Source organism: Paenibacillus sp. J31R122, from assembly GCF_056269185.1.
Genome location: NZ_JBWDNM010000015.1, coordinates 1 through 115,343, shown reverse-complemented (window position 1 = coordinate 115,343; position 115,343 = coordinate 1). Strand labels below are relative to the sequence as shown.

Here is a 115,343-nt window from a genome sequence, read left to right as displayed (position 1 = left end):
CTATTAATCTTCTATTCCTTTAATATAAAGCTATCAGAGGAATAGAAGGTGAACGATTTGGAAAAAGCAAAAAAACGTCGTAGGAGATTAGGAGTTCTGATCTTATTAGCAGCATTAATGGTTTGGGTAGGGGGCTGTGCTCTTGGTCAGCCGCTGAGTTTGTCGGCACTTAATCCTGTCGGTGGAGAGTCACATGTAAACAAGGGGAATAATGAGCAAGGGAAGCAACCGAATGAAGGAAAAGAAGATGGTTCAGAAGTTGTCGTAGTAGGGAAAGATTCACCAGACGGAGAAGTGGTCAATGGAAATTTGGAGGACAAGCCTGACGCTGATAAGGACAAAGAACCAGAAAACAATCAAACAGACGGCGATGTAGATAAAACACCTCCAACTGATAAAGACAATGGCTCAGAAATTACGCCTCCGAAGGGTCAAACGGATGCTGAAAATACAGAAACGGACAAGCCAGATAAGCCTGACAAAGATAAACCAACAAATAAACCAGATACGGACAAGCCAAATAAACCAAATAAGCCAGACATAGATAAACCAAGTGAAAAGAAAAAAATCGTTGCACTTACCTTTGATGATGGGCCTGATACCCGTTATACAACTGCCATATTGGATATCCTGAAGGAAAAAGACGTTAAAGCGACCTTCTTCATTGTAGGTCAGCAAGTAGCTAAGCATCCAGAGATTGTGAAGCGTATCGTTGACGAAGGTCATGCAATCGGCAATCATTCTTATAATCATAAAGATTTATCCAAGCTAAACAAAGATCAAATTATAACCGAAATGACTACAACAGATAAACTCATTAAAGAAGCAGTCGGCTTTACGCCAACGCTGTTCCGCGCACCTTATGGCGCCGTTTCAGATACGCTCAAAAATGTTCTTAAGGATAATGGCCGCGAATTAGTCGGTTGGAATGTGGACACACGGGATTGGGCTGGTACTTCGATTGCAAACATGCGAAAAATGATAAAAAATGAGACGAAGCCTGGCAGTACAATATTAATGCATTCCTTTGGAAACAAGTATGTTAAGAACACGGTAGAAATGCTGCCTGATGTCATTCAGGATTTAGAGGATATGGGTTATTCGTTCGTCACATCTGATAAAATGGAATAGAACAGAGGCGAGCGTAAAGCACGAGGAGGCAGTAAATTTGGTTGAGGCTGATTATTTTAAGGCCAAAAATAGACGAAGGAGAATGATCCGACCCAGCATAATACTAGGTGGGGTCATTCTTCTTGTCTTTATGGCAACAGGATGTCGTTATACGGCGACACCGGGGGATCTACTGCAGAAGCCGGCTATCTCTGAAGACAAGCAGGCCATAGTGGATGCAATAGAAAAAGCGCTTCCTGTCTACAGCAAGCTTACGCTGCCGATTAGAGAGGATATGAAGGAGGCCATCCGTTTTGTAGATATTGACGGAGATGGCACGACGGAAGCGATCGTATCCTACTACAACGAATACAGCACCCCAGAATTAATGGTGTTTAAATATGCGGCAGACATATGGAAGCCTTGGGTACTCGTACAAGAGCCGCTTGCACGTCAAATCGCTTGGTTGAAGATTGAGGATCTCGATGCAGATGGACAAATGGAGCTCATAGTCGGATGGATCGGCGCGTTTGATAGTCCGAATGTGCTTGATGTTTATTCATTTAACTCGAAGCCTATTCGGAATGAAACGGGAAAGCTTGTGCTTGAACCGATTGAATCATTACCCTACTCCTATGCGGAAACAGGCGATTTAAACAATGATGGAGCAGTAGAGCTTGCTGTTATATCCGAGTTGGGTACGAAACAGGAATATGACTTGCCAGAGTATGATCTAACCCTTTATAAATGGAAGGATAACCGGTTGGAGAAATGGATTGAAGTGCCGGTAAGCAACGACGTTAACAGTTATGACCGAATGATTATGGGACGGGTGTCACCGCGGCATAATGGTATTATTTTGGAAGGGTCTGTGGGTGCTCATAGCTCATATACCGCCATGTATGCATGGGATAGAGGAAAGCTTCGTCTTGTATACCCAGTGGAGTCGTCAGCTTATGACGGAATAACAGGGACAGGTACGCGCAGCTCCGATATTAATGGTGATGGAATAATAGAGCTGCAATGGACGAGGGAGGCCCCCGGATATCCGAATACTTCTTATGCTGATTCCAAGTGGATCAATGAATGGATGCAATGGGATGGTCAAAATAGTTTCGTGAAAATTACGGAGGAGTTCAGCGATTATGGCTATGGCATTCAACTGCGCATACCAGACCAATGGATCGGTCGCTATACGATGAGCAATGCAGATGATGAGCAATTTGCTGTTGTGAATATCGAGTATTGGAATGAGGAAACTGATCTTACATCGAAGCTGGCCACCTTATACGCTGTGCCGCAAAAACAGTGGGAGGAAGTAGAATCTGAATGGAAGCAACAGTCGCGTTCAACCAAGGTTTTGCTCAAGGACAGCGGCAACGTCTACGCTATTTCGTTCGTGAAGGAAGCTCCGATTGATTGGACTGCCGAGGAGCGGCAAGCGTTCAGTAAGATGATGGAGGTGGAAGACCAGCTCGTTTCTTCTTTGACAGTTCGAAAAAACTAGCAGAGAAGAGCAGGCTGTAACTTATGCGAATTTTATTGTTAGAGGACGAGGAGTCAATCCGCGGATTTGTGCGAATTAATCTTAAACGAAACGATATGGAAGTAGTCGAAGCTGAAAATGGTGAGGATGCACTTTCATTTGCAGATACAATGGGACCGTTCGATATCGCGCTGCTGGATGTTATGCTTCCGACAATAAGCGGGTTTGAAGTTTGCGAACAGCTTCGCGAGCGTTATCCGCGTATGGGAATCATTATGTTGACTGCGAAGTCGCAGGAGGAGGACAAGATTTACGGATTGGAGCTCGGAGCTGACGATTACGTACAGAAGCCGTTTAGCCCAGGAGAGCTGATAGCAAGAATTAAATCTTTGTATCGGAGAATGAAGCCGGGACTTGAATCCGTAAATACAGAGGTTAGCGCAGCCATAGAGGTCAATCCGTCATTTCCAGTGAAGCATGAGGAACAAGTGGATCGAGAGGGTCAAGCCATTGATCCAAACAGCGCCCAGCCTCAAGCACAAATATCAACACAACCGAATGCTCAGCAAAGTATAGAGCCTATGCCAATGCGGACAGAGACTTCCATAAGGGCTCATCTGGAGCTGAACGTAAAGCCATTTCGACTATCGGTGGCCGAGCGGAAATTGTGGAAGAATGATATCGAAATTATTTTAACGCCTACAGAATGGACGCTTGTACGTTTGTTGATGGAACGTGTTGGAGAGAGTGTGAGTCGCGATCATATCTTAACCGAGGTATGGGGACGTTATTATGTAGGTGATTTAAAGGTTGTTGACGTAAACATTCGCAGAATTCGTCAAAAAATTGAATGTAATCCGTCTGAGCCATCTTTTATTGAAACGGTATGGGGCTACGGCTATCGCTGGAAGAGGGGCATAAACGAATGAGGAGCTTGCAAGCGAGAATGGTGTGGAGCTATTTGCTGCTCATCGTGCTTGTTGTCAGTGTGCTTGGCGGTGCCTTCGCGGCTTTGATGTGGAATTATTATTATGGAGGCGCGCATAGCTCAGTGAAGCAGCGGGCCGAGTCGGCACTAACGCTGCACAGCCGCTCATTATCTTCACTTACAGTGGAGGATCAGGCGGATTATTTGCTGCAATATATGGTTGAAGGCGGAACAGGTCTGCAATTGCTGGACAGCACAGGCCAAGTGCGGATTGATTCGGATGGCTTTGCCCCTAATATTAACTATACGACACCGGATGTGAAAAGCGCGATTTCCGGATCGACAGGAAGCTGGAGAGGCGAAGATCCCTATTACGGGCAAAGGGTATTATCGGTCACCATTCCGTTATGGAATGATAAAAGAGTCGTATCCTTGCTTCGTTATTCAGTCTCACTGGAGCAGGTAGATGCAACAGTCAACTTAATTATTCGAATGGCGGCATTGGTGGGAATCAGTGTTGTTCTATTATTTCTTGGATTAAGCTTAGTTTTAGCACAACGGATCGTACAGCCCATTCGTGAGTTGACACGTGCTGCCCGGTACATGGCAGATGGTGATTGGACGCGCCGCGCCTTGCGAAGAAGCGATGATGAGATCGGTCAGCTGGCGGAAACATTTAATACGATGGTTATCGAATTAAACAAACGCGAGAAGCTGAAAAATGATTTTATTTCGTCTATTTCGCATGAGCTGCGCACACCGCTAACTTCGATTAAAGGGTGGAGTGAAACGCTGAGGGATAGCGAGCCGACGGAGGATGATGAAGAGGTTAAGCTCGGGTTAATGATTATTAGCAAGGAGACCGAGCGCCTGTCCGGACTGGTGGAGGACTTGTTGGATTTCTCCAAGCTGTCTGCACAAACGATGGAGCTTCATACCGAGGTGCTTGATCTGAATGGCCCGGTGAAGGAAACGGTGCGTCAGCTTGCGGTTCGTGAGGAGCAAACGCGTGTACGATTATTAGCCACATATGTAAAAAGCCCGATCGTGGTGTGCGGAGATGCGAACCGGCTGAAGCAGGTGATCATTAACTTGATCGATAATGCGTTTAAATTTACAGAAGCGGGCGGCACGATCCGGGTTGTAACGCTAGTTGAAGAGGAGTATGCTCTGCTGAAGATTTCTGACACAGGTGTGGGAATAGACGCGGATGATCTGCCGCTTGTAACAGATAAATTTTACAAGGCGAATACGATGCAGGGCGGCTCTGGCTTAGGACTCGCTATTTGCAAGGAGATCATCGAGCTCCACGATGGCCAGCTTACTATTGACAGCGAACGCGGAGCAGGCACGATCGTTACCATACGTCTGCCTCTTATACGTGAAGAGTGAGATTTGGCAGAGACAGGCCGTTATTCTTTATAAAACAGCAGGCTTTTGTTTGCTATCACGTAGACAATAGCAATGACCACCCCGACAACCAGCAGGGTCGCCAGCCAGTGATCCTGTAACCATGCAATCCATAATGGCATTTGTGTACCTCCTTAAAATTTTGCTGGGGCAAAATTGCTTCGAAAGCATATGCTTGGATTTTTTGAAAAAAAAACCATCTTCGAAAGCATGAGCTTAAATTTTGCTGGGGCAAAATTGCTTCGAAAGCATAAGCTTATCCATAGTATGTCCCGCATTAGCTGTGCGTATTTAGTGGGAATTGGGAGTGAGTTATACGTACAGAAGATTTATTTTAAAGGCTATGTTAAATTTTAATGTTGTTTCTCAACCAAAATAAAAACCGCCCTTGCTAGGGCGGTTGATTAACTAACGTTACCCGTTAATTGAGCGATTAAGGCTGCCATATTTCCCAAAGGTTACCGTCAGGGTCATAGAACGGTAAGTTTGGACCGCAAGTTTGCCGAATTTCGCCTACGATGTTCACTCCGTTTTCCTTAAAACGTTCGAAAAGCTCTTGGATATGAGGAGTAACGAAACATCCAACTGCATGGCGTTGACCTCCTTCCCATGTTCCTGTAAATCCTAGTCGTCCACCTTCAGCCCCAGATTCGATTAGGAACAAAGCAGGAATCGACCCTGTAGCAGGGTCTTGAGGGTTTCCATTAGCATCGAGGAATCTCATGATTGACATTTTCATCCCAGGCTCTACACGATGGTTGTTCGCAGGTTGGCATCCTAAATTTTTCTGATACCATCTAACGGATTCGTATACATCACTGACTGGAACGTAAATACAAGTTACGCCTGTAATGTCTTGCGGTTTTGCCTCCACTTTGATTGCATCATTCACTTGCATATGTCCACCTTCTCTTCTCTCAATGTGTCATATCAAATAATATTTCTATATCAAACCAATATTTTCCTGTTTTTAATTGCGCGTTAGCTCAACAAAAACATGCCATCCGTCGAATTTTCGAATTTGTCTCCTTCAAACAGACAAGAAGAAACTAACATATTTTTCTTATTCGACGATGTGTTTTCATATTCCTTGCTATCCAAATAGCGAAACCACGCTAGATAATGCTCCAAATACTTGGTTGAGACGCCGTTAAAACGGTCCAACCATCTCTTTAGGCGGCTATGGTAGCTATTGACGTTCTGGATATGATAAACACCTTTGACTTGTTTTCCGTCAGACTTGAAACGGTAATGCGGCAAGCCCTTTCCATTAGCATAGGTACTGAAAGCTCTCCAAGAATCCGTGCAAAGCACATTGGAGCTGGAAAGGTGAGAGCCAATCGCTTCATCTAATTTGGTAGTTCGAATTCGACCACGCCAGAGAATGCCAGAGAAAGTCATCTTTTGGCGGTCACAGGCAACCAATACACATACCTGGTCATTACTGATACCACGATTCTTCGCTTTGCCACCGCGTTTACGTGGTTTGCGTTCAGAAATGCCTCTCTTGCCCTTCTCAGAGTATAGGAAATAAGTTTCGTCCATTTCGACGATACCCTGGAATGCCTCTGTTGGCATTTGCTTCAGTGCAGTAAGTATTTTACGCCGCCAATAAAACAAGGTCACATAAGTCACTTCGCCGAACATCAGCTCAGCGCATTTCCGCAGTGAGTAACCCTCAATCATGAATTCGATAAATCGAACCCACAGATGGGGTCTTCTGGTCCGTTTGAGAGGGGTTTTCGTTAAGTCATTGAATGTTTGAAGACAGCTTTTGCAACGATACCGTTGGCGTTTAACCTCTCAGCACGCGTTTTAATCACGTATTTACCAAATAGTACAACTGTATGGCTCTTGCAATGAGGGCATACAAGTCCCTCTTTATGTTTACGTTCCTGAATTTCATCAATGGCTCGTAGAGGTACTGCATTCCCATTAGTTCGCTATTGTAAAAACAAGATAAGTTCTTGCTTGCTATTATCATCCAAGCCAGCGGCGAGATTCTTCAATTGCTTTAAGTCATATTAAATATCAACAATTTGGTTTAACACAGCCATTTTAAAAGAAGCATGACGCCTTAAGAAAGGAGTCATGCTTCTTGCAATTTGTAGATTGTATCCGTTTTGGCATGCTTTGCATCGGAAAGGAAGAAGCACTCTTTTTTTTCGACGGAAACTGTGATAACCTCAGATATTAATATCAAATTATAAAAAAAGCGGCGTGCCATATACCAAACGAACGTAGAGGACGGCGCTAACTTTAAACCTAGAAGGGAATGAGAGGAATGTCTCAAGCGAATACGGTTAAATTGACAAGTCTATCAAGCAAAGGGGGATGCGGCTGTAAAATAGGTCCAGCTGATCTCTCTGAGGTACTTCGGAACCTTCCCTTATCTGAACCAAACCCTAATTTGCTTGTAGGTCTCGATACGAGCGATGATGCCGGTGTATATAAGCTGAACGATGAGCTTGCAATTGTACAGACGCTTGATTTTTTTACGCCAATTGTTGATGATCCTTACTCCTTCGGACAGGTTGCCGCGGCCAACGCGATCAGCGATATTTACGCAATGGGCGGTAAGCCGCTAACGGTGCTGAATATTGTCGCGTTCCCAATTCATACATTGGACAAGCAGGTTCTGACCGATATTTTGCGTGGAGCCGCGGATAAAGTGAAGGAAGCGGGAGCTACCCTTGTTGGCGGACATTCCATTGACGATAAGGAACCGAAGTTTGGTCTTGCGGTTACTGGCCTCGTACATCCAGACAAAGTACGGACAAATGCGGGAGCAAAGCCTGGGGATAAGCTGATTCTGACCAAGCCGATCGGTGTGGGTATTCTAACGACATCCATCAAAAAAGACCAGTTGAGTGAAGATGAGATTAGCCGTGTTATTGAAGTGATGGCAACGCTGAACAAAGTCGCGGCTGAGACAATGGAGCCTTATGACGTTCATGCCTGCACAGATGTAACCGGCTTTGGCCTTCTTGGTCATGCATCGGAGATGGCTAAGGGCAGCAAGGTTGGTATTCAGCTGTCTCGAGCAAATGTACCGGTTCTGCCGCGAGTACGTGAATTAGCTGAGGCGGGCTTCGTGCCTGGAGGAACAAAAAATAACTTTGCTCATCTAGAAGGCTCCGTTACGTTCTCTGAAGAACTGGATCAAATTGATCAATGGATTCTTTGCGACGCGGTTACTTCGGGCGGTCTGCTCATATCGGTTTCTTCAGAACAAGCGGAGACGCTTCTGGATAAGCTGAGGACAGCAGGTGTGGAAGCGCATCTTATCGGAGAGGTTACCACCGAGCAGCCCGGACGGATTCATGTAACTGCTTAGAACCACGTAAAAGGAGCTGTAGTCTATGTTTCAGGATCTCGACGTAATGGAGCTGCTTGAGCTTCAACGCAAAGGAGTTGTCCAATTAATTGATGTTCGCTCGCCTTCCGAATTCGCGGAATCTACGATTCCCGGAAGTGTAAATATACCGCTCTTCAACGATTCAGAGAGAGCGGAAGTCGGCACTCTGTACAAGCAGGTCAGCTTGGAGGCGGCTAATGAAAAAGGGCTCGAAATCGTATCAGCCAAGCTGCCAAGCTTTATTAAGGAAATAATGGGAAGCGGTCCCCCGCAGAAAGTCGTATTTTGCTGGCGGGGAGGTATGAGGAGCCGAACATCTGCTACTCTTGCTTCCCTCATGGGGCTTAAGATGTTCCGCTTGGCAGGAGGCTTTCGTGCCTATCGTAAATGGGTTGTGGAGACGCTGGAAAGCTGCACGACGCTGCCGCCATGTTATGTCATTAATGGGCTTACCGGTACGGGGAAGACGGAGCTTTTGATTCGTTTACAGGAACTAGGTTACCCTGTTATTAATCTGGAATGGATGGCTGAGCATAGAGGTTCGATTTTCGGACATATTGGAAAAATACCAAATAATCAAAAATCGTTTGAATCACGCTTAGTCCATGAACTCATTCGTTTGAAAAACGCGCCGTACCTCATCCTTGAAGCGGAGAGCAAACGAGTGGGGAAGATAGTTTTACCCGACTTTCTTGTTAAGGCGAAAGAAGAAGGAAAGGCATTTTATATTGATATCCCTATAGAGGCAAGGGTGGCAACAATTCTAAAAGATTACAAACCGCATGAGAGTAAAGAGGATTTTGTTCGTTCCTTTGAACAAATCGAGAAGCGGATTCATACGCCTATTGCTGCGGAAATTCGCGGCTCGCTGAAGGAAGACCGATTTGACGAAGCGGCGAAGCTGCTGCTTCTGCATTACTATGACCCTCGCTATCAATATGCGACGGAGAAGTATGAACAGGAAACAGTACACATAACTGCCTCCGATCTCGATCTGGTATTGGAGGAAGTTATTCAAAGACTGCCTCCTATTTCACAAGAAGCGTAACCAATGAGGCCCAGCAATATAATTACTAAGAAGTTATCCCTTGTTATTAGACACTGGGGATAACTTTTTTTTCAATATCTCCGCGAAACGAATGCTTGCCGCAATGGCTGGTATAGCCGTTTACGCTTGTTTATTCGACTGTGGATAAGCGATTGACAGGTCGCAAGCAGCGGTGTATGATTAGTTTATTGATAATTCAAAGTAAATAGGTAGGATTTATTATATATAGCTAGGAGGTTCTCAATATGGAGAAGCACTTGACGTTGCGACACGAAGAACTTGAGCTTGCGGCAACGCTGCATTACCCGACGGATGGAAGTAAAGACGATGTTGAAAAAAAACAAGCGATTATTATATGTCATGGATTTGTAGGGAGCCGTGTTGGTGTAGACCGGTTATTCGTAAAGGCTGCGCGCACACTTGCCGCCCAGGGGTCCTATGTGCTTCGCTTCGATTATGGCGGCTGTGGGGAAAGTAACGGAGATTACGGTGCGCTCGGATTTGATTCCATGGTTGATCAAACGCGAAGCGCCATCGATTATGTAGCCAGTATGGAATGCGTAGATCCAAGAAGAATCGTACTACTTGGACATAGCTTAGGCGGAGCGGTAGCCATTATGACGGCTGTTAAGGACAAGCGGGCGAAGCGTCTAGTGTTATGGTCGCCAGTTGCTTATCCATTCAATGACATCGTACGCATTGTAGGACGAAGCAGCTATGATGAAGCTGTTAAAGCTGGGAGCTCGGATTATGTAGGGTATACGTTGAAGCCTGTATTTTTCGAATCGCTTCTGCAGCATCAGCCTTTTCAAGCAGCAACGAGGTTTGGCGGCGAAGTTTTGCTCGTTCATGGAACAAGTGATGAGCTCATACCGGTTGATTACAGCTTCCTGTATCAGAAGATCTTTTGGACGCGTAACGAGGGTATATGCGATAAGCAAATCATTTTTCAGGCCAACCACACTTACTCGGATCGAAATCATCAGGAGGAAGCGATTCGCGCTACTTCAGATTGGTTGAGCGGTCTCGATAAGCAGCAGGAGGATTGGCATCACTGGAGTATCTAACTGCATAGGGGTACACAGCTTGATTGTGTGGAGGTTTCGGCAAATCAAGCAACGTAGGAAAGGGACGCACTTTTTTCAAAAAAGCCGCGTCTCTTTTTGTCTGTTTACATATTACAATAATGCTCCGTTATCATGAAACTGTATTAATGAGAGCAAAAAGCAACTTTTTGTCAAGACAACCATCTAAAAATGTGTTTAAATGGAAGTTAGATGTAAACGGAATCATATTTTTTATGAGAAAGAAGGTAGTGTTGTATATGGAAAATCGATTGCGTATCGCGATAAGCGTGATGCTATTAACGTTCATTATCATCGTTACGGCATGCAGCGGCAACGGGAGCAAAGTGACGCCGGAGGAAAGCGTTAAACCAAGTGAAACAATAGGCACCGAGCCCATTATCGAACCTACGCCATTGCCATTTACAGCATCGCTTACTGGACTAAAACGAGAATCTGATGTTATAGCGCGGCCGATTGTCGTTATGATTAATAATTTTGCAGCAGCTCGTCCTCAGTCAGGCCTTACCAATGCTGATGTTGTGTGGGAAGTGCTTGCCGAAGGCGGTATCACACGTTTGATCGCTGTATTTCAAAGTACGGATGCTTTGACGGATACGATAGGTCCCATTCGAAGCATTAGACCTTATCTCATTGATATTGCCGACAGCTTTGGGGCGGTGATGGTACATGCAGGCGGCAGCAATGACGGATATGCTATTTTACAGAAGCAAAGAAAGCCGTATTTGGACGAAATAACAAACGCGGGCAGCTATTTCTGGAGAAGCAAGGAAAGAAAGGCGCCGCATAATCTATATTCGACGCTAGAGAAGATGAGAGCGGGAGCTGAGAAGAAGAAGTACAGCTCGGACATGCCAGTACCGACTTATACATTCTCTGATACGGGTGCTGCTGACGCGGGAGAGCCGGCTACGGATATTACAATTAATTTTTTATTGAAAAACTATAAGGTTGGGTATATCTATGATGAGACAAGCGGTTTATATAAACGTTCGATTGGGGATAAGCCGCATATTGATATGAACAATGACGAGCAGCTATCAGCTACGAATTTAGTTGTACTTGGGGCAGATCATAAGACACTTGATAATGAAGGACGTCTCGCGGTTGATTTGACCTCTGGCGGGCAGGCGATTTTATTCCAAAAAGGTAAAGCAATTGAAGCAGAATGGCTGCGTGCTCCTGATGGAATGATTCGAATTGTGAAAAACGGGGCTGAGCTGGCATTCACACCCGGCAAGACCTACTTCCACATCGTTCCAAATTCACCGACATTTGCGGAACATGTCGCATGGGTACAAAATTAGTTTCTTGGGAATACTGTAAATATACGTTAATAGGTAAGCTTTCAAAGCTAAAAATCGACGTAAACCTATAAAGGGTTTGCGTCTTTTTTATCTCTGTGCAACGTATGTTTTTGCTGGAGCGTACGACGATAGCCGTTTTTGATGCATTTTGAAATTTTTTTTTTAGTTTTCATAAAACATTTACATTCTCTTAACAATTAGAAGGTAAACTATGATAAGATATTCTGGGTTCTTAGCAAGAGCCTAACCATCCAGTCAGCGAAGGGGATTAAGATGTTCAAGAAAAAGGATATTTTCTTTAAAACATTTGAAGAGATGGCAGACACAATCGTTGAGGCATGTGAGTATTTTGCCAAAGGATTATCTAATTTATCAGATGTTGCTACTTTTGCCAAAACCATGAAGGAATACGAAAGTAAATGCGACAAATACACGCATACGATCTTGAAGGAATTGAACAAAACGTTCATTACTCCAATCGAACGTGAAGATATTATGGCGCTAACGACTTCGCTTGACGACGTTCTTGACGGAATCGAAGCATGTGCATCACGGTTTGAAATGTACAACATTCGTGAAAAAGATGAGCACATTCAGCTGTTCGGCGATATTATTCTTCGCTCATCACAGGAAATTAAGAAAGCCATCTATTTGTTGACACAGAAAAAGCTGCTTGCAATGCGTGAAAATTGCATTGAGCTTAACGAGCTTGAGAACCAAGCGGATGATTTGCTTCGAGTATGCATAAAAGGTTTGTTCACAAACGTAAAAGATCCAATTGAGTTGATGAAACGTAAGGAGATTTACGAAATGCTAGAAGAAACGACCGACTTCTGCGAGGATGTTGCTAATACGCTGGAATCGATCATTATGCGTAACAGCTAATCTGGAAAGTTAGGAGTCATATACGATGGATTTAATGGTTCTTTGGATTGTAGTGTTTCTTGCGCTTTCGTTTGATTTTATAAATGGTTTTCACGATACAGCTAATGCGATTGCTACTGCGGTATCAACGCGGGCATTAAAGCCGCGTGTTGCAATTATGATGGCGGCTGTTATGAACTTTGTCGGAGCGGTTACGTTTACCGGCGTTGCAGCGACAATCGGTAAAGGTGTAGCAAATCCAGCAGAGCTTGAGCATGGCGTTCCGATTGTAATTGCCGCGTTATTATCGGCTATTATATGGAACCTGGCTACATGGTGGTTTGGTATTCCATCCTCCTCCTCTCACGCATTAATTGGCTCATTGGCTGGTGCGGTAATCGGTGGAGCAGGAATGAGTGCAATCAACAACGACGGTTTAATTAAAATCGTACAAGCGTTGCTGCTCTCTCCTTTGATCGCTTTTACTGCAGGTTTTATTATTATGTGGATATTAAAGAAGATTTTCGCCAAATCAAGTCCGCATCAGATTAATAAAGGATTTCGTTTTGGTCAAATCATTACAGCTGCTTTCCAATCATTCTCACACGGTACGAATGATGCACAGAAGGCAATGGGTATAATCGTATTCGCACTCGTTGCTGCTGATGTACAAGATACGATGGATGTTCCTATGTGGGTTAAGCTTTCCGCAGCAACAGCTATGGCTCTTGGTACATCGGTCGGCGGTTGGAAAATCATTAAAACGATGGGTACGAAAATTTTTAAAATCGAGCCAATTAACGGGTTCGCGGCAGATATAGGTTCCGCTGTAGTTATATTGACGGCAACGATGATTCATTTGCCAGTCAGCACTACACATGTTATTACTTCCTCTATTCTCGGTGTCGGCAGCGCGAAGCGTTTCTCCGCCGTCAGATGGGGCATGGCAGGACGCATTGTAATCGCGTGGGTCATCACGATTCCGATCACGGTTTTGATGGGGATGTTCGTCTACTGGCTCATTCACTTTCTCAACCTATAGGAATACGTAAGAATACGACAAGTGAGGCAAACTCACTAATTAGTGAGGGGAATCTCACTAATTAGACAGAATGATGTGCTTATCAGTGGGATAGTGAGTAAAACCTCACTCGCCATGAACTTAGGTTCATGGGGAGTGAGATTTACCTCACTATTTTTTGTTTTCTCTAAACATGTAGTGGGCTGGGAGTGAGACTTGCTTCATTATTAGTGATGTTTACCTCACTATTTTTGTTTTCTCTAGACATGTAGTGGGCTGGGAGTGAGACTTACTTCTTTATTAGTGATGTTTACCTCACTATTTTTGTTTTCTCTAGACATGTAGTGGGCTGGGAGTAAGGCTTACATCAGTCTTAGTGATGTTACCTCACTGTTTATTGTTTTCTTTAAGCATGTAATGGGTTGCAAGTGAGTCTTGTTTCATACTTGGTGATGAGTATTATTTAACTGACTGATGTTCACCTTCACTCCTGATGAAGTGGCAGGCTTCTAAGGAGGAATACAATAGACAAACCTGATGTGAAGATGCGCAACTTGTGTTTGTACACTTTTAGAGTAACCATTGTAATTTAACTGACCTTGTAATTAAGGAACAAAAGTTGGTTGTGAACTAGTGAGGACTGCAGTATATTTTCATTTGCCTTTAAACAGGTGGCTTTTTTCGGTTCACTTGTCTGAGATGCATGCTGCATATGCTGCATGCTGCATCACAAATAGCTCTACTTGCACATCGCTATTTGAGGTCTCTCTCCCTCATTAACAATTTCAATTTAATGCATTTGTTGAGCACGCGTACGTGATTCCATTCGCTTCACCTACTTTACAAACTCGTATCAACCCGTATAGCTGGATTCAATTCGTATTAACTCGTATCAACCCGTATAGCTGGAATCAATTCGTATTAACTCGTATCAACCCGAAATAACTGAATCAGCCGGTATTAACACGCATCAACCCGAAATAGCTGAATCAGCTAGTATTAACTCGTATCAATCCGAAATAGCTGAATCAGCTGGTATTAACTCGTATCAATCCGAAATAGTTGAATCAGCTGGTATTAACTCGCATCCAACCGTAATAGCTAAGATCAACTAATATCAACTCGTATAAGATGTATCAGTGAGGCTGACTCACTAATTAGTGATGTGAAACTCACTAAAAGGACAGATATTTGAGCATTTCAATCAGTTAGTGAGGTAAACCTCACTCTCCATGAAGTTTAGTTCATGGGCAGTGAGATTTTCCTCACAAATTAATGTGCACTCTTGGATTAGTCCAGATTAATTGTGAGGGTAGCTTCACAATTAGTGATTAATGCCTCAATAAGCTACACTCTTAGAGTATTTGTCGAGCATGAGTATAAGGCTCCGTTCGCTACAGTTAATGTACATACTCGCATCAATCCGTAATAGCTGGAATCAATTCGTATTAGCTCATATCAGCTCGCAATTAAGGAGGCTGACTCACTAATTAGTGATGTGATACTCACTAAAAGGTCGGATATTTGAGCATTTCAATCAGTTAGTGAGGTAAACCTCACTCTCCATGAAGTTTAGTTCATGGGCAGTGAGATTTTCCTCACAGGTTAATTTGCACTCTTGGATTAGTCCAGATTAATTGTGAGGGCAGCCTCACAATTAATGATGTATACCTCACTATGCTTTTATGTTCTACGGAGATTGAGCTGATCTGTGGATAAGTGTCATCAGAAAATATCGAAATTTGCATCTATGCACATTAAACTAACAGCTGTGTATGACTTCGAAGAATCAAAGCTAACTTGGAGATTCATGTGACTTTTACGGATGGAATAACAAAATTATTGATAATTAGTCGACCATTAATTGATCTAAGAAGGTTGATTACATACATTTAAAAGACTACCTATGCACAATGAACTAACAGCTGTGTATGAATGCAATATGAATGTTGAGGAATTATGTCGAAGGTTGTAATTATGCACAGATCTGTTCTGTTTTGTGAGCTAGTGATGTGATAATGTTGTGGATATGTAGTGAATTTAGTTATCCACAGCGGGATAACTTAGAATTCAAAAGTGTGATAATGTGCATAAATGATAAGGATGCATGTGGATGGGTTTGAAATAATATTTTATGACGGACAGACTCATTCTAATTCGATTTGTTTTTTATAGACGCTGAAAATTTATATAGGTGCTGAAAAGTACCCATTCTAATTAAATGTAATTTGTAAGTAGGTACGTTGTTACTCTGCTTTGGGCTGGTTGGCTGTGAAGTACACCTTCTCGTTCATAACGTTGGAGCCAATCTATGGCGGTGCGGTTGGTGATTTGGAACTCACGTGCAACTTCACTTGGTTTAAGCTTGCCATCTCGTCGCATGCCCATTTGGATAAGAAGTTGCTTGCGCATATCCCAAAGATTGCTCGATTTTCCGCTATCGCCGCTATGAGTTAATGACCACCAGTGGCCGATTGCTTGCTTTAGCTGAAACATGCATCTTTGTGGATGATTTGCCACCTGCCAAGCTGAGAAACGGAGAATGATCCAGCCTGAGAGGACGAGATCATTCTGACGCAGAAGATGATCATTGAACTCGCCAGGTGAAATATCACGGGCATGAGTGGTGAAACCATCGATTTCAATAACTAGGCGCATACCATTTTTCACATAAACGAAATCTGCAAATCGGTGACCGCCCTTATGATCGATGAATGGATATTCAGCACGAAGACCGTCAAAGTTATGGTCGAACGAGGGTCCCCACACCTGTTCCAGAAAGACCATTGCTGACTTGTCCAGCTTATTTCGATAGGTGCCGTTTACAGCTGCTTCACGGTCAAATGCTTCAATAAAACGAATGATATTGGGATGCATGATACTCCTCCTTAAAGTTTTGGGATGCAAGACTACTGAGAAAGCTATAGGTTAGTTTATGGTGGAAACGAAAACACCCCGACCACAGCGCTAAGCGCTGCGATCGGGGTGTACTTCACTCCCTATTCAATACCAATATCATAACGAATCACAGTTAATTGAGCAAGCCATCAATAAATTTTGTGTGAATGATGATACTCCATGAAGAGAAGTGAGCAGAGTCTTTTAGTGTTGTTGTTTTTGATGCCGATGAATTATCGGCGTTTTGTCGTACGGGGACGGGGACGGCGACCACCTTTGTTGTTGGAACCAGTGCCGGTTCCAGTCTTACGACGCTTGCGACGCTTCGGTCTCCATTCTCCACCATCATCATCATCTGATACAGCAGCCGATTTTTTACCGAAGGACCCGAAGAGGACTTTGACTAATGGCGCCATCTGGGAGACGCTGGACATTACCTTCTGCACCTTCGTTACTGTCGTAAGAATACCATCTATTCCGCCGATCCGATCGACAAAGCCCTTGATCTCGCCCAAGCTTGCAAGAGAGAAGCCTCCAGCTTTTGTTGAACTCGGATTTTCCACTAACCCTGTTGATGTATTAGAGGAGATGGGCAATAAGTCTTGTGCGGTATCTGGCAGCAACACTTGCGTGCCGTCTGGAACTTCTCCACCAAAATTAAAGCCGCTCGACTTCGCGCCAAATGATTTATGTGGGCCTTCTACTTGACGAAAACCGCCGTGCGCCTCGTTTTGCTGGTTGCTGGCACCGGGGTTATTGCGATAGTTCACACGGATCACAACCCTTTTTTTATATTAGTCTATGGAGTAGGCAAACATATGGATTGGACGAATGACCCGGGTGCGGATATTTATTCTAGATGTATGCCCTCCTTCTGAATGATTGGTTTAATGGAGACTTGCTTGAGCCTTCTTCTATTCAGTAAAGCGTGAATACGGTAATGTTTGAATAAATCGGCTAAAAAAGCTACAATAATAGCATTAGTTTTAATTAGGAGTGAATGTGTATGCAGCTCAAAAAGCTGAACGATAAAGCGGTAGACCAACTGTTCGAAGCGATCCTTACTTTGAAATCGGTTGAGGAATGTTATGTGTTTTTTGACGACTTGTGTACGGTGAATGAGATCCAGTCATTGTCACAGCGCCTTGAGGTGGCGCGTATGCTCGGTAAGGGCAGCACCTATAATGCGATTGAAGCGGAAACAGGGGCAAGTACGGCAACTATCTCACGAGTGAAGCGTTGTTTGAATTACGGTAATGACGGGTATAAAATGGCTTTAGAGCGTCTAGGACGATAGGTCGTCAATAATGAAAAAGCCAGGATTTCTCGTTATCAGTCATGGCTCCAGAGAGGCAGAGTGGGTGCAGCTTGTTGATCAAGCGGTTGCGGCTGCTGCGTCTTCTTCTGCGTTATCCGACATACCGATTATTTCGTCCTTTCTCGAAATCGTTGAAGGGCGACTTATTCAAGATGGTATTGACGCGCTTGAAGAGCTGGGTGTAACGGATATTTATGTGGTGCCTTTGTTCATATCCTCTGGCAGCACGCATGTCGATGAAATTGGGCAAGCTTTTGGCTTGCCATGGGTATCGGATTTAGAGGGCGGCCTTGGTACTTTTCGAGTTGCTTCCTATATAACGTATGGTTCGCCAATTGATGATGATCCAGAAATTGCTGAGCTGCTCGCAGCGAATATTGCTGAGCTGTCGCAGGAGCCTTCACAAGAAGCGCTGCTGCTCATTGGGCATGGCAGCAAGGAGAAGGTGTTCCACGAGCGTTGGCAGCAAGGGCTGGCCTTGATAGGTGAGAGATTGCGGTCGCTTGGCGGCTTCGCTCGAGCAGAATACGCGATGCTGCTGCCTGATCAGGCGGCGGCGAAGCTTAAGGCGATGCAGCATACGAATCCTGAGGAAGCGGTCATAGTTGTGCCGCTTTTTTTGAGCCAGGGTTATTTTACAAATAAGGTGATTCCAACTCGGCTTGCCGGACTTGAATATCGATATAACGGACGGGCAATGCTACCTCATCAGGCCATTGAACGATGGCTCGAGAGACAAATGATGGAGTGGTTGGCGCGTGTGCGATAAGCGTTGGGTGAACATGATAAAGTGAATACGATGTTGAACGGATTATTAGGGGTGAGCTATAATGCAAGCAATTAAACGAGCAAGACTTATTTATAACCCGTCTTCGGGTAGAGAAGAAATGAAAAAACGTTTGCCGGATATTTTGAAAAGGCTGGAGCAGGGCGGCATCGAGACGAGCTGTCATGCGACAATAGGAGAAGGTGACGCGACGTTTGCTGCATCCGAGGCAGCGGATCGTGACTATGATTTAATCATTGCCGCGGGCGGTGACGGGACGTTATATGAAGTCGTTAATGGCTTGGCGAATAAGCCGAACCGACCTCCTCTCGGTATTATACCTGTGGGGACGACTAATGATTTTGCGCGGGCGATGGGTATTCCTAAGCATTGGGAGTACGCTTGCGACCTCATCATCCAGCAATATACGCGACCGGTTGATGTGGGCAAGTCGAATGATCGTTATTTTATAAATATTGCCGGTGGCGGTTCCTTGACGGAGCTGACCTATGACGTGCCGAGCAAGCTGAAGACGATGGTCGGGCAGCTGGCTTATTATATGAAGGGCATGGAGAAAATGACTCGTCTGAGGCCGACCCATTTGAAATTCGAAGCGGCCGGTATAGGTGAATTTGATGACGAGTTTATGATGTTTCTTATTTGCAACAGCAACTCCGTGGGCGGATTCGAACGGCTAGCACCGGATTCCTTGTTGGATGACGGATTGCTTGATGTGCTTCTTATAAAAAAATGCAACCTACCGGAGTTTATAAAGCTAGTGACGCTCGCACTGCGCGGTGAGCATTTCAATGACCCCCATGTCATTCATTTTCGGACCAATGAGATCAAAGTGACAACACCTGACTACGTACAAATCAACTTGGACGGCGAATATGGCGGCGTGCTGCCGTGCACGTTCTCCGTGCTTCCGTCACATTTGCAAATTTTTGCAGATGAAATGGGTGAGTCGACGTACCGATAAGTTGCGGATAAGGGTTTTTGAAAATTATAAGACTTTATAAGTTTCACACTTATACACGGCTTATAATTCACTGCGAAACGAGCTTTGCGGCCTAGGACGGCGACAGCCGTTTGCGCTTGTGATGGAATAATAGGGATAGATAAGTAAGCATGAATAGGTGAAGGCAGAGCGGAGAGAGTTTATGAATAAAGGTAAAAATAGGAGCGGCAGACATAACGGGGGATCACGTAAAGCTGGGACATCGACAGCAGCAGCTGCGGCGGATCAAGCGAATGCACCGTTTCAAAAAAATGAAGAGGTCACAGTCGAAATAATCGGCCTGACACATGACGGAGAAGGGGTAGGGCGCGCTGACGGCTTTACCTTTTTTGTGCAAGGGGCGCTTCCTGGTGAGAGGGTACGCGCTAAAGTAATGAAGATGAAGAAGCAATACGGATATGCTCGCTTGGAGGAATTGCTTCTAAAGAGCCCGTCGCGTGTAAACCCGCCTTGTGATATTTATAAGGAGTGCGGCGGCTGTCAGCTGCAGCACTTTGATTATCCCGCTCAGCTGGAGTGGAAGAGGCAGCATGTTGTGGACAACCTTGTTCGTATCGGCAAACTGGATATGGACGAGATCGTAGTTCATCCTACGATTGGAATGGATGAGCCTTGGCAGTATCGGAACAAAGCGCAGGTACCTATTGGTGCAAGTGCTGTGGACGGACAATTGCTCGCAGGCTTTTACGCTCGCGGCAGCCACCGAATTATCGACATGGACGATTGTCTCATTCAGCATGAGCACAATGACGAGGTCATTCGAGTTGTGAAGAGGATTGGGCGCGAGCTTGATGCTTCCACATACAACGAAGAGACGGGGCGCGGCATTTTGCGCCATGTGATGGCACGTACTGGTGTCGTGACGGGTGAGATCATGGTCGTTCTGGTCACGAATGGCAAGAAGCTGCCATCGGTGGATCGTTGGGTTGAGCGCATTCGGCAGGAGCTGCCGGGCGTGAAGAGTATTGTGCAGAATGTGAATGAACGGAACACGAACGTAATCTTTGGAGATGAAACTCGCGTGCTTTGGGGCAGCGATGTTATATATGATGAGCTAGACGGTATCCGCTTCGCGATATCGGCGAGATCGTTCTATCAGGTGAACCCTTCGCAAACGGTGGAGCTTTACCGCAAAGCGGTTGAGTATGCTGGTTTAACCGGTTCGGAGACGGTTATCGATGCTTATTGTGGAATTGGAACAATATCATTGTTCCTAGCACGGCAAGCTGGCCGCGTCTACGGCGTAGAGATTGTGCCGGAAGCAATTGAAGATGCTGCACGCAATGCGGAGCTGAATGGCATAACGAATGCTTCGTTTGAAGCGGGCCCTGCTGAGGTAGTCATACCTCGCTGGCGCACGGAAGGGATTACAGCTGATGTAATCGTCGTCGATCCTCCGAGAAAAGGCTGCGATCCTGCGCTACTTGATACGATACTAGCTATGAAGCCGGAGAGAGTGGTTTATGTGAGCTGCAACCCGTCTACGCTGGCAAGGGATTTGAGGGTGTTGGAAGATGGCGGGTATAAGACGGTGGAGGTTACGCCGGTGGATATGTTTCCTTGGACGGTTCATGTGGAGTGCTGCTCACTACTTGTGAGGAAAGATTAAGAACAAATTTCAACATTTTCAGGGGCTGCCCTCAGTCATTTATATGACTTTTGGGACAGCCCCATCCTGTTTATAAGATATGGACTTTTTCAGTGGCCTCATAAAATCCTCGGGATTTTTTTTAGGTGAAATATAAAGCTACCATTGAACGGAAACACCTATAGAGAAATGTATTTAACAGAATGCACAAAGTGTTAAAACGAAGAAATGCGTATACGGAACGTGAAAGTTTTTCATATAGCAAAGAGAACGTAATTCAATTCGCTACTCAATGGTTACACAGGGAGCACGAAAGAATGAAGATGAGTTTGAGTTTAACAAAGATGTGGGAATGTATGCCTGTAAAGAAGTGGCGATTCGCAAGGCTTTTCATCAAATAAAAGGAGTGAGTACAAACCAAACGGACACATACTACTTTGATACTGAGAAGTGCAAAAGTTGCCGATTGAATGATGGTTGTTATAAAGAAGGAACTAAATGCAACAGTTATTCGGTGAGCATTAAATCCATCGGATTAAAACCTTCTCCAGCTGATAGAAGGTTTTATGTTCTCATGCAATTACATTCATAGGGGATGCTTATTGGGGATTTTTCGTTCCGGTCATTCCGGAAGAACGCCTCGAGGTACCCGAAGACCTCGGGCACATTCTTGATTATGCGAATGACCGCAGCTGGACATCCGTCATGCTTGATTCTGAAGGTGAGAGTATTGATGATCTACCATTTCGTTGTTGGAAATATATTTCATAAAATGGGCTGGCGCAGCCTTAAAGGTAAACACCAGGGGGCTCCCTGGTGTTTTTTGATTTTCACGGGAATAAGTAACGAGCTGCATAAACAGTTCGTCTTGAATCCTAATAAAAAAACAATCAATATAGAAGTGTAAGACTGTTCTTTTTGTTTATGAAAATAAAGCACTCATTAGGCAAACTGATTTTCCGGTAAAAATATCTCTGTAATAATCTTGGGCTTCCATACTCGGCCTATTTCCACATCATCCCGTATTCGTCCTGAGTAAACTCCAAGAAACTTAGTTACCATACCCCCACCAATCAAATGAGTGCCATCGGCTCTCGTATACCCACTTGATATTCTTAGAATGACTGGTGCGCCTGACATTCCACCCCTTGTCGTCGCATCAATTAAAAACATCCTCCGTCCTTCATAATCAACCTGTGGATCGGAAGCTATGTGACCCGTTTTCCAAATTGGCCAGCCGGTAGAAGATAATCCAAATGGAAATCCGATAATTGATACCAACATTGCTGGGCGAATTACTACATCAGTATTAACTAACCTAAAATCTAGAGGATAATATTGAATATTTTCATTCGGAGTTAGTGGAATTGCTACAACGTCTATATCACGTCCATTTGGATGTTCAAGCCACCTATGTTTACCATTGCTTTCATATAGTTTTTCTGTTGTTTCTATCCACTCACCGAATTGATGTTTAGAGTGATGTCTGATCTTTATTGAGTCTGGAAATGCTGCAGTTCTTTTATCAAGTAATTCATTAGTTTCTGGATTGCGCCCAGATACAACATGCCAGTTTGTAATTACAAAATGCTCATCATTGAAGTAAAAAATAAAACCTGTTGCACTACTAAGGTGCTCTCCGTTAACCAAACATTCTAGTTTAACACTTGGTAAGCTTAACGGATCAATATCTTCTATCTTCGGATAAAGATGCATAAAATAATCCCCCTATATTAATCCTTTTTAATAAGAATACTAGATAGTGTTCGGCTAAGATATTAATCCCAAATGATAGCTAATTATAATTGTCTAACATCTTTTTTTCTTTTGACATTAAGACCTTCATTATTTAATACCGCTGCATACCACCCCGAAAATTCGGAAGCGACCAGGATAAATCAATCCTGTTCCATTCCGAATTTTTTTGTTCCGCCTTCTGCTCTACAAAAAGGGGTGCCCGAAATACATCGGCGAGCTTATGCAAATTTGCGATTTTCATGGTATTCCTTGGGATTGGGAGGAGACTAATAATGGCCAATAATCCCCGAATTTACTATCGATCTACTTAGAGAAAAACAGCCTAAACTGTAGCTCTTTATAGTGTTATTTAGTATAAGCCGCCTCTTTATTCAAAGAAAGACTGATTAGATGCAGCCGAAGGTCAGCCCAATTATCAGGATGAAAAATATTTCCTTGTTGGATATTATTAACATCCATAGCTTGCGCAGACTCCCTGGCCTGACGAAGAATCTCCTTATCATCTAAATTTTTATAATTCCGTATGCCATCCAAAATTACTGGCATATATTTCTCCTTCCACCACTGGCAACTAACATAATTATTTGTGTCTACGTATAAGTCATGATCTTTATCCTTGAGATGATCAAAGAGCTCTATTAATGCTTGTGTTTCCGGTTCACATCCAGATTCATAGGCTTCTATTTCAAGGTCAGATCTTTCTAGGTGAGCATTATTAATTAGGTAACTCTTCTTATTGTGTTCACGTTCTGCCTTAGTTAAAACCACAACATTTTTTGAATTAAAGATGGGTCTAAGTTCATTGATAAAGTAGATTTCATTTATTAGTCTATCAAAGGGATCTGCCTTAAAAATCTCGACGCGGTAAAAATACGCTAAATAATTTTTTGTTGCATCTTCCTTTCCATCACTATGTTCTTGTAGACGATTAGTAATGTCTTGCGATTCACCTACATACAAAACTTGGTCATTCTTGCCGCAGATTACGTATACCCCGCTATATTGGAATTGTTGTAAGGCAGGTTCTTGCCACCAGAACACTTCAGTCCTCTGCTGTAAGTCTCCCATAGTGTACGGCTTTGTTGTTATGTTTAGCATTTTAATTCCACCCCTGTTTTGTAATGGTCAATCTCTTTGATTATACACATGGAAAAACAAGGGAGATACATTTTCTTATGAGACACATGGGTAGTCTAAGACAATCGGATTAATAGTTTCCCCCAGTTATTCAGTTAGGACGGCCAAGCGAACTAGCAGCTCTAAATCCGCCCCAAACAGCCCGTTTAAAAGCTGCGTTCCATAGGCAGTCTTTTCCTCCGTTGCTTTCCGATGCTAAAAACAAGAGCACGGCAGGATAATAAGCCATCCCGCTGCCAAACCTGTCCGTGCAAGAGTGGATAATCACATTCGAGAACGCCATCCCTTTAGGCATTCCCTTGCACGGCCAAAACCGGCACGGCAATTTGGGCTGACGACTACGTTATGCGGATTGCAGGTCTTTGATAACTCCATATGCATTGCAAAGTGACAACGGGAAGCAACCGCTCGGTACAATGACAAAATCTTAATTCAAGGCACTCATCGCCGCGCGGCTAGCCAACAAACGATACCGGATAGCTAGGTGGGGGATCATCCATATTTCATGAGGGCTTGGACGTCAGTGGTAGAGAAATCCGAACATGAAATGATGTTGAACGATTTTGAATTCAGTGGGGCTGACGATTACGAATGCGAAGAAGCTTGATTGTAATGATTCTAGAAGATCGGGCGTCTGAAAATGAAAACTGGCTGAATGATTCGATAGCACTTGGGAATTCGATTAGGGATCGATTGGAATCTGCACCGTCTGTTGTGGTTTATAATGTGCTGTATACAGATGATACAAGAAATTGAAAGCTGAAGAAATGACGATTTCAATGTTCATGTAAGAACCTGGATGGCTCGTTGAATTGGATGCGAAGGTGACCGGTGAATTAAAGGGCATGTTTCACAATACAGTATACAAATACTGACATAATTGCACTACCACCGTGTGTAAGAAGAAATAAGCTGTTCACAGTTTTTAAATCTCAACATTGGATATGTATGTTATTATTTAGTGAGTGGAATAGCTTCTGCCTTATTTGGGGAAGGATCAATTTTAGGGAGGATGAGTAGCTTGTCACTTATAGGTAAACCAATAGATCAAATAACTGAAACAGACCTCGAACAGCTAGTTAACGATCAGGTTCAAGAAAGTCGGATCCTTGATTACAAAGAACAGTTGCCTGGAAATACAGGAGATGATAAACGAGAATTTTTGTATGATATTACTGCATTTGCTAACTCCGGTGGTGGTGAGTTAATTTACGGAATATCGGAGGTGCGGCTTAACAATCAACCCACGGGAAGACCTTTTGAACTAGTAGGCGTCACTATAGACAACTCGGATACTCTAATTAGGCAGAAGGAAGAGTTAATTAGATCAAATGTTCAACCTCGTATATTTGGCATACAAATAAGAGCAATTTCACTAAGGTCAGGACAATATGTATTACTGATAAGAATACCTAATAGTCTTAACTTTCCGCATATGGTTAACATGAGTGGAACGCAAAGATTTTATACGAGAAATTCAGCAGGTAAACACCCGATGGATATTACTGAAATTCGCTCGTCCATACTTTCTTCTGCTGGTATCTCAGAAAAGGTGCGGGATTTACGACTATCCCGTATTTCGAGAATAAAAAATAACGCTGGATTCATAGAATTGAAAGAGAGTAAACATGTACTTGCAGTTCATTTAGTTCCATTTAGTTCATTTGGTGATGAAATTCTGGATGTTTCATCTTTTAACAATCACAGTTCAGACCTATGGGCCTTTTTCACTACAGGTCTTGACTATAAATATAATTTCGACGGATATATAACTTTTGCAAAATGGCCTGAAGATACTCTTCCACATACATACGTTCAATTGACAAAACAGGGCGTAATTGAAGCAGTTGAGTCTGGCGGTATCCTGCGTGAAGGCGAGGGTGGAAGGAAGAGCATACCTTCTGAGTACATCGAAGAGGAAGTTATTAAAAATGTTTTTAAATACTTACGTGCTTTATCGAACTTAAGGGTGAGACCTCCTATTGTTTTTATGATAAGCTTGCTTGGTATTAAAGGGTTTAAACTTGGAATTGATCAGAGATTTTTTGGACATGAATACAATTTGATCGAAAAACAAGATTTATTGTTACCTGAAATTGTCCTAGAATCGTATCCGGTAGATCCTTCTGATCTAGCAAAAAAACTTAAGCCTGCATTCGATACACTGTGGAATGCCGCTGGATTCTCATCATCACTTAACTACAACGCAAATGGCGAATGGGTAGGACAACCAAGACCATAATTCAAAACTTAGCAGCATTTCGATAAGAACCTGGCTCTCGGGCGTTAATTAGGAACAAAAATGTATTACATAAATATGGATGTCATTAATACTTCACTTTTTAGAATACCTCGGCTTTTACAGAGATAGGTGCACAGAATTCCTCGAATTTCAGGGACCACAGTTTGCCATCTTTAGTGAAAGAGGTAGCGCCAACATTTTGACGGATTTATACGCTTAGTATTACCGGAGACAATATCGCCGTAATAAGCCTTTTTTCGACTGCCTGATGATCGCTAATCTTAATTTATGGACATTGGGCTACGAGTAGAGACGTCTAAACGTCCTTAGCGTATATTTTCGTCAAAATGTTGACTACCCCTATACGAATTTCTCGCTGCAGCTGGATACCAGGGCGAAAACCTTTATACAAAAACAGGTGTTTTAATCCCCATAGTTCACCATCACTAAGTCCCAAGCGACCCCGGTCAATGCATCCCGGGTTCCATTTCGATTCTTAACGATACTCGCAAGGAAACTTAAAACCTCTGGGGGAATACTCGAACATCATGGTTTAATCCGCTTCCGCTGGCGAGCGCTCCGTCTACGCAAACCATCATGTTTAACGATGAATACTGGAACCATGATTCCACTCCGTTATCGCTCCATTCATTCATCGTTTCTAAAAGAATTCGAGGGTAGATCGAGAAGTAAAACCTTTGTAAACAGTTCGTAGAAGAAAATGCCAGTTTCGCAGACGTTTTCTCGTGTCAGCCATACCATATTCCGCTTTCTAAAGACCACATTTCCACCGTAGCCATCTAGTCGCATGGGAGCATACAGAACCTCTCAGCGCAAGGCGAAAATGGTTTTGAGGAAGCATTGGTTTGCATGAAATGTGACGACGATAAGTATTATCCGATCGACGAGGAACCGCAGTGCTGCATTTACGTCGCAGACGATGATCTTAACCGAAATTCGCTATTTGAAATGGAATTTAACAAGTAAAATCGATGCCTAAACCCTATCATCCCGAGCAGCAGTTGAGGTCTATAGAAAATGTATGCAGATCGAAAATACCGATTGAAGAATGAAATTAATAAAATACACAAATTGTTAAGTTGGTATAAACGCACGCAAGTAGTTGAAAAAAATACGAAAAGGAATCCTTTTGCCGTTATTTTGAGTAAAAGACGAGTCGCTTTCTCCTGCACATCCGGAGTTCGAGGTTAGAATAAACTGAAATAGGGAGGGTACTATGTACTACCTGTCTAAGCAAGGCTTTGAATGTCGCAAGTGCAGCATGTTGGTATCGATGTCATTGCCGCGAAGGACGGGAAACGGCTTGGTATTTCGGTAAAAGCCCGCAGCCGGAAACCGGGAATGGTGGATTCAGGCATTTCAATCGGTAACCCGAAAAAGCATGTGGGACATGTCAGAGAGACGTGCCAACATTTTGGGTGCTAAAACGAAGCCATCAAGATAATCCTTGTTCCTCTTTCCTGTATAGAGCAGCATTACATGATTTCGGAGTAAAGTTCGCAGGATTGGAACACACGAAAACTTGAAGTTGATCCTGCTGCCCAGGTCTAAGAATTGAAATGGGTATGAACTAAAGTAGTCAAGGAGTGAACCGCCATGTATCAGATAGGCGATTTAAAACGTGAAATCCTCACGAGCCTAAAGGTGGAGTGCCCTGTTTTAGGCTGTACGCAGTTGGTCGAGCGTCAACGTACCAGTCATCTTTCAAAGGAAGACGTTTTCCGATGTGCCGAGCACCGTATCTACATTTCACCTTCAACCTTTGAATACGAAAATGACAAGGATAATTTATTATGGCAGCAGGATGAGGATTTATCCTATCTTTGTCGGATAAAGAAAGAAAAGCGTGAATCCCGCATGACTCGCGAACGGAGCGAAGATGCGTTGACGTGGAATGTGTTTCGATACATAGAACGCGCAGCACAACTTTCACATTTTTCACAATTCGTAGCAGGTAAACCCACAAAGAGCGCGGATTTGATCTACTGGTCTTACTTGGATGCTGTGCACTCTGCTTGGCAGCCGCTCATAAGTGCGCGGACTGAATTTGGCGAACATCCCAATAAGGGTTCGGAGCCGGATCTCATTCTTGACACTGAACATACGCTCATCTTTATCGAGGTCAAGTTCACTTCGTCCAATTTCAAGGCAGTGGATCGTAAAGAGAAACTCGTAAAGTATGAGGAGAGCGAGTGGTATAGCGAGGTATTTGCGAAAGGCAGTTATGAAGTTGCGTATAAACATGAGTGTTATGAACTGATGCGCTTCTGGCTGCTCGGAACGTGGATGGCGGCCGAAATGAAGAAGGACTTCCTTTTGCTCAATGTAACGCCACAGCGGATTGACCCCGGTGTCGAGTCGAGGTTTGGGGCATTAATTCGCACAAGTGAGCAAAGACGTTTTAGGAGATTAACGTGGGAAGACCATTACCGCTGGCTTCAGGACGACGTTAAAGATTCGTCGGACCGTAACAAGGTACTAGACTACATGCGCTGTAAGACGGCTGGATACGCTCAAGGCGTACTTCAACGGGCCTTTCAAATTTATTGAGGGATGTTATGGAGGAGGCGAAATATGGTATCGTTTGATGAGGTCTGGTTTAGCATCGAGGTGCTTGCAGGAAGCGAGTTTCGACAGGTACGAGGGCAGGCGTTCACTTATGAAGTATCCGGGGAATATGTCATCCCGAGTACGACAAGGATTCGCATTGCGAAAAGATATTTCGAGAAGGCGTGGGAACGGATGCCAGTCACCGGGCCGGGGGAGCTTAATGACCTTATCGCCTCGTCCTATATATTTGCAATATTATCCGATGGACAGATAACCGGGAGTTCGAAAAGGAAAAGGACTAGCAGTGTACTTCCCTCCGTGAGTTGCTTGGTATGGGATAACAGACAACCATATCCGCTAGATTACCATCAGAAAGTGTATGCAGCCTTGCGAGGGCATAGATTTCTGACAGATAACGCAATTCAAATCTCAACATACGAAAGCATCGAACAGGCTGAAGCCGATGAATCGCAATATACGTTGTCCCTGTTTAAGGACGAGGCGATCCAATTGCGTGACATGTTGCTTCAGATATACCCTGTCAATCGCTTTAAGCCGAAACAACCACTAACCGACATGGAACCGAGTTATAAGTGGCATGAAACACCAGTCAGTGAAGACGTGATCTGGGAGACGATGTTGATGGTGAAACTCCAGAAGTTCGTCGAGAAGCACTGGGAGAACATTATCTTAGAGCAATTCATACCAGATACATTAGTACTGTATGATTGGACAGCTCTGCCAGAGCCATGGGACTATATTGAAGATCCCACAGAGGGGAGTATTATGAGTCCGACTGATAAACTGGATGCTGCAAAAGATGTGATGACACTAACCGAAAACGGTATCCCGGTATGGTGCAAAAAGTGGCCTATAGTGGAGTTCCAGAAGGAATTCTATGAGCGAGTAAAAAGGATAGAAGGGCTTAACAAGGAGGAATATTTGGAACATTGCCTGACAGATCCGGCGGATGCGGTCTTACTTTCGTTCCGAGCGATTTGGAGTTCGTACTTCGGTCTCGATTGTCTGGAGGAAATTGAGCCAATTCGTTAACGGATAAGGAGTCGTAGGAATGGGGAGTTCAATTCATGCGATTTCAGTCGATTAGATCCAAATTGAGTTTTTCGCTGGTTACCCATAATGGTACAACAAGGTGCATTATTTCTTCACAGATCAATGATGATTCTGCTTTCAGGATTCCACGAACAGAGGAAATAGAGAAAGTTCATTCTGACGCTGGAACTGCCCATTGATAGGGGCCCGTCATTGGAGATCCCCTATATTCCTAAAATTTAATTAAAAAAAATAACAAAGTGTTAAATTGGAGAAATGCGTACGAGTAGCCGCAAATATGGCTTCCAGTAAGCTTTTATATTTATGTTCGAATCCAATAAAAACTTGTACTTACCTCAAAGGAGAAACGGGCTTGCCAAGGGGCTCATTCCAATTGCTTTGATCCGCGTATCGCTTGGCTGTTCGCCAGTGAACGCCCACCTGCCTAGTGATGTCGCTCACTAAAAGTCCTTCTGATTCTCGTGGAAATTTGATATACTGCTGTTGAGGCATTTTCAGCATTCCTTTCAGTCTCCTTCGTAAAGTTCTTGCAAACCTAACGATAGGAGGATAATAGGGTGCTGGCAAGTGTCTCTTTTTCTTTGCTGTTACTTGAGCATTTTTATGCTGCAATATTCGGCACTTTTAGTATGCAATAAACAGTCGATCCTATAGTAGAAACGATGTGGCAGCATCGAGGGTATATTCGAATGGAGTCTGCAATGCCAATATTAGATGGGGCTATTCCAGCTTGTATATTCGAAGTTGGTCAAGCTTTTCCGATTGAATTAGATGACGAATTACTTTCCAGATTATCGGACTCGTTTGAAGAGCATCAATATATGCTGTCTCTTATCAATTCAGGATTCGCTCAGATCAAATCCATACGAATGAATTTACGGAACAACATGAACATTCTAAAATACGGAGGAATCTATTTCATGCAAGGTACTTCTTGGAACGAGTCCCAAACAAAAAAGATTTTTCATGCGCTACCTGGGTCGGAAGCGCTCATGGAATATTTGGAACGAAGATTAGTTATCGAAGGATTAGTGACTGAAGCTGATGAACAGGTATTTCCGAAAAAAAGTCAAGGATGTATGGTTTATAAGAGGGATACACGTAAACTGCTCACTTCGGCTCCGCGCAAAAGTGATAACTATATCCATGTCGAACTAAAATTCGGCAAAATTTCTGCTACTCAGCTCTCTGATCGAAAGCTTCAGGTAGGGAATGGCAGTGGGAAAGGGCAGGATGTAAAGCTGTATTCTAATAAGGAAATTGATATATTAATTTCTCTTATTCAGAAAACATTGAATGGAACGGTCAGCGACTCAGCAACATCCTTGGATACCATTGCTCTCGAAGTATGGCTAGATAAATATCTATCCGACTCCAAGCGACAAAAATGGAATAATATCCTTGATAACGCGAGAAATGATTTCATTGAAAATTTCACAGAACTGGAACAGTTACAAAGCGGTGAGCTTGTTTTAGGTGAATTCAAAAAACAGTTAGATATCAAAGCGAAGCAGAAAACAGACGGAATTAACATCTGGGGATTTAGCGGTTTTTCCGGTCAAATGTTTTTCAATCAGTTATTCAATCAGGCCGAGCATGTAGGTGCAATCGATGAAATGACGGCAGCTTTCCTGAACGCTGTTACGTTAACGGAACAATCTAACGAAAGCTTTGAAGATTGGTCGAAAGATCAGCTCACAACATTTATCCAACAAATGAACAACATTAAGAACAAGGCAACGGCAAAAGGATACTCCCCGCAAAAGTGTGCGAACACGAATTTTGCGCGATTTTTTCTCAGTTTTTTCTGGGGACTGCAAAACCTTCAAGAAAATCCGATCTTCTACAAAGCGAGCCGTAATGGTTTAGAGATTCTGGGATACTGGTCACAACCTGACGATCAGTTATCCAGTGTGGAGCAATACGGTCGCTTCCTTCATCAAACCCAGTCTCTTGTCCAAGATATAGAAGAGATAACGGCTGAGCGCTGGGATATGCAACAACTGGAGCATTTCTTGTACTACATTCAGGAGCAGTGGACAGAAAATGAAGAAGTACAAGAGATGTCAAACTCTCCAATCGTTCCGCCACAGCTTTCAGATGAGATAACCGACCTGCTGAAGCGATTCGGCTATTCTATCTCTCAAGTATCGTCCTTGACCGAATGGGAACCAACGGTCGGGAAGTCTATAAAAGACGTTATCATTTGGAAGTACGATTGCATACGTCGTCAGGTCATGAATTCGTTCGTATTTCTGTGGGGGACGGAGTCTGATTTATTCCATGCCCAGATTCACGATGAGAATGAAGAGGGGCAAACCCGGATTCTATTAGAGATCAAGGAGTCGCAATCGGCAGACTTCTTGAACAGATTCGAACAATATCTCGCATCGGCGGAATCAGCCGTATATTATACGTTGGACGATGCACACAAAGAGACTTATTTGAATCAAGAACTGCTGCAGGAGTGGCTGGATCTGCTGACCGAACGTAGACAAATCATTTTCTACGGGCCACCAGGCACAGGGAAAACATTCGTTGCACAAAGGCTTGCGAAAGTATTAGCTCAACAAGAGCAGCGCATCCGTCTCGTCCAATTTCATCCATCCTATACTTACGAGGAGTTTATTGAAGGGCTTAGACCAGAAGTGATTTCTCAATCGGGGGGACCGTCGCAGCTGAATGTGACCGTGAAATCCGGCATCTTCGTCGAATTGTGCCATGAAGCTGCCAAGCCTGAAAATCGTGATCGACCTTACATTTTAATCATTGACGAAATCAATCGTGCCAATACTGCGAAGGTATTCGGTGAACTGTTGTATGCGCTTGAGTATCGCGGCTCATCCATCGAACTGCCATACTCCCGCAAAAGATTTTCAATTCCGGAGAACGTATACGTCATCGGAACGATGAATACGACTGACCGATCGCTCGCTCAAATCGACCTTGCACTGAGGAGAAGGTTCCAATTCATACCTTTCTCGGCAAAGGAAACAGAACAGGTGCTTTCAAGATTTCTTGCTCAGCATGCGCCAGAAATGCAGGACGTTGCTCAATTGCTAAAAGAAGTGAACGCTTCGATAGGATCTTCGGATTTGGCTATTGGTCATAGTTACTTTATGAAGCCTGACCTGAAATTTGCTTCGCTGGAGAAGATTTGGAAGTATCAGATTATCCCTTACTTGGAGGAATTGTTCGTCATGGAGCCAGAGCGTGTGGGTGATTTTTTACTGGAACGTCTTCTCGAGAAACGCGAGTATTTCGCATGACGGTTCGTCTAGTTATCGAACTAAAGGAATACCAGTCTATCGATGGCATTCAACTGACCGATTCCGAAGTGGATTGGTTAAAACATCGATGTTCTAAAGCACTTGAACTCAAGGTCAGTTCCAATGGTATCGTTAGCTTAACGGCTACGTCGTGGATCGGGCGCATAAGTCTCCCAGAAGTGGAGATTCGCATTCGCCCCAAGCTTCCGTTAACTCGGATATGGAACTGGCTTTCGTGGGCGTACGATCTCAAAAGCTTGAGATGGACCGGCAGCTCTGGGTTTGATTCGAACTTTGAAGATATGGATTGGCTCATCCGTTTTTATGTGAAGGCATGTGAACGGATCGCGGCGATAGGTCTTCGAAAGAACTATGTGTCTATAGAAGACGCGATCCCGTCCGTAAAAGGCACTCTACAATCATCGCTAACAGTTGGAAGGTGGATGAAGCATGATTATCGTTTCGACTGCCGGTTTGACGAGTTTACGAGTTGGGTGAATGAGAATCGTTGTATTTTCGCGGGATTGCAGAGCATGCGAAAGTGGCAGCTGAAGGATGAACGCTTATATGTAAAGCTAGAGGCTTTAATGGATGTTTTCGGTCAGGAACGAAGCCTATTTCCGCCGGTAACGCTATCCGATGCGATTGGAAAAAAGCTATTAAGCCGAATGCCTGCCAATCGTTTGAATCAGCAATATTGTGAAGCTTTCCGGTGGCTTCGTCTTTACTGGAACAGTAAGACAATTATAGATACAGAAGGCGTCGTGAAAGCCGAAAGCTTCTTGCTGGATATGAACGAGTTGTATGAAACGTATGTTACGGCGCGATTTCGGGCTACGCTTGAGCCGCAAGGCATTTGGGTTATCGCTCAACAGCACGATTGGCTGGCAGAAGAAGGCCGGATCAAGATCGTACCGGACCTTATCCTGCGCGATTCGTCAGGCCGAGAAATCATTGTAGATACAAAATATAAGCAGAAGAAGGACGACGCTTCGATTAATGCGGACGTCTTCCAAATGCTTGCTTACTTGACCGCTCGGAAGTCGAATACGGCTGTTCTCTTATATGCTTCCGGTCCTGAGCGAGAAGACCGGATCAAGAACGCGGGATTTTCAGTATGTCAGTGGAGCTTGGGCCTGGAATCTAGCGATGATGATTTTGAAGAAGAAGAAAAGAGGCTCTTAAATGTAATGAATAGAGTTAGAGGTTTTTTTGAATATTCGTAATATCAACGTCGCGGCGTTGCAATACCATCTAAAGGATTTTCTATTCATTTGAGTGATCATAAAGAAGGAGAGAATACGGCAGATGATCTTCGAAATAAGAACAGAAGAAGAGTTTAAACATTTTAAGTCAATACGTGAGTGCTACTTCGTTATTACTGATACGACTAGAAATACAATTCATAATGCTCGATGTGACGACGTTAACATCCAAGCTTTTCGGGAAAAGGTATTAATGAATTCCAATAAGAACGGAAAGTATTATGTTACAGACATTCTAATTGAATCAAGGGAAATATTAAAAACTGAAAAATGTCAAAATTGTAGACCTACTTAGTAGTCGGTTTGGAAGCTTGGACGGATTGGATAGCCGGATGACGGAAACGGATTCAGAGGTGGCTGAATTGCATCAGACGGTAGAGGAAATGCAACGGTAGCTGATTGAAACACAAGAGGATTATCAGAAGCAGCCGAAGGAATAGATGAATTAAGTGCTTTTTACCAAAGTGCGGAATCCAGTATTTTAAGTGGAATTTACAAATAAGACGATATATGAAAGAGAAACAACAATATTATTCGGAGGTATCTTCAATGAAGTGGACAATAAAAACTGAAAAATTAAATCCGAATGATTCCTTACTAGTGTCGTTACTACAATTATTATGTAGTCTTGAGTTTGCTGTAGCTTCAGCAAAATGGTATGTGGGTGAGCATGCAAATAGATATGAGTTACCCCCTCATGAACATGTACTGGCACTTGCTATTAATATTGCAAGTATAGGTGAAACATTGCATAAGTTTGATAACTATGTAGACAAAAACATAATTCAATTTTCGCCTGCTTGGGATGATGTAGTTAAAGAATCATGGGAATATTTAAGATCTAGTGAAGTAGCTAAACTGAAGAAGTCAAACTTAAAGTATATAAGAGATAAATCTGCTTTTCACATTGATCCAGAACCAGTAAAGCAATTTATTGAAACATTAGATAATGATAAGGAAATTAATGTCTGGGAAATAGAGGTAGATAACAACGTAGGTCATTCACCGTTAGCAGCTCATATTATTGCAAATACATTATTAAAAATACAAATGGACAATGTTGAAACTGCACAAAACACTTCTAAAGTATATAAAGCACTGAGAGACGTTGTAAGTGCTTGTTTAATAGACCACTTCAGCTAGTTCTTAGAGGCATTCCATCATATTCACCGTATTCACACTGCAGGGCGACCCCATGGTCCGCCCGAAGTGATTTACCGGAAGATATATATTAGAAAGGGGTAATTCAATGGAAACAGAAGAATTCTATGCTTGGGAAAAGGTAATTACAAAAGAAGAGCCTCTAACATGGGAACTATGGGCTTCACCGATAAAAAGGTCAAGGTGTTTAACTCCTGTAGGGCGTAATTTTATTCTTGAAATGGTTAAGATTCTATCAGACTTTCTTGGAAAGGATTTTCTGAATAAATGCGTAGGTACTGATCACCCACTTCTTTCGCTGCATTACTCCCCAGCAAATGATGTTCAGTCAGTTTATTACCACTTAATTCTAATTTCTTCTAGGATTCAAATGGCTCTGGCTAAGTCATTTAAAGGAATAAGACAAGTACGTAAAGATGTTAGGAGCAATACGAGAGCATCAGCATGGCATCATGCGCAAATGCAACTAGAACTAGCAGGGCTAGCTTTTCGAGGAGGGCAAATATGTGAATTAGAACCTTTTTTGCCTTCTTGTAAGAAGGCAGACCTTCGAGTGCAGGGTAGAAACGGAGAGATGGTTTTTGAAACCGTATCAATGGGGACTGACCATAATTCCCGAAAATCATCTGATGTTTTTAATGCCATTAATGATCTCGTTACTAACATAAGCTTACAGCATAACCTTAGAATTGAGGGAAGCATAAAAGAAATTCCTGAGCTATCTGAGGTAATGCATGGTTTTCTACAACAAATCTCAAACGCTGCAAATGAAGTTTTGACATCTGGGAAAGAAGTCACTGTACGCTCAATTATTGGCTATATGATAATTTCGGAAAGTCAGGAATTTGTACCGGCACTAATACAAGGCCCGCCTACATATGGAGATGAATGGGGGAGATTAGAAGCACGTATTAAGGAAAAGGCCAACCAAACTAAAGGCGCATCTTCAGTATGGATACGCCTCGACTCACACAGCGGGCTTTGGTATTTTACTGAGTGGGCCCAGAAACCTTTGGAAGAAAGGCTGATCAATATTGCAACACTTATTAAAGAAGCATTGCAAGAATATGAACATATTAATGGAATGATTATCTCAAATTCCTGGGGATGGGATGTAAACAATGAAAGTGAAGACAAAACTTATATTATAAATGAAGACATTGCGATCAAACGGTATTTCAGAGATGGGCGAATGCGTGAAACGCTAATTATTGGTCGAAACACTTCTAAAACGGATCAACTAAATGAAATTGCTACTTGGTATAAGGAAGAACCTTCATGGCTTGAATGGGCATTAAACAATATGAAGTATCCTTCATTAAATGAGTTATTTGTTTCTGACGTTGGGGTCTAAGCCAACATTAGAAAAATATACGCTACTTCCATGTCGCAATCTCACTTACATATTCACGTTTTGAAAAACTTCGTTTTTCTCATCCTGCGAAATCCCGATATATTTGAGCGTGAGGGCCTGCACTGAATGATTAAATATTCCATCAGCAGTGCAATATTCAGCGGTTGCTTGTTCGTGTGGCACCCTCGATAAAATTACGGGTTAAATCGGCTGCTCTTGCAAATTTAGCAGGACCAGCATTGGTTTTATAACTGAACTAAACTTTTACAAGGTATTTCCTCCGGGTTTCGTTTAATGTTAGACCTAGCCGAATGAGTTTATAAAAAAAGGCTATGCCTGAGAAGAGTTATGAAATTAAAGTGCCAAAGACCTTTCAAGGCTGAACATAAAAATGAGGCTGGTGCAATAACCAGAGTGGGATTAATCTCCCATGAGTGCTTCCTAAAAGGGAGCGACAATCGTGATGCACCGTGGTCGTTGGAGTCAGAGTAACGGATGGGCTCTGAGGCACCATATGTTAAGTTGGGGGGGGAACGTATCAGTAAAGGTGCAAAAATAAAACCAGAAAATATGATTGCTATTATTTGTCCAATACTCTGTCGAGATTGGCATCCAATTCAAAACGATGAGTTAACCCCACATGATATCACATATGGATCGACTCGCCGTGTTTGGTGGCTCTGCCATGTCTGTTCACATGAATGGGATCAAAGCCCTTTTGAGAGATATCGAAAAGGACGGGTTACTTCTTGTCCAAAATGTCGAGATGACCAAGCACAAAAGTACGTGGAAGACTCATTGCTTGAAATGAAAGCATATGCTGAGTCCAAGGGTGGTAAATGTTTATCAGAATCATATTTTAATGCTCATGAACCGCTTGATTTCGTTTGTAGCTTTGGCCACTCCTTTTCGCTTAATGCAAATAAAATTCGAACTGAAAAAACTTGGTGTAGAAAATGTTGGTTTAAGGAAATCGGCAAGAAATTAAAAGGATCTCTTTCGGAAATGCAAGCGTTAGCTGAGAAACGCGGAGGCAAGTGTCTATCCGAAAATTATATAAATGCAAGAACAAAATTAAACTGGCAATGTGCAAAAGGACATATATGGTCAGCGATACCGGATAGTGTTAAAAATCATGAAAGCTGGTGTCCACATTGCCGGATCAACATTAATGAGGAAAAATGCCGATACATAATGCAGCAATTTACAGGAAAAAGCTTTCCCAAGGATAGGGTTATTTTTAATAGGCTCTATGAGATGGATGGATATAACGATGAACTAAAGGTTGGCTTTGAATATCATGGCAAACAACATTATGAGTACATTGAAGGATGGCACTTTAATAAAACTGACCTAGAGCTTAGAAAAGAAAATGATAAGATCAAAGAAACATTTTGTTCGGAGAATGGTATTCGATTAATCATCATTCCTTATTTTATAGATTCCGACCAGAAAAAAATAGCATTAATCCAGAGCGATTTAATAAGAATCGGTATCGAACTAATAACGAGCACCGTCACCATGGATGACTTCAGGTTTAACGATCATATGTTAGAGCGTTATGCAAAAATCGCAGAATCAAAGGATGGCCGATGTCTATCAACTATTTTTGAAGATGCGCACACTCCTCTTGAATGGGAGTGTGTGTATGGCCATAAATTTCAATACTCACCTACAAATATTCAAAGCGGTAGGTGGTGTCCGGATTGCAATAAGGAAACTTCCAGATCCCAACTTGTATCGCTCTTACAACGCAACCCGGAGCTCGCTACCGAATGGCACCCAACAAAAAATGGAGATTTGTCCCCGGAGGACTTTAACGTCGGGTCTACGGAAGAAGTTTGGTGGTTAGGAAAATGCGGTCATGAATGGGAAGAACAGATAAATGCTCGACATTACGGCAAGAAGTGTCCACAATGTAATTTTAGAAACGTAACCCCTGAGAAAAGTCTGGCAGTTAAATTGCCTTATATTGCGTTGGAGTGGCACCCCTATAAAAACAAACCGTTGACGCCACATGACGTTACACCAGGCATGAGAAAGAAAATCTGGTGGAAATGTGTGAAATGCGGAAACGAATGGGAGGATTATCTTTTCAATAGAGTTGATGTTCCTGCGAGGAAGGGGAGAGGGTGCCGGAAATGTAGATAGAGAAAGGGGCATTTGAGAGCTAGTCGGACCGATGTACAGTTACGTGGTAGAAGATAAAGGGTATTAATGTTAAAAATATACGCTACCACTAAGTTAAACGGTAACGAAAGCAGAACGAAGAACGATAACAGAAGCCAGTTCAATTAACGGAAGACGATAGTTCAAAAAACAGCGTTACTCCACTCGGACAGATCCTGTTTCGCTAACCCAATAGATTTGAAAAGGCATGGACTCTTTAAGCCGTGTTATACGAGGAAACAAATTGGTATACGTGATGAAGCCATCGGGTAGAGCTATGCCAAGCTTGGCGTTAGGGTTTTCACCATGGTACAGAACGAGATCAAAAATCGCTCCAGAAAACCAGTGACGAGCTTGAGTGTTAGAACTCTTATCAGGGTAACCCTTCACGCTAATCCATAACTCATTGTCTTCTGGATTTATAGCGATTATGTCTTTTCCGGAGGTGCGAGAAGCCGTATCCGCGACACTACGAATCGTGTAATTGTTGAGAGCAAGATACTTTACAACATGGCTCTGCACATTGCCTTCCCAATACCATGGTCTAATTAATGCCTCGGAAGAAAGGGTTTCAACAGATGATTCAACTTTTACTGAATTCCTTTCGAGCGTTTGATTGGTTATTTTTATCTTATGGCAATGTTCACATACACCATGATGTCTGTTTATCATAGAATCTTCTGAGAATGCACGACAAATGATATTAACCGCTTGTCTCGACACTACGCCTGAGGAAACTGATAAGCAATCGTCACACAGCTCTGCGTTCGATAATACAGAGATAACTCGATTTTTATTTGTCATTTTTAACTTCACTTCATGATTTTGTGTGTATAATTATACCACAAAATACTTCTAGTAGTGACCGCGGTTAACATCATGTATAGATGTAATGTTTAATCCATCTACGCTTTTTTATGGTACTGATATTGCAAATGAGACGAGAGGATGATTGATTCTGATTACTTTTGATCGTGCGAAGGCATCTGTGGGACTATCAAATTTTGTGGAGTATTACGAGGACTATCGACAATACTATGAACAGCAATCTTCGGGACTTAAGGGGGATAAGAAGAGGCTTGCGCAGAAGTTGCTTGAAACGAATCTAAAAGCGACGTCAATTACTGGTCAGTACACAAGAATTAATTACACTGTAGCAATATTCTCGAATAAGTGGGAGAAAGACATGCTTAAAGCGGCCATTGAATCCAATCATGCTAGTGTAAGTAAAGAGGTTAAGTCAAAAGCAAGGGTTTTATTGACTAACTATTAATGCCTAATATGACTACTAATAGCATATTCTTGAGCTTTGGAGCTTCCCCTGACAAAGGAAAGGCCCCTTCAACAGATGTCGCAGTATAAGGGGCTGCTCTTAAAAAATGGTGTTTTGTCATTTCGCCGAAAATCAAAAATCTTGTCGATCTTCTTGTTCTTTCCGACCGTTGAGGTGAAGCAGCATTTTCCGCTGGTCGAAGGGAGAAGAACAGTCTAGTGCTGAGCGAAACGCGAATAATGATCGAACAACATCGTAGGAGACTGACTAAGAATGATCGCCATCCAATCGAACTCCAACTCTGATCTTCGAGCGTGGAGCAGATAGTTGAAACTAATAAGACAATAGCTTTAATAGAGGTGGATTTTTTGGGAGATATTAAGCTCTTTAAGCTGTATGAAGGAAGTGTTACAGAACTAGAGGGAAAATCGGTAGCGGTTGAAAAGTCTCTTCAAACGATTATTGAGAAACATCTTGAAGTAATACTGGGAATTCGGTTTCTGGCTACTGAATATTCGACTGGTAAAACGCATGGTGGGCGAATCGATACCCTGGGCTTAGATGAAAATAATGCCCCTGTAATCATCGAATACAAAAGGTCAATTAACGAAAATGTCATCAACCAAGGGTTATATTATCTAGATTGGTTGCTCGACCATAAAGCGGAGTTTACACTCCTTGTTATGAAGAAATACGGGAGCGATGTAGCAGAGCTTATCGATTGGTCAACTCCGCGTCTACTTTGTATTGCTGGAGGTTTCACCAAGTATGATGGACATGCCGTACAACAAATTAATCGAAACATTGAGTTATACAGCTACAAACAGTTTGGACATGAATTGCTTTTATTAGATCTGGTGAATGCGACATCTGCTCATAATATTGAGACAGAGCCTGTCAGGCAAGCAGCAGCCTCTAATAAGTCTCCAGATAAAACTGTCACGGAATACCTCAACCAATCGGATACTACACTCAAGGATCGCTATGAGGTGTTACGAGCCTTTCTAATGGCTCTAGGAGATGACGTGCAGGAGAATACATTAAAGAATTATATCGCGTTTCGAAGAATAAAGAATTTTGCATGTGTTGAAATACATCCGCAAAAAGGAAGGATTACTGTATACGTGAAGGTAAATCCTGATTCCTTCGTAATTGAGCCAGGGTTTACAAGGGATGTGAGAAAAATTGGTCATTATGGGACTGGTGACCTTGAGATTACTATCATGAACGATGAGCAATTTGAAAAAGCGAAATTGTTGTTTCTTAAAAGTTACGAGGCCAATTAATTCTGTACTTTTAGTGCCTCATCGATCTTCGTCGCATATGCGTCTAGCATCCAATCAGCTTGACGCCTTGTACCTTGTGGTAACCGGGATAACCATCCACATGCAGATAGCCGCAGAATCCCTTTAAAAAATGGCGTGGATGTTCGCCACCGCGCGATGGCCGGTAGTCGTACAAAATGACCATTATGTTAATTTGGATAAATGCTTACTAGTAGCCGTAAAGATGGCTACCAGTAAGCACTTTTTGTTTATTTTCTGATCCATTAAAAACTTGTACTTAACATTTTAAATCTATTGTATAATTTAGCTAAACATTTCGAGTGGGAGGAGTGTTACCCCTGAGACCATCTCAAGGTGCAAATACCGTTCAACCAATCCGTGATTTGGAGAAGATCCTTCAGATAAAAGAACTGCTCATACATAGATCTTACCGGGACTATTTTTTGTTTTTTATGGGGATCAATTCGGGACTAAGGATAAGTGATATTTTGCCTCTGCGTGTGTGGGATGTGAAGTCGACCGATATTTAATGAAAATAAAAAACAAGCTAAAGGCCAATTAGCTCGCACCACTCGTGATCAATATGGAGATGTTTTGCACACCTATACCATAAAAAATGCTTTAGAAGATGGAGCTGTTTTAGGGTTCCAAGTAGAACACGAAGACACAATTAACTCAACATCATTAAATAATTATATATTTAATCAACTGCGACAAAATGAAAAATTTGTTGATCGTAGTGATGATGAAATTAACGATATAATCGATAAAATGAATGCAATAGATAAGGAAGCATATCTTCCACCATCTTCTTTCGAATGTGATGAGCATATTCAAAAAGTCATTCATAAAATTTTTCGACCGGATAATGCCTATACTAAATTTAGTTTTCAAAATGGACGACCGCAAAAGTCTGCCATTTTAACAACAAGTTCCATTGATATGGCAAAACGCTATTATCATGCAATTAAAGAAATAACTAAAGATCCTGAATGGTTGACAAAAGAATTCACAGGGCATCCGATTCGAAAGGGGCGTACGATTGAAGATCCAGATTTCCCGAGGATCGCCATCACCTATTCGATTGAGGAAAATGAAGATAATTCTAAACAAAATCAAGATGAAATAAAGGAAATTATCAAGGATTATAACGATTATTATCAAACAGCTTGGTCAATAGAAGATATTGATCGATATAATGGGGATATCAACAATCGCTTAGCGCGTAAAAAAGCAGAGTTTAAAAAACTTAATAAACAAATTGATTTAGTCATTGTTGTAGATCGGTTACTGACCGGATTCGATGCACCAACGATTCAAACATTGTTTGTAGATCGAAATTTAAGTTATGCAAATTTGATCCAAGCCTTTTCTCGAACCAATCGAACTTACCCAGGAAAGACAAAGGGAATGATTGTGACATTCCGTAAGCCTGCAACAATGGAGCAAAATGTCAAGGATGCGACTAAGTTATATTCTAATGCACAAGAGGAATCCAAGCTTGTGTATCCAACTTATGAAGAGTCAAAGAAACGCTTCACAAAGGCTCACAAGACATTGAAAACACTGGTGCCTAGTCCCACCGACATTAACGAACACTCTGCTATTGAAACTAGAATTGAATTTGTGAAAGCATTTCAAGAGTTAAATAATGCATATGAATCTTTAGTTACGTATGATGATTACAATGATGATATGGAGACTTCAAAAGTAATTCAAGAACAGGTAAAGACCTTAGAGGATTATATTGGTATATACAACACGGTTAAGGGTTCACTTGAAGGGGGTAATGACGGACCAAGACCAGATTTTTCAGATATTGAATTCTATGGAGAAAATGCAATTAAAATTTATGATATAGACTCGACTTATATTGACCGATTATTAGGAACTTACTCAGCCAATAATCAAAGTATCCGTAACGAAATCGAAAAAGCACTTCAAAAACTGAAAAAATCAGAGATAGTTAAAGACGTTTATCGTCAGATTCTAAACGCTATTGATGCCAAAGAAATAGATTCAGAGGAAGATACTTTTGTAGTGAAACGACGCTACTTCACTGAATCCTATAATAAAGCGATTGAAGAATTTGCGATAACATGGTTTGTGGATGAAAGAGAGCTACATTCATCTGCTGTTCAATATGTAATAGGGTCAGAGCCTATTCCGAATATCGGGGGAATTATTAACAGCAAGCAATTTGATAAGTTTAAAGCCGTACATCCAGATGCAAAACCGTTAAAATATGGACCGGAAATGAAGCGTCAGTGGAGGAAGACGTTAGATGAAGTCATTGTACCTTTGAATGATGAGTTGAGATAAAATCGTTTTGCAATTAATGCTATTTCTTTAAAAGGAGTCAGGACGTTCCCGGCTGGATCACAATGCAACACAATTGTTAGCGTACGTTCCCAACAAAACGCGGATTTCGTACGTTAAGCCGGGAATGCCCGTAAAATAAGCATTTTGCCGAACGCTAAGAATGCAGTACAAGGTCAATTGTGTTGTATTAGTCCGGGTATTCAAGCCGAATCTTCCCTTTAACGCAACACAATTGCTAAGACAGTTTGTCCAGTAAAGTCTGTCAAAGTTAGAGAAGCATGAAACAGTTGCTTACAGGTTTCTTACGTGAATATTGCAGGTTGATATAACCTCGTGTCTGTTTCTACTAACTCCATTGGGAACAAACCGTGAAGCCACAACAGAATTCGTAAGAAGCTTTTTACAAGTAGCGCATTAATGCCTCATAGCCTTAAATTCCAATTCGTTGGTAAAAAAGATATCTCATCTTTAAAAGGTGAGATATCTTTTCTTGTACTTTATAGTGGTTAACAGATTGACTTTTGACTTTGTAGCACCAACCTATTTAAAGCCTAAAATGACAGTTGTTTTTACCAAGATTAAAAAGTCAAAACTTATTGAAGATCGACCTACGTAGTAAAGATCATGGCGAATTTTCTCCGTCATATCAAGGGAATTGTAATTGGAAACAGCCCAGAGATGCGTAATACCAGGTTTCCGTGAATATAAAATGTTTTTTGTAGTTGTATTCATACTGTCAAAATCTGCATCGCTGTAACGACTAATTCCTACTACTGACATTTCACCTAATAATATATTAATTAAAGTTGGCAAACTATCAATCGATGCTTTTTCAAAAAACCTTCCTACTTTAGTTAGTTTTCCTTCTATTGACCTTGTACGAAACCTGTACTCGAAAAAATGTTTGCCATTTAAACCAGTTCTCTTATACTTTATAAAGACTGAACCAGATAAATTTATTTTTATAAATATGGACGAAATAAGAAATATGGGAGTCATAAGAAAAATGACTAATATAGAGAAAATAATATCGAAGATTCGCTTGCAGACAAGATAATATATAGACTTATTGAGTTCAACTCTGTTATTAAAATAATCAACTGAGAAGTGACTGGTAATTAACTCTTGAGTTTGATCAATGCGCTTCTTTGCTACTATGTATGTATATAAGACTAGGGTTATTGACAAACCAATAAAAATTATGAAGTATGAAAAAAATGATAAAACATCTAATGTCATTATTATCACCTAACTTTCGCGTCTATCTGAATAGATATATCTGTAAATAGGAGCGATAAGAACTGGTACTGTAGCTGATGCAATAGAATAATGTAATGCATTAGGTCCAGTAATTTGGATATACATCATACCTAATACTACAAAATCTAATATCAGGACTATAACTAAAAAAAATCTAATTGCTTGCTCGAAAATTTTTTTCTTACCACTTAGATTAATGTTTAATGATACCACACAGACACAAATGCTGTAAAAAACGAGTTCAGGCATCTCTACTATTTTTATTGTTAAATTCTCTGGACCTACAAAGATGATAAATAGCTTTAAAAGTATTGGAGATAATGGTAATCCGAGATTCATTAAGATCCATTTGATAAAATGATCCACTTTTTGATCTTCTTTTATCGATTTGGAAAATATATCTTCCGAGTCGACACCAAGAACAGATCTGCTTGTTTGTCTATTCATAGGGGTATTCGACAAATTCTTCACCTTCTTAATTACCAATATTGTTTCACCTTTTTATAGTATATCTAATTATATTATATCTGTAACCATCTCGGTTAAAGCATTATTATAATCTTGACTATAACTCACTGATAGTCGAACTCGATCGTGAGACCATAAATTCAAATATTTATTCTAATTATCCGGGCTCTTTTGAGTACCGGATTTTTTCAATACATAAGATAAGTATTGGAAGATAAGAGTGGCCGACTGATGCCTAAAAAACGATCGTTATTTAGTCTTTATATACATTAGCTTAAAATACCTCCAATTGAACATTGTTTATGTCTATTAAATGGTCGAATATTCAAGGTCTATTAAATATGCTAATCAAAGGTTTAATAGACAAAAGGGGAATGGAAAATGCATAGAATTGTCTATGCACGTGTTTCGACTTCCCATCTAACCATGAATTTACAAATCGATTCTTTGAAGGCTTCCGGAGGTTAGTGTATTTTCGAGGAAAAGGTCTCAGGAAAGAAAAGTGACCGTTCAGAGTTCGCACGCTGCTTGGAGTACTTGCGTTCGGGGGATAGATTAGTCTTCTGGAAATTGGATGGCATTTAATGCTTTGAGAGTAAAGTTAGAAACGTTTGACGCTCCGACGAGGAGCATAATCAGTTGCTCAAGCAAGCGCTCGGGAAGAAAAAGGAGCAAGGTCGGAACGATCTGACGTTTCATTTTAATATAACGCCTTATGATTATCAGAAGGATATTCTCGAGAAGCTGGAAGCACAGAGGACATTGTACGAAAGGATGAAGAATCTACTCGTCGCGGCGACGGGCGTCGGCAAAACGGTTATTTCCGCCTTTGACTACAGGAAATTCGCTCAGCGCAATCCCAGAGCGCGCCTGCTCTTCGTTGCGCATCGAGAAGAGATTTTGAAACAAAGCCTGTACACGTTCCGCTATATTATGAAGGATTTGAACTTTGGTGAGCTGCATATCAAGCGGAATCTATCGATCATCTCTTCATTAGCATTCAGAGCTTTAACTCGATTAAGCTAGCAGAGCTGACAACGCCGGACTTCTATGATTATATGGTCGTGGACGAGTTTCACCATGCGGCTGCACCTTCTTACCAGAGGCTACTTCCCCACTACCAGCCCCGGATATTGCTTGGCCTGACGGCTACGCCGGAGCGGATGGATAGCAAAGATATTTTGTGTTACTTTGATGATACGATCGCGGCAGAAATTCGGCTGACGGATGCCGTTGACCGTAAGCTGCTTGCTCCTTTTCAATATTTTGGCGTGACGGACAGTGTAGATCTGTCGCAGGTGAAATGGTCTAGACGAGGCTACGATCTTCAAGAACTTGAGAATCTGTATACGCATAATAAAATTCGGGCGACCCAGATCATGAATAGCTTGAAGAAATACGTGACTGACCTGGACGATGTTAAAGGACTCGGCTTCTGCGTCAGCGTTGATCACGCACTATACATGGAAAAGGTGTTTATGGATGCGGGTATACCTGCGATAGCCTTGCATGGCGGTTCAAGCGACGATGATCGTCAGCATGTGAAGGGCAAGCTGGTTAGTGGTGAGATCAAAATGATTTTTGTCGTTGATCTCTACAATGAAGGCGTGGATATTCCGGAGGTCAACACAGTTCTATTCCTCCGTCCAACGGACAGCTTAACGGTATTCCTGCAGCAACTTGGCCGGGGATTGCGCTTGGCTGAAGGGAAAGAATGCTTGACCGTCCTTGATTTTATCGGAAAAGCTCATAAGGACTACAACTTTCAAGACAAGTTTCGTGCCCTGCTGGGCAAAACTAAGCATTCGGTTCAGCATTACGTGGAGCATGGCTTCTCTAGCCTGCCGCGTGGTAGCTTCATCCAGTTGGAGAAACAGTCTAAGGAATATATCCTTAGCAATCTGAAGCAGGCAACGACCAATCGGAAGCGATTGGTAAACAAGATGAAGTATTTTGAGAAAGATACTGGGCTGAGGCTATCACTGGAAAACTTTATTCAATATCATGGCATGTCCTTGTCCGAGTTCTATGGCGGGCGTACCGGCAATCGGACGTTCCGCAGGCTAATGGTGGAAGCGGGGTTTCTTGAAGACTTCGCGTTCGAGCGAGAAGACGAGCTGACGAAACGGATTCCAGCCTTGCTAAGTCTGAATTCACGCAGGCTGCTGAAATTTATGATCGACTATTTGGAAGGCGAATTGCAGTCGGAAACGGAAGAAGAACGTCTGATGCTGAATCTGTTCTACTACACTTTTTATCGGTCCGCTCCTACGAACCTAGGCTTCGAGGGGATTGAGGATGGCATTCGGTCGATTATGGCTTGCCAGGCTTTCAAGGATGAGATATTGGACATCATGAGGTATAACAGTGCACATATCGATTTTGTGGATAAAAGAAATGAGCTGCCCTATGCTTGTCCGCTGGATCTACACTGCAAGTATTCGACCGACCAGGTGTTAGCTGCGTTCGGTTACTGTAATGAAGAGAAAGCGCCGAGCTTCCGCGAGGGTGTGAAATATTTTGAAGATAAGAAGACGGATATATTCTTCATTACGTTGAACAAATCGGATAAGGACTTCTCTCCTTCGACACTGTATGAAGACTATGCAATGAATGAGCGCCTCTTCCATTGGCAGACGCAGAGCCGGATATCAGAGCAAACAAGCACAGCTCAACGATATATTCATCACAAAAAAACGAGCAACCGGATCGCACTGTTCGTGAGGGAGTATAAAGAGGAGAACAATTACACCGCACCATTCGTGTTTCTGGGTGAGGCTGAGTATGTCAGGCACGAGGGAAGCAAGCCGATGAGCATCGTATGGCGCCTCAAGGAGGACATGCCTGCAGCGCTGGTGCCGGTGGCAAATAAAGTGATTGTATAGGATGTGAATGGAAATGATTGAAGTGGCTGCTGCCATTATTGAGGACGAAGTCGGTCGAATACTGATAGCGAGGCGGGCTAAGGGTAAATCCCAGGAGGGCATGTGGGAGTTCCCAGGCGGGAAACTGGAGCCGGGAGAAACGCTGGAGGATTGCCTGCGAAGAGAACTGCTAGAGGAAATGGGCATTCAGATCGAGCCGTATGCGTATTTTGGTGTCAACGAGCACAGTTATGGGGCTGTGACGATTCGTCTCATTGCGTATAAAGCGAGGTTTGTAAGCGGGGAGATTGTGTTAGTAGATCATGATGACTATCGATGGGTCAGGAAAGAGGAGTTCGAGGAATATTTGTTTGCTCCGGCGGATGTTCGATTTTTGGTGATGTTGAATGAGGTCGGGGATTGATATGAATAACACGATAAAAGGATGCCGTTGTATCGGCAGCCTTCTTGTATTAAATGACTCTAATCCCATCCCGCCGCTTGTATAGCGAGATAGACGTTGTATTTAACCACTCTTCTATAAGCGATGTCTTCAATATAGGTATAGTACGATTCGACGATTTCCCCTGTTTAGACGTCATGCAGCTCGAAAATGACGTCTCCGTCAAATGTTCCCTAATCTTCCCAATGGAATCATGATGAGCTCAACACCGGATGATTCGATAAAGGCATAGGGCCACCCTGAACTGGATGAAGAAAAATTTGTAACCAACACTCAAGTCATGTAAAGTCGGTAGAAAACTTCATTAGGAGGTTTCACATAATGGAAAATATAAAAAAGCAGTTGTCACCAGAACAGCGTGAAGAACTACTCAGAGCATTGAAAGCCCGTTTTGAGAAAAACATGAACCGCCATAAAGGTCTTGAATGGGATATAGTACAAGAAAAACTGGAAGCTAATGCTGAAAAATTGTGGTCGCTCCATGAAATGGAAATAACTGATGGAGAGCCGGATGTTGTTGGTCGTGATACTATAACGGGCGAATACATTTTTTATGATTGCTCAGCAGAAAGTCCTAAAGGCCGCAGAAGTATTTGTTACGACCGTGAAGCGTTGGAGTCTAGGAAAGCACATAAACCGGAAAATAGCGCTATTGATATGGCGGCTGCCATGGGCATTGAGCTTTTAACGGAAGAACAATATCGGGAACTGCAGAAACTTGGGAATTTCGATACGAAAACATCAAGCTGGTTGAAAACACCTTCTGAGATTAGAAAACTCGGCGGTGCCATATTTGCTGATTTCCGCTACGGAAATGTCTTCGTATATCATAATGGTGCGGATTCTTACTACGGGGCCAGAGGGTTCCGTGGCTCGCTAAGGGTCTAAAATGTTGAATTTAAAAAATCCATTACTATTTGGGGGCTTAAGTCGCCCCTTGTAACGCTTTTGTTTTATTTAATAACATCATATTCAGAAGCTCATCGGATTCCACTATCGAGCAAATTTTGCCTTGTGGTACGTTTTCTTCATCCATATTTTTCCAGTACTTCTCCGCACCCAATCTACCACCCCATTCACCCATACGACTGATTCGGGACGTGACGGTCGCAATGCTATCGTGATGATCTTCTGGTCGTCACAAGCCAACAGCTTTGCCCGGCCATCGAGACGAGGGACGGTTATTTTCAGAAATAACAGTTCGCTCTCGCACTACGATTTCATCACGTTGTGTGCCTTGAGCGAAGCGAAAGGAATGGATATAAGCATGAAAGAACCATCTGAACAGCTCATTGAAATGCTTGGCCATCCGTACAGTCCCAGGAATGTTCAAGCTTTGCTAAAATCATTCGGTGTCAAGCGAATGCCAACCCCGAACAGCTATTTCAACGACGATATCATCTGGTCTGCGAAATCATCGATACGCATCGATATTTATCGCGCACCAAAAATAAATGATCTAACTGGACTCGAATATACAAATCAAGATGAATGGATCATTGGCGCCATACATTTTCTTGCGCCCGGGTCGGATGACAGAATTAAAGCTCCGTTTCCCGGATACCTTCCCAAGGGAATCACGATGAGCTCAACACAGGATGAGTCGATAAAAGCATATGGTCAACCTGAACTGGATGAAGAATGTGATTGGCCTGGATTTTCCGGTCGAATATTGGCATGGCGCAAGCTGGGCATAAATATCGCAATTGAATATGCGGACAACGAGATCGATAGCGTGATGAGAAGCTACACGGCCTGTTTAATTGGCTGCATAGGCGCCTGGCGAGACGATAATCCGGAAGTCTTTGCTCCCTGATTGAAGGCTCCCCTCACATCTGTATGGGAAGAATACTTGGTATCAGTTATAGATTTGTCTCCCACTGCTTTTCATTAAGTCAAAAGTTTAGTAACCAACACTCAAGTCACGTGGAAAGTGTAGTGTCATTATAACGTGATTGCAAATAAAGGGAACTACTAATCCCTTTATCATCGTCTATTTCATATCGATAATGAATGAGCTCATGCTGAGATAGCGTGAGCTTTATTATATTCTGGCCATATTAAAGCACGATGGTGAACTCTGAGCGATTGGGCAGCATGGTAAGTAGTATGGAGATCGTTTAGTGATAGTGAGTTTGACCAAATCATCAATAATAGTAAGAAAGATACGGATGCTCTCCAGAGTAAGTAAATCTATAAATGGTATTAATTGTATTAAATAATTGTTGAGATTCAACTTAATAAAATAAAATCTTAGATTTTTTCAAAAGAACTAGAAAAAAAGAAAATATAAATTGTCATGCACCTAAATTATTTGTTATACTAATTCACAGTGAATTCGTCGGAAATAAGTGATTTCATAAATAGATATATTTAGAACTAGGCAACTAGTGCTCCAGGAGGGTCTAGATTGATTAAACTCATTGACTTACACAAGCTTTACAAAACGAATAAAGGCACAGTCGTTGGCGTCGACCATGTCAATCTTCATATCGCCAAAGGTGAAATATTTGGAATCGTCGGTTATAGCGGTGCGGGCAAAAGCTCAGTGCTGCGCTGCATTAACCTGCTTGAGAAGCCAACCTCTGGCAAAGTGCTGGTGAACGGCGTTGACCTCACTGCTTTGGGTAAGAACGAGCTGAGAGTGGCTCGTCAAAAGATCGGCATGATCTTTCAACACTTCTATTTAATAGGAAGCAAGACTGTATTCGAGAACGTTGCGTTTGCACTGGAAGCGGCGGATACGCCAAAGTCAGCTATTCAAGGCAAAGTGTCGGAGCTGCTTCAGCTCGTTGGTCTTGCGGATAAGATGGACAGTTATCCTGCTCAATTAAGCGGAGGCCAAAAACAGCGTGTCGGTATCGCGCGCGCTTTGGCTAATGATCCTCAAGTACTGTTATGTGATGAGGCCACGTCAGCGCTTGACCCGACGACCACACAGTCTATTCTGTCACTGCTTCGAGAGATAAATCGTAAGCTTGGGCTTACTATCGTACTTATCACTCATGAGATGGAAGTAGTGAAGGAGCTATGCCACCGAGTTGCTATTATGCAGGATGGCAAAGTGATTGAGGCTGGTGGCGTATATGAGGTTTTCGCAAATCCAGTACAGCCTCTGACTCAGGAATTTATTAATAGTGTGCTGGAATTTAAACTGCCGACGAAACTATGGGAGAAGCTTAATCCATCCAGTAAGGTGCTAAAGGTCTTGTTCCGTGACGATGCGGCAGAACAAGCGATTATTTCGGATTTGCTGAAAAAGAGCGGTATTCAAGCGAATATTTTGCACGGAAAAATCGATTATATTGGTGAAAAGCCTCTCGGAACCTTCATTATGGAAGTGACCGGAACGAATGAGGAAGTCGATTCAGCTATCCGTTATTTGAATGATCGTTCTTGTATCGTGGAGGTGGTTCAGCATGCTTAGCTCCTTGATGGAAATGTTTCCCGATATAGTAAAAGCGTTTAATGAAACGCTCTACATGGTTGGTATCTCGCTGTTGATTGCTTTCGTTCTCGGCCTGCCGCTTGGCGTGCTGTTGTTTATTAGCAGCAAGGGGCTATTCTCAGAGAACCGAGCTATTAATATGACTTTGGGTGTGATTTCGAATATTGTACGTTCGATCCCATTCTTAATTTTGCTTGTGTTGCTGCTGAAATTCACGCAATTTTTACTTGGAACTACGATTGGTCCAGCAGCCGCAGCTGTTCCGCTCTCCGTTGCAGCTATTCCTTTCTATGCGCGTTTGGTAGAAAACTCGCTGAGAGAGGTGAATAAAGGAATCATTGAAGCTGCTATAGCAATGGGGGCAAGGCCTTGGCTTATTATCCGCAAGGTACTGCTGCCAGAAGCAAGGTCTGGTATGATCTCGGGTCTTACGATAACAGCTATCAGTTTGCTTGGCTTCTCTGCGATGGCGGGTACGGTCGGCGGCGGCGGTATCGGAGATCTGGCTATTCGATACGGTTATTATCGTTATGATAATGAAGTCCTGTTCACAACGGTTATTCTTCTTATCGTGATTGTCCAAATTATTCAATTCATTGGAGATTGGGCTTCTCGTAAAGTAGATAAACGTTAAGATAAATTATTTTTACAACTTAGAAAAGGGGATCATATCATTGAAAAAGCAATTAATGATCGTTACGTTGTGCATCCTGTTGATGTCAATGCTGGCCGCATGCGGCAGCAACAATAAGGAAGAAGGATCAGGTTCTAACGAAGGAACTGCGGAGCAGAAAAAATCGATTAAAATTGGAGCAACAGCTGGTCCATACAGTGACATGGTGAGCAAAGCGATTAAGCCTCTGATGGAGGAGAAAGGTTACAAGATCGAGATTGTTGAGTTCAACGATTATGTTCAGCCGAACAAGTCGCTTGATAACGGATCGATCGACGCCAACCTATTCCAGCACATTATATATTTGAACAAATTTTCTCAGGATAATAAGCTTGAACTAAGCGCTGTTAGTAGTGTCCCAACTGCGCCAATGGGCCTTTACTCGAATAAAATTAAATCCATTGATGATATTAAAGAAGGAAGTACACTTACGATTGCGAATGACCCTGCCAACCTAGCACGCTCGCTTCTGCTGCTTCAGGATATTGGGCTCGTTACAATCAAAAAGGATGCAGATCCGGCGACGATTTCCGATAAGGATATCGAGACTAATGTTAAGAATCTTAAAATAACGTCGCTCGAGGCTGCCCAGCTTCCGCGGACGCTGGACAGCTCCGATCTAGCTGTTGTTGCGGGCAACTTCGCCCTTGCAGCGGGTATGGACCTGACAAGTGCTTTGCAGCTTGAGAACATGGCTGAAAACTACCGTAACGTTGTAGCTGTTAGAACTAAAGATGCTGAAAGCCAAATGGCTAAGGATTTGAAGGAAGTTATTGAATCTGCGGCATTCGAAAAAACGATGGACGAGCAATTCCAAGGCTTCTCGAAACCGGAATGGATGACGAAATAAGAGAATGAATGAATAAGACCGTGCTGCTCATGCAGCACGGTCTTATTTATTTGCAGCTATTTGCTTAATTCATTCGATTAGCTTCTAGTGTTGTGAAATGAGTTTAGAAAACCTGAGGAGAGATTCTTATTGGCGAATTTACAACATTTTTGGCAGCGAACTATGGTATAGGAATTACAACGGTCTTACCGACTAACCATTTTGCAAAAGCATTCTCAGGAATAACATCAAAGGATATGATTACAGTATCGCGAGCTACATGCTGTTTTATAATTTCTGATAGTGATTTAAGAGATTCTCTACTCTATCTTGGATCATTTGTTTTAATGATTCAGGCTTCACGGATATTACATAATGACCATATCTCATTAAATAGTTAGCTATAAACTCCTCTTCTCCCAGATTATAGAATCCCGTAATGACAGTTTTATTACCATTTTCTAATTTCATAGAAGGATAATGTTCTTTATAAAATATATCCTTGGCTTGTTCTAAAACCTCTACTTCAAAGTTAATACTCTTCTCAGATTGATAAATTTCTAATGAACGACTAAAGAGTTCATCTATAGAAAAGTGAGATTTGATTTCCTCTTCTTCTATACGGGTTATTCTATCGCATCTGAAAACTCTATATTTATTTGTATTTAACTCTATTCCAGTAGCATACCATTGACCAAACCTAGCGGAAATTTTGAAAAATTGAATGTGGTAACTTTTTGCCTGATTATCTTTTAAATATTGAATCTTACAGCTGCTCTCATTAAGAATGCTTTCTAGAATTTTATCTAAAAAACGACTGACATTATGATGCTGATAGATTTCAAACTGTAGGACTTTTTTCATTTGGTGAATCTGATTTATTTGTTTTTTGGAAAGACAGTTTTCAAACTTTTCATTTAGTTGATTAACACTTAAATGAAATGGTGTTGATTGATAAGATTCTAACGTCAACATTGCAAAGTACAGAGCATACACTTCATCTATAGTAAAAATAATGGGGGATAATAATGTATTTTTTAAGATACCATATCGTCCATGTCTGCCATGTTCCGAATAAATAGGCATACCTAATTGTTCTAATGAACTAATATCACGAAGAGCTGTACTTTTTGAAATATTGTATTGATCCATGAGGTCATTTAAATTAAAGAACTCTCGACCGTTCAAGTATCTGATCATGTCATTTAATCTTTCTGATTTCTTCATAATAAATCTCCTTATAAAGGTGTCATGTTTTGATACCTTTATCTATTATGATAAGTTCAAGGTCATATATCAAATATAAGATATCTACCTAGAATGATTATATAAAAGGAGAATGATACCATGAGTACAACACTAGAAATAGCTATTTTCTTATCCATGAACGGAAGAGCAAAAGAAGCTATAAATTTTTACAAGAACCATATTAACGCAGAGGAATTGTTACTTGTAAGTTATGAAGACATGGCAAAACGTGACAACTCCATACAGCTCAAATACAATTAATGTTTGATGATAGATTACAATAAAGAACACACGTATAGCTTGTTCTCACTGTCTACTCAACATATGTAGAGTGTATAATATTGAAGGTACGAAAAGAGATGTGACAGTACCGCTCAAGGAAGTTGAATTCCTTGAGAAGATAAAAAAGATATTTATAAAATATTGAGGTTTAATAAAAGATGAGGGTTCGTGTTATGCCAAAAAACGATAATATGCTGGCAATTCTATGGATGCTGAATTCGGGCGTAAAAATGACTGCAAAACAAATATCCGAAAAGTTAGAAATAAATATAAGGACAGTTTATCGGTATATTGATGCGCTAGGTGCCAGTGGAGTGCCTATAATATCCGACACTGGTCATAATGGCGGGTATAGCTTGCTGAATAATTTTATCAGAGCACCTCTGCTATTTGATATTGAAGAAAAAAAAGCACTTCTTCATGCTGCTGTTTTTGCAAAAGAAGCCGGATACCCTTTGAGTGAGGCATTAGGTAATGCGACATCCAAATTGAAAATGTATTCGAATCAGGAACAGGAAAGTGTTCTCAGCCGTCATTTAGCCGGATTTGAAGTTATAAACCGTATGGGAGACCCTTCTATTCAGCCAGTATTGGCGGAATTGGAGCAAGCTGTAGCAAACGAATTCTCTGTAGAAATTGATTATCGCACACGCCGTGATGATCAACCCAAGACTAGGGTGATAGACCCCTATGGAATGGTTTACTGGAACAATAAATGGTATACTGTTTCATTTTGCCACCTAAGAAAAGAGATGCGCAGCTTTCGGGCAGATCGGATTCAACAAATCAAGCGTACTCAAATCATCTTTAAGCGTTCCCAAGCTTTTTCGGCCCGTGAATTTTTTATGCAAAATCTGTTACCTGATTTGGTGGGCAAGGACGGGTTAATTTCTTTAATTATCGGAGGCAGGTCAGAGGCACTCGATGACTTATGCCTGCATTGGTTTTTGGGGCATCATCTGAAAGAGCGGACATCAAATCAAGCAATCTTTTTACTTGAGGAAAAATCAATTCATATATATGTCCCTTATTTTCTCCTATCCTACGGGAAATCCATTCAAGTAATCGAACCACAGAGTTTGAAGGAAAAACTTGTTGCTGTTGCGTCGGAGTTAATGGAATATTATCAACTTTAATAGCTTCACTGACAGCAGATGTCAGTGAAGCTATTTTATAATGATGATAATCATTGATTACCGATGGATGGTTGGTATCACTTGATGAATTGTAAAATAAGGAGAACTTGCAAATGAATAATACGGTATATCTATATGTGTTTGACACAATGGCAGACTGGGAAATAGGTTACTTAACTGCCGAACTGAACTCGGGAAGATATTATAAAAAGGGGCTGGCCCCATCAAAAATAGTTACCGTGGGAATTGATAAGACTCCAGTAACTACAATGGGCGGATTGAAAATACTGCCTGACATCAAATTGGATGAGTGCAGCATTGAAAGATCAGATCTATTGATTTTACCCGGTGGAGATACATGGACAGAAACCATTCACCACCCCCTCTTAAAAATCGTTGAGAGGTTTTTAAGGGAAGGTATATGGGTTGCAGCGATTTGTGGTGCTACAATGGGACTTGCCCAGACAGGATTGCTGAATTCACGTGGGCATACAAGCAATGATCTGGAATACCTTAAAATGATCTGTCCCACTTATACAGGAGAAAAGTATTACAAAATGGAGTCTGCTGTAACTGATGGAAAACTGATCACAGCATCTGGAATAGCTCCGTTGGAATTTTCTGTACACATCTTGAAAGCTTTGGATGTGTTTTCTCCAAAAACATTAGACGCCTGGTATAGCCTTAATAAGACTAGTGATTCTAAATATTACTATGAGTTGATGAATTCAATACAATGAAGGTATCAGCATTTAAGGAGGAGTAAAAATGACTGAAAGCATAAAAGATATGGGAGTGTCAGGTAAATATACAAAGAATGGAACACCCAACGGCTTTACTTCTATTACCCCATTTATAACAGTGAAGAATCCTTCTGAAGCAATAGAGTTCTATAAAATTGTTTTCAATGCAAGGGTTAAAGATATTACTGAATATCCTGACGGAAATGGCAATAAAATAATCGTTCATGCGGAATTAGATTTTGGAAATGGTTTTTTGCAACTGGGAGCAGCGAATCCGGCATATAAATTGGCCTTGCCGCCAGATGAAGACAATGCGTGTTATTCTTTAGGAATTTACGTAATTAATGTTGATCAGGTATTTGAAAACGCGGTAGCAAGAGGAGCAAAAGTAAGGGAACCGGTTGCAAGCTTTGTTTCAGGTGATCGATTCGGAAGTATAATGGATCCTTTTGGAGTAAGATGGTCAATTATGACTAGGATTGAGGATTTGTCAGTAGAAGAAAGTAGTCGGAGGGTTGCTGAATGGGCCAAAAGCTTTAGTGGAGAATAAATGCAATAACTGTAGAAAAAGCAATCTTTCGAAAAAATACCATGTCGCCAAGGGGCTACCAGCTTCATACGGCATCATTATCACCGCCACAAGGCATGTTGAGTGTGTGGCGGTGTTGGTTTGGAACGGAACTGAAGAGAAGTAACATTAACAGCCCTTCTAGCGAAGGGCTGTTATATCGTTTATACTGATAAAACCAATTTACTTCTTAGGAGTTGTCTAGCGAATCATGATAAAGAAAGAAGTCGCGCATATACGCAAGCAATTTAAGCTGGATCACGATATGATGAATATTAACGACATTCTCAACGTGTATATTATGAAGGATAGCAACGAGGTCTATCATTGGGAGCGCCAGGCGTTTGCTCTGGTGGATAGAGAGAAGCAGGAGCTGTATATGGGGAATTTCAAAAAACTGCTGACCGGAGAATTGGATCAGAAGTTGTTCGAGTTGAAGTTTCAGGAGGAAGCAGAGGATCCAACGCGAGTGCTACTTCACCAAGGTTTAGCGACAGGCGATCCTGAAGAATGGAAGGACCTGATGCTGCTGTTGGTGGATAAAATGTTGGTGGATGCCAAGTATGAACAGGATACAGTAGTCACGTTCGTTCGTGGACAGTATTTCCGGCCGACCAAGGGCAGAAATGAAGAAGCCGAAGAGAGCGGGAAGGACGAACTGTTCGCGCATCCGTTCATTCTATGCAGCGTAAATTCCACGGAGAAGCAAAAGAAAACTCTCTTGTTCGATTATGTGGAGAGGGAATTTAAGTACAATGTCATAGTAGATCCGATTATCAAGTTAAGTTCGCCTGAGCACGGGTTCTTTTACCCTAGTGTGACGGATAACTATTCCGATGTGAACCGCATTCTGTATTGTACGGCAAAATCGAATTATCCAGATCCGCACTTCATCGGACAGGTCTTAAATGCCGAAAGATCCATGACGGCAATGGAAGAGAGGGCTATTTTCGAAGACATCGTGAAGGAAGTGGTGGGCGAACAACTCGACGTAGCCACTCTCGCACAGGTGTACGAGGAGATCCACCAGGTAATCGAAACCAACGAAGATGAGGAAGAACCCCCGAAGTTGGATTATAAAGATGTGGAACGTGTGCTGACAGTAAGCGGCATAGAGAACGTGACGACGGAAAAAGTGGAACGCGCGTTTCAAACGATCGTCGACGATAGGAACTATGAAATGAAGGCAAGCAGCGTTATGCCGAAATTCACTTCAAAATCGATTAAGATCGATACAAAGGTAGCCTCGATTTCGGTCAGCCCGCAGGATTTAAAGTATGTGAGACAGGTGAATTATCAAGGGAAACGATGCATCCTGATTGAGATCGACGAAGATGCCGTAATCGAAGGATTCACGCTCAGTACAGAGACTTTATAGACTCAGTTGACAGCGTTGGTTGATGCGGTTGCAGCCTTTGAATAGGTCGGCGCATAATGTGTTCTTGAGGGAAAGAAAATGTGGATGGAACAGGTAGATGAAACCCGTGATGTAAAATTGATGTAAAAACAGACCGTAAAACAACCTAAACGAATTTAAGATGACGCCAGCAAAAAGCTGATCCTGAGCGTCATCTTTGTTGCCTGATATGCAGCTAATCGCATTTATGAGATTTTTTTTGAGTTGCGAAAGTGTGACACTGAGCCGACTGCGAGTCCAATCATAATACCGATAGCCACGAGTAAATAACCCATCGGGACGAGATAAAATGGTTCTTTCAAAGTACCGTCTGCAGCGACTTCAGCTCCGATGATCCTATAGGTAACTAGACAACCGATTCCTACTATAAATGGCGTTAAAGCGGGTAGATATTTTACAACCTTCATCATCATTTCAGCCTCCAGTTTTAATAAAGCCGTGTTTAAAGTCCCATAGAGCACCTCATATAGAACCTCATATCGAACTATTGGCAATAGAATATCACTAAATTTATCGTTTTACAATATATTTTTAATGTTAATCATTATTTTTTCTGATCCGACCCTGAACCTTCGATCGCACGCTTGAGAACTGATCGACATTTCAAATAGAAACGGATGCGGTATTTGGCGGAACGGCGGCTCGATTTTATCGGATTGCGGGAGATGCGGAATAAGAAGGAAGCAGTCTCGATCCAGGATCGAGACTTTTTTTTGTCGAGTTTGATCATTTATGTTAGAATAAGTGAAAAAAACATGAGGTGTGGGTATGCTCCCTTTACAAAGAAAACAAGCGCTCTTAGATTTTTTGGCGCAACACGGCGCGGCGACTATGAAAGAGTTAAGCGACCATTTCGGCGTGTCGGAAATGACAGTCAGGCGAGACTTGAACGCGCTGGAGGTAGAAAATCGCGTGCAACGCTCGCACGGAGGGGCGATCTATATTGACACGGCGACTCCATCCGAAGAGCCGGATGTTGTCTCCAAACAAACGAGCAACCGCAGCGTCAAAGACCGCCTTGCTGCCTATTCGGCTGAACGGTTCGTACGGGACGGGGACGTGCTTATTTTGGAAAATGGAACAACCGTCTCCCGCATGGCGGAGTTTCTGGGCACGTACCCTCAATTGACGCTATTGACGAACGGGCTGGATACGCTGAGCCTTTTCCGGCCGATGGTTACGGACAGGCGTTCGATTATTTGCTGCGGCGGCATGCTTCGCGAAGTATCGGGTACTTTCGTCGGCCCGCTGGCCGAAGAGTTTTTCGCGCGCTACAATGCCGACACGCTTTTTATTTCCGCATTGGGCTACACGCCCGAAGACGGTTTCACCGATCCGAACCTGATGGACACGCAAGTGAAGAAAGCGATGATCCGGGCGGCCAAGAAGGTGGTCATGATCCTCGACTCTTCCAAGATCGGCAACCGTTATTTTACCGCGGTGGCGAGCTTGTCCGATATCGATGTGTTCGTCACCGACGAAGGTATCCGGGATGCGGATAAGGAGATCATAGAAAACAGCGGCGTAGAATTGCACATTATCCCACATTTTTAACAAAAGGTCTGTTCATATATGATAGAATATGATATATTGTGTTAAAACAAAGATGGGAGTTGGCAGAACAGATGCGGAAGTTATATAACAAAGAACCAGTAATTCGGATACAAAATTGGGACAACGAGGCTTGGGCAGGTTATGCGGCGATCGGTGAAACGTTAAAAACAGCGATTGCGAAAAATGATCAACGGAAGACGACCATCGTCGTGGAATGTTATCCGGGTGTCAGACAAGAGGAAATACTCGCGGGGTTGAGCGCCAGTCTTGATCCGGCATGCGTGATTCGTTCGGAAGACGCGGCATTGGAGCCGGCCGAGGTTGACGGTATCGTCGAGCGCTACATGACAGACGATCGGGTATTCGGTTACATGACGCCGTTCACAATCGATGAATTTTACGATCCAGGCAAAATAGACGAGCTGCGGTGCCGTTTGGATGAGGCGGAGGCCGGCGTTGCGGTCGTGATCGGGTTCGGCGCTTCGTTAATCGCCGAAGGCGACATTGTCGTCTACGCGGACTTGGCCCGTTGGGAAATCCAACAACGCTATCGGTCTAAAGAAGTCGGCAACTGGCGGATGAATCGAACGGAAACCGATATTTTGCGTCTGTATAAGCGAGGTTTCTTCTTTGAATGGCGGATGGCGGACCGACTCAAAAAATCTCTAATGGGCCGAATCAACTTTTATTTAGATACGAACGTCAAGGACGAACCGAAGATGGTTACGCGACAATCGTTGTTCGCCGGATTTGCCCAGACGACCAGCCAGCCGTTCCGACTAGTTCCTTACTTCGATCCTGGCGTTTGGGGCGGAAAATGGCTGGAAGCGAACATCGATTTACCCAAGCGGGATCATCCATATGCCTGGGGTTTTGACGGGGTTCCGGAAGAGAACAGCCTCTACTTTCAATATGGCGATGTTAGAGTGGAGTTGCCCTCCATCAATCTTGTCTTCTTCGAATCGGTCAAGCTGCTAGGCGAAAGAGTCTATTCACGGTTCGGCGCGGAATTTCCGATCCGCTTCGACTTCCTGGATACGATCGGCGGACAGAACCTTAGCTTGCAAGTTCATCCCACGACCGAATATATCCGCGATCAATTCGGCATGTCGTACACGCAAGACGAAAGCTATTATATTCTCGACGTCGAACCGGGTGCGGATGTGTATTTAGGGCTGAAGGACAATGTCGAATCCGAAGTGATGCTGGCGGACTTGCGCAAGGCGCAGGAGGGCGGCTTCACCTTCCCGGCGGAAAAATACGTGAACGTGTATCCCGCGGCGAAGCACGACCATTTCCTCATTCCCGCCGGAACGGTGCACTGCTCGGCAACGGGCTGCATGGTGCTGGAAATCAGCGCGACGCCTTACATTTTCACATTCAAGCTGTGGGACTGGGACCGGCTCGGCCTCGACGGCAAGCCGCGTCCGGTTCACGTGGAGCATGGCAGCAAAGTCATTCAATGGAACCGGAAAACCGATTGGACAACCTCTGAGTGCGTAAACCGCGTGAAAACCGTTGCGGAAGGAGAAGGCTGGAAGGAAGAGCGTACGGGCATGCATGAGCTGCAGTTCATTGAAACACGCCGTTTCTGGTTCTCGGAGCCGGTATTGCACGAAGCGAACGGCAGCTTTCACATGATGAATCTGGTTGAAGGCGAAGAAGCGACCGTCGAAAGTCCGACCGGATCTTTCGAACCGTTCGTCATCCGATATGCGGAGACGTTCATCATTCCGGCCTCGGTGGATGCTTATACGATTCGGCCGAGCGGTCCGAGCGAGGGCAAGAAGATCGGCATCATCAAAGCTTTTGTAAGAGCTTAAGGAGAGCGAAAGCCATGAATCAGTCTATTGTACTTGCCTTTGACGTCGGAGGAACGAACATCAAGGCCGCGGCGGTAATCGACGGAACCATTGTCGAAGCGACGGTCTCGCAATACGCTTCGCATGCCAACTTGAGCGCTGGAGAAATTATCGCGCACTTCGCGGGAATCGCCGTCGATATCGTCAACAAGGCAGGAGGAGAACCGCTGCCGATCGGCGGACTTGGCATGGCTTTCCCCGGACCTTTCGATTACGTAAACGGCATCAGCCGCATTCAGGGACTGGGCAAATTCGAAGCGCTGTACGGACTTTATGTAGGCAAGTTATTGGAGGAAGCCATTCGTTCGAATGAGGAGCTGGGAACTCGGCTCCTCCCTTCGTTCGAAATCAAGTTCGAGAACGACGCCGCGTTGTTCGGACTCGGCGAAGCCGGCTACGGAGAAGCCCGCGGGTGCGATAAAGCCGTTTGCCTGACGATCGGCACTGGCCTCGGTTCCTGCTTCCTGGACAACGGGCGTTTGGTCAAGCGGCGCGATAGCGTTCCGGATCAAGGGTGGCTGTACAGCGTTCCGTATCAAGGCAAGCTTGCGGACGATTTGATTTCCAGAAGAGGGATTTTGCAATTGGCTCGAGAGATGGGTCTGGAAGCGGAGGGGCGAGACGTTCGCGATTTCGCCGATTCGGCCATGTCCGGAGACCAAGCCGCCATACGCATGTTCGAAGCGTTCGGCAGTCGAATGGCCGCCATACTGGCCCCTTCTCTCCGAGCTTATGCACCCGACTGCATCGTGATCGGCGGCCAAATATCCAAGAGCGGAAGCTTGTTCGTGCCCGCTTTTACGGAGGAACTTGCTAATGCAGACGTTCAATCGGGAGTAAAGGTGAGCAAGAACACGCTCTTCAGCACGTTTAAAGGCATCTATGATTTCGTTGAGGATGAATCTTGAGCGAATCGATAAAAAACTTCCGCGTGGTACGTGAAGGGACAGAACGCAAGGGTTCATTGCGTTCTGTCCCTTTTTTCTTTTCTCTGCACCGGATTTCTCGGTTGTCAAGCATCTGCCAATACGATACGATAGGTAAAGCGCTAAACCATACTAGAGATGTTTATTTAATTAGAAAAATGGATACTTTTTTTAACTAAAAGATTAAGCGCTTAATCCAATGAGAGAATTATTATGTAACGACCGTTCGATTGACAATGGCCTAGGCGCTGCTTCGGTTTTTGAATGAGCAGTACATCTGCGTGAATGGCTGATGCCGAAGCCGCAGGGAAAAGATAAAGGTTTGCGATGCCACGCCGGTTCGCACATAATAGGTGAAAGAAGAGGGAATTCCTCTTTCTCTAATTGTCAAGGAAGAAGGAGTAGGTATGAAAGCGACGATATACGACATTGCGCACGAAGCGGGCGTTCGCATCCCGGAGCAGCTGGCGCTCGTCAGCTTCGATAACACGATTTTGGCTAAAGTGACCGATCCGCCGCTGACTTCGGTGGCGCAGCCGATGGAGTATATGGGCAGACGGGTCGTCGAATTGATCATCGAGGAAATTAAGGAGCCCGGCATCACGCGGCAGCGCATCGTGATGCAGCCTGAACTGATGGTGCGGGCGTCGTCCGTCCGATGAAGCGGGTCATCGGCAGTTGGTTCAACAGAAAGATTTCCATCCAGACTGCGATCATGCGCAACATCTTCGTCATCGTCATTGTGCTGCTCACGATCATTTCCTATGCTTCGTATGCCATTTTTTCGAATTACTTGATCGAGCAAGCCAGGGACAACTCCTCCATGCTGACGAATGAGGTGATGGCGAACGTCGATTTTTATTTCAACGAAGTCGAGGAAACGGTGCTGGACGCTACGTCGAACCCGTATGTTCAGGTTGGACTCAAAGACAAAGACAAGCGCAACATGAAATATTATTTGAGCTACATCCGAGAAATCGAAAACTATTTCAACAATTTAACGATTTTCAAACCGGACATCGACGATATCATCATCGTGAATGCGGACGGGACAGTGTTCGATTCGGCCCGAAAGTCGGTCCGAACGGATTTTCGATTCGATACCGAGGAATGGTTCCCGGACTTGAACCGGACGATGGATCTGACGGTGTTCATCGGACCGCACGAGCAGCCGTATTATTACGACGCAGATGCGGTCAAGACGCAAACCGTGTCCGCCGTCGCGCCGATCCGGAACATTTATAGAAAAGACAGTGTTATGGGTTCGATTGTCGTCAATTTAAACATGAGCAAAATTTCGGGCATCTTAAACCGGCTCCATATTTCTCCCGAGCATCGCGTCTATTTGCTGGACGATAATCAGGAGCTTGTCTATGCGAATATGCAATCGGAGCAGCCGATGTTCAGCAACGACTTTGCCGACTTGCTTCGCAAAGGCGCCAATAGCGGTTCTTATATACAGGGGTCGGGGGCCGAGCGACAGTTATTCGTGTTCAGCCGGTCGGCGGTCAACGGATGGACGCTCGTCTGGTATGTGCCGCTTTCCGACGTGGCAAGCAAGTTGAATCAATTCCGAATAATCACGGTAATCCTGTTTTTCGCTTTTATCCCGATCGTATGGTTCATCGCTTATTTGATCTCGAACCGGATTACATCGCCGGTCAAGCAGTTAATGAGACAAATGACCGGGTTTGAAAAATGGATCGGACAGGGAAACGCGGATCCATCGCCCACGATATCCAGCTACCACGAGATCGACGTGCTGTCTTCTCGTTTCCACCATATGACCCTGCAGATCAATGAGCTGATCAATCGGGCGTACAAGCTGGAGCTGGAGCATAAAGATTCGGAGCTAAAGGCGTTGCAGGCGAGAATTAACCCGCATTTCCTTTACAACACGCTGCAAACGATCAAGTCGCTTTCGACACTCGGAAAAAACACGGAAGTCGGCAAGCTGGTCACGGCACTTGGCAGGCTGTTTCGCTATACGATTGGTAATAATGATTACATGGTTACGCTGCAAGAGGAATTGAAGCATTTGCAGCATTATTTGGACATTCAAATTTTGTGGTTGAGACATGATGTCGAGGTTGACATTCAGGTGGATGAGCGACTTCTCGGCAGCGCGATACCGCGATTAAGCCTTCAGCCGGTTGTGGAAAACTGCTTTATTCACGCGTTCAAGACGATGGATCAGTCGAGCCGCATCGACATCCGCGTCGTGCAGGAAGATCAGGCGGTCGTCATTACCGTGCGTGACAACGGGGCCGGAATCGCCGCAGCCGAGCTGGCCGATCTTCGCCGTCGTCTCGCCGTACTGGATACGCGGGATGAAGGCCATCATATCGCACTGCTCAATGTGCATCGTCGGCTCGTTTTGAAATTCGGCTCGGACTACGGACTATCGATAACAAGCGTAGTAGAGGAAGGCACGGCCGTGCAGTTGAAACTGCCTGCCGATTAACGTGAGCATGCCAGGAGGTGATAGGTTTGTTTTCAGTCGTGTTGGTGGATGATAATCCAATCATAACCGAAGCAATGGCCCATAGCATTCCATGGGAACGCTACGGCTTTGAAGTATCCCGGCTGTTCGACGACGGTGCGGCAGCGTTGGATTACATCGTGGAGTATCAGCCTGAGGTTGTCATCACTGATATCCGCATGCCGAAAATGGACGGCATTGCGCTCGCCCGTAAGCTGAAGGAGCTAGAGCTGCAAGTCCATGTTATCGTGCTCAGCGCATATTCCGATTTTTCTTACGCGCAGTCACTCATTCGCTACGGCGTATATGGCTATTTGCTCAAACCGCTGGATGAAGAGGAACTGGAGGAGATGCTCGGCGAACTGTCCCTCAAGCTGCTGGAGAGGGTCCGGGTCAAGTCCCATATGGCGGACTTGACGAATCGGACGGACGGCGGGGAGGATCCGTCGAAGGTTAACGAAACGATCATCGACAAGGCGAAAGCCTACGCCAAGCAGCATTTGCATGAACCGATATCGCTCGATGCGGTGGCCGAAGACATTCATTTAAGCAAAAACTACTTTTGCAGCGTGTTCAAATCCGAGACGGGACTTACGTATTGGGACTATTTGACACAGTTGCGGGTCGAGAAGGCGAAAGAGCTTATGCAGACCGACATGAAAACGTATGAAATCGCCTATACGGTCGGATACGAGAATGCCAGCTATTTAAGCAAAATGTTCAAAAAAACGTACGGGATCACCCCGACCGAATACCGAAAAAACCGGTAGCTGCTAAAAACGGGGCAATAGCGGGTACACAATGATTACGAATGGAGGCTGTTCATGAATCAATCAACTAGAAACGATTTTCGAAAATGAACAGCATCCGCTCTCCGTCCGCGACGATGCCGTGACGGTGTCGTTTGCGCCTCGGGAAATCGTGACGATAAAATTGAAGACCTGAATATTGAATCAGAAATTCGTAATTTTATTCCTTCTTGAAGCAAATGAAAACACTTACAATGAAAACGTTCTCAAAAAAATTCATAAGCAAACAGGGGGATGGCCATGAAAAAAGGAATCACTACTGCGCTCGCGCTGTTGCTCGTTTCTTCGCTCGCGCTGACCGGCTGCGGCAAAAATGACGGAGGCTCGTCTGGATCGTCCGATCCGAGCAACGGATCCGACAAACCGGCACAGCAAACATTAAAAGTCATGATTTGGGACAAGGAAGAATTGCTGAAAGGCGCGTTCGACTTGTTCGCCCAGAAGCATCCGGAAATCAAACTGGAAATCAGCTTTACGGACAACAAGCAATACGACAACATCTTGAACGCCAAGCTGGCTTCCGGCGAAGGCCCCGATCTGTTCCAAGTCGGCGCGCAAGTGCGGAACCTGGCGGCTGCCGGCTACGTCATGGATTTGACGAACGAACCATTCACGCAAAAGTACTTGGAAACGGGCTTGTCCAGCTTTGCCTACCAAGGGAAAAACTACGGCATTCCGTGGATGTCTTGGGTAGAAGGCATTTTCTACAACAAAGAACTGTTTGATAAAGCTGGCATCACGGCCGTTCCAGCGACCTGGGATGAGTTCATGACCGTCCACGAGAAGCTGAAAGCAAGCGGCGTAAAGCCGCAGACGATGGGCGCGAAATCGTGGGAGCCGATGATGAAGCAGTCGTTCGATCTGGTGAACGCAAGCTTCTTCTCCAAGCCGGAGAACAAAGGCTGGGGCGACAAGTACAGCAACAAAGAAGTCAATATGAGTGGAACGTTCGACGCGTACCTGCAAAAGTGGTCGGAAATCGTGAAAAAAGGGTATCTGACAAACGATATGCTCGGATTGGATTACGACCAGGCGATGGATGAATTCGCAACCGGAAAAGCGGCCATGTGGCAATCCGGAAACTGGGCGGTAGCAGGCTTGAAGGAGAAAAATCCGGATCTGAAGCTCGGATTCTTCCCGATTCCGGCCATCGAAGGGAAGCCTTGGCTGATGGGCGGTCCCGGTGCGGCTTGGACGATTAACAAAAACTCCAAAGTTGCCGACGCGGCAAAAACTTTCCTTGATTTCTGGTCAACGGAAGAAGCGCAGCTCGCAGCACAGAAGGGCTACGGCGGCGGTGTATTCCTGAAAGGGTTGGAAACCCCACTCGATCCTGCCATGGACGGAGCGAAAGAAGCTTTGGCGGAAGGACGCATTTTCGCGCCTTGGAACGAATGGTATGGCGCTAACGCTATCATTATCGAATACGGCAAAGCGATGCAAGACTACCTTGCTTCCAAGGACGACAAGACGCTGCTCGGCGTCTTAAAGACCGCGGATCAAAAACGTGACGAAATGAACGAAACGAAACCCGAATAAGCCGATATTTAGAGAAAAGAGGCAATGGAGAATTCCACCATTGCCTCTGTAAATTATGAGGTGATAGTGAGTGAAGAAAGAAACCTGGCAAGGCTTTAAGGTGGAATGGCCGTATATGCTGTTTCTACTGCCTGCAATAATCGGTTTAGCGCTGTTTTTCATTTATCCGGTCGTATCTAGCGTTTATTACAGCCTGACCAACTGGAACGGATTGAATCCGACTTACGATTTTGTTGGTTTGAAAAACTACGTCCGTTTAACCCAGGATACCGTCATTATATCCGCCGTTAAACATACGCTCCTATATGCCGTTTTGATGACCGTGGTCCAAAATGCGCTCGCCGTTCCCCTCGCGGTTGCGCTCGATTCGAAAATGCGAACGAAGCAGCTGCAGCGTCTTATTTTTTTCGCTCCTGCCGTATTGAGCCCGCTCATTGTCGGTTTTCTATGGTCCTATATCATGTCTCCGGGCTCCGGCATGCTATGGAGCTTAGGATGGAAAGCGAATTTCCTTGGCAATCCCGATACGGTCATGTACTCGCTCGTCTTCGTATCGGTATGGCAATTTACCGGTTGGGCCGCCGTCATCTACTTGGCCAATCTCCAAGGCATTTCGCAGGATTATTATGAAGCGGCCACCATCGACGGCGCGAATCGCTGGAAACAGTTTTGGCACGTCACGTTCCCGATGCTGGCGCCGGCATTGACGATTAACGTCATCAACTCCTTGGTCGGAAGCTTGAAAGTATTCGATATCGTTATGTCGATGACGCAAGGCGGACCAGGCAGCTCTTCCGAAACGATTACAACTGTTTTGATCAAACGCGCCTTTACGGAATACCGGTATGGATACGGTTCGACGATTGCGGTGATGTTTCTTGCGATTACGGCTGTGCTGTCCGTGTTTCTGCTGAAGTATTTGCAGAACAGAGAGGAGAAGCTGGCATGATGAACACATCCGCACCCAAACATAAGTTGAAAAAGCGCGGCTCCTTCAACTGGCCGGGCAAGCTGTTCGAAGCATTGATGTTGATACTCGCGGCGATCGTAGCCGTACCGTTCTATTATTTATTCTCGACGACGTTCAAAAGCCCGGAAGAAGCGTCCTTGCATCCGCTGCGCTTCCCTACCCAATTCCACTTCGATCAATATGTCGATGCTTGGAACGCGATGAACTATTTGAATGTACTGAAGAACAATTTGATCATCACGGCTGTATCTGTTCTGTTGGTCGTGTTTGTAAGCGCGATGGCGGCTTATCCTTTGGCAAGACGGAGGCATAAGTTCAACCGGTTCATTTTCGTCTTGATTTTGTCGGGCATTATGGTGCCTTACCAAATGGCGATCATCCCCTTGTTCCGATTGATTAAATCGTTCCATCTCATGGACAACCAACTTGGCGTTATTCTCATTTATACGTTCGTCTTCATGCCGCTGGCTACGTTTATTTTCAGTGGATTTATCCGTACGTTACCGGTTGAGCTCGAGGAGGCGGCCAGGATCGACGGATGCGGCGTCTGGGGGACCTATTGGCGAATCACGTTTCCGCTGCTTCGGCCCGCTACCGCGACGATTGTCATTTTGGTTTCCTTGAACATTTGGAACGATTTCATTTTTCCGTTATTATTTCTCCAATCTAGAGACAAAGGGACGATCCTGCTGGAAGTTTACCGCAATGTCGGCCAGTTCTCGACGGACTGGACGAGCATGTTCCCGATGATGGTTTTAGGTATTTTGCCGATGCTGCTGTTTTATTTGGTCATGCAAAAGCATATCATCAAAGGCATTGCCAGCGGTTCGATCAAAGGTTAGCGAATGCGATTTCTTCACTGCAATCATGAAAATAATAGGTCAAGGGGCTTGTACACCTTATAGGTTACAGGCCCCTTTTTTTACATTAAAGAATTTATAATAGTGTTGCTAAAAGCTTTGCCGCATCACTGTCTAGTTAATGGAGCCGCTTGAAATAGTTGATTTACCGTGGTTATATGAAGGGATAGAAATCATAATCGAAATTTTCAATGCAGGGAGGGGGCAGCTTTGATGAAACATAGAATGGACACATGGAAACGGCAGTGGCAGCGGCTTGTTCAGGCCCTGGAGCAGAAGGGGGCAAAAACCTTTATTACGATTGATCATCCTGCACCAGAAGAGGGAATTGCTGAAGCTGAAACCCGGTTGGGAATCCGGTTGCCGGAGGAGTTCCGCTCACTGCTGAAGGATGGCTCCGGCAAAGTATTAGTATACTGGAGCTTACCGTGTGGGACGATTAAACCTTTTGATGTGAGTGGAGAAATAGGCTGGGGTACAGATCAGTTGGGTTTCTCCGATTTTGCCGATGAGGAAATGGAGGGACAACGGCAGTATCTGACCTTTCATCTGGCCGGGAACGGGGATGAATTACTGCTGGACCTGGGCAGTCCGTCCGGAACTTCCGTTGTGCATTGGGCACATGAGACGGCAGAATTCCGGCTCCTTGCACCATCCATGACGGCTTTTGTAGACCGGATAACAGAACTGGGTTGCGTCGGAGCGGAGGAATGGCAGTATCCGTATTTTTGCGGTGAATTCGGCCTGGACCCAGAGAGCGGGAATAGCAGACGCTGGAAGGCATGGCTGCACCAATACCTAACGCTTACACTGAAACAGGCCCAGGAGGAGCTTCCGCTGCTCATCACCTATACAGAGATGAACAGGTTGGACAAGGAGGTGGCAGCAGCCTTTGCCCGCTATGATGGGGAGGCAGTGCTGCAAGCCTGGTTGAAGCGAGCCAGGGCAGAGCAAGATCTCGATAATATAGATGCTTTAATACGCTGTGTAGGTGATATTCTTAAGGAGGAAGCAGCTGATTTTGTGCGTTCATTGTGGTCGGAAGCTCCAGCGGTTAAAGTGAGCCACTCTCTTCGTGCTTATCTTTCTGCACACTGTCTGCCGGAAGGTGAAGGACTTAAACGGGTCTTGGAAATGTTGGATGAGTCTACGAAACAGAAACAGAATAAGCTGAGTGGTTATGAAGCGAATTCGCTGCTCCAGCCTTTTGGCAGCCGCAGGGTGCTGGAGTGGATGGAGGACAAGGTGTCTTTTCCTTATGGCGGCTGGGATATGTTGTATGTTCATTCACAGCCTTCAGTATCCGATATCGTGCACTGGCTCAGCTCCAAGGATGTACAGCGTCAGATTGTCATTTCGGCGTTATCCAGCCTGCCGGAGGATTACGTGCTGTTCATTAGTCATGTGGACGCACAGCAGGTCCGCAGCTTGCTAGAACAGGCGCTGGATACAGCTGTGCTCAAAAAAGAAAAGCAAGCCGTTCGTGAGGCACTGGAACGACTTGCTTAAGCCCCCTCTGTTACAGTGAGCTGGATGACTTCGGAAATCCCTTGAACGATGAGAGCTGTTTAGTGATAAGCTGCTTTTGCAGTTCTCATAATAACCCAAGCGAGTAGGTGAAAAGTCCGCTGACCTTTTCATCATGGGAACCTATAATAAGGATTGTGGGGTATCTAAAACCCGCATTCTGCAAGTAGGAGAAATTTTCGCAATATGGCGAGGTGACATGGTGGACAAGATAGAGAGGGTATTGACCAAACAGGGAAAGAGTTTTAAAGAATATCGGCATTTAACTATTACGGAAGCAACAGAGATTTGTATCCTTAATGTCATTAAAGGCCGTCTATATCCCGACAAGAAGACGATGAATCCGACATACGAGTCATATCCCGTCAAGCAGGAAGCAATCGATCGGCTGAAGGAACTGGCTGATGAACTGAAAAATAAAGGTTTTGTGGAAGAACCGAGAGATGTCTTATTTCAGATCGCGGAAAAAGAAATATACGTGTACGACAAAGCGAAATGGCACTACGAAGGCGACTTTCCGCAAGAACTGGATTACATCCAAGCCTACGTTCCGACGGGCATGTTCATAGCCTGGGTGGTCAAAAATGATCTGGTCGGCAAACGAAGCCGCAAAGACGATGCATCGGAAATTGAGCTTGTCAAAAGGAACGAAATGACAGGTGCTCAATTTTATCGTACAAACTGGGATGGCGTGCTGAGCTCGAAGGAGTTGTCGGATGAAGCAGATGCGTTTGCTCGCGAATATCTCGATATTCAAAACGACATATATACGGCTGTTGATTTCACGAACGTATTGGCGGCCGGCTTGCCGACGATCTACCATGTAGAAGATTCAATTGAAAACTATCACATAATCGAGCCGATGATTACGGAGCGTTACCGAGACTGGAAACGTCGCAATAAATCGGAAACCGCGGGTAGTTTAAAAAGTAAATGATCTATCAACGCAGTGATGGGCAACCAGACATGCAGTGTGAAATGCTACCAGGAGCCTCGACGAAGGTTCGGGAGCAGCCTACTTTCTCGTCCTAGTACAGAAAGGAATAGGAGCCTGTCCCAAGGAGGAGCGCTATGAATATAGACAGCACTTTTCGATTGGACCTTACTCATCTTCGTTGCGGTTGGGCGGGGGCGATGAAAACGACTAAGTATTATACCGCTTCAGGTGAGCTAGAGCATTTAATGCTATTGCGGATATACATAGATTAGTTAAGGAAGAAGCGGGGAGGGAAGTTAATTCCGTCCCTGTTTCGTGATGATATCTTTGCTTAATTATTTCATTGTTATAAGTCCTCTATTCCCTGGGAATGCATGTCTGATATTTTGTGAAAACTCATTAATAGGTATTCCCCCGAGAGAGATTGCCTTTTCACTCCATTACAAAATATGCCAAATGCACCCTAAGCTCTGTGCGAGACGTATAACAGAGAATTACGAGGAGGCAAAATGATGAAATCAACAGATACGAAGCAGCAACTTGAAACGGAATTACAGGAAGTCGAAGCATGGGAACGGGATCAGAAGGATTTATGGTTCTGGGAGAAGCTTGGTAGACTTCCCTTTATGCTGCTTGATAAACTTACGCCCAAATTTATTCAGCAGAAGATTGGGCAAGCGGTCGATGAGATCGGTGGATATGTTCAGAATGGGGGGCGATATCTGGTTTCGGAGAAAAGTGTGCTGAAGGATGTTCAACAAAATGCAATAGCCTCTTTTCAATCTGACTCTAGTGGTGTCGAATCAGTCGGACCGGCTGAACCGCTAACCCTGGATAAATGCTCCCTTTTGCCAATAGCGGTCATGAATAAGACAGCAGATCAGCTGTCGGCGAGTCGTTCCTCTATAGCCGCCATCCAAGGTGCAACGACAGGTTTCGGCGGTTTTCTCACTCTAGCAGTTGATATTCCGGCCATATTAGGCCTTTCGTTAAAAATCATTCAAGAAATCGCAATCAGCTACGGCTACGATCCGAAACTGAAGGAAGAACGAATATTTGCAGTCAAAGTCATGCAGTTCGCTTCTTCTGACATTGTTGGCAAAAAAGCAATCCTTGAGGAACTCGGCGCTTTCGGCAGTGAGAATCACAAGCAGCAGATGATATCCCAACTACAGGGATGGCAGGAGGTTGTTGCTGTCTATCGTGATAATTTCGGCTGGAAGAAACTGTTCCAACTTATACCAATAGCAGGAATGCTGTTCGGTGCCATCATTAACAAGGGAATGCTGAACGATGTGGCAGAAGCAGCCAAAATGCTATATCGTAAAAGAAGAGCGATACAAAAGTTAGAAGCATTAGGAGAATAGGGAACAGCATACGAACCGTCGAGAATGATTAAAAAGCAATCGCCCTCTACCGTGCCATCTCGGCATGTTAGAGGGCGATCTTTTGTTTGGATTATTATCGAGATCAGGCTGCTGTACCTATTATTTTTTTTCCAAAGATTCCGAAATAATTTATTGCCAAAAGAAACAATAAGAAATATAATACTTTTAAAACATAAGTAAAACGAAACATAAAAGAAAACTAAAAACAAGTTAACGCTTGTTGAGGAAAGTGAGATGAAAAGAATGAAATCAGTGAAGAGCTCATTGTTTCAGCTATTAGGCAAAGAATATATGGAGTCAACAATGGCTGGAGCCGCTTTTCTTTCTGATCTGAATGTCTCTGAAGTGGAGAAAATAGCGAATGAAGAAATTGAGTTCATGCCCGAGGAATTTGTAAGTAGAATGGATGGATTGTTAACGAAGGTAGGGACACAGGTAGTTCCTGAAATTAAAAATTCGATTCCGGGCGCGCCGACGAATGCTTTTAGAGAGGCAGCCAATTTGAAAGCTAGCCCTCTTGGGGGACTAGGTTATCTAAGATTGGGGGAGGATGGGAAGCTTTATCTTGCGGCCAAAAGCGAGCATTACCATACACCCCTCGGGCATAATTTCCCCGGTTATCAACTGATTGATAATGCTAGAAGACTCGGTATCACCAATGCAACACATAACAACACACGGGGATATATTACACGTTTACTGGAAAGGGAGCTTATTCGAACAGTGAACGGTTTAGGTCTAGAGGAAACCGACGCGTTGGAGAACATATTGGTTAACCAGGAGCCCCATGTCCTCAACCGTGTGATCAATTTGGAAACGGGTACATTGGCTTGTGAAGCAGCCATTAAAATGATGCTTGCGAGGTTTTACAAGCTTGATCATACTTTCCCGGATCCGGAGTATAAGGATAGGATTCCCGTGTTTCTAGTAATGGGCGACAATGACGGGGGTACCAAAGCGAACTATCATGGAACGACGGTTATTGCCCAGACTATGCGCGATTTATGGCCTGCTATGTACGAAAAGATGAGTAACGCCGGGATTTTGAAAACTTGTCCGGTACGTCTTAATGACTTCGAGGACTTCAAGGAGAAATTCGAACAATATAATAAACCTCCCTTTAAGATTGCTGGGTTCCTTCATGAAATTATTATGATGAACTATGGCGGTATCAGACTTGAAGAGCAATATTTGCAACAAGCATACACGCTTTGCCATGATAACGATACTCCGGTGATGTGTGATGAAATTCAGTCTTGTATGTGGTATCCCGGTATGTATTTGTTTAGAGAATATAGCTTGAATCCTGATTTCGTGGTGATAGGTAAAGGGTTTCCGGGGGGACAGTATCCAGCATCCCGCGTGATCACTACTTCTCAGATGGATACCTTGAATCAGTTTGGCGCACTAGTTACCAACGGACAGCAAGAATTGGCGGCATTAGCTTATCTGATCACAATGAAATTTTCCGAAGAAAATGCGCCGTATATCCGTGAAATAGGAGATTATTACGAAGAAAAACTCAAAGAATTGACTTCACGACACTCCTCGCTTATTGAGAAGGTGGAAGGAAAGGGACTTCTTTCAACCTTGTTCTTTCACGAAGCGGAGAAAGTCACGAAATTTACTGGTATTGTTAATAAAAATTGCATTGATATTAGTGCTCAAACTTATAAAGCGAAGTGTCCGCCTGCTGCGCTTACAAAACCGCCTATTATCGCTACAAAAAAAATGCTGGATTTCTTTTTGAACAAGATGGATGATGCATTAGAGAGTATAAAATGACATTCGTTTCATGAAGGGGTAATTATGACAGAACAAAAAATAGAAGACATTGACATCGACGAGAGAAGAAAACGGATTTTGGATTTGCTCCATCGAGAAGGCAAGGTGAAGGTAGCTGAATTAAGTAAGCTCTTCGGTACATCGGAGGTAACCATCCGCAGTGATTTGGATGAGCTAGGTGCACAGCAATTGCTGCAGCGCACGCATGGAGGTGCGATCAGCGCCTACAAATCTTATTATAATATGAACTTTCAAGAACGTGCGGAGGCTAATAAAGAAGAAAAAAGAAAAATTGCGGTTGATGCTGCTTCACTTATTTCTGATGGCGATACCGTAATTCTCGGCTCAGGAACGACACCGCTATATGTGATGAAGGAATTAAAGAATCACAAAAATCTAATTATTATTACGAACTCCTTGTCAATCGCGCAGGAAGCTGGATTCAATAGGAATGTTAATGTTGTTATTTTGCTTGGAGGAAATCTAAATTTTGAATATCAGTTTGTCTCAGGTGACGACGCAATAATTCAATTAAACAAATATAAGGCTGATAAGCTCATCCTCTCGTCCGATGGAATAAGTTCCGAGTATGGGATTAGCACGTATCATCACCAGGAAGCGGAATTGTACAGACAAATGATCGCTAGAGTGGACAAAACAATTCTAGTCGCGGACTACACCAAAATCGGTAGAGCTAATTTTTCACTTATTGCAGGTGTCGAGAAAATGGATTGCCTCATCACGAACGAAAATGCCAACAAGGAAGAAATTGAGGCATTTAAAGAACGGGGCATTGAAGTTCGGTTGGTTTAATAGTTGGTTTAATAGTTGGTTTAATAATCCTTTAGAAGTTGGTGATGAATGTGAAAATCGGTTTGGTAAAGGAAATCAAAAACAACGAGAATAGAGTGGCACTTACACCCGGTGGAGTCAAAGAATTAGTAGGCCAAGGGCATCAGGTATTTGTAGAGAAGGATGCGGGCCAAGGCAGTGGATTTGACGATGCACAGTATGTGGATGCGGGAGGAATGGTGCTTGCGGATAAGCGCGAGCTGTTCAATCAAGCGGATATTATTGTGAAGGTGAAAGAGCCGTTAGCATCGGAGTATGAGTTTTTTAAACCTGGGCAAGCACTTTTTGCCTACTTGCATTTATCAGCGGAGCTTCCTTTAACCAAGATGCTGATCGAAAAAAAGATTTCAAGCATTGCGTTTGAAACGGTGCAGCTCGATAATGGGCAGCTTCCTCTTCTGGCCCCGATGAGTGAGGTTGCCGGCAGAATGTCGGTTCAGATCGGAGCAACGATGCTCCAAAAGTATAACGGCGGCATGGGGATTTTACTAGGCGGGGTTCCGGGGGTAAGCAGCGCAGAGGTCGTGATCATCGGGGGAGGGGTCGTAGGTACAAATGCCGCTAAGATGGCAATTGGACTCGGTGCTAAGGTCACTATACTTGACGTGAGTAAAAATAGGCTTGTTTACCTCGACGATATATTCGGGGGGAGAATTACGACCCTTATTTGCAATGAATACAACGTAGCCCAAGCTGTAGAAAATGCCGATTTGCTTATCGGTGCGGTACTCATTCCTGGAGCGAAAGCGCCTAAAATCGTGAAGGAAGAAATGGTAAAAACAATGAAGAAAGGGGCGGTTATCGTAGATGTAGCGATTGACCAAGGCGGATCGATCGAGACGATTGATCGAGTAACGACACATGACAACCCGTACTATGAAAAATACGGCGTGGTTCATTATTCGGTTGCCAACATGCCAGGGGCCGTTCCGAGAACATCAACCTTTGCGCTTGAAGCAGCAATGCTGCCGTATCTGGTGAAGCTTGCGAACAAAGGAGTAGAGCAGGCTTTGATAGAGTATTCTGATCTGCGCTCAGGCTTAAATACTTACGACGGCGCGGTCACTTGCAAGCCCGTAGCGAGAAGCCTTGGTCTTGACTATATAGATCCAATGGAGTGTTTGGATACGAAGAAGAGCGCTGTAGTATGAGAGGGTGATCGATGATGTCGAGTGAAGATAATCGGAAGTCTCGCGAGTATTTAATAGGACTTGATATCGGCACATCAGCGGTAAAAGGAGTACTGCTCTCAGCAGGTGGATCTGTCGTTTCAAGAGAGCGTAACGAAACGCAAACTGAAGTTTTTGATAATGGCCGTATCGAGTTTGACGCTAATCTATTGTTTCGATTGACTGCCGATGTCATTCGCAGGCTGGTCTCAGCACTGCCCGAGGGTGCATTTGTTTCAGGGCTAAGCATAGCGTCGGCTAGCGGAAATACTGTCCTTGTAAATGACCGTGGGGAGCCAATGCTCCCGGCATTCAGTTGGATGGATGAACGCGTAACAGATGAAATGGAAGCGACGTTCGGGAAGCTGGAAGCAACTGAGGTTCACGATTTGATAGGGTGGCCGCTGCTGAAAAGTTTTCCACTCGCTCACCTTTCCTGGTTGAACGTTCACGAGCCGGACCTACTGAAAAGCGCGGCAAGAGTTTGTATGAGCACAGAGTACTTGAATTACAAGTTAACTGGAGAATGGGCAATTGACAGCTCCACGGCTACCACCTTCTATCTGCAGAATCAGAAGGCCATGGAGTGGCACCTTCCTTATTTGCGAAAATTAGAAATTCCCGAGGAGAAGCTGCCGCGTTTACTAGCCCCGGGATCGGTTCTGGGCTATATCACTGTGGAGGCTGCTGTCGAGACAGGGCTTCCGCCTGGAATGCCCGTGACAGTTGGTTCTTTCGATCACCCGAGTGCTGCGAGGGGGGCGGGGGTATTGGATGAAGGACAACTGCTTCTATCCTGCGGGACCTCATGGGTAGGCTTCACACCATTAAAGGATCGGCAGAGTGCGATTGATCTTAAGATGCTGGTCGACCCATTTCTTCAACCAAAAGGACCGTGGGGCGCGATGTTTTCAATTCCTGCAATCGCCACTGCGGTGGATAAATACATCTGCGAATATATTTCCAGTGCCCCGGACAGGTACGATACGTTTAATGAGCTTGCTAGCGCAGCTGAGCCCGGAGCGGGCGGACTTCTCATAAGCCCCATGTTGCCAGATGAGCTCGACGAACGGGATGAGTTCGCAAAGACAGATATAGCAAGAGCGTTAATGGAAGGAACGGTTTATCTCTTAAAAATGCATATAGACCGATTGGACGAGGCTGGGATGCGATTTGATTCCGTGACAATGGTTGGTGGGCCTACGGAGTCTCTCCTTTGGCCGCAAATCGTAGCCGATGTACTCGGGAAAGAAGTAAGCGTTGTCAACGGGTCCTGCGCTGGAGCAGCAGGGGCAGCCATTATGGCAGGTATAGGCACGGGTCTGTATCCGGATGAAAGAGGAGCAATCCTAAAAGCAGCCTTTCCAAAGCTGATTAGGAAACCGGATCCAGCGGCGCATGAGGTATATAAGCGAGAATATCGGAAATTTACTAGCGAATCTATTTCGAATGATGGGGGTTTATCACAATGAGTTTATTTCAGATTAAGGAAGTTGACAAAATTTATTACGAAACCAAGCTAAAAGAGTTTTTACCCGATAAAATCATCGACATACATACACATGTATGGCTTGACAGCATTCGCATACAAACCTCAAAAGCGCCCGTGAGAGCCGTTACGTGGCCGTCCTTGGTTGCTGCACAAAATCCGATTGAGGATCTATACGAAACTTACCAGCTTATGTTTCCAGGAAAGCAGGTTACTCCGCTCATATTTTCGCAAGTGAGTTTGAGTTACGACATCGAAGCCGGTAATGAATATATCAGGGAGTGCGCCGAAGAGCACAGCCTGCCGTCTCTGATGGTCACTAAGCCGGGTATGAGCGCTGCGGATTTTGAAGATGGAATCGAAAAGGGCGGATTTTTGGGATGCAAAGTTTATTTAAATTTTGCAGATTCCTATATCCCTGAGAAAGAAATACGGGTCTTCGATTTCTTGCCTCATCATCATTTGGAGGTTTTGAACAAGCGCGGTTGGGCCGTTATGCTGCATATCCCGAGAGACGGCAGATTGAAGGACCCTGTAAATCTCGCGCAATTATTGGAGATTGAAAGAAAATATCCATCCGTCAAGATGATTGTCGCCCATGTTGGCAGAGCATATTGCCCCGAGGATCTGGGGAACGCATTTGAAGTTCTTGCCGAGACGAAAAATATGGTGTTCGATATTAGTGCAAATACAAATGATTATGTTTTCCAACAGCTGATTAAAGCGGTAGGACCAAAACGCATTCTTTTCGGCAGCGACCTGCCTATTCTTCGAATGAGGACTAGACGAATTTGCCAAGACGGAAATTATGTAAATTTAGTTCCAAAGGGACTATACGGGGATGTATCAGACGACAAACATATGCGTGAGGTGGAGAATGAGGAGGCGGAAGCCCTAACGTTCTTCATGTATGAGGAGATCGAAGCGTTCAGGTTGGCCGCTGAGGCCGAGGGTTTAACGAAGCAGGACATCGAAGACGTATTCTACAATAATGCTTATGCACTTATCAATAGTATCAATAATCGATAAGAAGAAGGAGAATCATAGATGGAGAAGCTAAAAATCGGACTGCTGCCCTTGTACATTAAATTATATGACGATCATTGGCCTGAAATCAGAGAAAGAGTGGATGCCTTTCATGATACGATTGCAAGCGAGCTTCGAAATAAAGAGCTGGAAGTGGTTTCTGTTCAGCTATGCAGAATTAAGGCTGAATTCGAGGAGGCCATTCAGATTTTCGAGCGAGAAGATGTCGATGCTGTCGTGACCTTGCATCTGGCCTATTCTCCTTCTCTTGAATCCTCAGCACTCTTGGCGGCAACAGAGCTTCCGCTCGTAATCCTTGATTCAACTCCGACCTTTGATTTAAGTCCGCTGCAGCTGCCGGATGAAATTATGTACAATCACGGCATACACGGTGTACAAGACATGTGCAATTTGTTGCTGCGCAACGGGAAAGAGTTTCAGATCGAAGCGGGGCACTGGTCTCAGTCAGATGTGCTGGATCGAGTAACGGATTGCGTGAAAGCTGCAAGAATGACAAAACGCATGAAGACAGCACGAGTAGGAAGGCTGGGACGTCAATTCGAAGGCATGGGAGATTTTCTAGTACCGACTGATGTTCTGCAGTCTACCATTGGGATGGAAACACTCGAGTTTGATCTCACTGATAATAAAACGAGATTTGAAGAGATAACAGAAGTGCAGATCGAAGAAGAGATGAGAGCTGACCGAGAGCTCTTTAAGTCCACAAGCCTAGACAAAGAGGTATACAAGCAGTCGACGGAAGCATGTCTAATGGTGAGAAGCTTGGTGGAGAAATACGAATTAACGGCGTTTACCGTAAACTTTATGGAGATTACGAAGCAATCAGGTCTTCCCTGCATGCCGTTCATGGAAGCAAGCAAAGCGATGGAGAGAGGGATCGGCTACGCAGGAGAAGGCGATGTCCTTACCGCTGCTTTAGTTGGCGCGCTGCTTTCCGTATACCCAGAAACGTCATTCGCGGAGATGTTTTGTCCAGACTGGCAAAACAACCGCATCTTAGTCAGCCACATGGGCGAGATGAATGTGCGTATTGCGGCAGAGAAGATGACTCTTCAAGAGAAGGCATTTCCTTTTTCTAACGCGGGAAGTCCTGTCGTCGCATATGGGAGATTCCGTGGTGGAAAAGCAGTTTATGTCAGCTTAGCCCCGGGAAAGAACGATACCTACTCGATGATTTTATCACCTGTGGAGATGCTGGAGGTACAGGGCGAGGATCGGATGCCAGACGCGATCCGCGGCTGGTTTGAGCCAAGCCTTCCGGTTTCTGATTTCTTAACTTCATTCAGTAAGCACGGCGGTACTCACCATGGCGTTATCGTTTATGGCGATGTGGCGAAAGTGTTGGAACGATTTGGCGAAACGATGGGCTGGAAAGTCGTAAACATAGGATATTCTGTCCGCGGCGGATCTCAATAATAAATGACTGGAGGACCAAACATGAAATTGGGGGTCATAGGTTATGGCAGTCGCATTCGTAACATGCTTCAGTCCATCGTAAATTACGATAGCGACTGCAGAATCGCTGCCATCGTAGATGTCAGAAACGACGAGTTTAAGAGTAACCAGGAAAATAACGGATTGGATAAAGTCAACTTTTACGATACGCCGGAGGAAATGATCGCAAGCGAGGAGCTCGATGGAATTCTGATTGGTACTCGCTGCTCCTTGCATACTGAAATGGCGCTCAAGGTTATGCCGTCAGGCATTCCGTTATTTCTGGAGAAGCCGGTAGCTACGAATATGGATGACCTGCGTCGATTGAAACAGGGCTACGAGTCGGGGAAGTCGAAGGTGCTGGTCTCCTTTCCGCTAAGCTTGACCTCTATGGTCAACATGGTAAAAGAAATCATCCAATCCGGGAAAATTGGTACTGTTGAGCATGTTCAGGCCGTTAATAACGTTCCTTACGGAGGCATTTACTATCATAATTGGTATCGTGATGAGAATGAGACGGGCGGTATGTTCCTTCAGAAGGCAACGCACGACTTCGATTATATAACCGATGTCCTTCAGTTGCGACCGATAAGTATAAGCGCAATGACGTCAAAACGAATATTCACGGGAACAAAACCTGCGGGACTGAAATGCGTCGAATGCGATGAGAATAGAACGTGCGAAGAAAGCACGGCTTTTGCAGACAAAGAGACTCGGGATACATGGGCTTATTGCTGCTTTGCGAAAGATACGGGCAACGAAGATTCAGGGAGTGCTCTGATCCGTTATGAAAGTGGAATGCATGCTACCTATTCGCAGAACTTTTTTGTACGCAGAGGGGCAGCGGCTAGAGGAGCACGTTTTATTGGGTATAAAGGAACGATAGAATTTGATTTTTATACGAACCAAATCAAAGTATTCATGCACCATACTGCTAGAGTTGAAACGTATGAAATTGATCCGGGAGAAGAGCATTTCGGCGGAGATGCCGGATTGGCTGCTAACTTTGTGGCAATGATGCGAAATGGTGCTGATCCGATCCGTTCATTGGGTGAAGGCCTGTTAAGTGGATTATTGTGCCTGAAAGCTAGAGAATCCTCTCGAACAGACACCTTTCAAACGATTGATTGGGAGTAAGTGAGCGCTAGTGTAAACAAATGCACACTAAAGTAATGAAATGAGTATAGAGACTTTACTATTTACCTTTTATAATTTGGATATAAACTTAGTGATAATTAAATAGACAGCTGCCGATTAGGTGTTAGACGGAAGCGCTCCACTCTTGGAAGTCAAATGAATGTTTTCATAATTCATCTCAAGAGTGGGGCGTTTTTTTATTTTTTTTATGACGCTGAGGTTTAGAAGGGGAGGTGTTTCGTGAATGAGGAATAGAGCCAAATGAGCTGTAAACAGATGCACATGAATGTAAAAACAAGAGTATAGATTGGTCTCGTGGGCACCTATATAATACACAGCATAGGACGGCATGAATATCGGAGGGGATAGCTTGACGATCAAACCATTTGGTGTGCAAATCATTCAAGGACCGCAGCACTGGGCAATTTTGCAGAGGGTTCAAGGCTTGGGTGCAGTTTATTTAAGAGGATCCTGGTCGATCAATCCAGGTGCTCTCGCAGAACAGGCTTGCGTTTATGCTTGTGTGGTCAAGGAGGATGGCAGCGGGGTTGTCGTTCCGTGGAGACGTTGTTTCATGAGTGAGGGTGACGAATGGAATGTGAGCATTACAGATATTCCTACCGGAGGCTTGTACCGAATTGAAACCTGCTTACGTCTGAATGAGCAGCAGCCGATGGAGCTCTCTACACGCGGTGATATGATTCACCATGTTGCCGTTGGTGACATATGGGTGATCGCGGGGCAAAGCAACGCAACAGGTTATGGCAGAGGGCCCGTTTATGACCCACCAGAAATGGGTGTTCACCTACTGCGGCATAATGGAAAATGGGACTTGGCGACACATCCCTTCAATGAATCAACGCAATCGGTTCAAATGTTGAATGGCGAGCCGGTAAATCCTGGACACTCTCCCTACCTCGCATTTGCGAAGCTGGTCAAGAGTGAAACGGGTATTCCGATTGGACTTCTTCAAACCGCTCTAGGTGGTTCTCCACTGGAGAGATGGAATCCGAATGAAATCGGTGATTTATACCGTAATATGATGGAGGTCATTCATTCAGCAGGCGGGCGTGTGAAGGGGATGTTATGGTATCAGGGGTGCAGTGACTGCGATGTAATAAACGCTCCATCGTATCTAGATAGGTTCACTCAAATGGTGGATCATTGGCGAAATGAATTGAAGAATCGTGAGCTGCCGGTATTGACTGTACAGCTAAATCGATGTGCAGGGTATGCGGATGGTGAAGAAGGAAACCGATATTGGGGAATGGTTCGCGAAGCTCAACGGATCGCGGCGATGCGGGACGATCAAGTGTATGTCGTACCCTCGCTTGATAGCCCACTCTCGGATATTATTCATAATAGCCCTGCAGGCAATTTGTTGATTGGTGGACGATTGGCAAGGGTGGCATTGGCTACACAGTATGGAAAGCCGGTATGTTATCGGGCACCGAATTTGAGGGAAGCAGTGTTCGGCCACCGTACCACTCAAGGGAAACAGACGGTAATACTAGAGTTTGCAGATGTGCTAGGTGAACTATTCGCAATTGGACCGGGAGAGTGTCTGTTCTCGATCCATGATGAGAAAGGTCTTGAGCCGATTATGCAGTGGACCATTCTGAGTAAGGACAAGGTTGAGCTCATCCTTCCTCGTCCAATCGAAGGGTCTTCCTTTGTCCATGGCACATACGAAGCTAATCCGTCAGCTTTTCCGATTATAGATACGGGAACTCATCTACCAATGCTCTCGTTTTATCATGTACAAATCAAATGAAAAACCAAATAAGAAAATAGGATGGATTAAACATGGCGAATTATGCTTATATGCTGCGTTACACCCTGCAGCCAGGTCATTGGGAAGAAGAGCGTCTTGAAGCATTAGTTGAGTTTTGTCGCAATAGTAGAATAGATGATGTCATGTTCTTTATAGAGCCATTAAATCTTCGTCATAATACGATTGAAGAAGTAAAACCTTGGATCCAAATGATAGGGCGGGCGAAAATCGAATTAGATAAGATTGGGGTGACGACTTCAGTCAACCCGTTAAATACGCTGCTGCACGATTCAGCAGGTAATCAGCTGTCCAAAGATTTTAACTTTCAATTGATGGTTGATCCATTAGGTAATCAATCTAGTGTCGCGGTATGTCCGCTATGTCCAGAGTGGCGGAGCTACATCGTTGAAATATATGCTTATTATGCTACGCTGCAGCCTTATTCGCTATGGGTAGAGGATGATTTTCGATTCCATAATCATGCGCCGCTCGTGTGGGGGGGATGCTTCTGCGATGCACATTTAAGAGAGTTTGCCGGGCAAGCAGGGGTAGCCTCTATAAATCGAGAGGAATTTGTCAGAGGATTATTAGCGCCCGGAGAGCCGCATGAATATCGCCGGATCTGGTTGGAATCCTGCCGACAGACTATGGTCCATTTGGCGGAATCTATAAGCGATGCGGTACATCGTGTCTCGCCCAATACACGGATTGGTTTAATGACGAGTGCACCTAGTGTACATGCTGCGGAAGGTCGGGATTGGTATGGGATAATAGCGGCATTTGACGGTGATCAATCTGCTATTGTTCGACCCCATTTGCCAGCTTACAGGGAAACTAGTGGAATGGAGTATTCCTGGCATTTCAATGATGTATCACGATTGACTTCTGCATTACTTCCGGAGCAAACAGCTACATACCCGGAATTGGAAAATATTCCGTACACATCATACTCCAAATCGAAATCTTTTCAGAAATATCAATTGGAAACCTCTTTGCTGCTTGGCAGTCGAGGGATCACCTTAAATATTATCGATATGGTAGGCAATGGTTTATATCCCGAAGAACAGACAGATCGTTGGTTAAATGAAGAAAAAGATTTCCTGAACGCAGTAGATGCAATGAACCTCAAAGTAGACCAGATGGTCGGCGTACAGGTGCTTGTGAATGAACGATCCTCATACTCTCTGCATACGTCTAAGCAAGGTTCAATGGAGGAGCTTAATCCAATGGAAACATTTTGGGCAAGCTTACTTTCGTCATACGGAATTGCTAACAGTTATACGGTAGAGTGGCCTCGGAGGGAAGGTGTCGTTGCTTGCTCTGGACAAATTCTACGCAATTACGATGAGGCACAAATACGCGAGCTATTCGCTGCGCATTGTATTCTATTGGACGGAGATGCACTGTACACGCTATATGAAATGGGACTAGGCTCATTATGTGGAGTGAAGCATGCAGCTTGGATAGAGTTGCAAACGATAGAACAAATTGTGAACGGCCGAGAGTACTCGGAAACGAAAGAAGGGAGGATGAGACCTTATCTTACCTTAGGGCATTGTTTAGACATTGAGTATGAGCAAGGCTCCGCAGAAGTGATCTCACGAATTTTGAATGTACAAGGAGAAGCTATTTGCCCAGGGATGACAATTGTGAATGATCGTGTTTTTATTTTGCCTTATAGACAGAAAAACCCAGAGGGCCTGCTTAATCCGATCCGTCGTGCCGTTCTTCAAGAAACGATAAATAGGATGAGTGTTCCCAAGCCGTTAATGGTTACGAGCTATTCCCCGCATGTTGCAGTATGCGAGTTCAGATCCGATAATCAACAAATCATAGCTATTATAAACAACTCATTAGACGAGATGGGAATGGTCGAGCTTGCAGGGATGGATTTAACTGATGATAATTGGAAGCTGTTTAACCGCAATAAACCGACGGGACAGCAGCTCGCTTTACGAAGTGAACGATACCGAACTGCATTGAATGAAAGGTTCGCCCCATTAACTGTGACTGTTCTACAGAGACAAAGTGGATCTTAAGACATTGATGTAAAAAACTGTGCATCGATGTAAAGTCATGCGTATAGAGTAGGCGTTCAGAAGCCCCTATAATAAGGGTATGGGAGATAGTTGATATATAAATATACAGCATATGTAAATTTAATGTCACATCTATCTGCTACAGCTTATACACTCAACGCTCCAGAAAATGACGAGGGGGATTTTGAATGAAGCGCAAGGGGAGATTGATTTTATCCTGTATGTTGATTGTGGTGTTGACTTTTGTAAGTGCTTGCAGCGGCAAGAATTCGAACGAAGGATCATCCACTCCGGCACCAGAAAGCAGTAACGCGGTTGAAACAAGTGAACCGAAAAACGAGAAACCAGAGCCTGTAGAAATTACGATGGGTCGTGAGAATGCAGCGGATATTAAGTACATCTCGGGTGAAACAATTGACAAAAATGCTGTAACCGATGCACTTCAGAGAGACCTTGGCATTACAATTAAAAACTTATGGGTTGCAGAGACGACTCAGTATCCCCAGAAGGTGCAAATGAGTATTTCATCAAATGATATTCCGGATCTTATGTGGGTTGACGATATGGCAAAGCTGCAGCAGCTTATCGAAGCCGACATGATTATGGATCTTACAGATGTCTATGAGAAAACGGCTACCGAGGCCACAAAAGCTTACTTAACCGGAGATGGCGGTAAGCAGTTGGATTCCGCTAAAAGCAATGGGAAGCTGATGGCCATCCCTCTTACAAATGGCCCTTATAGTTCATCCACTCAAGTATGGATCAGAAGAGATTGGCTGAAGAAGTTAAATCTGTCGGAGCCAAAAACCATGCAGGATGTTATCGATATCGCAAAAGCTTTCGCGACACAGGATCCAGGAGGGACGGGCAAAACGTACGGCATCCCAATGACAAAAGAATTTCTATTGGACGGGACATTTGATATTAAAGGTTTCTTTAATGGATTCCATGCCTATCCGAATCAATGGGTAAAGGATGCATCTGGACAGCTGGCGAATGGCAATATCCAGCCGGAGATGAAGCAAGCATTGAAGCAGCTGCAAGATATGTATAAAGATGGACTGATCGATCCGGAATTCGGTGTTAAAGATGTTACGAAGGAAAATGAGCTGGTCGCTGCGGACAAAATGGGCATTGTATACGGTCCTTTCTGGCTCAGTGCATGGCCACTGTTCACCAGTGCGATTCAAGATGGGAAATTGGCGCAAGATTGGTGGCCGTACCCAATCGTATCTATTGACGACAAGCCTGCGCTGTCACAAATCGAGCTGGGAGTTGCCGGTTACTACGTCGTATCCAAAAAAATGAAAAACCCGGAAGCCGTCATTCGACTTCTCAACAAATGGGTACAGATTTATACGAAGCCCGAGGAATCAGACAAAGTATACCTCCTTCAGAACGAAGAGGCTGTGAATTACTGGAAACTAAGCCCTGTCCGTGCATTCTCTCAGACGGAGACAGTAATGCTAGGTGATGTTGTACCTAAAGCGGTTGAAGCGAAGGATCCTTCTTCACTTACTGGCCTAGAAGCACCAAATCGTTATGGGAAAATTATGAAATACTTGGACGGAGATATGAAAGAATGGGGAGAATATCTGATTTCCGGACCTAAAGGAGCCTTATCCATCATGTATGACTATTTGCAAAAGGATCTCTACCATTTTAATGAGTTTAATGGAGCTACAGGCCCCGTCATGCTTGAGAAAAAACCAATACTTGATGCAAAGATGAACGAAGTGTTTATTAAAATTATTATGAATCAGGTTTCAATCGATGAATTTGATAAATTTGTCGAAGATTGGAAGAAGCTTGGCGGTGACGATATGACAAAAGAAGTTAATGAGTGGCACGCAAGCGTAGCAAAGTAATAACCATTGTGCAGGGAGGGGAGCTGCAAGCTGCGGGGTCTCCTCCCGATTATTGCATCGCTAAGGTCAGCGCCAGATGTTTACGCTTGGGAGGTAGTTTGAAATGATCATCAAAAGGTTTGCAAAGGAATGGCCGCTTCATTTATTGCTGCTGCCAGGTATAATAATTGCGATTATATTCAGTTATGTGCCAATGGTGGGTGTCTCTATTGCCTTTGAAAAGTATATTCCAACGCGCGGAATATTTAATTCACCATGGGTTGGATGGAAAAATTTTGAATATATGCTGGAGTATCCTGATATTGATCGAATCATGTTCAATACTCTATTTATTGCGATAATGAAAATAGTTGGTGGACTTCTTGTACCTATTACAATCTCAATCCTGCTGAATGAAATTGGAAGAGAGTTTTTTAAGCGGACGGTTCAGACACTCGTTTACTTGCCCCATTTTTTGTCGTGGGTGCTGCTGGGTGGTATCATGATCGATTTGTTATCGCCTTCATCCGGAATAATCAATCAGATTTTAGGCTGGGCCGGAATTAAGCCGGTTTTCTTTCTTGGAAGTAATACCTGGTTTCCCTATACGCTTGTGATTTCGGATATTTGGAAAGAGTTTGGCTTTAGCACCATTGTCTATTTGGCAGCGCTCACAAGTATTAATCCGGCCTTGTACGAGGCGGCTAAAATGGACGGTGCTAACCGTTGGAAGCAAACCTTGCATATTACCCTTCCGGGAATGATGCCGATCATCGTTCTGCTCGCGACCTTAAGCATTGGGAATGTTTTGAATGCGGGGTTTGAGCAAATATTTAATTTGTATAGTCCGTCCGTGTATGAGAGTGGCGATATCATAGATACTTTTGTTTATCGTATGGGCTTCGAGCAAGTTCATTATGGGTTAGCTACGGCAGTCGGATTATTGAAATCAGTCGTTTCCTTTATTCTTGTATCCATGTCCTATGCGATGGCATACCGTTTTGCGGGTTACCGTATTTTCTAGAAAGGAGGCAGGGTATTGATTACACGAATGTCTAAGAGTAGAACAGTATTTGTAGTTTGCAATTACACCTTCTTGGCGTTGCTTTCTCTATTATGCATATTCCCTTTAATTCATATGTTCGCTTTATCTCTTAGCTCTGGTGCGGCAGCAGCGGCAGGTAAAGTTGGCCTGTTGCCAGTGGATTTCACGACAGCTGCTTATAGAAACATAATGAATAAGCCGGAATACTTGACAGCCTTTGGAGTTTCCGGGCAAAGACTTGTGCTTGGAACAATAATTAGTGTATTTCTTACGATAATTACGGCTTATCCTTTGTCTAAAGAGAACCAGGCTTTTCAATTTAGAACGTGGTATACTTGGTTTTTTGTTTTTACCATATTGTTCGGAGGCGGCCTTATTCCTTGGTTTATGACGATCAAGAAGCTCGGACTGATGGATTCCATTTGGGCGCTTGTGCTGCCTGGAGCGCTTTCGGTGTTCAACGTAATTCTGCTGCTTAATTTCTATCGAGGCTTGCCGAAGGAGCTTGACGAATCAGCTAGAATGGATGGAGCAGGTCACTTCCGGACATTATGGAGCATCATTGTCCCCTTGTCCATGCCCGCTCTTGCGACAGTTGGGTTATTTACAATGGTAGGGCACTGGAATAGCTGGTTCGATGGTCTTGTACTGATGAATAGGCCGGAGCATTATCCTCTGCAAACCTTTCTTCAGACGATTGTTATTAAGAGAGATATGAGATTCATAAGCTCGCAGGATGCGGAACTGCTTCGACTAATTTCCGATCGAACGAGTGGCGCTGCGCAAATCTTTGTGGCATCTCTTCCTATCTTGCTGGTCTATCCATTCCTGCAACGATTTTTTATTAAAGGGATCGTGCTAGGCAGCGTGAAGGAATAAAATGGTGAAACAATAGTTTGCTTCCTCCCCTGTATGATAAAGTGTATGTACAATAAGGAAGCACATTATCAATGCAGGGGGAACAATCATGAGGATTTCTAACTTGCTAAAGTGGAACAGGCCAACCATTTTTGTTAAATTGATGCTGACCTTTATAGCGGTATTGGTACCGCTGTACTTGCTAACTCTTGTAATTAACAATAAGGGTTCAGAGAGTATTCGCAAGGAAATTTTTCAGTCAATTGCCAATCGAAATCAATTTTATCAGAATATGCTGGAGCTGGAAGTTGAGCGGATTATACGTATACTTCCGGAATATGTCGCAGACAAAGACCTAATGTTTCTAAGTACAAGTGGTGATAGTATGAGTGATTACGAGAAATTGACTTCTATCAGCGGGATTCAGCGGCGTTTGCAACTGATTAAATATAACAGTATTTACATTGCGGAGGTCAGAGCTTATTTACCTCTCCTCCAGCGAACGATTCTAAGCTCGACATTTGATACAGCCATTAATAATGCAGAGTTTGAAGCATTGCAGCTTAAAAACAATAACCAGGAAAGTCCTCTCATCTACTGGGATGACAGACTGTTTGTTAGTATGCAATATCCTGCGCTTGTAAACCGCAAGGTACAGTTCGTTGTAGGTGTGGAAATTTCGGTCCAAAGGCTGAAGAAGACGTTAAGAGAGGTTATTAGCATTCCTGAAGGAAAGGCCGCTCTCATCAATGTGAACCAGAATTGGATGGTCTCGGATGAGCAGGATTCTTCTATTTTAACGGCTCTTCGCAATTACCTCGCCAATCAAAAACAACAGGAGATTTATGCCGGTTATCATACACTTCAATTCGGAAATGTACCTTATTTGGTCTCGTTCACCTACTCTAAGGAGTTGGGATCTTATCTGGTGAGTTATGTGGCGGAAAGTCATATTACCGATCCTATCAATAAGTATCAGTTCTGGATATTGGGCGTTTCTGTGTTATCCATATTCATCATTCTTTTCTTCTCTATGTCCATATTCCGTATGATCCATCGTCCATTAAAAACATTAATCGGTGCCTTCAAACGGATGAGGATGGGAGAGATTGTACCAATCGCTCATTCGCAGCGTCACGATGAATTCGGTTATTTATACAATGCATACAATGAGACGGCGGTCCATCTAAAGACACTTATACAGGAAAACTACGAGCAGAAAATCCACAGCCAGCGTTCTGAGTTGAAAAGATTGCAATCTCAAATAAACCCCCATTTTCTATACAATTGTTTTTTTGTTCTATGTCGATTAATTAAATCGGAAGATCTGGAGCTTTCCTATCGATTCTGTCAATATGTCGGAGACTATTTTCAATTCATCACTAGGGACGATTCTGACCTCGTATCGTTGGAGACGGAAATTAAGCATGCGCGGACATATGTAGAGCTTCAGAAGGTTTGTTATGGGGATAGAATTCAGGTTCAATTCGATGAGCTTGATCCTGAACTTGCGCCGTATAAGGTGCCGCGCTTAATTTTTCAACCGATCGTTGAAAATATTTATAAGTATGCGGTTACTGACATGGTCTCTGGCGGAAAGCTGTGGATCCATACGGATTATAGTGACGGAGATTTGATCGTTTATATGGAAGACAATGGTGAGAGTTTGTCGGATCATGACTTAGAGAAATTGAATCTTAGACTGAGTATGTCAGCTCGTGTTATCGAAGATACAACAGGGATTATTAACATACACAGACGTATTCAAATTATGTTTGGGCCGGAATACGGATTGCATATGTCGAGATCCAAGATGGGCGGTCTGCGAGTTGCGATTCGGTTGGCGCTTAAAGAAGAGGGGGCGTGACGCATGTACAGATTACTAATTGTGGACGATTTGCCGGTCATTACGGATGGATTAGCAGATCTATTTGAGAGAGAGCAAAATTTACAGTTGGAAGTGTACAAAGCATACTCTGGCTTCGAAGCGCTCGAGCTCATGAAAAAACAACGTATCGATATCGTGCTTTCCGACATTCTTATGCCCGGAATGAATGGGATTGAGCTGTTAAAGCAAATCCGCAGAAATTGGCCAATAAGTAAGGTAATCTTATTGACGAGCCATAGTGATTTCAGCTACGCACAGAGTGCGTTGTCATTGGGCGGACTTGAATATATTTTGAAAACGGAAAGCGACGATATCATTATCAAAGCAGTGGAGAAGGCTATTGATAGTCTGAATAAAGAGAGTGATGCAAGGAGATTGATTGAGAAGGCACAGGAACATATGAAGATGGCCCTTCCAACCTTGCAGAAGGAATATCTATGGGCTTTGCTGCAAGGGAAAAAGGTAGAACCCGAGCTTCTTGCTGAGCATTTCTCTAACATTGAAATTTTCTTTCGAGCCGACCAACCCGTGTTTCTATTAATCTGTCGTGTGGACGATTGGAATGAAATTACGACTGCGCCGGACAAATCGCTGATCATCTATGCCGTGCAAAATATCGTTGAAGAATTTTTATTTGAATCCGCTAAGCTTATCTCACTTGTATACGAATCGTCCAAAATGGTTTGGATCCTGCAGCCGCATTCCGTGGAGACAGAAGAACGGGAGAGGACATTCCATTACGTGAATGGAATGCTGGAAATGATTCAGAGCAAATGTCAGGAGTTACTGAAACTATCCATCTCGTTCGTTCTTGGAAGTCGCGCGGTAGACTGGCCCGAGCTCGCCGATCGGTTCCACGCGTTGAAATTTCTGCTCGTACGGGGAATAGGAAGTCGAAGAGGTACGTTATTAACAGATGATAAGATTTCTCAGATCGAAGAGGAGCATTCACAGAGTATTGCGAATCAGGGACCTCGGAAAAAAAGCTATGAGCTTCAGAGCAAGATGCCGCTGCTGCTGAATTGCCTGGAGAACGGGAACGAGGAACAATTTTTTCGACTATATGAGGAATTATCCCCTCTTTTCACGAATGATCGAATTCCAAGCTTGCAGAAGTTGGAGCTTTATCATGCGTTGTCCTTTGTGTTTCTGACATTTGTGAATAAGTATGAGCTAGAGAAGGCGCTAGGAGATCAGTTCGAATGGAACAAACTCGTCAAATTTGACGAAAATATATCTTGGCAGGAGTGGAGCGACTACTTTCTACATCTCGCACACGCTATCATTACCTGGAACATCAAAGAGCAAGAGCAAAGCACCCATGATGTTGTAAGGAAGGTACATGAATTTATTGAAAGTCATATTTCAACAGAAATCTCACTTATACATATGGCGGATTATGTGAACTTGAACCCCTCGTACTTGTCGAGGCTATATAAGCAGATTACAGGGAACGGATTATCCGATTATTTAACGGAATTGCGTGATCGCAAAGCCAAGGATCTGCTTACGAAAAGCAGTTTGAAGGTACATGAAATTGCTACTGCGCTCGGCTACAACTCCTCACATTCATTTATTAGATTTTTCAAGAAAAAGAATCGCACAACTCCGCAGGAATATAGGGAGCAGTGGGGGCAGTAAGACTGTGAAACTCGTATTAAATATATAATCTAGCGGTGCCTATGGCACTTCTAATTTAAAATGACTGAATATTCAGTCTATTTGTGCTGCGATTGAAGTGTTCTAAAGATGCTTCGATATGGAGGTGAGGCAAACCAAAGAAAGCACAGTTGGAAAGCGGTAAAATTGTAATGATTTGAGGGGTTATAGGTAGTTTGAAATGAATTTAATAATTATTAATGGAGGCGCTTTCATTATGAATGGTGTTAAGGCAAAGAGTGGCTTATTCGTATTAAGGCGATACACGACGATTTTTACAATGCTATGTTTACTGTTTTCTACGTTTAATACAGCGTTTGCTGGAGATGTTACCTCTCAAAAGGAATCGGTTGAATTTACAGATATTGCTGGCCACTGGGCTGAACGTCAGCTCAGCGAGTGGGTGGACAATGGTCTGATTCAAGGATTTCCAGATAGAACCTTGCGGCCGGATCAAGTCATTACGAGGGCTGAAATGGCTGCGCTGGTCAATCGAGTTTTCGGATTCACGGAAGCGGAGCCTGATTGGCATGCAGCTGACCTAGCGGTTACGAACTGGGCTTACCTCGACATGTCAGCTGCTGTGAAAGCGGGTTATTTGGAAGGATACGGTGACGGTACAGTTGGAGTGAAGCGCTGGGTTTCTCGGCAAGAGGCTGCGGTTGTGATCACTAGACTGCTCTCGTCTGATCTGGCTCCAAATGAAGAAGCGGCAGAGGCCTTCACGGATGCTGATCAGATGGCTGGCTGGAGTAAAGGGGCGATAGGTACGGCTGCAGCAGGCGAGCTGTTATTGGGTTACAAGGACGGCAGCTTTAAGCCCAAGAATGGGGTTACGCGAGCAGAAATTGTCGTGCTGTTGGACCGGGTTCTATCCGGAAGGGGCTTGTCCTATAGCAAGGCAGGGACGTATGGTCCGAACAAAGGAACGACAACCGTGAAAGGGAATGTCAGCATCAATGTTCCTGGTGTCACCCTGCAAAACATGGTCATTAAGGGCAATCTGCTTATAGAAGAAGGCGTTGGAGAAGGAGACGTCAAGCTGAAGAACGTTACTGTGAAAGGAAAGACGATACTTAATGGAGGAGGAGAGCATAGCGTCTATTTCATAGATACCGTATTGAACATCGTTCAGGTCGACAAAAAAACAGGAACAATTCGTATCGTCATGGAAGGATCATCAACGATCACTGAGTTGATTCTGCAATCCCAATCCATAATTGAAACGGATCTCGTTAATTCGTCAGGGCAGGGCATTGGCGTTGTAACACTTGCGGACGTACTGCCGATTGGATCGAAGATGATTTTGAAAGGGAGCTTCAAGAAAGTGGAAGTTGAGTCGGTAGGCTCTGAGATATTAGTTGGTGGGGGAGTAATTACTGAATTTATCATTTCCGATCAAGCAAGCGGAACAAAGCTTACGCTAGATACAAATTCGAAGATCATCTCTCTGTTTCTGAATGAAATCATTAAAGTACTTGGACAAGGAGAAATCAGCAAAGTGATATATGGTAAAAAGGGGAAAGGAAGTACATTCGAACGGATGCCAAAACAAGCAGAGGAATTAGATGGCTCTAATCCAGTTACTGGCGGTTCGTCGACACCAACAGCGACACCAACAGCGACACCAACAGCGACACCAACAGCGACACCAACAGCGACGCCAACAGCGACACCAACAGCGACGCCAACAGCGACACCAACAGCGACACCAACAGCGACGCCAACAGCAACACCAGAACCAACACCAGAACCAACACCAGAACCAACACCAGAACCAACACCAGAACCAACACCAACACCAACACCAACAGTGACGCCAACAGCATTCATTGTTAAAGAGGGTATTCATAATGCGGACATAATTGTCAGTCAGCTCGCTAGCAAGATGGAGATGCTTGCGGCCGAAGAACTTCAGAGCACGATCAAAATGGTTAGTGGTGCCGAGCTTCCTGTCTATAAAGGGCAAATTGATGGTAATTTAGTAAGCGCGCAGCTGTGGGAAGACGTCCTCGATATTAATAAAAGTGGTACTTTTCCAATTCATATCTCGCTTATTAATAACAGTAACCATGCTGTCCAAATCAGTATGAGGCAGACGGACAACGGACCGATTACAGTGAATACAATGAATGGAATTGTTTTAGGAGTGAAACAAGGGCAAAACATCGATAGTACGATATCAGTTCCAGTCACAATTACGGAAGGAACTCATTTGGTTTCCCTAGAGATAAGCTATGACGATGTACCGTTCACTATATTAACCTTGACGGTAAATCTAGATCGTAACTTGATCAAAAATGGAGGATTCGAAAAAGCTAGTGCAAGTGGAAATACTCCTGAGGACTGGATTGTGCCTTCAGGTGCGCGAGACAATCAAGTGGCCCGCAGTGGTATGAGTTCCCTCAGAATTGATCTAGGTGAGTACGAGTATATTAACGCAACAACGAATCAACGGCTCATTCTAGAAAGAGGACGGGAGTATGTGCTGAGAGCTTGGGTAAAGGGTAGTGCTCCTTCGGGCCAAAAGATTGTAACGCAATTTATGGAAATGAAGAATGATGGGGGATACCAAGATGGTTCGGGGCAACAGGTCTCTGATGTGACCGATCAATGGACATTGGTGGAGTTGAAATACACACCTAAACAAACAGCTGCATTTGATTATAACTGGATATACTTCTATGCCATAGCGGGAACAGACCAGCTGTGGATCGACGATGTTACATTAATGGAAACAGGCGAAGAACCAGAACCGTCTCAGAATCTGATTACTAATCCCGGTTTTGAAACAGCCACGGCGAATGGTGAGCTTCCTGTTGGCTGGAATGTGCCGTCGGGTGTGAGGGACAATCAGATCGCGCGTAGTGGCACAAGTTCTCTTCGAATCGATCTCGGAGAGAGAGAATACATTTATGCGGTCACAGATCAGCGGATTAAGCTCCAAGCGGGCCAAGAATATACTCTGCAGGCGTGGGTGAAGGGCAGTGCTGCTAGTGGGCAAAAGGTCATTGGGCAATTCATGGAGATGGGGAATGACTGGACGAATAGTCCTGGTACGCAGCAGATTTTATTCGATGTGACAGACCAATGGTCCATGGTGGAAATGAAATATACGCCCGATGCGACAAAGCAGTTAGACTATGTCTGGATATACTTCTATATCATTGTGGGAACAGATAAGCTGTGGATCGATGACGTTTCACTTACGCTAACTGAGAACAAACCACTAAACACAGACAGTTTCCTTGATGTAAATAGTTCCCCATTGGAACTGCGGACTTCTGTTTTGTCGCCTGAGGCTCGCGCATTGAGTTTGGAAAGTGGAATAGAAGCAGAGCGATATCAGATCATATTGGGAACTCCGGACACGATTCCAGGTCTAGCAAGCCAATTTGGGGATGACATTGCTTATTTACAGAATTCTGACGGATTTGCTATTAGAAAAGTAGGAAACCAAATTTATATTATTGGAACGGAAGATAAAGGTGTATTGAACGGTGTTTATGATTTCTTGGAAGAAAATGCTAGAGTATTATGGACCCGATCTAGTACTACAGACATTGGTACACTATATGACGAACTAGATACCATTAAGGCCGAAAAGATTAATTATCGCGAAAAGTCTCCGTTTCAATTGCGTGGGTGGAATCTAACTGGTTATGGTGCAAATGGTGAATATCACGAGGATCCTGGTACGGAAGCAATGATGGCCAGAAATAAAATGAATGCCAAGATGGCGGAATTTGAGAATCAAGCTCTTTGGGAAAGACATGAACGTGTAGGCGTAAAGTCATTTACACTCGGACATAATCTGGGGTACTGGCTGCCGAATGAACTGTATTTCTCAGATCATCCGGATTACTACAACATGGATGTAGCAGGGGAAAAGTATATTCCTGTCGCGGATGATACGCAAATTAACTTTTATCATCCCGATGTTCCTGGAGTGATTGCGGGACGAGTCAAACAATTTTTAGTTGATAATCCAATTGAATATGTTGGAATTGGTATCAATGATACTCATTATTTTGAACAAGGGATTCTGAGCCGCACTCCGTTCACAACAGAAGATCATATCGTTATTCAGCCTAATGAAGCAGATTATAAATCAACTGTTTTCTATTCATTCTTGAACAAAATTGCGGCCGAAGTGAAAGTAACGAATCCGAATGTAAAAATCGTGACGTTCGCCTACTTTTTCGCTGATGTTCCGCCAAGAGTTGAGCTGGAGGATAATATTGTTGTTGTTCTTGCGCCGCTCACTGGAGATGATAGAGTCCCTTTCAATACCAGTGATGTTAATAACTCAAACTACAATCACAGACTTAAATTATTGACATGGTTGGAGAAAACGAAAAATCTGGTCATGTATAATTACTACGGGTCTTTTCTCTCCAATACTTATGAGAGACCGATTGCTGAGAAAGTGCAAGCGGATATGCAATATTACAGTGAACTGGGAATAACAGGTGTAATGCCAGAAGGTGTTATTGACGCGAGAATTCCGAATTGGTCCATTAATGCTCTGCAATTTTGGTTATTCCAAAAGCTAATGTGGAACCCGGATGCTGATATTGAACAATTGAAATCGGATTATATCAGGAAAGCCTATGGCGCAGCAGCAGATTCGATGAGAACGTATTATGACCTTATTGAACAGGGATGGAATATGTATGATGATCCAATCGGCTACAATACAAGTACGAATACGTACATTGGGAAGTATATCATCAAAGCAGGAATCAAGGATGCTGCTCAGCAGGCATTGAATCAGGCATGGGCATTGGCAGACGATAAAGAGAAGGCGAGAATCGCACCGATCAAAACAACCTTTGAAAAGATGGTTCTTGAGATTACTGAACTTCCTTATCTGGAGGCTCATGCAGTGAAGACAACTACTGCCAAAGAGGATATTATAAGTGTCACAGATTTTAGTCAAGGTCCATGGGCAGCAGCTACACCAATCACGGAGTTTTATGTGATGAGCTCAAAAAATCCTGCACCAGTGCAGACGAAGGTACGCTTATTATGGGATAATAAGAATCTGTATGTAGGCTATGAAAACTTCGATGATAACATTTCGAATATCGTGGCTAGTGACGTTGGTCCAAACGAATGGTGGACGGGCGGACCGGATGATGATAATGAAACGTTTATTACAGGACATCCTGCTGCTGCGAGCTATTATGTATTTTTTAACAACTCGAAAGCAATGAAGCTCGAATATAGCGGCCCTACGCCGAATAGCGGGTATAGCGGAGAATGGGAAGCATACACTTCGGTAGGAACGGACCGTTGGATGACGATTCAGGTTATTCCATTTGCCAGCATCAATGTTGATCTTTCAATAACTAAGACGTTGCAAGGCTACTTCTTTAGAACCTATCATAAAACTGGATTTTATGGCTGGGGTGCTGGATCGGTGTGGAGTTCATCGGACTTCCACCCAATTCTACTCGAAGAATAAATGATTTAAACAGTTAGTATAAGATTTTTTACGAGGAAGCTCTCCAATTTTATCAGGCAAACGATGAGTTTGTTTATGATAAAAGAGGGGAGCTTTTTTGCAAGGAACGCTTCCAGAAAAAAAGCGACCGCTCCCCGGTTGAATACCGAGAAGCAATCGCCGTTTAACCCTCTGTTTATGAGCTGTTATTCAGCTTTTACAAGAATCTTCACATGATTTTTTTCTTTCAAGAGAGCTTCAAAGCCTTCTTCAACAACTTCATCAAGCTTAATCCGTTTTGTTATAAGCTTCTCAGCGGAGAAATACCCTTGAGTCATCAAGCTGATAACGGCAGGAAATACGTTGCGATAACCTAGAGGAAATTGCAGCTGTCGTAATGTTCGCGGCAAGTCCGGAAAATTCGTTCATGACGGGAGCTACATTAGTAGCCGACGGAGGGATGACAGCCGAGTTATAAATTGAAATTCCCTCACCCAAGGTAACATCACTCAACTTTACCTTGGGAGGGAATTTCATATTTTGGATACTCTTTCGTATGGTTAGGTAAGCAGAGATAGCGATTGCTGCTGAAGAGTTGAATCGGCGTAGCGTGGATCGTAATGGTATCTTTTCGTTAAATTTATCGTCCGATATTCATGCCCGTTCTATACATTTTTTCTGCCTCAATAGGACTTTCTTTTGCAGTCATGTGGTGCGGAATTATCCGGCAAACTTGAACCGGCCCACCGAATACAGCCGACCTATACTTTTCCACATGCTGCTTGGGCAAGGGCCGGTTATAATAGCCAGGTACATACTTATTGATCATTTCCTGAAGTACATGGGTGGCTTCATCCAAATCTGTAATCGGCTCTGCTTGTCCAAATATCATTACGCTCATATAAGCTGTATCCGTTTTGGCAGGTACCGGATCCGTAATGGTTCCGTATTCCTCACATACTGTAAAACATACCTCTGGATTTTCACTCATGACCTGATTACGTCTTCCATCTCCAGCCCCGTGAAAATAGAGTTTCCCCTCATTCCATACATAATTAAGCGGTACAACATAGGGCAGGTTCCCATCAACCAACCCAAGATATCCAATTCTCGCTTGGTGAAGGAAACTTTCGATTTTCTCTTGATCCTGGCATTCCCTGATCTTGTAACGAACCGAATCCATTTCAAAATCTCTCCTTTCACTTATAAGATATTCATCCCACTCCAATGGCTTAACTCCGATACTCATCTAGAGTGCAGCAACGGCGAGATCGCAAATACCAGCGTTATTACGGTAGTATATCAACGAATGGAATGTGTTTGAACATCCAAAGTTCACGATTATAAGCAATCCATAATTACCTTCCCGTGAACTCGCTCAAAGAACATCAAGAAGTGGATAGCTTCTAAAATTAGTGATATGGTTATTTAAAACAGGGGTTGGAGTAAATCATGTCATCCCCCTGATTTTATGAGATTTGGAAATAACCTTTTAGAGACGATGGTGATTATGAAAATTGAGTTTGAAAATACGACAATAGAATGTAATGTTCAATATGGAAACGGAAAGAAGATATCCATTCAAGTAGACTCTGTTGGTTTCGTAACCGTTAAAGTTCCTAATCATACAAGTGAAGAGATTATTAGGCGAGCTGTAGAACATCATGGAAAAAGGATACTTGAGAAGCAACAACACATTGCCAAGGCTCGAGAAATGCCTAAGTCTAGAGAGTATCAAGACGAAGGGAAGTTCCTTCATCTGGGGAAAGAGTATTTTCTGCATGAGTTAATAGAGACAAGAGAGTTAGATGAAGAGGAACTTAAAAGGGATCTCAAGAAGTTCTATTTCGCAAGTTGTAAGAAGATTATAGGTGAACGAATAAAAATATATCAATCACAACTGAAAGTAAAGCCCAAAACTGTTGAGGTGGAGGAGTCTAGAACCAAGTGGGGAAGCTGCAGCTCAAGTAAAAAGCTAACCTTTAATTATCGTCTGGCAATGGCTCCAATTGAAGTGATTGATTATGTGATCATCCATGAACTATGTCATCTGACTCATATGAATCATGACCGATCATTTTGGAGACTTGTGGGAAGTATTATGCCGGATTATAAGGAAAAAGAAGAGTATTTGGCGAGGCATGGGCATTTTATGACGCTTTAAGGATTGCTTTTTCATAAGTCTACGAAAGAAGCGGGTTAACCATCGCTTCTTTTTTGTGCTCAAGTGTGTTAACCTTACTTGTTATGACATAAAGAGACGTTTTGTGGAGACGTTACAAGTAATGTTAAAAATGACTTGTTAAAAAATATAGATTAAGCTGTAACTTAAGGAGCAAATATGACATTTAATGACTTGAATCTTATACCCCAAATTTTAAAAGCTTTAGAAAAAGAAAACTACAATACGCCAACTCCGATTCAGGAACAGTCCATACCGGCTGTATTAGAAGGCAGAGATTTACTGGGGTGCGCACAGACTGGAACAGGAAAGACAGCGGCATTTTCTTTACCGTTGATCCAACTATTAAGTGAAGACAAAATTAAACCTAATACTGGGCGCCGTATTCGTTCGTTAATTTTAACACCGACAAGAGAGCTTGCTCTTCAGATTTATGAAAACATCCAAGCGTATAGTCAATTTACCCAAATCACTTGTTCCGCTATCATTGGCGGCGTTTCACAGAAGGCTCAGGAGCGGGCGCTTAATCAGGGTGCAGACATTATTATTGCAACACCGGGCAGACTTATCGACTTAGTGAATCAGAAGCGCATTGATCTCCAACATATCAAAATACTCGTACTAGATGAAGCAGACAGAATGCTCGATATGGGCTTCATTCATGATGTGAAGAGGATCATTTCGAAAATGCCTAGCAAGAAGCAGACTCTTTTCTTCTCGGCAACGATGCCACCGGAAATATCCAAAATGGTAAAATCGCTGCTGAATAATCCTGTTAGAGTTAATATCATACCGGTAACGACTTCTGTGGATCGAATTCAGCAATCTATCTATTTCATTGCAAGTGAAAATAAGCAAAAGCAATTAAATATTCTATTACAAGATGAGACCATTGCCTCGGCACTGGTGTTCACCCGAACAAAACATGGCGCTGACCGCGTTGTAAAAGAATTGACTAAAGTGAAAATTTCAGCTGAGGCCATTCATGGCAACAAATCTCAGAATGCCCGTCAGCTTGCATTAAGCAATTTCAAGAGCGGCGTTACGCGCGTGTTGGTAGCGACAGATATTGCAGCAAGAGGAATTGATATCGATGAGCTTTCTCATGTAATTAACTTCAATCTTCCTAATATTCCAGAAACGTATGTTCACCGAATTGGCCGTACAGGCAGAGCTGGACTGAGCGGTACTGCGATCTCTTTGTGTGAAGTTGATGAAATTCCATACCTTAAGGTTATTGAGAAATTGATCGGCAAGACGATCCCAGAAGTAAAAGAACATGCTTTTCCGATGAAGGTTGGAGCGGCACCATCAAAGGTTGTACAATCATCGAAACCTTCAGCCGCAAGAGCAGCAAATTCAAAACCTGCAGCTTCATCAAAACCGGCGAAGCCAAGAGTAAACCCTTCACGCAAACCAAAACCAAAATCGGAGTGGTTTAGCAAGGGCCGTCAAGCAGGCAGAAGTTAGTAAGTAGATGCTTTCATGAATTTAGCACACTCTAACTAATGCAAGCAAAGCAACGCATGTTCCCTCATAGGGGGCATGTTGAGGCGGTAGTGTCCATACATCGTGTTGATAAATAACGGGAAAGCCTAACCTTTTATCAACTTCTATTTAATAAAGAAACCGGATGAGCTCATGCTGATAAGCATGAGCTTTATTTTATTTCTGAGTAACTACTCTTCTAATGACGATGTACTTATGAATTTGATATTGATTCTAGGTAGGAAGTACTTTACGCTTACCTATATTAAACTTAGGTTTTTTTGAATTACAAGAATTACATTAAACTTTGTCTTAACATTATTGAAGAAGCTATGCGCATCCTTGTAAAAGGATGACGAAGTCGTTTTAACTTGAAGGAGGGATAAATGAAGTGTGGTCAAAGCTTAGGTTTGGCAATATGCCTATTTTTCCGAAATTGATGGTTACATTTCTAATTATCGTAACGCCATTATTCACATTAAGTCTGATATTAAATGAGCTAGGCAAGCAGGAAGTGAAAAGTCAAATATCTAATTCTATCTCGACAACAATCCACTATTATTTTTCTAGCTTGGAAAAGGAACTGGAGAGAATTATTCTGACACAGAAGACTTTCATTAACGATGAGAATCTGATGAAGCTCAGCAATATTAATTCGAGTTTGTCTGATTATCAGAGAACAAAAGCTATCGTTGATTTAACAGAAAAGCTGATTGCTTTAAAGGAATCCAGCAGCTACATAAAAGATATCACCATCTATATTGAATCGATTGGGGGTGTGGTGTCTACTTCCAGTGTAGCTAATACTCCTGGTATAAAAGATGAGATGGAAGCTATAACACTTGCAACCTATTCGAGCGGCGTGCCAATAACAGCATGGAAAGATCGGCTATTCCTCAATTTAACTTACCCCACGAATTTATTAGATAAAGAAAAAGGTAGAAAATCTCCTGTTTTTATTCAGAATATCGAATTATCTAAGGAAGCACTGATAAAAGCGCTGGAATCTTTCCCTCAAGAAGGGGGAGCGCTATTGTTCAATGACAATTTAAGCATCTCCAATAAGCAATACCCGGAAGCTTTAGCACTAATTAAGCAGCATGTTGAAAATAGCGATGTATCCTCTTTTTCTACCGAACAAGTGAAGGTAGGTAAAGTAGACTTTATCGTTGTTATCGATAAATCAACCTTTTTAGATACAAAGCTCGTCTTTTATTTTCCTGAGAACCTTCTCATTGGCCAGCTTAAGGCATATGGCATCTGGTTTTGGCTGCTTGTGGGATGTTCACTTATTATCGTCATTCTGTTTTCCTATGGTATTTACCAAGTAATTCAACGGCCACTCCAATTGCTCGTACGGCGGTTTAGAAATGTGGAGGAGGGCAATTTCAATACTATCCTGTTGTCATCGCGCACAGATGAATTTGGCTATCTTTTTAATCGTTTTGATCAAACAGTCAAGCGTTTGAAGACCTTGATTGATGAGCTTTATGTGCAGAAAATCAGGTTGCAGCAATCGGAGCTGAAGCAGCTGCAAATGCAGATTACCCCACATTTTCTGTACAATAGCTTCTATATTTTGCATCGTTTAATTAAACATGATGACAATCGTACAGCCGAAATGGTGTCCAAAAATTTGGGTGATTATTTTCAATTCATTACGAGAAATGGGCAGGAGGAAGCTTCGCTAATAGACGAAGTAAACCATGTTCGATCCTATGTGGAAATTCAAAATATACGCTTTTCAAACCGGATTGATGTGGAGTTTGAGGAACTACCATTGGAATTTCAGGATATAAAAATCCCGAGGTTGATCTTACAGCCGTTGGTTGAAAATGTTTATGAGCATGGGCTTAGCGAAACAATCGCAGGAGGAAAATTAACAATCCATTTTGAGAGTCTGGATGGTAGATTGTATTTTGTAGTAGAGGATAATGGAGTAGGGATGTCTGAACAGGAGCTTGTAGAGCTATCCCGTCAGTTGGCCTTTCAGGAAGAGGGGGAGACGACGGGACTCGTAAATATTCAGCGTCGTTTAAAGCTGAAATATGGTGAACAAGGCGGGCTTGAAGTGATGCAAGGAACCAACAAGGGTTTAATTGTTCAAATTTATATTCCAACATGCAAAGGAGACTAATATGTATAGGGTACTTATTGTTGATGACGAGCCGTTTATTGTGAATAATATTAATCTGCTAATTACGGAGGCAGAACATTTGGATTTAGAAGCATACCGGGCATATAACGTTTATGAAGCAATAGATTGCCTTGCCCATAATCGGATCGATGTTGTAATCTCGGATATCCGTATGCCGGGGATGAGCGGTATTGAACTGCATGAACGCATTATGCAGAGCTGGCCGATGTGCAAAGTTATATTTCTGACAGGTTTCAATGAGTTCGATTATGCCTTCAATGCGATTCGCATGGGTGGCGTAGTTGATTATGTGCTTAAAACTGAAGATGACCATGTCCTGCTCGCTGCGTTAAAAAAAGCAATTGATGAACTGGACAAGGTGGAAGATCGGATCAATCATGACATCCAAGCTAGAACGAAGCTGCAATTGGCACTTGCCGCATTTCAGAAGAGTACCTTATTCGAACTGATGGCAGAACCATTGCTCCCTATAAAAGAACGAGAGCGCAAGCTACTTGAATCCGATATTTCTTTACGTTCAGACAAGCCGGTGTTCGTTGTAGTTGGGAGTATGGAAGGTTGGGATGGGGAGATAAGTGAATCTGATCGGATGTTGTTTCTCTATGCATGCCAAAATATTGCCGAGGAATATTTAGCGCCCTCTTGCATACAAATATCGGTCGTGTTTGATTCCAACAAGCTCGTTTGGCTTATTCAACCGATAGCGTTTTTGTCAGCCGAGCAGTCTGAAGGGGACCAGGAGCAGCGTGCCTGGCAGCATTTAAAAACGAGGGTTTACTCCATTATGGAATCTGTTCAGCAATCCTGCATACAACTGCTTAAACATCCTTTTTCGTTTGTAATTGGGAAAGAGCCCAGCAGTTGGGATCACATGGGGGCACAGTTTGAACATTTGAAAAATTTGCTAAGGCAATACGCTGGTAAAGGTCAGGAAATGCTAATCCAAGATTCGGACAAGCTGTCATCTCCTTATGAGTCTGTAAGGGGAGAGCAAACGGAACGGCTAATTCATTTCATACATCAGTATGTCACAACAAATCTGGATAGTGATTTGAGCTTAACTGCGTTGGCCACCTTGGTCCATCATAGCCCAACCTATCTGTCCCGTTTGTACAGGCGGACGACTGGAACGATGTTGTCGGATTATATTACGAATGAGCGGATGAAGAAAGCAAAAGATCTACTGCAGGATACCACAATGAAGATTCAGGAGATTGCTGTCGCATCAGGCTATGAGGCTCCGTCTCAGTTTAATCGTTCGTTCAAGCGCATTTTTCAAATGACTCCGCAGGAGTATCGGGAGGGCTTTTTGATAGAGAGAGAACTAAAGAGGACAGCAAATGCAAAGAAAGGCAAGGATTGATGATAGTTCGCGTGAAAGCGTTATTTTATAATTGGAAATGTAAGAAATAAGTTTAGGGGGCTGAGATATGTTGGGTAAGGCTACAAAATTTATACTGCTATCTATTGTGGTATGTGCACTCGTTTTGGCAGCTGCTTGCAGCAGTAAAGGCAATGAAGAGAGTACAAACGGAGTAACGAAGCCATCAGACGATGGAGCAAAGGATACTGGAACAAAGCAAGAAGTGGCCAACTATGACCCACTTGGAAAAATTGATCCACCGATTGAAGTAACAGCAATTCGATCTGTAAATTCAAATTTGAAATTTGAAAACGGGGAAACCATAGAAGACAACGCTTGGATAAAGCTGTACGAAAATGAGTTCGGCATTAAAATCAAATATTTATGGGTTTCTGATCCTTCCCAATATGAGCAAAAGTTCAATATAGCAATGGCATCAAGCAAATTGGCTGATATTATGCCTGTCAATGGCATTCAGTTCAATCAGTTGGTCGAGGCAGATCAATTGGCTGATTTGACAGATGTTCTGGAGCAGTATGGGACGCCTAAAATGAAAGAGCTTTTAATGAAAGACGGAGGACTGGGTATAAAATCAGCGACATTTGATGGAAAGCTGCTGGGGCTGCCGGTCAATCCAGGTTCATTCGACACAGCACCGCTTTTGTGGGTACGTATGGATTGGCTAGAAAAGTTGGGGCTTCCTGAACCCAAAACAATGGAGGATGTATTCAAGATTGCGGAAGCATTCGTTACGCAAGATCCGGATGGCAATAATAAAAAGGATACTCATGGGCTGGGTGCAGCAAAAGATTTTTACGGTCTGGAGCCGGGGCTTGAAGGGTTCTTTAATGGTTATCACGCCTATCCAAAAAGCTGGGTAGAGGATGATTCCGGGCAGCTTGTTTACGGAAGTATTCAACCCGAGATGAAGCAGGCGCTTGCCAAGCTGCAAGAAATGTATGCCAATGGTCATATTGACCGGGAATTTGGCGTGAAGGATAAAGAAAAGTTTATTCAAACCGTAAATGCAGGGAAATTAGGGATGTTTTATGGGGCAGACTGGTCTCCACTCCTGTTTCTCGATGGCAAGAGCTTGGATGAAAAGATGGAGTGGAAGCCATTCCATCTGCCATCTATCGACAGTACACCGGCGCAGCCGCAAACTGTATATAATGTGAATCAATATTACGTGGTTCGAAAAGGCATGAAAAATCCTGAAGCGGTTGTGAAGCTGCTTAACGCTGCAAGCCATGAATGGGATCGGAACAAGTATCCGCTTACCGATATGAACCGCAATGGGGATGTAGATAAATGGCAATATGCTTTATTACAAGCAGCCAATCCGATTCAAAATGTGGAGACCTATGAAGATGTATCCAAAGCAGTAGAAAAGCAGGATGAATCCTTGCTTAATTTAACGAGTAATCCAGGGCAGGCGAGCTTCTACAAAGGCATCAATGATTTCAACAAAGGGGATATGAGCGGCTGGGGCTTTACGAGGTTCTTTGACGCGATAACAATCTTGTATGACTATCACAAGAAGGATCAATTCAATATGACGGAATTTATATCCGGGCCAACACCTGCAATGGTGGAGAAAGAAGCTACATTGTTAAAAATGGAGTTGGAAGCGTTCACAAAAATCGTAATGGGCGAATCTTCTATTGATACTTTCGATGAGTTTGTAGTCAATTGGAAAAGTCTTGGCGGTGACACAATTACGGAAGAAGTAGCGAAATGGAAAGCCAGCAAGTAAGCAATAAGGATAGATTAGAATTTCTTTCAAAATATAAGGAAGTATAAGTTTCACTCAATACGCATCTTATATTTCTCGGAATGAAACGTACTGCGCCGTCAAAGGATGGCGACAGCCGTTTCACCTTGAGGAGGCAAGTCTAGTATGGGATCTGCTTCCTTGAGGAAAGATCGGTTAGGGGATGAGTCAGTTGTCAATTATGACGGTAACGGGCATGGTGAGCAAGGATAGCCTAGGCATCGTTCTGCCTCATGAGCATGCTTTTATTGATCTCAGAAAATTAGTGCCTGCTCCGATAGGGATTTCGCAACAGAAGCTTGCTGGCGAACAAGTGAATATACGCAATCTCGGAAAGCTGATGCGCAATCCGTATGCGGTTTTAGATAATGCGGTCATTGATGATGAGGATGTAATTCGGGATGAGCTGTTGAAATTTAAGAAAGCCGGGGGAAAGACGTTTGTCGACCTCACACTTAGGGATATCGGAAGAGATCCTATTTTATTAGCGGGCTTGGCTAGGGAACTGGATTTAAATATTATAGCAGGCTGCGGCTACTATGTGCGCGGATCTCATCCACCTGATATGGATGCTAAGACGGTGGATAGCATTGCGGAAGAATTATTGTATGAAATTCAAGTTGGTATAGATGGAACCACCATTAAAGCTGGTGTAATAGGAGAAATTGGTACTAGCGAGGTCATTGATCCGAATGAAAGAAAGGCGCTGCTTGCTGCTGCGATTGTGCAAAAGGAGACGGGGCTGGGCTTGCATGTGCATACGGATTTGTATAGTACAAATGGCTATGAAATTGTTGACCTACTTACCCGGCAGGGGGCTGCTGCTGAAAAAATATGTATTAACCATATCGATGTGGATATCCGGATGGCGTATATTAAAGATTTGTTAAATCTTGGCGTGTATGTTGAATTCGATAATTTTGGCAAGGAATTTTATGCGGATAAACGGGATCGAAGTGTGCTTAGAGGGATGTTCGCCAGAGATATTGAGCGGGTCATGGCTATTAAACAACTAATTGATTGGGGATTTATTTCTCAAATATTAATTTCCACTGATGTCTGCCTAAAAACCTGTTTGCATCATTACGGTGGTTGGGGGTATGACCATATGATTACCAATATTATTCCGATGATGGAGGATGCCGGTATAACACCAGAGCAAATTAAGACGCTTATGTGTGACAACCCAGCTGCCTTTATGGATGATGGAACGATGGGATATGTAGAAACATGAATATTCAGAAGCTGAAACGGCAGTATCCTCTTCATCTCATGTTGATTCCGGCTATTATTGTACTGCTCATTTATTGCTATTATCCAATGGTAGGGATCGTTATTGCCTTTCAAAAATTTATACCAGTCAAAGGGTTATTCGGTTCAGATTGGATTGGCTTCGGTAATTTCCGTTATGTCATGAAGATGCCTGATATTGAGCAGGTGCTGTTTAACACCGTTTATATTGCGTCTATGAAAATCTTGCTTGGTCTTATTGTACCGATCATCATTGCCATACTGTTAAATGAATTGAAAAATATGTTTATCAAACGAGGGGTTCAGACCTTAATCTATTTGCCACATTTTTTGTCCTGGGTAATTTTGGGAGGTATACTGATTGATCTTTTATCTCCCTCTGAAGGAATTGTGAATCAAATTTTTCAGGCAGTCGGAATGGACACTGTTTTCTTCCTTGGAAGTAATAAGTGGTTTCCATTTGTCCTGATCCTATCCGATGTATGGAAGGAATTTGGCTTCAGTACGATTGTATTTCTGGCAGCCATTACGGGTATCAATCCCGCTTTGTATGAAGCAGCCGTTGTTGATGGAGCAAACCACATTAGGCAAGTATGGCATGTGACAATTCCTGGTATGGTGCCGATTATTGTACTCATGGCGACACTCAGCCTAGGCAATGTTCTAAATGCGGGATTCGATCAAGTTTTTAATTTATATAGCCCTAGCGTTTATCAGAGCGGTGATATTCTTGATACATTGATCTATCGTATCGGACTGCTTGATGCTCAATTTGGGGTGGCTACGGCAATTGGCTTATTTAAGTCGCTGGTATCATTTATTCTAATTGCTCTATCTTACTTCTTAGCTTATCGGTTAGTAAATTATCGTATTTTTTGAATGCCTATATTTCACCGTGAAACGAGCTTATACCGCCAGAGGACGGCGACAGCCGTTTACACTTGATGAAAGGAAGGGTTGATATGCTACGCCAAGCTTCTTTCGGCAGAAAAGTGTTTGCAGTAGGAAACTATCTCTTCCTTATTTCACTTTCGCTGCTATGCCTGCTTCCTTTAATTCAAATGCTGGCGATTTCTTTTAGCTCCAGTTCGGCAGCATCCGCGGGTCTGGTTAATTTATTACCGGTTGATTTCACGTTGTCTTCTTATAAATATATCATGCAAAAAAAAGAGTTTATTCATTCTTTTTTAATTACACTGCAGCGGTTCGGGCTCGGATTTGTCATTAGTATGGGGCTCTCTATCTTGTCTGCCTATCCATTATCCAAGGAGAAGAAAGATTTGGATGGTCGCAGTTTCTACGCGTGGTTTTTTGTTTTCACTATTTTGTTCAGTGGTGGACTTATTCCAACTTACATGGTTGTAAGCAAGACCGGGCTAATCGACACGATATGGGCGCTTGTTATACCGAGCGCGGTTTCCGTATTCAATATTATTTTATTGCTTAACTTTTTTCGGGGATTGCCGCGAGAAGTGGAAGAGTCCGCTTTTATGGATGGGGCGGGACACTGGACGGTGCTATGCCGCATGTATATCCCGATGTCGTTGCCGGTACTAGCAACAATCGCCTTATTTACAATGGTTTTTCATTGGAATTCATGGTTTGACGGTTTAATCTATATGAATTTTCCTGAAAATTATCCGCTATCAACGTATTTGCAATTGATGGTCATTAACAGCAATCCTATGAAGACGGATCCTAGCAATTTGAGCGGGATATTGGAGATTTCCGAGAGAACGACACGTTCGGCTCAAATATTTCTAGGTGCTCTACCGATCTTGATTGTATATCCGTTTTTACAGCGTTTTTTTGTAAAGGGAATTGTACTTGGCAGTGTGAAAGGATGAGAGTGTAATGAGCGTCAATTATGAGCGTTGGATTTGGATTGAACTGATTGGCTTCGACAATCAGCAGCCAGATTATGCTGTTGGAGCCTATCTTGACAATGCGGGATTTATACCAGACAGCATTTCCTTTTTGTTTTATACACCTGATTTTGTACATGGACATAGGGGGATGGAGGCAGAACGGGAATTGCCTATGGAGATCTGTTCGTACGGAGCTCGCCCACACAGCAAAGATCGCAGCAGGCAGCAATGGACGAATTACGAGCTGCGCAATTTGGTTCGTGAGTTTCAAAAGTATGGCATTGAAGTATACTGCGCCTTTTTCGATATTTTTCAATTCGATGGGGAGGATGGCAGTGACGAGCTGCGTAAAAGCGCGTGGTGTGGCGCTCATCCTGAGTTGTACGAAATGCGCAAGACGGGCGAGCCATTCCCGGGAATTAATCCGCTTAGGCGTATGAAGGATGGCAGCCTGTATGAAGACAAATTTGTATCCGAGCTAGTTCAGGTGCTGCAGGACTACGGATTCGACGGCTACCATGGCGCTGATGGTTATACGAGTCCAAGGCTGTCTCTAGCGGAAAGTGATTATTCCGATGACATGGTGGAGCAATTTATGCACTGGAGCAGTGTGGAATTGCCGGAAATGCTGCATGCGTCTTGTGATGGCAAACGGGATGAAATGGTACAGCGAGCAGATTGGATCTGGAATAACAAGCGGATGGAATGGGTGCAATTCCACAGCGGCAGATGGGCGCAGCTCTGGCATAAAATTATGGCCGCGATACGCAAAATCGGGAAAAAAGCATATGTGAATACCGCCTGGACAAGAGAGCCGTTTGAAGCGCTATATCGTTACGGCGTAGATTACAAGTTGCTGGCTGATACAGGGATTGATGGATTTATCGTTGAGACTGTCGGTGCGTCCCTCTCAGCAGGTGCCGGGGAAACTGAATATGAACCGGGTTCTGAATTTATGACCATGCTTATGATGATTAAAGCCTATGTGCCGGATACGAAGCTGATTTGTTTAAATGCGCTCCATGATACTCATGAGCAATGGGATGCGATCAGTCATGCTCCGACAGTACTAGAGCGGGATATTCATTCCTTAACGAATATGTACCTGGTCGGAGGTAACGAAGTAAGGCGCTGCGCAGCAGGTTTTATGGCTTGTCTTGGGGATTGCATCAGCCGAGAGAACTGGAAGTGGATTACTGCGCGCTGGAATTTAGGGTTTGATGCGCAGCCGGAACGCATAGCGGGAGCCGCAGTAGTTTGGTCGGATGCGATGCTGCAGCCATCTATGCAGGAATATATTGATTATCGCAATTGGCCTGTTCATAAGTATACGAATGAGCTGCTGCTGCGGGGGGCGCCGATACATGCAGCAATTCGAATAAAAGATATCCCTAACTATAACAGCTCAATACTTGTAACTAATCTGCATCTGATGCCAGATGAAGAATTGCAAACCGTACTCGCTTATCGGGGAGGGGCTGCAATTCTGGTCGGGCGGATGACGGAGCGGATAGCTATGTCCTTAGAGCACCTTGGTATTCAAAGTGGACGTAGTGAACACAAGTATTTTTGTGTAATTCGTGCTGCTGGAAACGAAGCTGGCGACATTTATTTTATGGAAGCTGAATCTCAAGGCTTAAATGGGCTAACACAAGAGCAAGGTGTAATTAACGATGAGATTATTTGGTGGGAAAGCCTGCACTTCCATCCTATGGCTGAGTCGTTTATTAGCCGCATAGTGGAGGATCTGATCGAAGTTACCGAGGCGCCAAAAATTTTAAAAAATAAATCCTACATTCGCGTTGCTGCATTTGAAGTCACTCCGCGACGTTACCGCCTCATCTTGACGAATTTACACGTGAATTATAAATCCGCACATATCCATATGGGCAGCTCCATACAGCAGATTGATGTCTTGACTGAGTTTCCTGGTGTCCCCGTCAAGCCGCGTGAATCTCAGTTTAGTTTGTATGTACCCGGACGTGGCGCTGTAATAGTAGATGTTAGCTTGTAAAACCGTATGACATTAGGAAGCAAGAGGAGGTGATGTCACCAGAATGGCATTTGCCAGGTAGCGCATAAAAGGAATATTTGAAAAATATGAAAAGGAGCTGGTGTCATGAGTACAAACAACAGGAACAGGACCAAACGAAATCGTTTCTTGTCTTTGGCTGTCATTGCTTGCATGCTGCTTATGCTGTTTCCGCCAATAAAGGCTGAGGCAGCAAATGAGGGTGTGAAAGCTCCGCAAGTCACATCGGATATCTCACAGCATTGGGCATCTGATGTTATGCAATCGTGGATTGAAAGCGGTTTATTAAAAGGATTTGACGATCGTACGTATCGTCCGGACAGTTCCGTTACACGTGCCGAATTCGCTGCTTTCATCAACCGGGTATTTAATTTCCCTGATATTCTAGACGTCGGCAGCTCATTCTCGGATGTGGCAAATAGTGCTTGGTATGTACATGATGTCGGCAAATTGAGTGCGTTTAAAATTATTAACGGTACTGGCAATGGAAAGTTCTCACCTGACACCATGATTTCTCGCCAGGATGCCGCTGTTATCATTGCGCGTGCCTTTAAAGTAAGCTCAGGCTCTACTGCAATTGAAGCATTCACTGATGCAAAAGACATTGCTGCGTATGCTGCGGCCGAAGTGGCAGCCTTGCAGGCAAAGAGATATTTGAAAGGCAATGGAAACAATCTGTTCAACCCGCACAAAAACATTACCCGGGCTGAAGTTGTGCAAATGATTCAGAATGTGATGGGAACGTTGGTGAACCAGCCCGGTAATTATAATGAAGATGTTACCGGCAACCTTGTCGTCAACAGTGCAAATGTCCAATTAAAAAATATGACGATAAAAGGTGATTTGTATCTTACACAAGGCGTAAATGACGGTGAAGTACTGCTTGAGTCCGTCACTGTATTAGGCTCAGTATACATTCTTGGCGGTGGAAGCAAAGGAATTACGCTGCTTGACTCTACGGTGGCAGGATCAGTAAGTGTAGATAAATGGAATGGTCAAATTAAAATTGCGGTTGGTGAAGGAACCAAAATTCAAGATTTGCATATGAACGCGAGCGGCCTGGTTGATTTGGCGGCATCTGCCAAAGTCGCCGTAATGACATTCAACGCGCCTGCTACGGTGACAGGAGATGGAACAATTAATCTGGCCATATTCAATGTGTCAGGCACTCAATTGAATAAGTGGCCGAATAAAGTAAGCTTTGCTGCGAAGGTTACAGCTACTATCAATAAAGTGCTAGTGGACAAAGATTCTCGCAGCCAGCCGGCTGTTACTGTACCTGGCAGCAATCCTGAACCAAGCCCAAGCCCAAGCCCAAGCCCAAGCCCAAGCCCAAGCCCAAGCCCAAGCCCAAGCCCAAGCCCAAGCCCAAGCCCAAGCCCAAGCCCAAGCCCAAGCCCAAGCCCAAGCCCA

General features: G+C 43.6%; 90 protein-coding genes and 7 pseudogenes. 82 read left to right on the top strand and 15 right to left on the bottom strand.

What is annotated here, in order from left to right; genetic code table 11:
• Positions 1 to 57 precede the first annotated feature (57 nt).
• The 4 genes from AC0YN7_RS23040 to AC0YN7_RS23025 are packed head-to-tail and all read left to right on the top strand — an operon-like array spanning position 58 to position 4,916.
• Positions 58 to 1,131 (top strand): polysaccharide deacetylase family protein, encoded by a 1,074-nt coding sequence (locus AC0YN7_RS23040; protein ID WP_475812371.1) that lies wholly within the window; start codon positions 58 to 60, stop codon positions 1,129 to 1,131.
• Positions 1,132 to 1,168: 37 nt separating this feature from the next.
• The gene (locus AC0YN7_RS23035) at positions 1,169 to 2,617 is read left to right on the top strand and encodes an FG-GAP repeat domain-containing protein (protein WP_475812370.1); all 1,449 of its coding nucleotides are present in this window, start codon (positions 1,169 to 1,171) and stop codon (positions 2,615 to 2,617) included.
• 23 nt (positions 2,618 to 2,640) lie between these two features.
• Entirely contained in the window at positions 2,641 to 3,525 is an 885-nt protein-coding gene (locus tag AC0YN7_RS23030; RefSeq protein ID WP_475812369.1) for a response regulator transcription factor, read from the top strand.
• Positions 3,522 to 4,916, top strand: coding sequence for a sensor histidine kinase (locus AC0YN7_RS23025; protein WP_475812368.1), 1,395 nt, complete (start codon positions 3,522 to 3,524; stop codon positions 4,914 to 4,916). Before AC0YN7_RS23030 ends, AC0YN7_RS23025 begins: the two co-directional genes overlap by 4 nt.
• A 451-nt stretch (positions 4,917 to 5,367) precedes the next feature.
• Here AC0YN7_RS23025 and AC0YN7_RS23020 read toward each other — a convergent pair whose 3' ends face one another.
• Positions 5,368 to 5,832: a VOC family protein gene (locus AC0YN7_RS23020; protein WP_475812367.1), complete on the bottom strand. Its 465-nt coding sequence runs from the start codon at positions 5,830 to 5,832 to the stop codon at positions 5,368 to 5,370.
• An 83-nt stretch (positions 5,833 to 5,915) separates the two neighbouring features.
• Positions 5,916 to 6,844: pseudogene (locus AC0YN7_RS23015) on the bottom strand (IS1595 family transposase); the annotation flags it as partial.
• A 374-nt stretch (positions 6,845 to 7,218) separates the two neighbouring features.
• On the opposite strand from AC0YN7_RS23015, the gene selD reads away from it, so the two are divergent.
• From selD to AC0YN7_RS22985, 6 genes are all read left to right on the top strand, one after another.
• The gene (gene selD, locus AC0YN7_RS23010) at positions 7,219 to 8,271 is read left to right on the top strand and encodes a selenide, water dikinase SelD (protein WP_475812366.1); all 1,053 of its coding nucleotides are present in this window, start codon (positions 7,219 to 7,221) and stop codon (positions 8,269 to 8,271) included.
• A 25-nt stretch (positions 8,272 to 8,296) separates the two neighbouring features.
• Positions 8,297 to 9,340, top strand: a complete 1,044-nt coding sequence (mnmH, locus tag AC0YN7_RS23005) for a tRNA 2-selenouridine(34) synthase MnmH (RefSeq protein ID WP_475812365.1) — start codon at positions 8,297 to 8,299, stop codon at positions 9,338 to 9,340.
• 245 nt (positions 9,341 to 9,585) lie between these two features.
• Entirely contained in the window at positions 9,586 to 10,407 is an 822-nt protein-coding gene (locus AC0YN7_RS23000; RefSeq protein ID WP_475812364.1) for an alpha/beta hydrolase, read from the top strand.
• 257 nt (positions 10,408 to 10,664) lie between these two features.
• A complete protein-coding gene (locus tag AC0YN7_RS22995; protein WP_475812363.1) occupies positions 10,665 to 11,732 on the top strand; it encodes a DUF3048 domain-containing protein in 1,068 nt (355 codons plus the stop codon).
• Positions 11,733 to 12,005: 273 nt separating this feature from the next.
• Positions 12,006 to 12,617, top strand: a complete 612-nt coding sequence (locus tag AC0YN7_RS22990; RefSeq protein WP_475812362.1) for a DUF47 domain-containing protein — start codon at positions 12,006 to 12,008, stop codon at positions 12,615 to 12,617.
• 25 nt (positions 12,618 to 12,642) lie between these two features.
• Positions 12,643 to 13,638, top strand: a complete 996-nt coding sequence (locus tag AC0YN7_RS22985) for an inorganic phosphate transporter (protein ID WP_475812361.1) — start codon at positions 12,643 to 12,645, stop codon at positions 13,636 to 13,638.
• A gap of 2,196 nt (positions 13,639 to 15,834) precedes the next feature.
• Here AC0YN7_RS22985 and AC0YN7_RS22980 read toward each other — a convergent pair.
• Both AC0YN7_RS22980 and AC0YN7_RS22975 read right to left on the bottom strand, forming a co-directional pair.
• Positions 15,835 to 16,494 carry a hypothetical protein gene (locus tag AC0YN7_RS22980; protein ID WP_475812360.1) on the bottom strand — a complete coding sequence of 220 codons (660 nt, stop codon included), beginning with the start codon at positions 16,492 to 16,494 and terminating at the stop codon, positions 15,835 to 15,837.
• Positions 16,495 to 16,748: 254 nt separating this feature from the next.
• On the bottom strand, positions 16,749 to 17,141 hold the full coding sequence (locus AC0YN7_RS22975; protein ID WP_475812359.1) for a hypothetical protein: 393 nt from the start codon (positions 17,139 to 17,141) through the stop codon (positions 16,749 to 16,751).
• 380 nt (positions 17,142 to 17,521) lie between these two features.
• Here AC0YN7_RS22975 and AC0YN7_RS22970 point away from each other — a divergent pair, with 380 nt between their 5' ends.
• The 6 genes and pseudogenes from AC0YN7_RS22970 to AC0YN7_RS22945 all read left to right on the top strand — a co-directional run bounded on the left by AC0YN7_RS22970 (position 17,522) and on the right by AC0YN7_RS22945 (position 21,979).
• Complete coding sequence (locus AC0YN7_RS22970; protein ID WP_475812358.1) at positions 17,522 to 17,812, top strand: YerC/YecD family TrpR-related protein; 291 nt, start codon at positions 17,522 to 17,524, stop codon at positions 17,810 to 17,812.
• A gap of 10 nt (positions 17,813 to 17,822) precedes the next feature.
• A complete protein-coding gene (locus AC0YN7_RS22965) occupies positions 17,823 to 18,602 on the top strand; it encodes a sirohydrochlorin chelatase (protein WP_475812357.1) in 780 nt (259 codons plus the stop codon).
• A gap of 61 nt (positions 18,603 to 18,663) precedes the next feature.
• The gene (locus AC0YN7_RS22960) at positions 18,664 to 19,581 is read left to right on the top strand and encodes a diacylglycerol kinase (RefSeq protein ID WP_475812356.1); all 918 of its coding nucleotides are present in this window, start codon (positions 18,664 to 18,666) and stop codon (positions 19,579 to 19,581) included.
• 181 nt (positions 19,582 to 19,762) lie between these two features.
• On the top strand, positions 19,763 to 21,229 hold the full coding sequence (rlmD, locus tag AC0YN7_RS22955; RefSeq protein WP_475812355.1) for a 23S rRNA (uracil(1939)-C(5))-methyltransferase RlmD: 1,467 nt from the start codon (positions 19,763 to 19,765) through the stop codon (positions 21,227 to 21,229).
• Between the two features lie 209 nt (positions 21,230 to 21,438).
• Positions 21,439 to 21,737 (top strand): annotated as a pseudogene (locus AC0YN7_RS22950) (IS5/IS1182 family transposase); the annotation flags it as partial.
• Between the two features lie 50 nt (positions 21,738 to 21,787).
• Positions 21,788 to 21,979, top strand: a complete 192-nt coding sequence (locus AC0YN7_RS22945; RefSeq protein WP_475812437.1) for a DUF5983 family protein — start codon at positions 21,788 to 21,790, stop codon at positions 21,977 to 21,979.
• 171 nt (positions 21,980 to 22,150) lie between these two features.
• Here the strand turns inward: AC0YN7_RS22945 and AC0YN7_RS22940 are convergent, their stop codons facing one another.
• Both AC0YN7_RS22940 and AC0YN7_RS22935 read right to left on the bottom strand, forming a co-directional pair.
• A complete protein-coding gene (locus AC0YN7_RS22940) occupies positions 22,151 to 22,924 on the bottom strand; it encodes a S1 family peptidase (RefSeq protein ID WP_475812354.1) in 774 nt (257 codons plus the stop codon).
• A 387-nt stretch (positions 22,925 to 23,311) separates the two neighbouring features.
• Complete coding sequence (locus AC0YN7_RS22935; RefSeq protein ID WP_475812353.1) at positions 23,312 to 24,064, bottom strand: GIY-YIG nuclease family protein; 753 nt, start codon at positions 24,062 to 24,064, stop codon at positions 23,312 to 23,314.
• A gap of 630 nt (positions 24,065 to 24,694) precedes the next feature.
• Between AC0YN7_RS22935 and AC0YN7_RS22930 the strand changes: the two genes are divergently transcribed.
• The 5 genes from AC0YN7_RS22930 to AC0YN7_RS22910 all read left to right on the top strand — a co-directional run bounded on the left by AC0YN7_RS22930 (position 24,695) and on the right by AC0YN7_RS22910 (position 29,969).
• The gene (locus AC0YN7_RS22930; protein WP_475812352.1) at positions 24,695 to 24,859 is read left to right on the top strand and encodes a hypothetical protein; all 165 of its coding nucleotides are present in this window, start codon (positions 24,695 to 24,697) and stop codon (positions 24,857 to 24,859) included.
• A gap of 265 nt (positions 24,860 to 25,124) precedes the next feature.
• Positions 25,125 to 26,345: an AlbA family DNA-binding domain-containing protein gene (locus AC0YN7_RS22925; protein ID WP_475812351.1), complete on the top strand. Its 1,221-nt coding sequence runs from the start codon at positions 25,125 to 25,127 to the stop codon at positions 26,343 to 26,345.
• 1,266 nt (positions 26,346 to 27,611) lie between these two features.
• Entirely contained in the window at positions 27,612 to 27,791 is a 180-nt protein-coding gene (locus AC0YN7_RS22920) for a hypothetical protein (RefSeq protein ID WP_475812350.1), read from the top strand.
• A gap of 171 nt (positions 27,792 to 27,962) precedes the next feature.
• The gene (locus AC0YN7_RS22915) at positions 27,963 to 28,916 is read left to right on the top strand and encodes a PGN_0703 family putative restriction endonuclease (RefSeq protein ID WP_475812349.1); all 954 of its coding nucleotides are present in this window, start codon (positions 27,963 to 27,965) and stop codon (positions 28,914 to 28,916) included.
• 24 nt (positions 28,917 to 28,940) lie between these two features.
• Positions 28,941 to 29,969 (top strand): hypothetical protein, encoded by a 1,029-nt coding sequence (locus AC0YN7_RS22910; protein WP_475812348.1) that lies wholly within the window; start codon positions 28,941 to 28,943, stop codon positions 29,967 to 29,969.
• A 351-nt stretch (positions 29,970 to 30,320) separates the two neighbouring features.
• Here AC0YN7_RS22910 and AC0YN7_RS22905 read toward each other — a convergent pair whose 3' ends face one another.
• On the bottom strand, positions 30,321 to 30,491 hold the full coding sequence (locus AC0YN7_RS22905) for a hypothetical protein (protein ID WP_475812347.1): 171 nt from the start codon (positions 30,489 to 30,491) through the stop codon (positions 30,321 to 30,323).
• A gap of 200 nt (positions 30,492 to 30,691) precedes the next feature.
• On the opposite strand from AC0YN7_RS22905, the gene AC0YN7_RS22900 reads away from it, so the two are divergent.
• From AC0YN7_RS22900 to AC0YN7_RS22880, 5 genes are all read left to right on the top strand, one after another.
• Positions 30,692 to 33,259 (top strand): McrB family protein, encoded by a 2,568-nt coding sequence (locus AC0YN7_RS22900; RefSeq protein ID WP_475812346.1) that lies wholly within the window; start codon positions 30,692 to 30,694, stop codon positions 33,257 to 33,259.
• Complete coding sequence (locus AC0YN7_RS22895) at positions 33,256 to 34,485, top strand: McrC family protein (RefSeq protein ID WP_475812345.1); 1,230 nt, start codon at positions 33,256 to 33,258, stop codon at positions 34,483 to 34,485. The genes AC0YN7_RS22900 and AC0YN7_RS22895 overlap by 4 nt, the downstream gene beginning before the upstream one ends.
• Before the next feature lie 588 nt (positions 34,486 to 35,073).
• Positions 35,074 to 35,667, top strand: a complete 594-nt coding sequence (locus tag AC0YN7_RS22890) for a hypothetical protein (RefSeq protein ID WP_475812344.1) — start codon at positions 35,074 to 35,076, stop codon at positions 35,665 to 35,667.
• Positions 35,668 to 35,773: 106 nt separating this feature from the next.
• The gene (locus tag AC0YN7_RS22885) at positions 35,774 to 37,039 is read left to right on the top strand and encodes a hypothetical protein (RefSeq protein ID WP_475812343.1); all 1,266 of its coding nucleotides are present in this window, start codon (positions 35,774 to 35,776) and stop codon (positions 37,037 to 37,039) included.
• A gap of 495 nt (positions 37,040 to 37,534) precedes the next feature.
• Positions 37,535 to 39,190 carry a zinc-ribbon domain-containing protein gene (locus AC0YN7_RS22880; protein ID WP_475812342.1) on the top strand — a complete coding sequence of 552 codons (1,656 nt, stop codon included), beginning with the start codon at positions 37,535 to 37,537 and terminating at the stop codon, positions 39,188 to 39,190.
• Between the two features lie 174 nt (positions 39,191 to 39,364).
• Here the strand turns inward: AC0YN7_RS22880 and AC0YN7_RS22875 are convergent, their stop codons facing one another.
• A complete protein-coding gene (locus tag AC0YN7_RS22875) occupies positions 39,365 to 40,012 on the bottom strand; it encodes a hypothetical protein (protein ID WP_475812341.1) in 648 nt (215 codons plus the stop codon).
• 148 nt (positions 40,013 to 40,160) lie between these two features.
• Here AC0YN7_RS22875 and AC0YN7_RS22870 point away from each other — a divergent pair, with 148 nt between their 5' ends.
• Entirely contained in the window at positions 40,161 to 40,481 is a 321-nt protein-coding gene (locus tag AC0YN7_RS22870; protein WP_475812340.1) for a hypothetical protein, read from the top strand.
• Positions 40,482 to 40,849: 368 nt separating this feature from the next.
• On the top strand, positions 40,850 to 41,767 hold the full coding sequence (locus AC0YN7_RS22865) for a DUF5655 domain-containing protein (protein WP_475812436.1): 918 nt from the start codon (positions 40,850 to 40,852) through the stop codon (positions 41,765 to 41,767).
• Between the two features lie 46 nt (positions 41,768 to 41,813).
• On the opposite strand, the pseudogene AC0YN7_RS22860 reads toward AC0YN7_RS22865, so the two are convergent.
• Positions 41,814 to 41,948 (bottom strand): annotated as a pseudogene (locus AC0YN7_RS22860) (IS66 family transposase); the annotation flags it as partial.
• 157 nt (positions 41,949 to 42,105) lie between these two features.
• Here AC0YN7_RS22860 and AC0YN7_RS22855 point away from each other — a divergent pair.
• Positions 42,106 to 42,294, top strand: a pseudogene (locus AC0YN7_RS22855) (site-specific integrase); the annotation flags it as partial.
• 67 nt (positions 42,295 to 42,361) lie between these two features.
• Positions 42,362 to 44,089 carry a type I restriction endonuclease subunit R, EcoR124 family gene (locus AC0YN7_RS22850; protein ID WP_475812339.1) on the top strand — a complete coding sequence of 576 codons (1,728 nt, stop codon included), beginning with the start codon at positions 42,362 to 42,364 and terminating at the stop codon, positions 44,087 to 44,089.
• Positions 44,090 to 44,629: 540 nt separating this feature from the next.
• Here the strand turns inward: AC0YN7_RS22850 and AC0YN7_RS22845 are convergent.
• Together AC0YN7_RS22845 and AC0YN7_RS22840 are read right to left on the bottom strand one after the other, a co-directional pair.
• On the bottom strand, positions 44,630 to 45,328 hold the full coding sequence (locus AC0YN7_RS22845; RefSeq protein WP_475812338.1) for a sugar transferase: 699 nt from the start codon (positions 45,326 to 45,328) through the stop codon (positions 44,630 to 44,632).
• A gap of 9 nt (positions 45,329 to 45,337) precedes the next feature.
• Positions 45,338 to 45,835, bottom strand: coding sequence for a hypothetical protein (locus AC0YN7_RS22840; RefSeq protein ID WP_475812337.1), 498 nt, complete (start codon positions 45,833 to 45,835; stop codon positions 45,338 to 45,340).
• 453 nt (positions 45,836 to 46,288) lie between these two features.
• On the opposite strand from AC0YN7_RS22840, the gene AC0YN7_RS22835 reads away from it, so the two are divergent.
• The 8 genes and pseudogenes from AC0YN7_RS22835 to AC0YN7_RS22800 all read left to right on the top strand — a co-directional run bounded on the left by AC0YN7_RS22835 (position 46,289) and on the right by AC0YN7_RS22800 (position 54,115).
• Positions 46,289 to 46,402: a recombinase family protein gene (locus AC0YN7_RS22835; protein WP_475812435.1), complete on the top strand. Its 114-nt coding sequence runs from the start codon at positions 46,289 to 46,291 to the stop codon at positions 46,400 to 46,402.
• A gap of 42 nt (positions 46,403 to 46,444) precedes the next feature.
• A pseudogene (locus tag AC0YN7_RS22830) lies at positions 46,445 to 48,702 on the top strand (DUF3427 domain-containing protein); the annotation flags it as partial.
• Between the two features lie 13 nt (positions 48,703 to 48,715).
• Positions 48,716 to 49,105, top strand: coding sequence for a (deoxy)nucleoside triphosphate pyrophosphohydrolase (locus tag AC0YN7_RS22825; protein ID WP_475812336.1), 390 nt, complete (start codon positions 48,716 to 48,718; stop codon positions 49,103 to 49,105).
• A gap of 357 nt (positions 49,106 to 49,462) precedes the next feature.
• The gene (locus tag AC0YN7_RS22820) at positions 49,463 to 50,032 is read left to right on the top strand and encodes a DUF4256 domain-containing protein (RefSeq protein WP_475812434.1); all 570 of its coding nucleotides are present in this window, start codon (positions 49,463 to 49,465) and stop codon (positions 50,030 to 50,032) included.
• A gap of 379 nt (positions 50,033 to 50,411) precedes the next feature.
• A complete protein-coding gene (locus AC0YN7_RS22815; protein ID WP_475812335.1) occupies positions 50,412 to 50,960 on the top strand; it encodes a hypothetical protein in 549 nt (182 codons plus the stop codon).
• A 594-nt stretch (positions 50,961 to 51,554) separates the two neighbouring features.
• Entirely contained in the window at positions 51,555 to 52,571 is a 1,017-nt protein-coding gene (locus AC0YN7_RS22810) for a methionine ABC transporter ATP-binding protein (RefSeq protein WP_475812334.1), read from the top strand.
• Positions 52,564 to 53,226 (top strand): methionine ABC transporter permease, encoded by a 663-nt coding sequence (locus AC0YN7_RS22805; protein WP_475812333.1) that lies wholly within the window; start codon positions 52,564 to 52,566, stop codon positions 53,224 to 53,226. Before AC0YN7_RS22810 ends, AC0YN7_RS22805 begins: the two co-directional genes overlap by 8 nt.
• A 40-nt stretch (positions 53,227 to 53,266) precedes the next feature.
• Positions 53,267 to 54,115: a MetQ/NlpA family ABC transporter substrate-binding protein gene (locus AC0YN7_RS22800; RefSeq protein WP_475812332.1), complete on the top strand. Its 849-nt coding sequence runs from the start codon at positions 53,267 to 53,269 to the stop codon at positions 54,113 to 54,115.
• 267 nt (positions 54,116 to 54,382) lie between these two features.
• Here AC0YN7_RS22800 and AC0YN7_RS22795 read toward each other — a convergent pair whose 3' ends face one another.
• The gene (locus tag AC0YN7_RS22795; RefSeq protein WP_475812331.1) at positions 54,383 to 55,321 is read right to left on the bottom strand and encodes a helix-turn-helix transcriptional regulator; all 939 of its coding nucleotides are present in this window, start codon (positions 55,319 to 55,321) and stop codon (positions 54,383 to 54,385) included.
• A 120-nt stretch (positions 55,322 to 55,441) separates the two neighbouring features.
• On the opposite strand from AC0YN7_RS22795, the pseudogene AC0YN7_RS22790 reads away from it, so the two are divergent.
• The 5 genes and pseudogenes from AC0YN7_RS22790 to AC0YN7_RS22770 all read left to right on the top strand — a co-directional run.
• Positions 55,442 to 55,591 (top strand): annotated as a pseudogene (locus AC0YN7_RS22790) (VOC family protein); the annotation flags it as partial.
• A gap of 206 nt (positions 55,592 to 55,797) precedes the next feature.
• Positions 55,798 to 56,760, top strand: coding sequence for a helix-turn-helix transcriptional regulator (locus tag AC0YN7_RS22785; protein ID WP_475812330.1), 963 nt, complete (start codon positions 55,798 to 55,800; stop codon positions 56,758 to 56,760).
• 113 nt (positions 56,761 to 56,873) lie between these two features.
• Complete coding sequence (locus AC0YN7_RS22780; protein WP_475812329.1) at positions 56,874 to 57,500, top strand: type 1 glutamine amidotransferase family protein; 627 nt, start codon at positions 56,874 to 56,876, stop codon at positions 57,498 to 57,500.
• A 28-nt stretch (positions 57,501 to 57,528) separates the two neighbouring features.
• Positions 57,529 to 58,053, top strand: coding sequence for a VOC family protein (locus AC0YN7_RS22775; RefSeq protein ID WP_475812328.1), 525 nt, complete (start codon positions 57,529 to 57,531; stop codon positions 58,051 to 58,053).
• A 229-nt stretch (positions 58,054 to 58,282) separates the two neighbouring features.
• Entirely contained in the window at positions 58,283 to 59,449 is a 1,167-nt protein-coding gene (locus AC0YN7_RS22770; protein ID WP_475812327.1) for a DUF4317 domain-containing protein, read from the top strand.
• A 224-nt stretch (positions 59,450 to 59,673) separates the two neighbouring features.
• Here the strand turns inward: AC0YN7_RS22770 and AC0YN7_RS22765 are convergent, their stop codons facing one another.
• Complete coding sequence (locus tag AC0YN7_RS22765; protein WP_475812326.1) at positions 59,674 to 59,901, bottom strand: DUF3955 domain-containing protein; 228 nt, start codon at positions 59,899 to 59,901, stop codon at positions 59,674 to 59,676.
• A gap of 355 nt (positions 59,902 to 60,256) precedes the next feature.
• On the opposite strand from AC0YN7_RS22765, the gene AC0YN7_RS22760 reads away from it, so the two are divergent.
• From AC0YN7_RS22760 to AC0YN7_RS22625, 28 genes are all read left to right on the top strand, one after another.
• Positions 60,257 to 61,042 carry a DeoR/GlpR family DNA-binding transcription regulator gene (locus AC0YN7_RS22760; protein WP_475812325.1) on the top strand — a complete coding sequence of 262 codons (786 nt, stop codon included), beginning with the start codon at positions 60,257 to 60,259 and terminating at the stop codon, positions 61,040 to 61,042.
• Positions 61,043 to 61,113: 71 nt separating this feature from the next.
• On the top strand, positions 61,114 to 62,865 hold the full coding sequence (locus AC0YN7_RS22755; protein WP_475812324.1) for a class I mannose-6-phosphate isomerase: 1,752 nt from the start codon (positions 61,114 to 61,116) through the stop codon (positions 62,863 to 62,865).
• A gap of 14 nt (positions 62,866 to 62,879) precedes the next feature.
• A complete protein-coding gene (locus tag AC0YN7_RS22750) occupies positions 62,880 to 63,812 on the top strand; it encodes an ROK family protein (protein ID WP_475812323.1) in 933 nt (310 codons plus the stop codon).
• Positions 63,813 to 64,237: 425 nt separating this feature from the next.
• Positions 64,238 to 64,492 carry a substrate-binding domain-containing protein gene (locus AC0YN7_RS22745; protein ID WP_475812322.1) on the top strand — a complete coding sequence of 85 codons (255 nt, stop codon included), beginning with the start codon at positions 64,238 to 64,240 and terminating at the stop codon, positions 64,490 to 64,492.
• Positions 64,489 to 66,294, top strand: a complete 1,806-nt coding sequence (locus AC0YN7_RS22740) for a sensor histidine kinase (RefSeq protein ID WP_475812321.1) — start codon at positions 64,489 to 64,491, stop codon at positions 66,292 to 66,294. Before AC0YN7_RS22745 ends, AC0YN7_RS22740 begins: the two co-directional genes overlap by 4 nt.
• A gap of 26 nt (positions 66,295 to 66,320) precedes the next feature.
• Positions 66,321 to 67,082 carry a response regulator transcription factor gene (locus AC0YN7_RS22735; protein ID WP_475812320.1) on the top strand — a complete coding sequence of 254 codons (762 nt, stop codon included), beginning with the start codon at positions 66,321 to 66,323 and terminating at the stop codon, positions 67,080 to 67,082.
• A gap of 279 nt (positions 67,083 to 67,361) precedes the next feature.
• Entirely contained in the window at positions 67,362 to 68,660 is a 1,299-nt protein-coding gene (locus tag AC0YN7_RS22730) for an ABC transporter substrate-binding protein (RefSeq protein ID WP_475812319.1), read from the top strand.
• Between the two features lie 70 nt (positions 68,661 to 68,730).
• On the top strand, positions 68,731 to 69,609 hold the full coding sequence (locus tag AC0YN7_RS22725) for a carbohydrate ABC transporter permease (protein ID WP_475812318.1): 879 nt from the start codon (positions 68,731 to 68,733) through the stop codon (positions 69,607 to 69,609).
• Complete coding sequence (locus AC0YN7_RS22720) at positions 69,606 to 70,472, top strand: carbohydrate ABC transporter permease (protein ID WP_475812317.1); 867 nt, start codon at positions 69,606 to 69,608, stop codon at positions 70,470 to 70,472. The genes AC0YN7_RS22725 and AC0YN7_RS22720 overlap by 4 nt, the downstream gene beginning before the upstream one ends.
• Before the next feature lie 231 nt (positions 70,473 to 70,703).
• Positions 70,704 to 71,999, top strand: coding sequence for an SMI1/KNR4 family protein (locus tag AC0YN7_RS22715; protein ID WP_475812316.1), 1,296 nt, complete (start codon positions 70,704 to 70,706; stop codon positions 71,997 to 71,999).
• A gap of 217 nt (positions 72,000 to 72,216) precedes the next feature.
• Positions 72,217 to 72,954, top strand: coding sequence for a DUF7832 domain-containing protein (locus AC0YN7_RS22710; RefSeq protein ID WP_475812315.1), 738 nt, complete (start codon positions 72,217 to 72,219; stop codon positions 72,952 to 72,954).
• Positions 72,955 to 73,088: 134 nt separating this feature from the next.
• Positions 73,089 to 73,226 carry a hypothetical protein gene (locus AC0YN7_RS22705; protein ID WP_475812314.1) on the top strand — a complete coding sequence of 46 codons (138 nt, stop codon included), beginning with the start codon at positions 73,089 to 73,091 and terminating at the stop codon, positions 73,224 to 73,226.
• Between the two features lie 240 nt (positions 73,227 to 73,466).
• The gene (locus AC0YN7_RS22700; protein WP_475812433.1) at positions 73,467 to 74,321 is read left to right on the top strand and encodes an EcsC family protein; all 855 of its coding nucleotides are present in this window, start codon (positions 73,467 to 73,469) and stop codon (positions 74,319 to 74,321) included.
• Positions 74,322 to 74,576: 255 nt separating this feature from the next.
• On the top strand, positions 74,577 to 76,127 hold the full coding sequence (locus tag AC0YN7_RS22695; protein WP_475812313.1) for an aminotransferase class III-fold pyridoxal phosphate-dependent enzyme: 1,551 nt from the start codon (positions 74,577 to 74,579) through the stop codon (positions 76,125 to 76,127).
• A gap of 24 nt (positions 76,128 to 76,151) precedes the next feature.
• Positions 76,152 to 76,940 carry a DeoR/GlpR family DNA-binding transcription regulator gene (locus AC0YN7_RS22690; RefSeq protein ID WP_475812312.1) on the top strand — a complete coding sequence of 263 codons (789 nt, stop codon included), beginning with the start codon at positions 76,152 to 76,154 and terminating at the stop codon, positions 76,938 to 76,940.
• A gap of 50 nt (positions 76,941 to 76,990) precedes the next feature.
• Complete coding sequence (gene ald, locus AC0YN7_RS22685) at positions 76,991 to 78,130, top strand: alanine dehydrogenase (protein ID WP_475812432.1); 1,140 nt, start codon at positions 76,991 to 76,993, stop codon at positions 78,128 to 78,130.
• 11 nt (positions 78,131 to 78,141) lie between these two features.
• Positions 78,142 to 79,620 carry a xylulokinase gene (locus AC0YN7_RS22680; RefSeq protein ID WP_475812311.1) on the top strand — a complete coding sequence of 493 codons (1,479 nt, stop codon included), beginning with the start codon at positions 78,142 to 78,144 and terminating at the stop codon, positions 79,618 to 79,620.
• On the top strand, positions 79,617 to 80,666 hold the full coding sequence (locus AC0YN7_RS22675) for an amidohydrolase family protein (RefSeq protein ID WP_475812310.1): 1,050 nt from the start codon (positions 79,617 to 79,619) through the stop codon (positions 80,664 to 80,666). Before AC0YN7_RS22680 ends, AC0YN7_RS22675 begins: the two co-directional genes overlap by 4 nt.
• An 18-nt stretch (positions 80,667 to 80,684) precedes the next feature.
• Entirely contained in the window at positions 80,685 to 82,100 is a 1,416-nt protein-coding gene (locus AC0YN7_RS22670) for an L-arabinose isomerase family protein (RefSeq protein WP_475812309.1), read from the top strand.
• Between the two features lie 21 nt (positions 82,101 to 82,121).
• Complete coding sequence (locus AC0YN7_RS22665; RefSeq protein ID WP_475812308.1) at positions 82,122 to 83,255, top strand: Gfo/Idh/MocA family protein; 1,134 nt, start codon at positions 82,122 to 82,124, stop codon at positions 83,253 to 83,255.
• A 370-nt stretch (positions 83,256 to 83,625) separates the two neighbouring features.
• Entirely contained in the window at positions 83,626 to 85,029 is a 1,404-nt protein-coding gene (locus tag AC0YN7_RS22660) for a sialate O-acetylesterase (protein ID WP_475812307.1), read from the top strand.
• A gap of 32 nt (positions 85,030 to 85,061) precedes the next feature.
• Positions 85,062 to 87,068, top strand: coding sequence for a hypothetical protein (locus AC0YN7_RS22655; protein WP_475812306.1), 2,007 nt, complete (start codon positions 85,062 to 85,064; stop codon positions 87,066 to 87,068).
• Between the two features lie 188 nt (positions 87,069 to 87,256).
• On the top strand, positions 87,257 to 88,936 hold the full coding sequence (locus AC0YN7_RS22650; protein ID WP_475812305.1) for an extracellular solute-binding protein: 1,680 nt from the start codon (positions 87,257 to 87,259) through the stop codon (positions 88,934 to 88,936).
• A gap of 103 nt (positions 88,937 to 89,039) precedes the next feature.
• Entirely contained in the window at positions 89,040 to 89,939 is a 900-nt protein-coding gene (locus tag AC0YN7_RS22645; RefSeq protein ID WP_475812304.1) for an ABC transporter permease, read from the top strand.
• A gap of 27 nt (positions 89,940 to 89,966) precedes the next feature.
• The gene (locus AC0YN7_RS22640) at positions 89,967 to 90,839 is read left to right on the top strand and encodes a carbohydrate ABC transporter permease (RefSeq protein ID WP_475812431.1); all 873 of its coding nucleotides are present in this window, start codon (positions 89,967 to 89,969) and stop codon (positions 90,837 to 90,839) included.
• A gap of 88 nt (positions 90,840 to 90,927) precedes the next feature.
• Entirely contained in the window at positions 90,928 to 92,685 is a 1,758-nt protein-coding gene (locus AC0YN7_RS22635; protein WP_475812303.1) for a sensor histidine kinase, read from the top strand.
• Positions 92,686 to 92,688: 3 nt separating this feature from the next.
• Complete coding sequence (locus tag AC0YN7_RS22630; protein WP_475812302.1) at positions 92,689 to 94,347, top strand: response regulator transcription factor; 1,659 nt, start codon at positions 92,689 to 92,691, stop codon at positions 94,345 to 94,347.
• 235 nt (positions 94,348 to 94,582) lie between these two features.
• Entirely contained in the window at positions 94,583 to 99,835 is a 5,253-nt protein-coding gene (locus AC0YN7_RS22625) for a DUF4838 domain-containing protein (protein ID WP_475812301.1), read from the top strand.
• Positions 99,836 to 100,020: 185 nt separating this feature from the next.
• Here AC0YN7_RS22625 and AC0YN7_RS22620 read toward each other — a convergent pair.
• A pseudogene (locus AC0YN7_RS22620) lies at positions 100,021 to 100,191 on the bottom strand (butanediol dehydrogenase); the annotation flags it as partial.
• 20 nt (positions 100,192 to 100,211) lie between these two features.
• On the opposite strand from AC0YN7_RS22620, the gene AC0YN7_RS22615 reads away from it, so the two are divergent.
• Positions 100,212 to 100,292 (top strand): hypothetical protein, encoded by an 81-nt coding sequence (locus tag AC0YN7_RS22615; RefSeq protein WP_475812430.1) that lies wholly within the window; start codon positions 100,212 to 100,214, stop codon positions 100,290 to 100,292.
• A gap of 162 nt (positions 100,293 to 100,454) precedes the next feature.
• On the opposite strand, the gene AC0YN7_RS22610 is transcribed toward AC0YN7_RS22615, so the two are convergent.
• The gene (locus AC0YN7_RS22610; RefSeq protein WP_475812300.1) at positions 100,455 to 100,997 is read right to left on the bottom strand and encodes a pyridoxamine 5'-phosphate oxidase family protein; all 543 of its coding nucleotides are present in this window, start codon (positions 100,995 to 100,997) and stop codon (positions 100,455 to 100,457) included.
• 327 nt (positions 100,998 to 101,324) lie between these two features.
• Here AC0YN7_RS22610 and AC0YN7_RS22605 point away from each other — a divergent pair, with 327 nt between their 5' ends.
• From AC0YN7_RS22605 to AC0YN7_RS22560, 10 genes are all read left to right on the top strand, one after another.
• Entirely contained in the window at positions 101,325 to 101,978 is a 654-nt protein-coding gene (locus tag AC0YN7_RS22605; protein ID WP_475812299.1) for a M48 family metallopeptidase, read from the top strand.
• Positions 101,979 to 102,155: 177 nt separating this feature from the next.
• On the top strand, positions 102,156 to 103,466 hold the full coding sequence (locus tag AC0YN7_RS22600; RefSeq protein WP_475812298.1) for a DEAD/DEAH box helicase: 1,311 nt from the start codon (positions 102,156 to 102,158) through the stop codon (positions 103,464 to 103,466).
• Positions 103,467 to 103,875: 409 nt separating this feature from the next.
• On the top strand, positions 103,876 to 105,621 hold the full coding sequence (locus tag AC0YN7_RS22595) for a sensor histidine kinase (RefSeq protein ID WP_475812297.1): 1,746 nt from the start codon (positions 103,876 to 103,878) through the stop codon (positions 105,619 to 105,621).
• Position 105,622: 1 nt separating this feature from the next.
• A complete protein-coding gene (locus AC0YN7_RS22590; protein WP_475812296.1) occupies positions 105,623 to 107,005 on the top strand; it encodes a response regulator transcription factor in 1,383 nt (460 codons plus the stop codon).
• Between the two features lie 67 nt (positions 107,006 to 107,072).
• Entirely contained in the window at positions 107,073 to 108,761 is a 1,689-nt protein-coding gene (locus tag AC0YN7_RS22585) for an extracellular solute-binding protein (RefSeq protein ID WP_475812295.1), read from the top strand.
• A 199-nt stretch (positions 108,762 to 108,960) separates the two neighbouring features.
• Positions 108,961 to 110,013, top strand: coding sequence for a phosphotriesterase family protein (locus tag AC0YN7_RS22580; protein ID WP_475812429.1), 1,053 nt, complete (start codon positions 108,961 to 108,963; stop codon positions 110,011 to 110,013).
• Entirely contained in the window at positions 110,010 to 110,909 is a 900-nt protein-coding gene (locus tag AC0YN7_RS22575) for an ABC transporter permease (protein WP_475812294.1), read from the top strand. Before AC0YN7_RS22580 ends, AC0YN7_RS22575 begins: the two co-directional genes overlap by 4 nt.
• 83 nt (positions 110,910 to 110,992) lie before the next feature.
• Positions 110,993 to 111,877, top strand: coding sequence for a carbohydrate ABC transporter permease (locus AC0YN7_RS22570; protein WP_475812293.1), 885 nt, complete (start codon positions 110,993 to 110,995; stop codon positions 111,875 to 111,877).
• A 7-nt stretch (positions 111,878 to 111,884) separates the two neighbouring features.
• The gene (locus tag AC0YN7_RS22565) at positions 111,885 to 113,912 is read left to right on the top strand and encodes a hypothetical protein (protein WP_475812292.1); all 2,028 of its coding nucleotides are present in this window, start codon (positions 111,885 to 111,887) and stop codon (positions 113,910 to 113,912) included.
• A gap of 105 nt (positions 113,913 to 114,017) precedes the next feature.
• Positions 114,018 to 115,343: S-layer homology domain-containing protein (locus AC0YN7_RS22560; RefSeq protein WP_475812291.1), on the top strand; the 1,326-nt coding region annotated here is incomplete at its 3' end.

Excerpts from the sequence above, each read along its gene's own strand:
- AC0YN7_RS22965 (WP_475812357.1), top strand. The coding sequence starts at position 17,823 with ATGAAAAAGCCAGGATTTCTCGTTATCAGTCATGGCTCCAGAGAGGCA.
- AC0YN7_RS23020 (WP_475812367.1), bottom strand. The coding sequence starts at position 5,832 with ATGCAAGTGAATGATGCAATCAAAGTGGAGGCAAAACCGCAAGACATT.
- AC0YN7_RS22670 (WP_475812309.1), top strand. The coding sequence starts at position 80,685 with ATGGAGAAGCTAAAAATCGGACTGCTGCCCTTGTACATTAAATTATAT.
- AC0YN7_RS22570 (WP_475812293.1), top strand. The coding sequence starts at position 110,993 with ATGCTACGCCAAGCTTCTTTCGGCAGAAAAGTGTTTGCAGTAGGAAAC.
- AC0YN7_RS22680 (WP_475812311.1), top strand. The coding sequence starts at position 78,142 with ATGATGTCGAGTGAAGATAATCGGAAGTCTCGCGAGTATTTAATAGGA.
- AC0YN7_RS22590 (WP_475812296.1), top strand. The coding sequence starts at position 105,623 with ATGTATAGGGTACTTATTGTTGATGACGAGCCGTTTATTGTGAATAAT.
- AC0YN7_RS22785 (WP_475812330.1), top strand. The coding sequence starts at position 55,798 with ATGCCAAAAAACGATAATATGCTGGCAATTCTATGGATGCTGAATTCG.
- selD (WP_475812366.1), top strand. The coding sequence starts at position 7,219 with ATGTCTCAAGCGAATACGGTTAAATTGACAAGTCTATCAAGCAAAGGG.
- AC0YN7_RS23000 (WP_475812364.1), top strand. The coding sequence starts at position 9,586 with ATGGAGAAGCACTTGACGTTGCGACACGAAGAACTTGAGCTTGCGGCA.
- AC0YN7_RS22995 (WP_475812363.1), top strand. The coding sequence starts at position 10,665 with ATGGAAAATCGATTGCGTATCGCGATAAGCGTGATGCTATTAACGTTC.
- AC0YN7_RS22690 (WP_475812312.1), top strand. The coding sequence starts at position 76,152 with ATGACAGAACAAAAAATAGAAGACATTGACATCGACGAGAGAAGAAAA.
- AC0YN7_RS22990 (WP_475812362.1), top strand. The coding sequence starts at position 12,006 with ATGTTCAAGAAAAAGGATATTTTCTTTAAAACATTTGAAGAGATGGCA.
- AC0YN7_RS23030 (WP_475812369.1), top strand. The coding sequence starts at position 2,641 with ATGCGAATTTTATTGTTAGAGGACGAGGAGTCAATCCGCGGATTTGTG.
- AC0YN7_RS22715 (WP_475812316.1), top strand. The coding sequence starts at position 70,704 with ATGAAACATAGAATGGACACATGGAAACGGCAGTGGCAGCGGCTTGTT.
- AC0YN7_RS22755 (WP_475812324.1), top strand. The coding sequence starts at position 61,114 with ATGCGGAAGTTATATAACAAAGAACCAGTAATTCGGATACAAAATTGG.
- AC0YN7_RS22565 (WP_475812292.1), top strand. The coding sequence starts at position 111,885 with ATGAGCGTCAATTATGAGCGTTGGATTTGGATTGAACTGATTGGCTTC.
- AC0YN7_RS22845 (WP_475812338.1), bottom strand. The coding sequence starts at position 45,328 with ATGACATTAGATGTTTTATCATTTTTTTCATACTTCATAATTTTTATT.
- AC0YN7_RS22575 (WP_475812294.1), top strand. The coding sequence starts at position 110,010 with ATGAATATTCAGAAGCTGAAACGGCAGTATCCTCTTCATCTCATGTTG.
- AC0YN7_RS22740 (WP_475812321.1), top strand. The coding sequence starts at position 64,489 with ATGAAGCGGGTCATCGGCAGTTGGTTCAACAGAAAGATTTCCATCCAG.
- AC0YN7_RS22610 (WP_475812300.1), bottom strand. The coding sequence starts at position 100,997 with ATGGATTCGGTTCGTTACAAGATCAGGGAATGCCAGGATCAAGAGAAA.
- AC0YN7_RS22795 (WP_475812331.1), bottom strand. The coding sequence starts at position 55,321 with ATGAAGAAATCAGAAAGATTAAATGACATGATCAGATACTTGAACGGT.
- AC0YN7_RS22935 (WP_475812353.1), bottom strand. The coding sequence starts at position 24,064 with ATGCTAAACATAACAACAAAGCCGTACACTATGGGAGACTTACAGCAG.
- AC0YN7_RS22705 (WP_475812314.1), top strand. The coding sequence starts at position 73,089 with ATGAATATAGACAGCACTTTTCGATTGGACCTTACTCATCTTCGTTGC.
- AC0YN7_RS22625 (WP_475812301.1), top strand. The coding sequence starts at position 94,583 with ATGAATGGTGTTAAGGCAAAGAGTGGCTTATTCGTATTAAGGCGATAC.
- AC0YN7_RS22700 (WP_475812433.1), top strand. The coding sequence starts at position 73,467 with ATGAAATCAACAGATACGAAGCAGCAACTTGAAACGGAATTACAGGAA.
- AC0YN7_RS22720 (WP_475812317.1), top strand. The coding sequence starts at position 69,606 with ATGATGAACACATCCGCACCCAAACATAAGTTGAAAAAGCGCGGCTCC.
- AC0YN7_RS22605 (WP_475812299.1), top strand. The coding sequence starts at position 101,325 with ATGAAAATTGAGTTTGAAAATACGACAATAGAATGTAATGTTCAATAT.
- AC0YN7_RS22805 (WP_475812333.1), top strand. The coding sequence starts at position 52,564 with ATGCTTAGCTCCTTGATGGAAATGTTTCCCGATATAGTAAAAGCGTTT.
- AC0YN7_RS22765 (WP_475812326.1), bottom strand. The coding sequence starts at position 59,901 with ATGATGATGAAGGTTGTAAAATATCTACCCGCTTTAACGCCATTTATA.
- AC0YN7_RS22675 (WP_475812310.1), top strand. The coding sequence starts at position 79,617 with ATGAGTTTATTTCAGATTAAGGAAGTTGACAAAATTTATTACGAAACC.
- AC0YN7_RS22775 (WP_475812328.1), top strand. The coding sequence starts at position 57,529 with ATGACTGAAAGCATAAAAGATATGGGAGTGTCAGGTAAATATACAAAG.
- AC0YN7_RS22875 (WP_475812341.1), bottom strand. The coding sequence starts at position 40,012 with ATGACAAATAAAAATCGAGTTATCTCTGTATTATCGAACGCAGAGCTG.
- AC0YN7_RS22815 (WP_475812335.1), top strand. The coding sequence starts at position 50,412 with ATGAAAGAACCATCTGAACAGCTCATTGAAATGCTTGGCCATCCGTAC.
- AC0YN7_RS22745 (WP_475812322.1), top strand. The coding sequence starts at position 64,238 with ATGAAAGCGACGATATACGACATTGCGCACGAAGCGGGCGTTCGCATC.
- AC0YN7_RS22650 (WP_475812305.1), top strand. The coding sequence starts at position 87,257 with ATGAAGCGCAAGGGGAGATTGATTTTATCCTGTATGTTGATTGTGGTG.
- AC0YN7_RS22900 (WP_475812346.1), top strand. The coding sequence starts at position 30,692 with ATGCCAATATTAGATGGGGCTATTCCAGCTTGTATATTCGAAGTTGGT.
- AC0YN7_RS22730 (WP_475812319.1), top strand. The coding sequence starts at position 67,362 with ATGAAAAAAGGAATCACTACTGCGCTCGCGCTGTTGCTCGTTTCTTCG.
- rlmD (WP_475812355.1), top strand. The coding sequence starts at position 19,763 with ATGAATAAAGGTAAAAATAGGAGCGGCAGACATAACGGGGGATCACGT.
- AC0YN7_RS22600 (WP_475812298.1), top strand. The coding sequence starts at position 102,156 with ATGACATTTAATGACTTGAATCTTATACCCCAAATTTTAAAAGCTTTA.
- AC0YN7_RS22770 (WP_475812327.1), top strand. The coding sequence starts at position 58,283 with ATGATAAAGAAAGAAGTCGCGCATATACGCAAGCAATTTAAGCTGGAT.
- AC0YN7_RS22645 (WP_475812304.1), top strand. The coding sequence starts at position 89,040 with ATGATCATCAAAAGGTTTGCAAAGGAATGGCCGCTTCATTTATTGCTG.
- AC0YN7_RS22890 (WP_475812344.1), top strand. The coding sequence starts at position 35,074 with ATGAAGTGGACAATAAAAACTGAAAAATTAAATCCGAATGATTCCTTA.
- AC0YN7_RS22585 (WP_475812295.1), top strand. The coding sequence starts at position 107,073 with ATGTTGGGTAAGGCTACAAAATTTATACTGCTATCTATTGTGGTATGT.
- AC0YN7_RS22580 (WP_475812429.1), top strand. The coding sequence starts at position 108,961 with ATGACGGTAACGGGCATGGTGAGCAAGGATAGCCTAGGCATCGTTCTG.
- AC0YN7_RS22825 (WP_475812336.1), top strand. The coding sequence starts at position 48,716 with ATGATTGAAGTGGCTGCTGCCATTATTGAGGACGAAGTCGGTCGAATA.
- AC0YN7_RS22710 (WP_475812315.1), top strand. The coding sequence starts at position 72,217 with ATGGTGGACAAGATAGAGAGGGTATTGACCAAACAGGGAAAGAGTTTT.
- AC0YN7_RS22760 (WP_475812325.1), top strand. The coding sequence starts at position 60,257 with ATGCTCCCTTTACAAAGAAAACAAGCGCTCTTAGATTTTTTGGCGCAA.
- AC0YN7_RS22640 (WP_475812431.1), top strand. The coding sequence starts at position 89,967 with ATGTCTAAGAGTAGAACAGTATTTGTAGTTTGCAATTACACCTTCTTG.
- AC0YN7_RS22750 (WP_475812323.1), top strand. The coding sequence starts at position 62,880 with ATGAATCAGTCTATTGTACTTGCCTTTGACGTCGGAGGAACGAACATC.
- AC0YN7_RS22970 (WP_475812358.1), top strand. The coding sequence starts at position 17,522 with ATGCAGCTCAAAAAGCTGAACGATAAAGCGGTAGACCAACTGTTCGAA.
- AC0YN7_RS22885 (WP_475812343.1), top strand. The coding sequence starts at position 35,774 with ATGGAAACAGAAGAATTCTATGCTTGGGAAAAGGTAATTACAAAAGAA.
- AC0YN7_RS22895 (WP_475812345.1), top strand. The coding sequence starts at position 33,256 with ATGACGGTTCGTCTAGTTATCGAACTAAAGGAATACCAGTCTATCGAT.
- AC0YN7_RS22695 (WP_475812313.1), top strand. The coding sequence starts at position 74,577 with ATGAAAAGAATGAAATCAGTGAAGAGCTCATTGTTTCAGCTATTAGGC.
- AC0YN7_RS22940 (WP_475812354.1), bottom strand. The coding sequence starts at position 22,924 with ATGCATCTTTATCCGAAGATAGAAGATATTGATCCGTTAAGCTTACCA.
- AC0YN7_RS22930 (WP_475812352.1), top strand. The coding sequence starts at position 24,695 with ATGCGAAGAAGCTTGATTGTAATGATTCTAGAAGATCGGGCGTCTGAA.
- AC0YN7_RS22910 (WP_475812348.1), top strand. The coding sequence starts at position 28,941 with ATGGTATCGTTTGATGAGGTCTGGTTTAGCATCGAGGTGCTTGCAGGA.
- AC0YN7_RS22780 (WP_475812329.1), top strand. The coding sequence starts at position 56,874 with ATGAATAATACGGTATATCTATATGTGTTTGACACAATGGCAGACTGG.
- AC0YN7_RS22960 (WP_475812356.1), top strand. The coding sequence starts at position 18,664 with ATGCAAGCAATTAAACGAGCAAGACTTATTTATAACCCGTCTTCGGGT.
- AC0YN7_RS22880 (WP_475812342.1), top strand. The coding sequence starts at position 37,535 with ATGGGCTCTGAGGCACCATATGTTAAGTTGGGGGGGGAACGTATCAGT.
- AC0YN7_RS22980 (WP_475812360.1), bottom strand. The coding sequence starts at position 16,494 with ATGCATCCCAATATCATTCGTTTTATTGAAGCATTTGACCGTGAAGCA.
- AC0YN7_RS22920 (WP_475812350.1), top strand. The coding sequence starts at position 27,612 with ATGTCGCAAGTGCAGCATGTTGGTATCGATGTCATTGCCGCGAAGGAC.
- AC0YN7_RS22635 (WP_475812303.1), top strand. The coding sequence starts at position 90,928 with ATGAGGATTTCTAACTTGCTAAAGTGGAACAGGCCAACCATTTTTGTT.
- AC0YN7_RS22665 (WP_475812308.1), top strand. The coding sequence starts at position 82,122 with ATGAAATTGGGGGTCATAGGTTATGGCAGTCGCATTCGTAACATGCTT.
- mnmH (WP_475812365.1), top strand. The coding sequence starts at position 8,297 with ATGTTTCAGGATCTCGACGTAATGGAGCTGCTTGAGCTTCAACGCAAA.
- AC0YN7_RS22985 (WP_475812361.1), top strand. The coding sequence starts at position 12,643 with ATGGATTTAATGGTTCTTTGGATTGTAGTGTTTCTTGCGCTTTCGTTT.
- AC0YN7_RS23025 (WP_475812368.1), top strand. The coding sequence starts at position 3,522 with ATGAGGAGCTTGCAAGCGAGAATGGTGTGGAGCTATTTGCTGCTCATC.
- AC0YN7_RS22630 (WP_475812302.1), top strand. The coding sequence starts at position 92,689 with ATGTACAGATTACTAATTGTGGACGATTTGCCGGTCATTACGGATGGA.
- AC0YN7_RS22915 (WP_475812349.1), top strand. The coding sequence starts at position 27,963 with ATGTATCAGATAGGCGATTTAAAACGTGAAATCCTCACGAGCCTAAAG.
- AC0YN7_RS22655 (WP_475812306.1), top strand. The coding sequence starts at position 85,062 with ATGGCGAATTATGCTTATATGCTGCGTTACACCCTGCAGCCAGGTCAT.
- AC0YN7_RS22615 (WP_475812430.1), top strand. The coding sequence starts at position 100,212 with ATGTTCGCGGCAAGTCCGGAAAATTCGTTCATGACGGGAGCTACATTA.
- AC0YN7_RS22905 (WP_475812347.1), bottom strand. The coding sequence starts at position 30,491 with ATGCTGAAAATGCCTCAACAGCAGTATATCAAATTTCCACGAGAATCA.